The organism is Arthrobacter sp. zg-Y40 (assembly GCF_020731535.1).
Lineage (GTDB): Bacteria > Actinomycetota > Actinomycetes > Actinomycetales > Micrococcaceae > Arthrobacter_B.
This window is the reverse complement of record NZ_JAJFZS010000013.1, coordinates 56,787-172,129: the sequence shown is the minus strand read 5'-3', so window position 1 is coordinate 172,129 and position 115,343 is coordinate 56,787. Positions and strand designations below refer to the sequence as shown.

Genomic DNA, 115,343 nt, shown 5'->3' with positions numbered 1-115,343 from the left:
GGTAGCCATCCGCATCAGCGAAGAGGGCGAGGGGTTCCGGGTGGAAAACTTCCGCGCCGATCCCGTGGAGCCCGTGATCGAGGCCGGCACCCTGGACCTGCTTCCGGTCCCGCTGGCCGACGCGCTGGCCCGCACCCTCGCCCCGCTGCGGCTCTCGCCCGACTCCCTGGAACACGATTCCTCCGAAAGCTCCGAAGGCTTCCTGGAAATGCTCGGCCTGTCCCCGCGGCTGGACGAAGCCGACATCCGCCGGCTGTGGAAACCGCGCGGCGAGGTGGACTTCCTGCGGGTTCCGCTCGGTCCCGATGACCGCGGCCGCCCGGCCCTGCTGGACCTGAAGGAATCCGCACAGTTCGGCCACGGCCCGCACGGCCTGTGCGTGGGCGCCACCGGTTCCGGAAAATCAGAAATGCTGCGCAGCCTGGTGGTTGGCCTGCTGGCCACCCACTCCCCCGAAGTGCTGGCCATGGTGCTGGTGGACTACAAGGGCGGCGCCACCTTCGCCCCCTTCGCCAACGCCCCCCAGGTCACCGGTGTCATCACCAACCTCTCCGACGACGTCAGCCTGATCGAGCGGGTCTACGCCAGCCTCTCCGGTGAAATCCAGCGCCGCCAGGAAGTCCTCAAGGACGCCGGCAACCTGGCCAACATCACCGACTACCAGCTGCACCGGCAGGAACTGCTGGCCCAGGGCAAGGACCTCGCCCCGCTGCCCCACCTGGTGGTGATCATCGATGAGTTCGGTGAACTGCTCACCGCCCGCCCTGACTTCATCGAGCTGTTCCTGTCCATCGGCCGGATCGGCCGGTCCATCGGCGTCCACCTGCTGCTCTCCAGCCAGCGGATTGAAGGCGGCAAGCTGCGCGGCCTGGACACCTACCTGTCCTACCGCATCGGCCTGCGCACGCTGTCCGAGGCGGAATCCCGGACGGTCTTGGACACCCCCGACGCGTTCCACCTGCCGCCGGTGCCCGGTTTCGGCTACCTGAAGGTGGACACCACCACTTACACCCGGTTCAAGGCCGGTTACGTTTCCGGGCCCCTGGAAATGGAAGACGAAAAAGACGAGCCGCAGACCAACGACGCCGGGCAGCCAGCCGTTCTGCAGGTGCCGCGCTACGCGGCCACGCTCCAGGACGCGGCCGCCGCCCGGACCGACGCGGGCAAACCGGCGTCCACCTCCGGGTCCAAGCGGACCACCGGCCCCACCGTGCTCTCCACCCTGATGGACACGCTGGCCAAGTTCCCGCGCGCCGTCGCTCCCATCTGGCTTCCCCCGCTGCCCGGCGGCATTGCCCTGGATACAGCCGCCGGCGGCCTGGACGTCACGAGCCAGGGCATCCGGCTGGCCACCGGCGGCGGGCTGAAAATCCCCGTAGGCCTGCTGGATGACCCCGCCAAGCAGTGGCAGGGCATCTGGGAACTGGACCTCACGGCCAACGGCGGGAACGCCGCCATCGTCGGCGGGCCGCAGACCGGTAAAAGCACCGCGCTGCGCACCATCGTGGCGAGCCTGTCCCTGACCCACAGCCCCGCCGAGGTGGGCATCTACGCCGTGGACCTGCTCGGCAGCGGACTGGTTCCGCTGGAAGGCCTGCCCCACGTGGGCGGTGTGGCCGTGCGCACCAACCGGGAGGTGGTCCGCCGGACGGTGGATGAAATCCTGGCCATGCTCTCGCAGCGGGAGAGGATTTTCGAGAAATACCAGATCGATTCGCTGCCCACCCTGCGTCGGCTGTGCGCGCAGGGCAGCATCCCCGAACTGCCCAGTGCCGACATTGTGATGGTGCTGGACGGCTACGGGCAGCTCTCCGACGAGTTCGAGGAAATCGAGAAGTCCGTCCACGCCCTGATCGGCCGCGGCGGCGGTTACGGCATCCATGTGGTGGTGACCTGCTCCCGGATGAATGAAATCCGGATTGCCCAGCAGAGCTTCTTCGGCAACCGGGTGGAACTGCGCCTGTCCGACCCCGGGGAATCCGCGCACGGCCGCAAGCTGGCCGAGTCGGTAAGCCCGGGCACCCCGGGCCGGTCCATGACCGACCGCAAGCTGCAGGGTCATTTCGCCCTGCCCCGCATCGACTCCAACCCCGACCAGGACACCGCCGTAGGCGGTATGCGCGATCTGGTGGAAGCGGTCTCCGCGTCCACCGACGAGCGCGCCATGCAGGTACGCGTGCTCCCAGCCGTGGTGGACGCCGACGTCGCGCCCACCCCCGCAGCGCCCGCCACGGTGCCGCTGGGGCAACGCGAAACCGACCTCGGCACCGAGCTGCTGGACCTGCACAGCAAGGAACGTCACCTCGTGGTGATGGGCGACGACGGCGCCGGCAAGACCAACGTGATGCGCTCGGTGATCCGGCGCATGGTGGCCCAGCACGACGCCGACGACATTGTCTTTGCCGTCTTCGACCCGCGCCGCACCCTGGCCGACGAGGTCCCCGACGCCTACCTGGGCGGTTACGCGACCAGCGCCGCCCTGGCCGAGCAGTTGGCCTCTGCCGTGGCCGGCGAACTGCAGAAACGCGTCAACGCCACCCCGGAGGAAGTGGCGGCCCTCCCCCGGGTGGTCCTGGTGATCGATGACTATGACGTGCTCACTGCCGGCGGGTCCTCCCCGCTTGCCAGGCTGACGCCCTTCCTCCCGCTGGCGCCGGAGATCGGCCTGCACGGCATCCTGTCCCGGCGCGTGCGCGGCGCCAGCCGGGGCATGTACGAGTCCTTCTTCACCGCACTGCGGGATTCCGGTGCCGCGGCCCTCATCCTGTCCGGTGACCGTGGTGAAGGGACGTTGATCAACGGTGTCCGTGCCCGGGCACTGCCGCCGGGACGGGCCCAGTTGGTCCAGCCCGGACGGCCGGTGCAAACCCTGCAGCTGTTCTGGAACGAAACCGCCGACGAGGCCCTGGCCGCGGGAGCACCGTCGGCAGGAGTGCCCCGGTGAGCCGGGACTGGACGGTTCTGGGGGTGCAGGAACCCACGCGGCAGCGGGTGGTGGATTCGCTCGTGGCGACCATGCCCCACCTCACCCTCCGGCAGGGGGCGGACAGCAATATGCTTGCGGTACTCGACGACGACGGAACGGTCCTGCTTGCCCTGGAGCTGCCCCGCCTGGTCCGGGTACCTGAGGAAGCCCTGCGGCTGCTGACCGGTGCACCCGTCAGCGCCCCGGCCGGAACGGCAGTGCCTGCCCTCTTCGCACCGGGGGGCAACGGGCACCCGGATGACCCCCTGTGGTGGCAGGAGATCCATGCCATGGGCGGGGAGCCCGCCACGGATGAACTCGCCGACCGGTTCAGCCATGTCCTGGCCGGCCTGTGCTGCGGCGTCGTCATAGCCCCCTTTGCGGACGCCGACAATGTCTGAGGCCAGCTTCGACCTGGTGCTTGGTTCCAGCGCCGTCCTGTTCCAGGACAAGCCCGTGGCCGCCCTGACCCCCTGGGTGCTGCGCGCCCACACTGCCGCCGCTGCGGCAGGCCTGGACTTTGTGCTGCTTACCCCCGGCAGTACCCGGATCACCCTGCCGCTCGCCGAGCTGCTGGGCACCGGAGGCGGCCAGTGGCTGGTGACCGGCTCCGGGGGTTCCCTCTATAACGGGATGACCGGACGCGAATATGACTGGTCCGATGTTTCCCTCACTCCGGAGGATTCCCTGGCGGAGGAATTCCTGGCCGTGGAGCCGAACCAGACAGGTTACGTACACGTTCGTGCCGCCACCCTGCATCCGGCGTCCTACCGGACCCGGGCCGGCAGCTTCACCGAGCAGATTTTCGCCGCCGTAACCGGCCTGCCGCCGCGCGGCTGGGGCGTCTGCGAACCGGTCAGCGAGGCGTGGAACGTGGACGCGGCCTCGGCGTTCTGTTATGACCGCTCCCCCAACGCCACCCGGCTCGAGGTGGTGGGCTCCGCCGTGAGGCAGGAGGCCAACGGCCGTGCTTCGGCCGGCTCCATCGGCGTGATGACCGTGGAGCGGACTTCCCGGGGGGTCCTGGAAAGCATTGAGCTCCTGGCCGCCAGCCCGGATCCGCTCAGCCCGGAGCAGGTGCAACGTTTCGCGGACGGCGCCCACCGGGCCCGCGCCCGCACAGCGGTCCTGGGCCAGGGCATCGGCTATCACAACCTGAACCGGCCGGCGCGCTTCACCGGCCTGGTGGTGCCGCGCTGCGCACTTTTCGGCCCGGAGGCGCTGGCCGGCGTCGGGCCCGAGCGGGCACTGGCTGCTGCCGGAGAGGGGTCGCGGCTCACCGGCGGAGCGCCCCTGCAGTCCCTGGTGGTGGAATACCCCGCCGAACCGCTTGCCGGGCGTGTCCATCCCGTGGAGGCCTACGCCGTGCTCGCAGCTGCACTGGGCGCCGGTGAGCCCGGCGCTGTGCCGGGCCGGTAACACCCCACCGCTAAAGCCCGTGCCGGTAACTAGACCGGAGCGACCGTGAAGCTGCGGTCGCCGAAAAAGACCGTGCTGCCGGGCGGAGCCAGGACCGGACGGCCCGGTTCGAGTTCCTCGCGCAGCCCCTGGACGGTTACGACGGCGCTTCCGTTAGTGGAGTTGCGGTCAGTCACCCAGATGCCGTTCGGGTCGGCCTGCAGATGCAGATGCGTCTTGGATACCGAACGGCCCATATCGGCAAAGTCGAGCAGTTGATCAGCCGTCTCCTGCGGCTTGGGGCCCGGATTGCGGCCCAGCAGGGCGGTGCCCGTGATGACCGAGGAGTTGCCGTCATCAAAGCGGATCCTGATACCGGCGGAACGGCGGCGACGGGCCACCCGGGTCATTTCCAGTTCCTCGTCCGGATGCACTCCCGGCGGGGCGGGTACCGGCGCGGGCGCCGGGGCTGGCGCCGGCACGGGTACCGATTGGAACGGCATGCTCCGTGCGGCCGGGGGTGCCTGGACGGCCTGGGCCGCGGGCGCCTGGTACTGCGGAGCCGCGACGGGGGCAGCCTGGAACTGGGGTGCGGCAGCCTGGTGCCGGCCTTGGGCCGGCTGTGCGGCGGCGGAGAAACCGGGAACGGACGTCAACGGGCCCGGCCCCGGGACAGCGGTGGATGCAAGGGGACCAGCCGACGCAAGGGGACCGGCCGGACTGGTCCGCCCCGCCCCGGCGGCTGTATGGAGCCCGCCGGTCAGCAGCGGATCCCGGCCTGCCCGGACGTCCACCACCAGGGTCCGGGCCACTTTGTCGTGCCATCCCTGCCGCTGGCTGTTCCGGTCCCAGAGGTTGGAGAGGAGCAGCACCACGGGGCCGGCCACGGTGATACCTGACAGGGCCAGGAGCACGTTGCGCAAGAGGACGGGTATCAGGCCGGGAGCCCGCCCGTCTTCACTGGTGGTCCGGATGCCCATTGCCAGGTTTCCGGGGGTTTTCCCGGTTCCGGCTTCCCAGATCCACAGCCAGAGGGCAAAGCCGCCCGCGAGTGCTCCTCCGGCGGCGAAACCGACGGGCAGTGCGTCACGGCCGGGCATGGCCAGTGACAACAGCAGCGGAGCTGCCGCCAGCAAAGCGGCAACCGGCAGTGCGTCGAGGATTTTCGCTCCCAGCCGTTGTGCTGCTGTGGCGTTGACGAGATTCGGGCTTGGGGGCATCTAGCTGTTCCTTGTCATTCCGCGGGCCGTTGTTCGGCTCACCGGGGAAACCGTCCCGGGGACTGGAGCTGCTGCGGCGCGCACCGGGGACTGCCGCCCCGTGGCCGGTTCCGGCCGCTCGGCGAGCTGGTCCAGCAACGGCAGGTCTGCCGAGGTCACCAGCTGTGAGGTCACTGCGTGTTCCACGAGGCGGGCACGGCGGTTCGACGCCGGTTTGCCTTCCTCTCCGCGCAGTCCCGCCACGCCTACGCGGGCCAGTTTGTCGCACACATTGTCCAGTTTCCGGTTGAACCGGGTTTGCGACCAGCCAAGGCGGCGGGCCGCTTCGGCAGAGGTGGGCAGGGCACTGTAGCCGGTGCCGTCGCGCCGCAGCAACGGCTCGGCCAGGGCGACCATCACCGCTTTCTGGGTCTCGGTGAACAGCACCGGGCCAATGGTGGTTTCCCCGCCGTCGCCGACGCTGAGCGGATCCTGCCGGAACGTGGGTGTCTTGAGGTGCACATCGAACTCGTAGGTGGTGGACCCGGCACTGAAAATGACCCGTGTCTGTTCAAAGACCACCGGCATCCTGGCGCCGGGAGCCAGCCAGGCCTGCATGCCTCCGCCGGAATCGGCGATGGTGGCCGAGATCCGGCTTCCGATGTTGGTGAGCCACCAGATGCCGTTGTCCTTGGCAACGCTGAGGAACTTGCGGTGCAGGTAGGGGTTGTCGTCAATGGCGAGGTCGCCCTCCCGGCCAATGCTGAACGTTCCGCCTTCTTCCGGCTCGTACCATTCGCCGCAGTACTCTATGCCAAGCTCCCCCATGCTTTTCCCCCTCATCCGGTTGCCCGGCTGTCCGGACGGTTCCCCCATGGTCCCGTTCCGCCCCTCATTGTCCATGCCTGCACACCCCATTCTCACAGCGGCGCGCAGAAGGCCACCGGAGCGGAAGACTTCCCGTTGTTCCGTGCCACCTGCACCTCGATGCAGGTTTGCGGCCCCGCCGCCGGCACCTCGGCCTGCGCCTCGGAGGTGCGCACCAGGTCTCCCTTAGCCGTGGCGCTGACCGTCCGCCAGAGGTAAATGTCGCCGTCCTGCGGTGCCGGGTTCTCCCATCCGAACACGACCGAGTCCCCGGTGGCCGACGCCGTCAGCGATTCCGGCGGCAATACCGTGCCCTCGCTTCCGGCCAGCGCGTCCCGGGCCGACTCCGACGGTGTAGGCAGCGCACTTTTCGGTTCCGCACCCGGCAGGAGCAGGGCAGCAGCCACAATGCCGACGGCTGCAGCCGCTGCTGCCACCGCTGTGATGCGCAGGGCCTTGCTCCTGCGCCGCGGAGGAGCCTCGGGCCATTGCAAAGGAACCGGGTGTGCTGCCTCCCCGTTGGCTCCAGCCAGGTCTGAACGCAGCACGGTTCCCTCAGTGACTGAAGGATGGTGGGCTGCCGGCTGCCGGGGTGCCGGCCCGCCCGAATTTGTCCCCTGGACCGGTACCGGAGGCTGCGGGGCCTGCCGCTCGCGCACGGACGGGCGCTGCAGCGGGGCACGCCGGGGCGGGGCGGTAGTGCCGGGGTCAATCGAGACCACACGGCGGATGCGTGTGCGGTCCTCTTCTTCCCCGCTCTCTTCTGCCTGATCGGGCTCGGCCAGCACTTCGAACGGCGTGTTGGCGAGGTTCAGTTCGCTTTGGATCCGCTGCAGCGCCAACCCGAAGGCATAGGCCGAGGAAAACCGGGACTCCGGAGCCTTGGCCATGGCCGTGGCCAGGGCAAGTTCCAGCGATTCCGGGACGTCGGCCCTGCCGGTGGGGCGCAGCGGCTGGCTGTTGATCCGGTCGATCAACTCCCGTTGGGTATTGCCAAGGCCGGGCACCACAAACGGGGATCGGGCCGCCAGCAGGGTGTAGAGGGTTGCTCCCAGTGCCCACACGTCCACCCGGATGCCGTCCGCCCGCCCGCCGGCCAACGCTTCGGGCGGCGACCAGGGAATGGACAGGCCCAGGTCCTCGTCCTCTGCCCCTTCGGTGGTCCCGGAAATACCGAAGTCCGTCAGCGCGGGGCGGTTGTAGTCCGTGGTGAGGATATTGGCCGGTTTAATGTCGCGGTGGGCAATGCCGGCGCGGTGGGCGGTTTCCACGGCGGAAGCCACCTGGATCCCCAGCGTCAGTACTTCCGCCACCGGCAGTCCGCCCTGGCGGTAGCGGATATCCAGGCTCGGCCGGGAGCAGTACTCCATGGCCAGGTAGGAATGGCCGTCGTCGGTGATGTCCGCTTCGTAGATGGTGACGATGTAGGGGTGGGAAGACAGCTGTGCCATGAGGTTCGCTTCGGCTTCGAAGCTGCTTCTGGCACTGTCCGTCCGCAGGTCCGAAAGCAGTACCTTCACGGCAACCCGGCGCCGGGGATGGTCCTGCTCATAAAGGTATACATCGGCGAAGCCGCCCGAACCGAGATGCCGGAGGTAGCGGTAGCCGGAAATTTCCGGAGGTGGTGCGGGAGCCCGCTTTTTGTTCACGCGAGGCCCTCGAACCGCACCCAGACGCCGTCGCCGAGCTCCGCCACGTCACCGTCGAGCACAATCACGGCCTCGCCCTGGCCGAGCCGGTGCGGCAGCTGGCCCTCACGGACCATGACGGTCCCGTTGGTGGAGTTCAGGTCACGCAGCATAACGTGCCAGCCTTCCAGGCGGATCTCGGCATGGGAGCGTGAAATGTCGCCGCCGCTGCTGGGCACCTGCACCATGCGCGGCATCACCGATCCCGGTGTCCGGGCCACTGAAGGCTGCCGGCCAATCACCATGTTCTTGTCCAGCGGTTCCACCTGCCCGGTGGAAAACACTGCCGTGCCCAGGGGCGGACGGGACAGCGGCTGCGGTTCCTCGCCAAGCGGCTGGCCGCAAAGGACGCATACAGACCGGGTGGGAGGGTTGGCGTGCCCGGAGGGGCAGGTGCGGGCCAGCACCGTGGGAGCCGTGTTCGGGCGGCCGTCCGGCGCCGGCGGAGGCAAAACCTTGGCGAGGTCGCTGCTCATGATCGTGTCGCCGTCGTGGTCCAGGTCGGCGCCGTCCAGGTCCAGTACGTCCAGTCCGGTGGCAGCTGCGGGAACCGACGGAGCAGGGGCCGACGGAGCAGGGGCAGGCGGCGCAGGAGCGGGGACAGGGGCTGGCGGCGCAGGAGCGGGTGCCGGTTTGGCCGCTGCCGGCGCGGCTGCGGCAGTGCCGTTTCGGAGCCAGGGCACGGAATCGATGAGCTGTCCGGCCGGCGGCGCCGAGGCGGCAGTCTGTCGGGAAGCGGCCGTCTGCGCCGGCCGCGGGGTTTCCTCGGGGTTCACCGTTTCTGCCGGCGCCTCGGTCTCCTCGGGCGGGCGGACCGTCAGTCCGAGGTCAGGGTTCTCCGCCTCTGCAGCCTCCGCGGACCGGGGAGCTTCGCGGTGGCGGCCGGGCTCACGAACGTCGGATTCGGGGGCATGTCCGGCCGGAACGGGCGGGACCACCGGGTCTGCCGGTTCGGGCAGAGCAGGCGCAACTGCAACACTGACAGGCTCAGTCGCAACAGGCGGAGCCGCCACAACGACAGGCGCTGCCTCAACAGGCGCCGTTTCGCCGGGTTCCCCTGCTCCGGGCAGGCTCCGGGCGGGAGCACCGGCCCGGGGGCCGGCATCCTGCGCTGAATCGAACTCAAGCACCGAGACCAGTGCTATCCCGCTTTCCAAGGGCAGCAGCATGCCTGCCCCCGGCGCTCCAGCGACGGCGGGAGCAGTGACGCGCATGGTGAATCGACCGGGCCCGCTGAGGACACGTTCACTCCACGTGGTGACGAATTCACCGGACGCTGCCGGTTCGCTGTGACCGGCCTGCTGCAGTTCCAGCGGACCGCGCAGCAACACGTGCCGGCGCTCCCCCAGGGAAAGGACCCCGAAGGCGGGCATGTCCGCCAGGTTGGTGCCCAGTCCACCCGAGACCGCGGAAAACACACGGTCCAAAGCGGGCTTCGTACCGAGCAGGGACCAGATCTCCTGCACACGGTCCTCGCCGGTATCCGGGGGCAGCAGGCACAGGAGGGAGTCCTGCACCAGGCAGATCCAGGTGCCGGATCGGTAGCGGAGCCCCTCCATCAGGTTGCGGCCCTTCCCTGTTCGGCGTCGCCTTCGGCTGCGCGGGCCGCGCCGTCGGGGCTGACGGCCGTTGCACCGGCTGCGTGCCGCGGCGACGTGACCTGTTCTTCCATCGCCATTCCCGGCAGCGTGATGGCGGCTGATTCGTGGACGTCAGGACCGCCTTTGGCATCCACGACCAAGACGCTGATGTTGTCCCGTCCGCCTGAACGCAGGGCTGCCTGCACCAGGGCGGCGCAGGCGTCCTGCGGGCTGCTCACGGATGTCAGGATCTGCAGGATGTGCCCGTCGGCAACCTCGCCAGTCAGGCCGTCGGAGCAGACCATGAGCCGGTCTCCCGGTTCCACCGGAATCAACCAGAAATCGGCCTCGGAGTCGTTGCCCGTGCCCAGGGCGCGGGTCACCACATGCCGGCGGGGATGGACCAGTGCCTCGTCGGCGGTGATCTGGCCCAGGTCCACCAGTTCCTGGACTTCGCTGTGGTCCACGGTGATCTGTTCCAGCACGCCGTGGCTGAGCCGGTACGTACGGGAATCCCCCACGTTGAATACCAGCCAGTATGGATTGCCCGCCTCGCGGACGAGGACGGCGCCGGTCAGCGTAGTGCCGGCCCGTCCGCCGGTGGCTTCGCGGATGCGGCGGTCGGCCTCCTGCAACAGTGCCTCGAGTTGCTCGGCGGAAACCTCCGGCAGGTGCCTGCCCACTATCTCGGAGTCTCCCAGGGTGCGGACACAGATACTGCTCGCCACCTCCCCGGCCTCGTGCCCGCCCATGCCGTCGGCTATGGCGAAGATGGGATCTGCGGCAATCAGCGAGTCCTCATTGAGTTCCCGCCGGAGTCCGCGGTCGGAGGCGTAGCCGAACACGGCATGCAGATCGGTATCCGGGGATGTCGTTTCGTCGGAGTTCATTCACGCCCTATCCGGAAGTATCACTAAAGTGATCTGGCTTACTAGTTCTCCTCCATACCCTAACCGACGGCAGCGCCCATCGGCCCGGGCTCAAGCGGCGGGTCCGCATCCGGGCATCCAGCAGCAGGGACCGCGGGGAATATCTTGCCCGCTGCCGCCGCCAGAACCCTACCGAACCGGTCATGGCACCCAGCTGTTCCTCCACCTGCTTCCAGTACTCCTCGACCTCTTCCTCGGAAGGCTCTCCGGGGCCGAAAATGCCGGCGTCGGCACGGCGTGCCAACAGCACCGTGGAGTCGGCTGCCGCCGGGAACGAGTCCTGCAGCAGGGCGGCGTGTTCGCGCCGGGTGGCACGGCTGGGCGGCTTGGCACCGAGGTCCGTTGCCATGCTCACCACCTCGTTCCAGCCGCCTCCGACCCGCCGCGAAGGCGGGCCGGTACGGCGCCGCTTCCGGCGCCGTCGAAGCTTGACCATCAGGATCAGCAGCAGCGGACCGAAAAGGATGACGAGCGGCAGCGAAGCCAGCCCAACCAAACGCAGCCAGTAGCGGAAGGTGGCCCAGAAGTCCTCCTGCTGCTCCTCGGGTTCCTGCGCGTCCGCGTTGGTGTCCGGCGGCAGCTCGGCAGGCTCCTGCGGCGGAGGCGGCGGCTGCAGGACCTGGGGCTTGGGCGTGGACTTGGGCTGCTGCTGCGGGGGGACGGGCTCGTTGTCCTCGTCGGGGGTCGGGAAGAACGGCACCCAGCCCACGCGCTCAAACTCCACTTCCACCCATGCGTGCACGTCATCGCCGGTAATCTTCAGGGGTGCGGACGGATCGTCCACCTCCTCCCAGTCCGGATAAAAGCCCATCACCACACGCGCCGGAATGCCCAGCTTGCGTGCCATCAGGGCCATGGTGACGGCGTACTGCTCGTCGTCACCGACCATCTGGTCCGCGTCCATCAGGGTCTGCAGACGGGCAGCTCCGTGCCCGGGCAGGGACGGTGTTTCCCCTTCCTTGCCGTTGCTGAAGTAACCTTCGGACGCCAGGATCTGCTGGAGCCGGCGCACCCGCTGGACCGGGCGGGCTTCGTCGCCCACATAGTCGGCGGCTTTGGACCCCAGTACGGGCGGGTCGTTGAAGACCCGGGGAAGCTGCGTGCCGGAGAAGCGGTACTGCGCCAGCTGCGCGTCGTCGGGCTCGTCCGGCAGCAGCACGTTGGCTTCGTAGGAATCCCCGGGCTGCAGCTGGGCCACCGTCAACGCCGTGCCGGAGGTTTCGCTGTAGTACAGGCCGGAAGCCAACTCCGCTGCCCGGTCCCCGTTCACCTGGAAACCGGTTGCCAGGCCCGCGGCCGGCACCCAGACCCCGCGGTACTCGCCCACCGTAATCTTGAGGTGCGCTTCCGTGCCTTCGCCGCCGGTCTGGACCAGGTCGGATCGGGCGTCCCCGACCCGGGTGAAGTTTCCGTCCGTGCCCGGGTCAACGCTGTACACCACGCCGTCGTAGGCGTCCAGAGCGGCCAGGCGGATCCGCTGGCCTTCGGGAAGGCCTTCCACGGTAAAGAGGGTGGTATCCGGCTCATCCTTGACGTACCGCCGGAAGTCCGTGAGCGGGCTGGGATAGTCAAAGAGGTCAACGGGAGGCTCGACGACGTCGCGCAGCACCTTGCGCCCGTCGCCCTGGTCCAGCAGCGGGGCCACGCCTACGGAGGCGGCAAGGGCCACCGCAAGCACTGCCGCCCCGAAGCCCAGACGCCGGGCGCGGGCGGCCCGGGCCGCTCCCGACACCTGCTCCGGACCCTCGCGCAGGCTGCGCCGGGAGGCGTCCGTGGGAGCTGCGGCACCGGTCCGCGCCGGGCTCTGCAGGGTAACAGTCTCCACGCTCCCACGGCGAAGCTCGCGCCGGTAGGCCAGCCAGGGCATCAGCAGGCCGATCAGCAGCGCGCCGCGGATTCCCGGCAGCGGGGCCTGGTCCGTGCCCAGGGCAATGGCAGCAGTGAAGAGCAGCACCACCGGCAGCAGCACCCAGTACTGCCGCTTGGCACGCCAGGCCAGCACTCCGGAGACCAGGGCGCAGGCAAAGGCCAGCAGGAAGGGAACCACCAGCATCCCGGCGGCTGAACCGACCGGCGGAGCAATCGTCAGCAGGTCCTTCCAGGCGAACACCACGCCCAGCACGATCACCCGGACGGAGGCGAAGGAAGGGAGAATTCCGGCCAGTGCTTCCCGGGGAGCCGCAAAGGCACTCCCCAGCAGTACGTACGCCGCGGCTGCGGCGCCGGTGGTCGCCCAGAATCCCCAGCGGAGCCGGGCAGAAGTTTCCGCGAGTCCAAGCCCGAGCAGGATGCCGCCGAAACCGGCAACCAGGAACCGGGGATCCCATCCGAAGGTTGGGCCGAAGCCGAGTACCCCGAGGGACAGCATGGCGGTGAGCAGCGCCCAGTCCGCCAGCCGCGGCATCAGGGCGTTCGGCCTGGGGCCGGTTAGCCCGGCACTCATGCCACGGCCTTGCGCAGCACGGCCGGAAGGCCGTCAAGGTTCCCTACGTCCAGCACGGCCAGGTCGCCGATGGCAGCCAGGGCCGGTTCCAGGCCGGCGCCGCACCGCAGCGCAATGCAGCGGATGCCCGGGGGAACCTTGGTGGACGCGGACCGCAGCGCCGCACCGTTGGGTTCGGTGCCGGTCACCAGGAACACCACGGAAGCGTTGGGAACTGCGTCCGCCGTCGTCCTGGCCAGGTCAACTATCCCGGAGGCCCGGGCCTGCCCCTGCGCTTCGGTCAGCCCGTCCAGCATGGTGCCCGGTGCCGTGCACCGGATTGGCCCGTCCTGGGAAAGCACCGATAGTGCCAGCTGTTCACGGAAGGCCTGCAGCCCCAGGGAACCAGCCACGGAGACGGCCAGTTCCAGGTCATCTTCGGAGGAGTATTCGGCCGTGTTAAGGGACAGCGCCACGGCGACGTGTGAGCGCCGGGTCTCCTCGAACTGGCGAACCATCAGGGTGCCTGTCCTGGCCGTTGTTTTCCAGTGGATATGCCGGCGGTCGTCACCGGGGACGTAAGCCCGCAGGGCATGGAACGCGACGTCGGAACTGGACAGGTCCGTGGTCGGCTCCCCCTCCAGGTCGCGGATGAACCCCGTTGTTGATCCGCTGAGCGACACCGTGCGGGGATGCACGTATAGGTCCACGGGGTCTGCCCACGTGACGCGGCGGCCCATCAGCCGCAGCGGGTCCTGGCGGACGGATTCCACCGGGCCCACCACAATGACCGCGCGGCGGCGGGTGGGGATGCTGAACAGTTCTTCATGGGTCTGCCCCGGGCGCATGCGCGGCAGGTCGAAAGCAGCTGTGGCGTTGCCCACCGGCAGCTCGAAGGTCACCGGCAGCAGGGCCCGCGCCGCGGTGCTGGTGATGCTCAGGCTGCCGACCGCAGCGTCGCCCACGGCAACCCGGGTGCGGACCAGGTCCAGCTCGACGTTGTAGGACAGCCGTCCCACCACAAAGGCGGTTCCCAGTACCAGCAGGACAGCAGAGCCGACGGCGGCAACCAAGGCCTCCTGCCAGTTAAAGACCGCGCCCAGCAGCCAGAACATGGCGGTGAACCCCAAAGCCAGCCAGCCGAGCGGGCTGACGGCGGCTGCGCCTGCGCGCAGTCCTGTCGCAGCGGTTGCTGCCAGGCCTCCGGTCCGGTCCAGGACCGGGCGGAGGCGGCGGGCTGCCGGGGCGAGCCTTGGTGCTGCGGCCCGCCAATAAGCCGAGCGCTGCATGGTCCGGCGCAGGCGCAGGAAACGACGGCGCAACTGGACTGCGGCGCTCCGGCCCCGGCGGGAGCCGCGCTTGGTGATGTTGGGCATGGATCAGGCCTGCGCCTCTGCACGCTGCTGGGGTGCGGGCACATCAGCCAGCACGGACAGCAGGACTGCCTCGGGACTGGCCCCGGCAAATTCCGCTTCGGGATCCATGACCAGCCGGTGCGTCCAGACCGCCGGCGCCAGTGCCTTTACGTCGTCGGGCAGGACATAGTTCCGCCCTTCGGATGCAGCCCGGATTTTTGCCACCCGGACCATGGCGAGGGCGCCGCGGACGCTGACGCCGAGCCGGGTTTCGGTAGCCGTACGGGTGGCCGAGACCAGGTGGGAAATGTATTCCAGCACTGCAGGTTCCACATGCACGGTGGTGCCCAGCTCCGCCATGTCGCGCACGGCCGTTGTGGTGATGACCGGGGTCAGGGCAAGTGACCGGTCCCGGGTGGAGGAGCCGGAAAGCAGTTCCAGCGTGGCCTCGTGGTCCGGGTAGCCAATGGAGGTCTTGATCAGGAAACGGTCCAGCTGGGCTTCGGGCAGCCGGTAGGTGCCGGCCTGTTCAATCGGGTTCTGGGTGGCGATCACCATGAACGGCCGATCCTGGGTGTAGGTTTCACCGTCCACTGTGACCCGTGATTCCTCCATGACTTCCAGCAGCGCGGACTGGGTCTTGGGCGAGGCGCGGTTGATCTCGTCGGCCAGCACGATGTTGGCGAAGATCGGCCCGCGGTGGAACTCGAACAGCTGGGCTTTCTGGTCGTAGATGGTGATGCCGGTGACGTCCGAAGGCAGCAGGTCCGGGGTGAACTGGATGCGGGAGTTCGAGCCCTGCACGGTCGCCGCCAGGGACCGTGCCAGCATGGTTTTGCCGGTACCCGGTGCGTCCTCGAGCAGCACGTGCCCCTCGGCCAGCATGGCAGTGAGCACCAGCCGCACGACGTCGTTCTTCCCCAACACCGCCTGCCCTACGTTCGCAGTGAGGCGTTCAAAGGTCTCGGCAAACCATGCTGCCTGTTCTTGGGTCATTGCCATGTTTATGTCTCCAGTCATTCCGCTGTCCATACCTGCATGCCACTTACCCGCACTTGCCCATGTCTTCCGGCGGCGTATTGCCGAAGCCCGTGTGCATTCCGGTGATGTAGTAGTTGTTGTTTGCTGTGCGCGAGCCTGAGGCCTGGCGGTACCAGATTTGGCCGACACCGTCCGTGCCGTAGCAGCTGGACATCATAGTGTCCCCGGCCTCATACCAGTGGTCGCCCGCACACGATCCCTGGGCATATCCGGCACCGGGCTGCTGCCCCATGCATGAACGGGTTCCGGGCGGGATTGCCCCGGTGACCGGCCATTCCGATCTCTGCTCTCCCGTGGTAACCGTCTTGACTGCCTCCGGCCCGGGCGTGCCGGCCGAGTTCAGCGACCGGACCTTGACGATGTGTTCCTTGCCCCAGTCCTTGATCTTGAGCTTGTTGTCCCAGGGATCACGGCGCTGCCACTCTCCGCCGTCCACCGAGAGCTCGATGGCTACCGAGTCGAAGGCATTGGGATCCGGAGCGGCCCATTCCAGCTTCGCGGACGGTGCCACCCAGGTTCCGTTGGTCACCGAGGTGAACACCGGGGTTCCCGGGGCACCCTGCGGCCTGACCGGCGCTGACAGGGCACCGCCCGGCCCGCTGTAGGAGTTTCCGTCGATGTTCACCGACGCTTGCAGTGACGCCGTAATGGGGGTGCCGTTGCGCAGGCCTTCCACCACATCGCCGCTCCGCACCGTCCTGCTATCCAGGAACGCTCCGTCTGCAAAGAACGTCGCCGTGTAGATAACTTCGGACTCGCTGGCCCCGTTGCGTGCGTCAGCGGACAACGGCGGGAAGGTGATCCTCACGGCCTTCCCCACGCCGTCGGCGTTTGCGGGCTCAAGCTTCGGCGCCGGCGGCGCTCCCGGTTCGCCCATCGCCCGACGGGGCAGCGAGCGTGGACCGGCTTCTCCCCAGCCGCTTCGGTTCCTGGCCTGCACGGCGTATGAGTATTCCCGTTCAGAGTTCTTCACCCGAACGGTCAGGTTGGACACGGCGCTGCCGGTGTCCAGTGTCTGCTTGAGCTGGTCGCCTTGGTACTCGTAGACCCTGTATTCCAGGATTTCAGCACCGTTGCCCGGTGCGTCATCCCAATCCACGGTCATCTGGGTTTCCGTGCCGAGCGGCAGGGCACTCTGCGTGGTGGGCGTGGCGGGAGTCCCGGGCACCCCGCTGGGATGTTCGGGCGCTGAATAGTCGCTCCAGTCGGAGGGTTCCGGCGCATTGTTGCGCGCCTGGATCCGCACCCGGTAGCTGGTGCCGTTTTCCAGGCCCGTCCAGACCAGGGTTCCGCCCGCGGCGGGAGCGGACTTCTGCACTGCCCCGTTGGGCGGGGCAGGGGAAATCTGCAGGTCGTATCCGTTGATTGGCGAACCGTCGTTGGCCGGTGCCGCCCAGTTCACCTTCAGTTCCCGGTCCCCGAAAACCAGTTCCGGGGGCGCCGGGCGCCCGGGTTTGTTGTCCGGCCGGGCGACGGCGGAGGTGGGCGAAGGCGCACTGGTTCCGTGCGCGTTGGTCGCGGCTACGCGGAAAACATACTCCACGTTGTTGGTTAGTCCTTCAAGCGTGCAGGTCGTGGCAGCGCAGGCCTGGGTGAATCCGTTGTTGGCGCTCACGGTGTAACCGGTGATCGGTGATCCGTTGGCTGCCGGCGGATTCCAGGTCAGGACCACGGTGCGGCTGCGCGTGGATTCCACCACGGGGGTGGCCGGCGGCGCCGGTTTGCCCTGGACGGTCAACCGGATCTGGCCTACGGCGTTGCGGCCGGGTTCGCCGGTGCGGTCACGGACCGTATAGCGGACCGTCATATTGCCTACGAATTCCGCACCGGGCGTCACGACCACGGATGAACCCTGGCGGACGGCGGTGCCGTTGCCGTCGGCCGCCACGTCCACCAGCTCGAGCGGTTTGTCCGTGAACGGGTTGACGTCATTGTCGAGCACCGGAACGGTGACGGACCGTCCCTGCACGGCGTCGGCGACGACGTCGTCGTTGGCAACCGGCAGATGCCGGGTGGAAGCGAGGACTGTCATGTCCACCCTGCCGGTCACCGGGTCTCCCCGTCCGTCCGAGACGGAGACCGAAAGTTCGCCCGTCGTGCCGACCGCGGCGTCGTCCTTGGCCGTGACGTACAGGACGCTGCCGTCGAGTTTGGCGTCGAAGCCCAGCGGCACCGACCCGGCCAGACGGAACTTGAGCCGGCCGGCGTCCTCCGGATTCGGATCCGAAGCCAACACGGCGAGGTCCAGGGCTTCTGCCGGCTCGCCCTTTGCGGTTTCCACGGTGCCGGAACTGAGCGCCGGCGGGTAGTTCTGTTCAGGCAGCGGGATCACGTTCACCAAAACCGTCAGGGTTGCCTTCAGCCCTTCCGGATCTTCCGGACCGGCGCCGTCGGTGACTTCGAAAGTCACCGAGCCCAGTCCCGAATAATCAGGGTGGGGCGCGTACCGCAGGACCGTCGGGCTGATCACGCGCACCCCGCCGTCCTTGGTCCCCGTAGCCTTTACCTGTTCGGCTGCCGTCACGCGCGGTGTCCGCCCGTCACGAACCACCACCAGGCTCTTCAGGTTCAGGTCCAGGGTGCTGCCCGCCTGCACCTCCAGCGGCTCAGCCTTGCGCAGCATCGGATACTGGGTGCTCAGGCCGGGAACCCAGATGATGGCGCTTGCCATGCCGCCGTCTTCGTCCTGGGCCGAATAGGGGATGATCTGCGCTTCCTCGGTGAGGTCTACCCGTATCTTCTCCCCCGCCACGGAGGCGGTGGGATGCTCGCCGAGAATGCTGAGGTCCATATCTTCGGCGAGTCCGTCCGGGTCTTCGTCGTTTTCCAGGACCGGAACTTCGACAAAGCTCTTGTCGCGCGTTTCCGCCGGGTCCACCAAGTCGTCCCGTGCATGCGGCGGCAGCAGCGGTGCGTTGACGTCGGAGACCACCGTGAGGCTGCCGGTGGACATGCCGCCGCGGTTGTCCTTGATCCCGTAATTGATGTTGTAGGTTCCCGGCTCCTTCGGGGCGAGCAGCAGGACTTTGGACTTGTCGGTCCGGGGTTCAAGGGCCGGGTCGCTTCCGCTGACGGCAGCAGTGTTCAAGGACACAGGATCACCGTCGGGGTCGGAGTCGTTGCCGATCACGTTGACCGAGGTTCCGCGGCCGGGGCGCAGCGTCACGCTGTCATTGACTGCCACCGGTTTCTGGTTGGCTTCAGCGGCGGGGGCAATACCGACCTGCACCGTGCCGGTATTTTCCAGTCCCAGCCGGTCCCTGACGGTGTAGGTAAACGAGTCGGTTCCGGCGGCCTGCGCCAGTCCGGTGTAGTCGATGTAGTTGGGACCCGCTTGCGCCGCACCCAGCGACGGCGCGGTTCCGATGCCGTTCAGGACCACAGAGTCACCTTCGGTGTCCAAGCCGTCCAGCGGGATCGGGATCCGCACGGTGGCCCCGGCCACCACCCTCCCCTCCACGTTCTGCGGTACGGGCGGCGTGTTTTTCTCGTCGTCCCGGGGCCTGATGGCGATGCTGACCTGGGCGGAGTTCTTCTGCCCGCTTTCGTCCGAAACCTCGTAGATCGCATAGACCGTCTTGGCGGAGGAACCTGCCACGAAGCGGAGGGTGTTGTCCGAGACGAACATCTGCCCGTCCGCCGGGTCGACGGACTGCGGCAGTACCGGGTTGACGGTCAGTTTCCCTCCGGTGGGCGAAGAATCGTTGTCCAGCACCGGAATAGTGACAACATCGCCCACCCGCACCACCGCATCGTCGGGTCCGGCGGAGGGCGGGAGGGCAGTGGCGGGCGGCTCGACGGGAATGACATTGACTTCACCCGTGGCCGTGGACATGCCGTTGGACACGGCATAGCTGATGGTCATCTGCTGTGGCAGCCCCCGCACATCATGGATCTGCAACAGGTGCCGGTCCAGGACGGCTACGTTGACCGGTGCCTCGTTCGGAGTGGATACGGACTGCACCACAAGCAGTCCGCCGGCCGGGTCCGTGTCGTTGCCCAGGACATCCACCAGGACGTTGCCGCCGCTGGGCAGCAGTGCGACGTCGCGAACTGCCACCGGCGCACCCTGCCGGCCCTCGGCTTGGGCATCGACCCGGATCAGGCCGCTGGCACTCTGGGGGCCGTTGGTCACGAGGTATTCAATGTAGTAGGTGCCCGCCGCGGTGGGCAGGAAGCCGATGGAACCGGTCTGGTAGTCAGGCGTGAGGGCCAGTCCGTTTTCGCCTTCCGCCTTGGCAAGCGAAAGCTGCCCGCCCGCGGGGTCCAGATCGTTCTTCAGCGGGAAGAGCTGGATGTGCTGGTCCACCGTGGCAGTGAAGTGATCGAAGTTCGCCACCGGGGGCAGCACCCCGGAGGGACGGACGTCGAAGGTGACGATCCCGTTGACCTCGTCGTAACCGTCCGAGACGGTGATGGGCACTTCTTTGATGCCCTGGGTTTTCCCGACATCCCGGAAATCGAGCAGGCCATCGGAGTTCGGGCGGACTTGGTCCCCGTCTTCCGTGGGTTCGGCACTGGTCAGGACCAGGTCGTCACCGTCCGCATCCTTCCAGTCATTGAGGATGTTCTGGCTGACCTCCTTGCCCTGTTCCAGCAGGATCTTGGTGCTGCGCCGCGGCTCGGGCGGCGTGTTGCTGCCGGGGGCGGGGACCTGGATCGTCACGGTTGCGGTGTCTGTGCCTCCGCGCCCGTCATTGACCTCATAGGTAAAGGTGCCGGTTCCCTCGGGGGTGCCGGCGGGAACTACGATCTGCAGGGCGGCGCCGTTGTAGATGGGCTGCACCGACCCGACCAGCGGCTGGTCCCCTATCACGGAGGCGGTCAGCAGGTCGCCGTCGCTGTCGCTGTCGTTCTCGAGCACCTGCAGGATGGTGGTGCGCCCGGCCCGGGCACCCAACCTGTCATCCGAAGCAGACGGTGGCTGGTTTTCAGTGGTCCGGTCTGGCAGGGCATTCACCGGGTTCTCGCTGGCGGCTTCCTCTTCGTCGTCGTCGTTGCTCTGCTCCGGCGGAATGACGTCCCCCCAGTTGTCCACCAACTGCATGTTTTCCAGGACCAGCCATACGCCGCCGCCGTTGACATCATTGAGGACCACCACGTCGCGGTTCACGCGGAAGACCAGTTCGGAAGACGGGCTGAGGCCGGGGATATCCTCCCGGGTGTCCTCGGCGTCGTTGCCGCATTCCCGCACATGGGTTCCCGAGCCGGCCCAGGCCGCGTACACGCAGTCGCCAAGCAGCACCGGAGCCGCAGCACCGCCGCCTGAGTCCACCTTGGTAACGTCCGCTTCCCCGCCGTCCAGGGGTTGGAGGACCAGGGCCTGGGATGTTGCTACGGCCACGAAGTCGCTGGCGGGTCCGCTCTGCTGCAGCTTGGCGTTCTTTCCCTCCGGAAGCCCAATGGTTTCACCGTCCGGCAGCAGAAGCGTTCCGGTTTCCGGATTCAGGACCACGGGCTTGTTGCCCACAGCGGCGATGGAGGGGTCTTTGAAGTCCTTCAGCGCAGGTGCTTCGCGGCTCTCCGGCTCGCCGTACGTCCCGTCGTCGTCCTTTTCGAACGTGTAGAGCACGCCGTCCCGGGGGGCTGCGGCCACCACCTGTCCGTCGGAGGACACCGCTGCAATCACGCCCGGTTTGCCTTCGAGGACCGGCTCGGTTTCTGCATCACTGAAAAATCCCAGTTCTGACGCCGAGAGAATCCACAGTCTGCCCTGGGCCGGGTCGGTGATGGCCACAGTTTCGGCGCCGAAGGAAAACTCGGCGGCACCGGGAAGCTGCACTTCGGCCCCGCGAGCCACGTTGGCCACGTCCACCGGGCTGGCCTTGGACTGGTCCGTGTTGAGGTTGAAGACAGTGCCGGCGTTCTGCAGCACATCGAAGTTGTCACTGTTCGCGGTGTAACCGCCGTCGAGCAGCCGGGAAGGGTAGTTCAGGTGGCCCACCATGCCCTGGGTGCGGTTGGTGACCCAGACCCCGCCGTCGTTCAGGTCCACATCGGCGCTGGCGAACCCCGGATACAGCAGTGCTCCGGTCACCAGCCCTGCGGTGACCGCAGCGGCCGAGCCAACCGACACTGCCCTGCGCCGCTTGCGGCTGAGCAGACGTGCATTTCCCCCATGCGCTGCCACGATGTTTCCCCCTGGTTTTGACCTGCAGCGGAAAAGGGGTCCGGCAACCCCCGAGACAGGGAGCGGACACCACAGTTCCACCGCATAGTGTTACACAGATCTCATCTGGAGGTAACTTGCGTCACTGCCCATGGGAACGGGCCGCGGGGCGGGCCGCGGAGGGACCCGGAATCAGTCCAGGACCAGCCCCGATCCGGTGCCGCGGGCCAAAGTCACCGGGTGGATTTCACCAAACCCGCGCACGTTGCGCGGCTGATGCGGGATGAGGACAAACTTCGGGTTGTCCTTCAGCGCGGCCGCGGTGGAGGCATCGGTCAGCACAGTGCCGGGCTCGGCCAGGGACGTCAGCCGGGAGGCAAGGTTCACGGTGGGGCCGTAGATGTCTCCCAGCCGGGACAGGACGCGTCCCCAGACCAGGGAGACGCGGGCCGAGGGCAGCAGCTCATCTTCGGTGAAGGCCTTCGCCAGTGCCAGTGAAATTTCGGCACCGGCCTCAGGTGTCTCGGCGTTGAAGAGCACTTCGTCGCCGATGGTCTTGACCAGCCGCCCGCCGCCCACCGAAATGATCTCGGCACACTTGTGCTCAAAACGCTGCACCATCTGCGCCAGGGTCTTCTCGTTCATCTGCCGGGAAAGGCTGGTGTAGGAGACAAGATCAGCGAAACCCACCGCCCGTGCCAGCGGCAGCGGGGCATCATCCGAGGCGCTGCCGTCGTGGCTGGCCAGGCCCGCTTCGGCGCGCAGGGCCAGCCGCTGGATGGCCGCATTAAGCTGCCGCTTCCAGGCGTAGACCAGCGTCTTTTCCAACGGTTCAATCAAATCGGGCAGGGCCGCCACCAGGTTCTTGCGGGCCTCGGCGTCGGTGATTCCGCGCCTAGCCACCATTTCTTCGACCAGTGCTTCAACCTGCCACACCACCATGCGGTCCGTCATCTGGCCGATGGAACGCATGATGGAAATGGCCGCTTCCTCGGTGAGCTGCTCGTCGCGCACCAGTTCAATCACGGTGCTGAGCGCCTCCCGGTCCTGCTCGGTGAAAAAGACCGCGTCGTCGTCGAGGTTCGGGAAACCCATGGCGCGCCAGAGCTTGCGGGCCGAGAGGAGCGAGACGCCCGCTTCGGCGGCAGCTTCACGGCGCCTCAAGGTCCGCGGACCGCCGATCAGCTGCGCCTCGAGCCTGCGCACGTCCTCCCGGTCAATTTCCGTACCCGTGTCCGCCGCCGAATAGTCCGGGCGGGGCGCCGTTGCGGCCTGCAGCGGGTCCGCCGGCACGGAATCGGCAGGCACTGACAGGGGTTCGGGGTGGCTGGCGGCGCCGGCCTCGCCGTGGCCTGCGTCAGTCATTGTCCCTCCGTTCGTAGTCGTATCCCCCGTCTGAATCAATATCTACACCATCAAACATGGCGGTCAGCGGCAGCTGGCCTATGGCCGAGACCACTAGCGACCGGAAGCGGTGCACTTCGGGCACCGCCGGGTACTGCATCACCCGCCCGTGTCCGAGGTCCAGCACCAGCGTGCCGCTTCCCTGCATCCGGTCCGGCACGGACTGCCGTATTTCCAGCTGGTAGATGGCAGCCAGGGCAATCTCATGCTCACGCCGCAGCAGCACCCCCTGGCGCTGGATCAGCCGGCGGTCGGTGAGGATGATGCGGCCGGCCAACCAGCGCAGCACGGGCGGGACGCAGTAGCGCAGCAGGAGCAGCACGGCCACGGCAGCGACGGCGGGCTGCAGATACGGACTCCACTCGCCCAGCTGCCCGGGCAGGCTGTCCCGGCCGAGCCAGCCGTATGCGTATCCGGCGGCGGCACCGGTGACTCCGGCCAGTACCAGCGGTTTCCACAGAGAACGGGCGTGCGGGCGTCCGGCGGTTATGAGGTGTTCGCCGGGATACAGTCTCAGGCGCACCGCCCACCGCCTGCCGAAAGGCACAGTCCGGTCCTCATATGCTCAGGCCTGCCCGGCGCGCAGGTGCACCACATCGGCGGCGCTGACCGTGTGCGGGTGCCCCTGCTCATCGACAATAACGAGGGCTCCCGTGGGCGCCAGCGCCGCAGCACGGCCCAGGAGGGCTCCGCCCCCGGGCAGCTCGGCACGCACGTCCCGGCCCAGGGTGGTCAACCGTGCGGTAACCCTGCCCCGCAACGAGTCCTGCCCGCCTGCGGGCACGGCGTCGGCATCTCCGTCTACGGAGCAGAACAAGCGGTAGCCGTCCGCCAGGGCCAGCAGGTAGTCCTGGAGCAGGATGTTGCGGTCCGTGGTGGAGGCATACTCCATCAGCAGGCTGGTGGCCGTGGGAACCGGCAGGTCCTCATCGGTGAGGCTCACGTTCAGGCCGGCACCCACCACTGCGGCCGGCGGTGCGCCGTCGCTGGAGGGAACCAGCTGCGCCAGCACCCCGGCGAGCTTGCGTCCGTCCACCATCACGTCATTCGGCCATTTCAGCCGGGCTTCCACGCCGGTGCGGGCGGCTATGCTCTCTGCCATCGCCAGCGCGGCCAGCAGCGACAGCCAGCCGTAGGAGTCCGTGGGCAGCGGGCGCCCGTCCCGGTTCACCGGCCGCATCAGGACGCTGACAAACAGCGAGGACCGTTCCGGTGCCACCCAGCTGCGGTCCATCCGGCCGCGGCCGGCGTTCTGCAGTTCGGCGGTCAGCACCGTCAGGTCCGGAACCTCCCAGGGCCGCAGGCGGGCGGCGTCGGCCAGGTCCGTGTTGGTCGATCCTGTTTCCTGTACTACTTCCAGGTCCGCATACGGGCCGGCGGGGGCCACCAGGGCCGCCCGCAGGCGGTCCGGATCCAGGGCCGGTCTTTCCATGCTGGAGTAGTGCAGTTGCATGCATCCGATCTTACGCGGGCGCCCTGACATTGACGGGCACCCGGTTCCGTGCGGGCCAGGCTAGAGGAAGAAGTCCGGCATCAGCGACTCTGCGGGCACGCCCGGCGCGTACCGGCTGAAATCGGTGATGCCTTCCTCCCGGAGGACGGCTTCATCGGTGTAGAAGTTGCCGGTCGACTGGCTGCTGGGCCGGGTCAGGATGGCATGTGCAGCATCGGCCATGATGTCGGCGCTGCGCGACGCCGCCGCCAGCTTGTCGCCGCCGGGCATGTTGCGGATTGCCGCGGTGTCGATGCCGGTGACCGGCCATAGCGAGTTCACCGCCACGCCGTCGTTCTTCAGTTCCTCCGCCAGGCCGAGCGTAGTGAGCGACATTCCGTACTTGGCCAGGGTGTAGGCGAGGTAGTTGCCGGCCCACTTGGGGTCCATGTTCAGGGGCGGGGAGAGCGTCAGGATGTGGGCGTTATCGGACCGGCGCAGGGCGTCCAGGGAGAACTTGGACAGCATAAAGGTGCCGCGGGTATTGATGTCCGCCATCAGGTCATAGCTCTTCATCGTCACGGCGTCGGTGCCGGACAGATCAATGGCCGAGGCGTTGTTCAGGACAATGTCGATCCCGCCGAACTGTTCCACGGCGGCTTGGACCGCGCGGGCAACGTCTTCGTCGCGGCGCACGTCGCCGATGATCGGGAGGGCCTTGCCGCCGGCAGCCTCCAACTGTTCGGCGGCGGTGTAGACCGTGCCTTCCAGCTTGGGGTGCGGCTGCGCCGTTTTGGCGAGCATTGCAATGTTGGCGCCGTCCGCTGCGGCACGCAGGGCAATGGCAAGTCCGATGCCGCGGCTGCCGCCGGACATCAGGATGGTGCGTCCGGCCAGGGACCGCGACGCCGTTTCCGGGGTGCTGTTGGGTGTGCTCATGCCTCGACAGTAATACACACCACAGCTAAGTTACCCGTCAGTAACATCGTGTCCGCATGTCGGCCCCCATCTGCGCCGGACCAAGCACCGGGACGCGAAATTGTAGGATTTCTACACTCAGTCCCGGTGCAGGCGCTCACTAGACTGGGTAAACCACACCCCGTAAACCGCACGCATTTTGTGCGGAACCTACTTAACGCCCAGCACGGCCCTTCCCGCCGGAAGGTTCCCGCGCTACTCGACCGGCACCCGGAGGCCTTCTTGAGCATCGACCAGGACACGAACCTGCACACGACCGCAGGCAAGATCGCCGAGTTCCGGCGGCGCCAGGCCGAGGCAGAGCTGCCCTCCGGACAGGCCGCCGTCGAGAAGCAGCACGCCCGCGGCAAGCACACTGCCCGGGAGCGCATCGATTTGCTGGTCGACGCCGGGTCCTTCGTGGAGTTCGATGCACTGGCTGTCCACCGCTCCACCGCGTTCGGGATGGAAAAGAAGAAGCCCCTGGGCGACGGCCTGGTTTCCGGCTACGCCACTGTGGACGGCCGTCCCGTGGCCGTCTACAGCCAGGACTTCACTGTGTACGGCGGTTCCCTGAGCCAGGTCAACGGCGAGAAGATCGTCAAGGTGCAGGAATTCGCGCTGCGCACCGGCTGTCCCGTGGTGGGCATCCTCGACGGCGGCGGCGCCCGCATCCAGGAAGGCGTCGCGTCGCTGGCCATGTTCGCTGACATCTTCCGCAACAACGTGCATGCGTCCGGGGTGGTGCCGCAGATTTCCCTGATCATGGGCCCCTCCGCCGGCGGTGCCGCGTACTCCCCCGCCCTGACCGACTACGTCGTTATGGTGGACAAGACCTCCCACATGTTCATCACCGGACCCGACGTCATCAAGACGGTCACGGGCGAAGACGTGGACATGGAAACCCTGGGCGGTGCCCGCCAGCACAACGCCACCACGGGCACGTCCACGTACCTCGCCTCGGACGAGGAGGACGCCATCGAGTTCGTCCGCGAACTGCTGGACTTCCTGCCGTCCAACAACCTTGCCGAAGCACCGCTGACCGCTTTCGACTCCGATCCGGAACCCACCGAGGCGGACCTGGCCCTGGACACCCTCATCCCGGACTCCGCCAACCAGCCCTATGACATCCGGGCCGTCATCGAGAACGTGCTGGATGACGGCCACTTCCTGGAAATGCAGGCCCTCTACGCACCGAATGTGATCATCGGGTACGGGCGGGTCGAAGGCCACACCGTGGGCATCGTGGCGAACCAGCCCATGCAGTTTGCCGGCACCCTGGACATCGCCGCTTCTGAGAAGGCCGCACGCTTCGTCCGGAACTGCGACGCCTTCAACATTCCCATCCTCACCTTCGTGGACGTGCCGGGCTTCCTGCCGGGCAAGGACCAGGAGTTCAACGGCATCATCCGCCGCGGCGCGAAGCTGCTCTACGCCTACGCCGAGGCCACCGTCCCCAAGCTCACCGTCATCACCCGCAAGGCCTACGGCGGGGCCTACATTGTGATGGGCTCCAAGAAGCTGGGCGCCGACCTCAACCTCGCCTGGCCCACCGCGCAGATCGGCGTGATGGGCGCCCAGGGCGCCGTCAACATCCTCTACCGGGCGCCGCTGAAGGCAGCCGCCGACGCCGGGGGCGATGTCGAAGACGTCCGCCGCCAGTACATCGAGCAGTATGAAGACGAGCTGCTCAACCCGTACCAGGCTGCCCAGCTCGGATACGTGGACGCTGTGATTGCCCCCTCCGAAACCCGGCTGCAGCTGATCCGCGGGCTGCGGGCCCTGCGCGAGAAGCGCGCCGCCCTGCCGGCCAAGAAGCACGGGAACATGCCGCTGTGAGCACCGCGGACCTATCCCCCGAGTCGCCGGCCCCCGACGCACCCCTGCTCTCCGTGGTGGCCGGCAACCCCACGGACGAGGAGCTCGCGGCGCTGGCCGCCGTCGTCGCCGGGCTGGCGGCTGAAGAAGCAGTGCTGCCGGCACCGCGCCCGGCACACCGGATTTGGACCCGGCGCCGGATGCTCCGGCTCGAGCCGACCCCCGGGCCGGGCTCCTGGCGGCGCAGCTTCCGTTAGCCCCCTTGCGGAACGGCGATTAGGCCCGCCGGGCGCCTCTGCGGTTAGGCTACCTTTGTGAGCCAACAGACATCATCTTCCGAGCCCATGTCCACCGCGGCCAGCGCACCGGCGCGCCAGCCCACTGCCATCGACGCCGTGGCCAATGCATACACCGCCACCCTCCTCGACCTGGATCCGTCCCTTGCCACCTCCCTGGGCATCCCGGGGCGGGAAACCGAATACGGCGACTATTCCCCCGCAGGCCTGGAGTCCTTCGCCGAAGCCATCCGGGAAACTCTCAGCCGCCTGGACGGCCTGGAACCCGCGGACGACGTCGACCATGTCACCCTGGACGCCATGCACGAGCGCCTCGGCCTGGACCTGGAGATCCACGAATCCGGCTGGGACCTGTCGGACCTGAACAACATCGCTTCCCCCGCCCAGGGCATCCGCAGCATCTTCGACCTGATGCCCACGGATACCGAGGAGCAGTGGCACCACATTGCCGGCCGGCTGAACAACGTCGACGACGCCGTCGCGGGCTACATCACCAGCCTCCGCAGCGGACTGGAACAGTCGCTGGTGCCGGCCCGCCGGCAGGTCAAGATCGTCATCGAGCAGGCTTCCGCCTATGCCGAGGACGGCGGGTTCTTCGACGCCCTGTCCGCCAACGCATCCCTGCCCGGCGGCGAAAACCTCCCCGAGTCACTGCTGGCCGAGCTGCGCACCGGCGCCGAGTCCGCCCGCCGCGCGTACCTGTCCCTGGCCACTTTCCTGGAATCCGAGATGCTGCCCGCAGCGCCGGAGAAGGACGCCGTCGGCGCCGAACGCTACGCACTAATGTCCCGCCGGTTCCTGGGCTCCTCCGTCAATCTGGAGGAGACCTACCAGTGGGGCGTGGAAGAGCTGGACCGCATCATCGCCGAACAGGAAGCCGTAGCGGAGCAGATCCGCCCCGGCGCCACTGTGCAGGAGGCAATGGACATCCTGAACGAGGATCCGGCCCGGCAGCTGCACGGCACCGATGAGCTGCAGTCCTGGATGCAGGACCTGGCGGACCGCGCCGTGGAAGACCTGGCCGGCTCGCACTTTGACATCACCGGACCCATGCGCCGGATCGAGTGCATGATCGCCCCCACCCAGGAGGGCGGCATCTACTACACCGGCCCCAGCGATGACTTCTCCCGGCCCGGGCGCATGTGGTGGTCCGTTCCTGCGGGCGAGGACACCTTCACCACATGGCAGGAGACCACCACGGTCTACCACGAGGGCGTACCCGGGCATCACCTCCAGATTGCCACGGCGACGGCGGCGCGCGGGCTGCTCAACGACTGGCGGCGGAACATCTGCTGGGTTTCCGGCCACGGCGAAGGTTGGGCGCTGTACGCCGAGCGGCTGATGGACCAACTGGGCTACCTCAGCGATCCGGGCGACAAGATGGGCATGCTTGATGCCCAGCGGATGCGCGCGGCCCGCGTGGTCTTCGACATCGGCGTCCACTTGGAACTGGATATTCCCGAGCGCTGGGGCGAAGGCACCTGGACAGCTGAGAAGGGCTACGACTTCCTTAGGCAGAACCTGACCATCAGCGAAGGCCAGTTGAACTTCGAGTTCACCCGCTACCTCGGCTGGCCGGGCCAGGCGCCGTCCTACAAGCTGGGCCAGCGGCTCTGGGAGCAGATCCGCGACGAGGTCCGCAGCCGCGAAGGGAACGCCTTCGACGAGAAGGCCTTCCACACCCGGGCCCTGCAGCTGGGCTCGGTGGGCCTGGACACCCTGCGGGGGGCCCTGCTGGGGAACTAACCCGGTTCCGGCGCCTTCCTCCAGTGCGAGGTTCGTCACAGTGCCCCGGGGAATACCCCGGGGCACTGCCCTTTCTCCGCAGGACGCCGCGGGCCTGCAGCGCGCTACCTGCAAAGCACCCGTTTTGGCCGGCGTAATATTTCGCAACTTCAAGGCAGGTCTGGTAGTGGTCCGCCGTTAGAGTCTTCTCCGTGACCACACAGACCTCCTCCCCTGATTCCCCCGCCCGGCGTTTGCCCAAGTGGGCAACGTCCTTCGGGCCGCAGATCATCGCTGCGCTCATCGCCGGCCTGGCCCTTGGCTTGCTGGCCAAGTCGATGGGCTCCAACGGTGACGAGCCGAACTGGCTGACCACCACCCTGAGCACCATCGGCACCAGCTACGTTTCGTTGCTGAAGACCGCCGTTGTGCCGTTGATCTTCACGGCCGTCGTCAGCTCGATCGCGAATCTGCGTGCCGTCTCCAACGCGGCACGGCTGGCCTGGCAGACCCTGCTGTGGTTCGCCCTTACCGCACTGATCAGCGTGGTCATCGGCATGGTGCTGGGCACCGTGCTGCAGCCGGGTAACAATGCCGACGTCGCCCAGGAGGACTTCCACGGCAGCCAGGGCAGCTGGCTGGGCTTCCTCACCGGCCTGATCCCGGGCAACTTCCTTGGCCTGGGTGCCAGCTCCAAGGTCGCCGAGAGCGGCGACGTGAGCACCAGCGTCAGCTTCAACGTGCTGCAGATCCTCGTGATCGCCATCGCCGTCGGCATCGCCGCCCTCAAGGTCGGCAAGGCCGCAGAGCCGTTCCTGGCCTTGAACGCGTCGGCGCTGGCCGTGATCCAGAAGGTGCTGTGGTGGATCATCCGCTTGGCCCCGGTGGGCACCGTCGGCCTGATCGGCACCGCCGTGGCCACCTACGGCTGGGACACCATCGGTTCCCTGGGCATGTTCGCACTGACCATCTACATCGGTCTTTTCCTGGTCCTGTTCGGCGTCTACCCGGCACTGATCAAGAGCCACGGCCTGTCCGTACGCCAGTGGTTCTCCGGCGCCTGGCCGGCCATCCAGCTGGCCTTCGTGTCCCGCTCCTCCGTGGGAACACTGCCGCTGACCCAGCGCGTCACCGAACGCAACCTCGGTGTATCCCGGGCCTATGCGTCCTTCGCCGTACCCCTGGGCGCCACCACCAAGATGGACGGCTGCGCCTCGATCTACCCGGCCGTATCCGCGATCTTCGTGGCACAGTTCTTCGGCATTGACCTCGGCTTCACCGACTACCTGCTGATTGCCCTGGTCTCCGTGCTGGGTTCAGCCGCCACCGCCGGCACCACCGGCGCCGTCGTGATGCTGACCCTGACGCTGTCCACGCTGGGCCTGCCGCTGGCCGGCGTCGGGCTGCTGCTGGCCATCGATCCGATCCTGGACATGGGCCGCACGGCCGTCAATGTGGCCGGCCAGACCGTGGTTCCCACCCTGGTGGCCAAGCGCAACGGCCTGCTGGATGCCGAGCTTTACAACGCCAAGCGTGAGGGCGACCCGTTTGCGGACGACTCGGAGCAGATCGACCCGGTGCGGACCGCTGCGGAGCAAACCGCCATCCAGGTGCCCGGAGCGGGTGTCAGGAGCTAGGTTCACCGCTTTGGCAGGGCCGTCCCCTTGGGGGCGGCCCTGCCGCGTTAACGGCCGGCCGGGCTGATGGACGGGCGCGGGCTGGCCGGGCCGGCTGAACCGGCGCCGGCGGCGTTTTTCCGGCGGCTTCCCCGGCACTAGGCTGGATGCCGTGACCAACCCGAACCTGAGCCTCATCCTGGCCTCCGCGTCCCCCGCCCGCACCAAACTGCTGACCGACGCCGGCATTGCCCACACGGTCCTTGTATCCGACGTGGATGAAGACGCCGTCACCGCCCGCTACGGGCTGACCGACCCGCACGACACCGCCCTGCTGCTGGCCCGCGCCAAGGCCGAAGCCGTGGCCGCACTGCCGGAGGCCGACGGCGCCCTGGTGATCGGCTGCGACTCGGTGTTCGAGTTCGACGGCGAGGCGCACGGCAAGCCGTGGGAGGCCGACGTCGCCCGTTCCCGGATCCGGCGCATGAGCGGTTCCTCCGGGGTGCTGCACACCGGGCACTGGCTGGTGGATTGCCGCGACACCGATGAGGACGGGTCCGGCGCAACCCTCGGCGCGGTCAGCTCCGCCGAGGTGCACTTCGCCAAGCTGTCCGACGAGGAAATCGAGGCGTACATCGCCACGGGCGAGCCGCTGCAGGTGGCCGGATCCTTCACCATCGATTCCCTGGGCGGCGCGTTCATCGAGCGGGTCGTCGGTGACCCGCACGCCGTCGTCGGGCTGTCCGTGTCCACGCTGCGCCAGCTGCTGTCCAGTGCAGGGGTGCGGATCATCGATCTCTGGAAGTAGGTCCTCGGCTCCCAACGGCGGTTTGCAGCACCCCACCCCGCGCACCTTTCGTACAGCTGATGCTGTCTGCACTCTTCTCAGGGCGCATTAGCTGCACACCAGGTGGCAGGCGCGGGCCGCATCAGCCCAATGGCCTCCATCCGCCCAGCACCAATCCCCGCCGCACCTTGGCGGCGACCCGGAACGATCCCTGGGCCAGATCGGTCCGGCTGATTTTCACCTGGTGCCATCCGAGTTCGGCAGTCCTCAGGTCGCGGTAGTGATCCCGTGCCTGCTGGTCCGGAGTGAGGTGGTGCGCACCGTCGTACTCAAGGCAGGTGCGGAATTCCCGGCAGCCCAAGTCCGTCCAGACCTGCGGCCGCCCGTAGTCATCGAGCAGGGCAACGTTTGGCAGGAACTCAGGCAGATCGGCATGTTTGGCCAGCATCAACCGAAGCCGGGTCTCGGGCGGGGAGTCCACCCCCACCCGGACAAGCCCCAACGCCTGCCGGCTGCGGCGCACGCCGGGTGTACCCGACCGCCGCTCGACCAGGTCCCGCAGCTCTGCCAGCGGAACCATGGGCCGGCGGGGTGGCCCGAAGTTGCGGTGGTGTTCGCTCACTATCTGGTCCCCCACCATGACGAGCTCCTCGATGGACAGAACACCGGCCAAGTCCAGCCAGGTACGGCCAACCGATGTGACAGGAAGGCCCGCAATATACGTAACGTCGTTGGATGCCAGTACCAGCCGATGCCCGCGGATATGGCGCCGTCGCGGGGGCGCGGATTTCGGGCTCCGGCTGAGGTGGAGCAGGGGTTCCTCGGTAAGCCTGCGCGGCACGGCCAGCCTGTGCAGCCTGGCAGCTGTTCCGTGGCTGATGACGGCGTCCGGAAGCATCTGCAGGTACGGGCGGCACCCGGCCGCCAGGTCAAACACCGCCGTCTGGGGAACCCGTACTGCTCTGCTGGGAGTACGCAGGTCCGATGCGCGGAGCCGGGCAACACTCAGCCCGGCGGCCCTGGCCTCTGAGTATGCAAAGGGGGCGGCAAATTGCTCCGGCAAGGGCTGCGGCTTCGGCATGGCTCTATTACAGATTGCCCTCAGGCTCGTTCAGCCGTTATCCACAGCCTCGCCGGGCTCGGACGCGGCCTGTGTACAGCTGATGTTGGTTCAGGCCGGCGCAGACAGCATCATCTGCACGCAAGGTGCACCACGGCCGCGCACAGACAGCATCAGCTGCGCAGAAGGTGGGCCGAAGCGGCGCAGGCGGCACCAGCTGCACGGAAGGAGCACCGCGGCCGAAGCGGCGGGCAAGCCATGTGCTTTGTAGAAACCCCACAACGAACAGCTGCGTCCCACGCAGAAACAGCACGCATTATGGCCCGAGACCACAAAACCGCGCTAGGCTCCGAACAGATCAAAAGGAGCCAGTGCACCAATGAGCCAGAACATCCCCGAGCCTGCCGCGACCTCCGCCAAGGCACTCACCAAGATCCTCATTGCCAACCGCGGCGAAATTGCCGTCCGGGTAATCCGCGCAGCGCGTGATGAAGGCCTTGCCGCCGTTGCCGTCTATGCCGACCCCGACAGGGACGCGCTGCACGTACGCCTCGCCGATGAGGCCTACGCGTTGGGCGGCAGCACCGCCGCGGAGTCCTACCTGGACATGGACAAAATCCTCGACGCCGCGGCGCGCTCCGGCGCAGATGCCATCCATCCCGGCTACGGCTTCCTCTCCGAAAACGCCGAGTTTGCCCAGCGCGTCATCGACGCCGGCCTGACGTGGATCGGCCCCTCCCCCAGCGCCATCTCCTCACTCGGCGATAAGGTCCAGGCCCGCCACATTGCCGCCAAGGTCGGCGCCCCGCTGGTACCCGGCACCCCGGATCCGGTCGAGTCCGCCCAGGACGTGCTGGATTTCGCTGACCGGCACGGCCTGCCCCTGGCCATCAAGGCTGCCTTCGGCGGCGGCGGACGCGGCATCAAGGTGGCCCGCACCCGCGCGGAAATCCCCGAGATGTTCGACTCCGCGGTCCGCGAGGCCACTGCGGCGTTCGGCCGCGGCGAGTGCTTCATCGAGCGCTTCCTGGACGCTCCCCGGCACGTGGAAACCCAGTGCCTGGCCGATGCCTACGGCAACGTCGTTGTGGTTTCCACCCGCGACTGCTCCCTGCAGCGCCGCAACCAGAAGCTGGTCGAGGAAGCCCCCGCCCCGTTCCTCACCGAGGAACAGACGGCCAGCCTGTACACGGCGTCCAAGGCCATCCTGAAAGAGGCCGGCTACCAGGGTGCAGGCACGTGTGAGTTCCTGGTCGGCACGGACGGCACCATCTCCTTCCTGGAAGTAAACACCCGCCTGCAGGTGGAGCACCCGGTGTCCGAGGAAGTCACCGGCCTGGACCTGGTCCGCGAGCAGTTCCGCATTGCCCGCGGCGAAGCCCTGGGCTACGGGGACCCGGAAATCCGCGGGCACGCCTTTGAATTCCGCATCAACGGCGAGGACCCGGGCCGCAACTTCATGCCGGCGCCGGGCACAGTCTCCGCGTTCAAGCTGCCCACCGGCCCCGGCGTCCGGGTCGATTCCGGTATTGAGGCCGGCGAAACGGTGGGCGGAAACTTCGATTCCATGCTCGCCAAGCTCATTGTTACCGGCGCCACCCGCAGCCAGGCGCTCCAGCGTGCCCGCCGCGCCCTGGCGGAGATCGACGTCGTTGGCATGCCGACCGTCCTGCCCTTCCACCGCGCCGTGGTGGCCGACCCGGCCTTCACCTCCGAAACCGGCTTCGGTGTCCACACCCGCTGGATCGAGACCGAGTTCGTGAACTCCCTGCCGGCTTGGAGCGGCGAGGCGGGCGAAGCGAACGACGACGACGAACGCCGCCGTGTGACCGTGGAAGTGGGCGGCAAACGGCTTGAGGTTGTGCTGCCCGCCGGGCTGGGCGGTGCCGGAAACGGCGCGTCCAACGGTGCCCGCAACGGCGGCAGCGGCAAGGGCCGCAAGCGTTCCCGCGGCGGTGCTTCCGCGGCAGCAGCCGGCAATGACCTGACCTCGCCCATGCAGGGCACCATCGTCAAGGTGGCGGTGGAGGACGGGACGGCCGTCCGGGAGGGCGACCTGGTGGTCGTCCTGGAGGCCATGAAGATGGAACAGCCGCTGACCGCGCACAAGTCCGGCACCGTCACCGGACTCACGGCGGTGCCCGGTGCAACCGTGTCCGCCGGCGCCGTCATCGCCACCATCGCCGACTAGGCCCGGGCCCGCAGGCCCGCAGGCCCGCGCGCCAGGCAACACGGGCAACACAGGCACCACAGGCTACACAGCACAACGGAAAGGCCCGGCTCCCCTGGGGGAACCGGGCCTTTGCCCTGCCGCCGAACAGCTGCCGGCCGTAGCCTGCCTAGCGGACCTTCACGGCCTCACTGGTGTTGTTCTCGTAGTCGACGTCGCGGGTTTCCTTCGTGACAAACAGTGCCACCAGGGTCAGCACCGCCATGGAACTGAGGTAGATACCCACCAGCCACGGGCTGCCGTCTGCGGCCTGCCACAGGGCGACGGCGATGAACGGTGCCACGGCCGCACCCAGGATCGAGGAGACGTTGTAGGCAATGGCGGAGCCGGTGTAACGGACGTTGGTCGGGAACAGTTCCGGCAGCATGGCGCCCATCGGACCGAAGGTGAGTCCCATCAGGGTGAAGCCGATGATCAGCAGGGTCATGACCCCCACGGTGCCGCCGGAGAACAGCGGCGAGAAGGTGAAGCCGAAAAGGAAGATTCCCGCGGTCACGGTCAGCAGGGTCTTGCGGCGGCCGAACTTCTCCGCCAGCGGCCCGGCCACCAGGGTGAAGATTCCGAAGAACACGACGCCCACAATCAGCATGATCAGGAAGTCGTTGCGGGCATAGCCCAGGCCCGCCGAGAAGGTCTCGGGGTCGAAGGCTTTATTGGCTTTCTCGGCGGCGGCGCGTGCCGCCTCTTCCGTCTTCGCCGCAGTGCCGTAGGTGAGGGTGAAGGTAGTCATCAGGTAGAAGAGGACATAGGTGGCCAGCATGATGAAGGTGCCGGCAATCATCTGCCGCCAGCTGAAGCGGAACGCCCGTCCCAGCGGCAGCTTGCTCACTTCGCCGGAGTCCACGGCCTTCTGGAACGCCGGGGTTTCCACCAGCTTCAACCGCACGTACAGGCCGATGATGACCATGACGGCGCTGGCCAGGAACGGCACGCGCCAGCCCCACTGGTCGAACTGTTCGGGGGTGAGCTGGAAGCTCAGCAGCAGGAACAACCCGTTGGCGAGAATGAAGCCGATGGGAGCGCCCAGCTGCGGGAATGTTCCCCAGACGGCGCGCTTGTTGGCCGGTGCGTTCTCGGTCGCCAGCAGGGCAGCGCCGCTCCACTCCCCGCCAAGGGCCAGGCCCTGGGCGAAGCGCATCACAACCAGCAGCGCCGGCGCCAGGATGACCCACCCGTCCTTGGCCTCGGGCAGGCACCCGATCAGGAAGGTGGCAATGCCCATGGTCAGCAGCGAGGCCACCAGGGTCCCCTTGCGGCCGACTTTGTCTCCGAAATGCCCGAAGATGATCGACCCCAGCGGGCGGGCAATAAAGGCCACCCCGAAGACGGCAAACGAGCTCAGCAGGGCTGTGGCGCCTTCCGCGTTCGGGAAGAACAGCCGGGGAAAGACCAGGACGGCAGCCGTGGCGTAAACGTAGAAGTCGTAGAACTCAATGGACGTGCCGATCAGGCTGGCAACGATCACGCGGCTCTTCGAATTGGCCTTGGCCGGCACCGCTTCCGCAGAACGATTCGTAGTAGGCATTGGGAGTCTTTCGCAAGAGGAATTGAAGTATCCACATCGTAGGCAAAGGCGTCCGTTATCTGAGATTCGATTCCAAATAGTGGACAATGTTTCGGCGTTTGTCATATTCCGGGCACAAAAAACCCGCGCCCGCGGTCGGAACACTCCGCCGCGGACGCGGGATGGGGAAGCGTAAAACGCTACATATGTACGTGCAGGCGCCGAGCCGCCTCGGAAATGGAGCCGGTGAGCGAGGGGTAAACCGTGAAGGTGTTCGCCAGGTCATCCACGTGCAGCTTCTGCGTCACGGCAAGCGCGATGGGGAAGATCAGCTCGGAAGCACGCGGACCCACAACCACACCGCCGATCACGGTGCCGGAGCCCTTGCGGGAAATGATCTTTACGAAGCCTTCCTTGACGTCCATCATCTTGGCCCGCGCATTGGTGTGCAGCGAGAGCTTGATGACGTCGCCCTGGTAGCGGCCCTCGGCAACGTCCGCTTCGGAAACGCCCACGGACGCGATTTCCGGTGACGTGAAGATATTTGAGGCAACCTGCTTGAGCTTCAGCGGCTTCACGCCGTCGCCCATCAGGTGCGCCACGGCGATGCGGCCCTGCATGGCGGCCACGGACGCCAGGTTGAAGACGCCGGTGCAGTCGCCAGCGGCATACACGTTCGGCGCCGTGGTGCGGGAGACGCCGTCGACCTTGATCTGGCCGCGGTCATCCAGCTGCACCCCGGCCTCTTCCAGGCCGATGCCGGCGGTGTTGGGAATGGCGCCCACGGCCACCAGGCAGTGGCTGCCTTCCACGGTGCGGCCGTCGGAAAGGGTGACCAGCACGCCGTCGCCGGTATTCTTCACCGAATCGGCGCGGGAACGGCTGAGCACCGTCATGCCGCGGGCCTGGAACACGTCTTCCAGTACGACGGCGGCATCCGCGTCCTCACCCGGCAGCACCCGGTCGCGGCTGGAGATGAGCGTGACCTTGGTGCCCAGGCCGTTGTAGGCGCTGGCGAACTCGGCTCCGGTCACGCCGGAACCAATGACAATCAGGTGTTCGGGCACCTCGGTGAGGTTGTAGATCTGCTTCCAGGTAAAGATGCGTTCACCGTCGGGCAGGGAGGTGTCCAGCTCGCGGGGGTTGGCGCCGGTGGCGATCAGCAGGGCCTCGGCCTCGACGGTTTCGACCGTGCCGTCGTCGGCCGTGACCTCAATGGTGGTGTTGTTCAGCAGCCGGCCGGCACCGATCTTTACCTTCACGCCCACGCGTTCGAGCGTGCGGCGGATGTCATTGGACTGTTCCTTGGCCAGCGCCAGCAGGCGGTGGTTGACTACCTTGAGGTCAGCGAAGACCGGGCTGGCAATATCGCCGAATTCAACGCCCAGGTTCCGGGCGGCGGTCATGCGGGTCATCACATCGGCGGTGGCGATGAGGGTCTTGGAGGGAACGACGTCGGTGAGCACCGCAGAGCCACCCAGTCCCTGCCGCTCGACAATGGTTACGTCCGCCCCGAGGGATGCGGCCACCAGGGCGGCCTCGTAGCCGCCGGGGCCACCTCCGAGGATGGCAATTTTCCGGGCAGTGAAATCTAGTTGGCTCGTCACAAGGCTCTATTGTGTCCCATCCCGTGACGGCGCTCAAACGGCGCCGCCGGCCCCGCACCCGGCCAACGTGTGAAGACGGTAGGTTGTAGGTGTGACTAACGACCCATTTGAACTTGCCCAGCAGGCCGCCGACTACATTGCCGAGCACACCGGTGTGCCCTCCCATGACATTGCCCTGGTTCTCGGCAGCGGCTGGGGGGAAGCAGCGGAGCTCATCGGCGAGACCACTGCCACCCTCTCCGCCTCCGACATCCCCGGCTTCTCCGCCCCTGCCGTCCAGGGCCACGTCGGCACCATCCGTTCGGTGCTCACTCCCGACGGCAAGCGTGCCCTGGTCCTGGGCGCACGCACCCATTACTACGAGGGCAAGGGAGTACGCGCCGTCGTGCACGGTGTGCGTACCGCAGCCGCCGCCGGCGCCAAGGTCATGGTCCTGACCAACGGCTGCGGCGGCCTGAACCCGGCCTGGCAGCCCGGCACCCCGGTGCTCATCAGCGACCACATCAACCTCACGGCCACCTCCCCGCTGGAGGGGGCAACGTTTGTGGACCTCACCAATCTGTACTCCCCGCGCCTGCGGGAGGTGGCCCGCAGCGTGGATCCCACCTTGGACGAGGGCGTTTACGCGCAGTTCACCGGCCCGCACTACGAAACCCCGGCCGAGGTCCGATACGCCAAGACCATCGGCGCAGACCTGGTGGGCATGTCCACCGCACTGGAAGCCATTGCTGCCCGGCACGCCGGCATGGAGGTCTTCGGCATCTCCCTGGTCACCAACCTCGCCGCGGGCATCAGCCCGGTGGCCCTGAGCCACCAGGAGGTGCTGGAAGCCGGGCAGGCCGCCGGCCCCCGCATCTCCAAGCTGCTCGCCGAAATCATCAACCGGATCTAGCGGCGCTCCGCCGTTGCCCAGCAAGGTACACATCATGACTATGAATTCCGTTGAACTGGATGAACTCGTTGCCGCAGCAAAAGCATGGGCAGCGAGTGACCCCGACACCGATACCGCGGCGGAACTGCGCGCCGTGCTCCGCGCTTTGGAAACCAACGACGCCGAAGCGGCCGACGACCTGGCCGACCGGTTTGCCGGCACGCTGGAATTCGGCACCGCGGGGCTGCGGGCGGAACTGGGCGCCGGTCCCATGCGGATGAACCGGGTGGTGGTACGCCGCACGGCTGCGGGCATCGCGTCCTTCCTGCAGGACACCGCCGGGGACAACTGGACCCCCAGCGCCGTGATTGGCTACGACGCGCGGCACAAGTCCCGGGACTTCGCGCTGGAAACCGCTGCGGTGTTCGGCGCTGCCGGCATCGAGACGTTCCTGCTTCCCTGCACCCTGCCCACGCCGCTGCTGGCCTATGCCGTACGCGCCCTGGACACCGACGCCGGAGTGATGGTTACCGCCAGCCACAATCCGGCCCGGGACAATGGCTACAAGGTGTACCTGGGCGGCCGCACGGTCAAGGGGCCGGGACGCGGCGCCCAGATTGTCACGCCGTACGACGCCGAGATCGCGGCGCGGATCGATTACACCGCGCCGCTGGACTCAATCGAGCTGGCACCGGACGGCTACACCGAGGTCTCCGAATCCCTCGTGGCTGACTACATCGGCGCTGTGGACGGGCTGATGCACCCCGAAGGCTACCCCGAGCGGGACCTGGACATTGTGCTGACACCCATGCACGGCGTCGGCGGCGAAACCATGACGTCGGTGCTGCGCGGAGCCGGGTTCACCTCGGTGGCGCTGGTGGCCGCGCAGGCGCTGCCGGACCCGGATTTCCCCACCGTAGCCTTCCCCAACCCCGAGGAACCCGGCGCGCTGGACCTGGCCCTGGAACTGGCCGTCGAGCGGAATGCGGATCTGGTCCTGGCCAATGACCCCGACGCCGACCGCGCCGCCGTCGCCGCCAAGGACCCGGCCACGGGTGAATGGCGGATGCTGCGCGGCGACGAAGTGGGGGCCCTGCTCGGCCGCCATATCTCCCGCCGGATCGCTGCGGGACGGTGGAAGGTCCGCGGCGAAAAGAGCCGTAAAGGCGTGGTCTTCGCCAACTCCATCGTGTCCTCCCGCCTGCTGGCCCGGGTCGCCGAAGCGGCCGGGTTTGAGCACCAGGAGACCCTCACCGGTTTCAAGTGGATCTCGCGGGTGCCGAAGCTGACCTACGGCTACGAAGAGGCCCTGGGTTACTGCGTGGCTCCCGGACTGGTGCGGGACAAGGACGGCATCTCCGCCGGTGTGCTGATTGCCGAGCTGGCCGCGTCGCTAAAGGCCGCCGGCCGGACCCTCTTCGATGAGCTCGACGACCTTGCCCTGACCCACGGCCTGCACCAGAGCGACCAGCTCTCCGTCCGGGTGGACAACCTCGGCCTGCTGACCGAGATGATGCAGCGCCTGCGCGAACACCCGCCCGTGTCTTTTGCCGGCTCCGAGGTGGAATCCGTCGTCGACCTTTCCCTGGGCGACGCGGGCCTGCCGCCCACCGACGGACTGCGGTACATTACCCGGGACAACACTAGGGTCATCATCCGCCCCAGTGGAACCGAGCCAAAGCTCAAGTGCTACCTCGAGGTAATTGAGCCGGTGGCTTCGGCCGAGGAGCTGCCGGCCGCCCGTGCCAAGGCACGCGCTGCGCTGGACGCCGTGCTGGCGGATGTACGGACGGCCCTGGGACTCTAACTAAGCGGGAGACCGGCATGGGACGGCTGATCTACACAGGCATTACCTCGTTGGATGGCTACATTGCGGACGAGTCCGGGTCCTTTGACTGGAGCATGCCCGACGAAGAGGTGCACCGCTTCGTCAACGGACTGGACCGCAACATGCGGACGTTTCTGCTGGGGCGTCAGCTGTACGAGGTGATGGCGTACTGGGATTCCGTGCCGCCGAACGAGCCCGAAGCCATCCAGGAGTATGCCCGGATCTGGCAGGCGGCGGACAAAGTGGTGTATTCCCGCTCCCTCACGGAACTGGATGCACCGCGCACACGGCTGGAGCACAATTTCGACCCCGACGCCGTACGGACCCTCGTTGAGGCGTCCGACGGCGACGTCTCGGTGGGCGGAGCGGCCCTCGCCGCGCAGGCGCTGCAGGCCGGCTTGGTGGACGAGGTGCAGCAGCTGCTCTCCCCCGTGATCATCGGCGGCGGCAAGCGTTTCCTGCCGGCCGGGCTCCGCCTGGACCTGGAGCTGGTGGAGGAACAGCGCTTCGGCAATGGTGTGGTGTTCCTCCACTACCGGGTGCAGAAGTAAGCCCGGGCGGCGGAGGGCGCTTGGCCGGCGGCGTGCAGTCAGGCGAGCAGTTCGGTGGCCAGGGGCAGACGACTGCCGCTGGCCAGCAGAGTTCCCACCTGCTCAGCCGACAGCGGGCGGCTGAAGAAGTAGCCCTGCGCGCTGGAGCAGCCCATCTGGCGCAGGAGGCGGGCCTGGTCACGGGTTTCAATGCCCTCAAAGACGGCTTCCATCCCGGCCGCCTGAATGAGGCGGTGCACGGCGTCCACGAATTTCAACTGGCCTTCGTCCCGGCTGATGGTGGCAATCAGGGCCCGGTCCACCTTGACGGTGGCCACGGGCAGTCGCCGCAGGTAGCTGATGGAGGAATACCCGGTTCCGAAGTCGTCGATTTCCAGCCGTACTCCCAGTGCCTTGAGTGACTTCATGGAGTACGTCTCCACGTCTCCGCTGCCTACAAACGCACTCTCGGTGATTTCCAGGACCAGATCCCGCGGAGCTGCTCCCGTTTCCCGCAGCTGGGCGCGGACGTAGTCCACCAGGTCCATGCTCTGCAACTCAGACGGGGAGACGTTGACCCGGATGTGGAACCCGTCCTGGTCGTTTCCGGCGGCCCGCCAAGCCGCCAACTGCTCGAGGGAAGACCGCAGCACCCAGCGGCCTATGCCCCCAATGGCGCCGCACTCCTCAGCCAGGGGGATAAAAGCGTCCGGCATGATCAGTCCCTGTGTGGGATGCTGCCAGCGCAGCAGGACCTCAACGCCTTGCATCCGCCCGCTGGCCAGGTCCACCACCGGCTGGTAGTCCAGCCGGAATTCGTTGCGTTCCACGGCGTTGCGCAGTTCGGACACCATGTCCCGGCGCAGCTGCCGGGCATACAGCATGACCGGTTCGAAGGCCCGGACCATCCCGGGGCCCTCATCCTTCGCGATATACATTGCGGTGTCGGCACGCAGGAGGAGATCGGTGGCGGACTGTCCTGCTTCGGCCAGGTGAACCCCGATGCTGGCCCGCGGCCACACATCCAGTTCTTCCACCTCGGTACGGATGCTCAGTGCCTCCTGAAGCCGCTCTGCCGCTGCACGGGCGGACAAACGATTCACGCGCGGCAGCAGGATTGCAAATTCGTCCCCGCCGAGCCGGGCCACGGTGCTCCTCGGCGGCACCGCGCGGAGCAGCCGCACGGCAACCTCCTGAAGGACGCGGTCCCCCGCGTTGTGGCCGAAGCTGTCGTTGATGTCTTTGAACCCATCGAGATCGATCATCAACATTGCAGGCGCAGGCTCCGCACCGTTCCACTCGCTCAACGCATCTTCGGTTACCTGCATCAGCGCCAGCCGGTTTGCGACGCCGGTGAGCGGATCCGAGAGTGCCATGTGCTGCATCTGGGCATGGGCCTCCCGCAATTCCTCGGTGCGGTTTTCCACGCGCTGCTCAAAGTCGCGGTAGATGTCATCCAGCTCTGCGGCCAGCAGGTTAATACCGGTGCTGACCGCGTCCACCTGGTCACGGGCAGCCGATATGGGAATCCGGGCAGACAGATCGCCGGCGGCAATGCTGACAATGCCCTCCACGATCTTGTTCAACCGGGCGTCGTTATATGCCGAGGGTGCTGCCTGATCTTGATCCGCCATCACGAGGCGAACCGTTCCAGCCAGATCAGGGCGTCCGCCTCGGAGGAGAAATAACGGGTGGGGCAGGGCTGGACTTCCCCGCCCAGAAGGAAGTTGGCGATAACGCGGTCAACCGGTGAAACACCGATGACGGCGACGGCGGAGAGGGAGCGCGCAGCACTGAATACCTCCCGGGCACCCCGGGTGATGGATTCGACACCGGACAGGGTCAGGAGCAACGGCAACTTACCGCTGCTGGCCATCCTGATGATGTTCTCGGCCGCAATCTCGGCCATGGTGCCCGTCACAACCTCGCCCGGCGGCAGCTCAAGCACCAGGTGACCCTCCTCGGACAGATGAACGTCCATGGATCCGGGCGCGGGCGGGTACTGCACCGTTGTCGGGTGCCCCTCGTATCTAGCCATGTTTCCCCCAAGTCGCCGCGCGGGACCTCTATGCAGCGGTATGCCTCGCCGTATTGGAATAACTGATAGCGCCGCCGCCGGTAGTTCGGAGACCGTGCTTGTATTGTGCGCCTTCAATGCTTAAATATCGAGTTCCTGTGGTTGTGTTGCACCCTATTTCGAAGACGCCTACTGTTCGCGGGCTGCTTCCATGGTGTCAATGAATGTGCGGACTTGGAACGCACGCTCGGCGGCGCCGGTTTCCAGGAAGATCTGCTCGCTTTCCAGCGCGAGTTTGAGCGCCTCGCCCCTTCGGCCCGCCTGCAGCAGGCACCCACTGAGCAGCTGAAGGGACTGGGCCCGAATATACGGGAACATCTCCTTGGTTTGGGCCACAACCTCACGGAGCTTGTTCTCTGCGACCTCCAAGTTCCCTGACGCGTATTCCCAATGGGCGCGTGCCAAGAGGATTTCCACCTTGTCCGCAACGTTGCCGCCCACAACCGAAATAGCAACCTCTGCCCGTTCAACACATTCAAGTGTCGCGCTGTTTATGAGACCTGCTTCAAGGCGCATATTGGCAGCAGCCTTGTTAAAGAGTGCCCACAGATTCACGTCGCCGATACGAACGAGGTCGATTGCCGCTCGGTCGTGGTACTCCTGTCCCTCGGTGATTCGCCCGGACATAAAGCCGGCATTTCCGATGGCCCAATAAGCCATGCCGCGATCCCTTACGCCCGATTCCGGGCCAACCAGGGTATCCATTACGAGTGCTTCCCGCCACGCTTCTTCTGATTCACCCTTCTCAGCGAGGGTGGAAACGATGGAATGCTGGAGTACCAAACGGAGCTGTCCCGACTCATCCGGAACCAGACTTGCGGCTTCTTCGGCAGCGATGAACGCTCGATCACTCGCACCGCTGTTCTGCAGTGCGTGGGCAAGCAGCGTCCGGGCCTGGGCTACCAACTCAGGGTATTCAGTTATGGCAGGATGCTTCACGAGTTCCTCAATGGTGCGAATGCAGTCGTCCATTCGTCCCAGTGCGTACTGAAAATGAGCGATATTGAAAGATGACCGGTGAAACGCCCACTTGTCGCCGTCACTTAGGGCTGCATCGCGGGCAATTACGGAGTATTCAATTGCCTTTGCGTAGTCATGCTCGGCCTTGGCCTGCTGTGCTCGATGCTCGTTGACTATAACGACTGGATTCTGTTCCAACGCTGCAGGCCTCTTTCAGTGGTCAAGGTCCAACGGTTACATAAAATATTTGCTCAGCATTCACCAAAGAAGGCGCGCCGCACATCAATTGGATCCTAAGCATAGCTACACTCCAATTGTCCCACCCTGAATGAACTTTCCCCCAAGGAGCACTCCATGAAAAAACTTGGTGCAGCAGCACTATTGGCCGCTGTCCTCCTCGGAGCGGGCGCGGCCGCGCCGGCTTCGGCTGCCACTGTATCGGCCGCTCCGGGCAGCACTCATGTACAGCTGATGGGCAACTGGCCCGGCTACTACTAAAAACGAACCGCTCTAAACGGCCGGGCGCCTGATTTCGGGGGCCCGGCCGTTTATTTTTCCCGGGCTCCGAGAGACTCCCGTTGCATTCCCGCGGCTTTCCACCACTGCCCCTGTGGCAAGATAGATCCATGCCTACCCCCATTGCCTCGTACATTGATCACACGCTCCTGAAGCCCGAGGCCGGCCGCGAGGACATCCTGCGGGTCTGCGCCGAAGCCGTCGAATACCAGTTCAAGTCGGTATGCGTGAACCCGCTCTGGGTAGGTACCGTCCGCAACGCCCTGAAGGGCAGCGGCGTGCTGACCTGCTCGGTGATCGGGTTCCCCCTGGGTGCCACCACCACCGAGGTCAAGGTCTTCGAAGCCCAGGGTGCACTGCAGGACGGCGCCGACGAAATCGACATGGTCATCGACATTGCCGCAGCACGCCGCAACGACCGCGCCGCGCTGGTCCGCGACATCGCCGCCGTCGCCGACGCCGTCCACGCCGCCGGCGGCATCCTGAAGGTCATCATCGAAACTTCCCTGCTCACCGACGAGCAGAAGGTCCTGGCCTGCGAAGCATCGGTTGACGCCGGCGCTGATTTCGTCAAGACCTCCACCGGCTTCAACGGCGGCGGAGCAACGGTGGAAGACATTGCGTTGATGCGCCGCACGGTCGGTCCCGACCTGGGCGTAAAGGCCTCCGGCGGCGTCCGTTCCGCCGAAGATGCGCAGGCTTTGATCGACGCCGGGGCCACGCGTATCGGAGCGAGCTCCGGAATCGCTATTGTTAATGGAAGCAAAGCCACGTCGGACTACTGACCCGCAACGCTACTGAACACTTTTTGAAACGGAGAACTCCATGGTTGGAACACGGTCAAAGCAGCCGACACACTCAGGCGAGGGTCACCTGGTCAGCAACATCCTTACCTTCGTAGTGATGTTTGCGGTCTTCCTCGGCGCCATCTTCTCACTGAACTGGCTGAGCCTGGACAACGTCTGGCCCATGGCCATCCTGCTGGTTGCCGCCTGCGGCATGTACTTCGTGGCCTTCACCATCGGGCGTTCGGACACCACCACCGAACTGGCAAAGGGCTACTCCCACAACGAGTAGGTCCGGCACCACACAGCACCACACCAGCGATGCACCCGAGGCCACCGGCCCGGGTGCATCGCTCGCTTAACACCGCAGGCTGCCCGCAGCAGCGGGACCGCGGCCGGGGAAACTGAGTAGCGGCCCGGGGCAAGCAGGTAGCCCTTACTCTTAGCGCACGCATGAAGCGCTCCCTAGATTCGCTGCATGACTACCATGATGACCCGCAGGGAATGGCGCCGGGACCGGGCCCGGCAGCAGCGCATCACCTTCATTGGCTACGCGGTCCTGGTCTCCTGCCTGGTGGCCGCCGCCGCACTCTTCCTGGTCGCCGTGACCGGCTGACCGCCCCGGGAGCCCCGGGGAGCCCCTACTCCTTGAAAACGGCGTCCAGCACCTGCTTGGCCCACGCCAGTATTTCGGCATCCATCAGGTCCCGTCCGCCAATCCGCGCTGTCTTCGGCTTCGGCACGAGCACCGCGTTCAGGGCCGGCTTGACCTGCGCCCCCGGGTACATCCGCTGCAGCCGCATCACGCGTGATTCCGGCAGGTCGGCAGGGGCGAACTTGATGAAGTTGCCCTGCAGCGCAACGTCGGTCAGCCCGGCTTCCCGCGCGTCCACCCGGAACCGGGCCACATCGATGAGGTTCTTCACTTCCTGCGGCGGCTCGCCGTAGCGGTCCACCAGTTCGGCCAGGACCTCATCGATCCCCTCGTTGGTCAGTGCGGAAGCCAGCTTGCGGTAGGCCTCCAGCCGCAGCCGCTCCCCCGGCACATACTCGTGGGGCAGATGGGCGTTGACCGGCAGCTCGATCTTCATCTCGGCGGCCTTCTGCTCAGCCTCGCCGCGGTAATCGGCCACAGCTTCGCCCACCAGCCGGATGTACAGATCAAAACCAACACCGGCTATGTGCCCGGACTGTTCCCCGCCCAGCAGGTTGCCGGCGCCGCGGATTTCCAGGTCCTTCATTGCCAGCTGCATGCCGGCGCCCAGTTCGTTGTGAGTGGCCACTGCCTTGAGGCGTTCAAGCGCCACCTCGCCCAGCGGCTTCTCGGACGGGTAGAGGAAGTAGGCGTAGGCCCGCTCCCGGCCGCGGCCCACCCGCCCGCGCAGCTGATGCAGCTGGGACAAGCCGAAGTGGTCTGCCCGGTCCACGATCAGCGTGTTGGCGTTGGAGATGTCCAGGCCGGTCTCGATGATGGTGGTGCACACCAGCACGTCAAAGCGCTTCTCCCAGAAGTCCACAATGATCTGTTCAAGCTTCGACTCGCTCATCTGGCCGTGCGCGACGGCGATCCTCGCCTCCGGCACCAGCTCCTGGAGGTGCGCGGCGGTCCGGTCGATGGAGGACACCCGGTTGTGCACAAAGAAGACCTGCCCTTCACGCATCAGCTCCCGGCGGATGGCGGCGGAAGCCTGCTTGTCCGTGTACGGACCCACGTAGGTCAGCACCGGGTGCCGTTCCTCCGGCGGGGTCGCGAGGGTGGAGGTCTCCCGGATCCCGGTCAGGGACATTTCCAGGGTGCGGGGAATCGGGGTGGCGCTCATGGCCAGCACATCCACGTTGGTGCGCATCTTCTTCAGCGCTTCCTTGTGCTCCACGCCGAAACGCTGCTCCTCATCCACGATCACCAGGCCCAGGTCCTTGAACTGGACCTCCTGGGAAAGCAGGCGGTGGGTGCCGATCACTACGTCCACCGAACCGTTTTTGACGCCCTCAATGGTGGCCTTGGCCTGCTTGGCGGTCTGGAACCGGGAGAGCGAATCCACCCGGACCGGGAAGCCGGAGAAGCGTTCGGCGAACGTTTCCATGTGCTGCTGGGCCAGCAGCGTGGTGGGCACCAGCACCGCCACCTGCTTGCCGTCCTGCACCGCCTTGAACGCCGCCCGAACCGCGATTTCCGTTTTGCCGTAGCCCACGTCGCCGGACACCAGGCGGTCCATGGGCACTTCGCGCTCCATGTCCGCCTTGACCTCGTTGATGGTGGTCAGCTGGTCCGGCGTTTCCACGTAGGGGAAGGCTTCCTCCAGCTCCCGCTGCCAGGGGGTGTCCGGGCCGAAGGCGTGGCCCCTGGAGGCCATTCGGGCCGAGTACAGCCGGATCAGTTCCCCGGCGATCTCCTTGACGGCCTTCCGGGCCCGGCTCTTGGTCTTGGCCCAGTCAGAGCCGCCCATCTTGGACAGCACCGGGGTTTCGCCGCCAACATAGCGGGTGATCTGGTCCAGCTGGTCTGTGGGGACAAACAGCCGGTCCCCCGGAGCGCCGCGCTTGGAGGAGGCGTATTCCAGCACCATGTACTCGCGTACGGTCTTGTTGGCGCCGGCTCCGGTGGCGCGCTGGATCAGTTCAATGAACTTGCCGACGCCGTGCTGTTCGTGGACCACAAAGTCGCCCTCGTGCAACTGCAGCGGGTCCACGGCGTTGCGCCGCTTGGAGGGCATCTTGCGCATGTCGCGCGTGGAATATGCGCTGGCCCGGCCCAGCAGATCGGCTTCCGTGAGGAGCCCGGTCTTGAGCGTGTCGAAGACGTATCCGCGGCCGGCGCTGGCCGTGGTGATGGCGATGACGCCGGGGCGCGGTTCGGTGTCCACGGACTCCACCAGGGCGGCGGGGATGTCATTCTCGCGGAACAGTTCGGCCAGCCGTGCTGCCGGCCCGGGGCCTTCGGTGACGACGACGACGCGCCACATGTCGCGCACGCGGCCGCCAATGAAGTCCATCATCTCGGCCACATCGCCCTGGTAGCCGCGCGGTTCGCGGGCGTTGATTGTCAGCGTGTCGATATCCAGCACTGTTTCGTCGTCCGGGTTAAAGGACGTGATGGACCACCAAGCCACACTGTTGGCGTGCGCAGCGGTGCGCGTTTCGGCCAGGGAACGGAAGCTGGCGGCGTTCAGGTCCGCCGTGAGTCCTGCGGACAGGTCCAGCGGCGCCGAGCCGCCGTCGGAGGCCGTGGCCCACGCCGCGGCAAGGAATTCCTCGTTGGTGGCGGCCAGGTCATGGGCGCGGGCACGGACCTTTTCGGGTTCAATCACCACGGCAATCGAGCCGGCGGGCAGCTCTCCCATCAGGGGAACCATCCGGTCCACCAGGACCGGTGCGAGGGATTCCATACCCTCCACGGCAATACCGCCGGCGATCTTCTCCAGCATGTCCGCCGCTGCGGGCATCTGGTCCTTGAGTTTCGCGGCCCGGCTCATCACTGAGGGAGTGATCAGGATTTCGCGGCAGGGAGGAGCGTAAAGCTCGCTGGGGTGGGTGATGTGCTCACCTGACAGGCTGCGCTGGTCGGCGACGGCGAACCAGCGCATCGAATCCACTTCGTCGCCGAAGAAATCAATGCGGATGGGGTGGTCCTCGGTAGGCGGGAAAACATCCAGGATGCCGCCGCGCACCGCGAACTCACCGCGGTGGGAGACCATGTCAACCCGGGCGTAGGCCGCCTCGGACAGTGCGGTGACCACGGAGTCGAAGGGCTGCTCCTGCCCCACCTTCAGGGCGACCGGCTTCAGCTCCCCCAAGCCTGCCACCAGCGGCTGGACAACGGCACGCACCGGCGCCACCACAACCTGCACGGGAGCGGTTTCCGGATGGGCCAGCCTGCGGAGGACGGACAGCCTGCGTCCCACCGTGTCCGAGCGGGGCGAAAGCCGTTCGTGCGGGAGCGTCTCCCAGCTCGGGAACTCCTCGATGCCCGCCAGCGGAAGGTAGCTGCGCAGCGCAGCGGCCAGGTCCTCAGCCTCACGCCCCGTGGCGGTCACGGCCAGCACCACCGGGGGCACGCCGTCGCCGGCCCCCGAGGCGGCCAGGCCGTCCACAACTTCGGCCAGCAGCGCCGCGCGCATGCCCTGCGGCGCACCGATCTGCAGGTCCTCACTGCGGTTTGCGGGCGACCGGGAGGAAAGGGTGCGCACCCGGGCGTAGGACGGGTCCTCGGCGAGGGCGGCACGCAGTCCGTTCAGGCTCATGGGGGTGTTTTCTCCTTCACGACGCAACGCAAATACCCGAAGTTCACAGACGGAACCCCGGGGTTTTCTTCCACCCTACCCGCTGCCTGGGGGCTCCGGCGCACCTGTCGCTGAGAGCGGAAAGACGGTTTTCCGGCCCTGCGCTCCCCATCGAATCCGTTGCTGGATTTTCCTTGTGCGCCCTGCGACGCTTGAAAGGCACTGGCGTCACTGCAGTTCCCCACAGCTTCCTTTCCGGCAGCTGGCCTTGCGGCTGCCTTCACCAACGGAGGATTGCCCCATGACACGCAAAGCACCGGCACGCAAAGCGCCCTTCCGGGCTATCGGGTTGGCGGTACTCACCCTCGCACTTGGCGCCTGCGCCGGCACCAACGGCGACGGCGGGGGCACCGCCACCGGCAGCTCGACCTCCTCGGCATCGGATGCGTCGTCCTGCTCCACCATCTCCCCCAACAGCCCCGGCGAAGAGAACTGCCAGGCGGCAGGGATCCCGGGAAGCACAGCTGCCAATGAACGCTGCACCGGAACCCCGGCCGCATCCCCGACCGACGGACTGAACGAAGGAACCTTCGGCCCGTACTGCGAAAACGCGGTCGCCATCAGCTACAACGCGGGCCTGATTCCGGACGACGCCGAGGGCATCGTGACCGTCACCGAGACCAATGCGGACACCACCGTGGAACTGACCGCCCAGGGCTTCTCCCCGGACATGACCTTCACCGCGCAACTGCACGAGCGCGCCTGCGGAGCGGACCCTGCCGATGCCGGCGGGTTGGTCCAGAATCCGCAGGACAGTACCGGCGGCAACGGACTGGCCGTGGACTTCACCACGGACTCCTCCGGCAATGCCACGGCCACCGGTACGGTGCCGTGGGTCCTGCCGGGCAGCGGCGGCGGCCACTCCCTGCTGATCTTCGAGGCGGGCGGCAGCGAAAACGGCGAAGCAGCCGGCTGCCTGACCCTCGCTCAGTAGGGGGGCCGTTTACAGGCCGGCTGCGGGTCCGGTTTAGGATGAGGGTTGGCCGGTAGGCGGGCGTGCCCGCAGTTATTCAGCCGGCGTTCGCACCCACCTCTGGAGGACCCATGGCCCTGAACGCAACAACCATCCTGCCCTACGACGTCGCCACCGTGACGGACGCCTTCGCCAACGAGGACTTCCTGCGCAGCATCAGCGAACACGTGGGCGGCTCCCTGGTCTCGGCCACCGTGGAGGGCGACACGGCAGGTGCCTTTGTCCTGACAGCAGTGCGCACCATGCCGACCGACCGCCTCCCGGATATCGCCAAGAAGTTCGTTGGCGCTACCCTGACCGTCACCCAGAAGGAACAGTGGGCCGCACCGGGCGCGGACGGCACCCGCGAAGCCGCTGTTGAACTGTCCGTGGGCGGCGTTCCGCTTAAGGTGACGGCCGTACAGCGCCTGGTCACAGTGGCCGAAGGCACCCGGGTGGACGTCGACGGCAACGTCGGTTCCTCCATTCCGTTCCTCGGCGACAAAATCGCCAAGGCCGCCGAACCCATGATCGGCAAGGCGCTCACCATCCAGGCAGGCCAGGCCGGCAAGTGGATCGAAAGCCGGAAGGGCTAAGCATCTCCATGAGCCTTCCCACGCCCCTGGCCCTCGTCCTGATCGTCGCCGGCCTGTGGTCCATCCTGGTCTGGCCCTCCTTCCTCAAGGACGTACTGAAATCTCCGCAGGCCCGAGATGAAAACGGCGCCGCCACCCGGTACATGACGGTGAACCTCATGAAGATCAGCTCCGCCATGGTCTTCGGCCTGGCCACCATAGTGATCGGCATCCGGGCACTGGCCGGTTGATCTTCCGGCTGCTTCTCCGCAACGCCCCGGCAGGGATTCCTTCCGGGGCGTTGCGCTGTTCCCGGATCGTTGAAGACCCCCGGAGTCCGCTGCAGGGGCTTCCGGGACACCCGCCAACGTAGAACCGGGTAGACTGGTTCACGGTGCGCCGGGAAGTCTGGTCGGCAATTGTTTGCCGTACCCGAATCCGTTAGGAACCTTTTGATGGCCTCTGAGTCACCCAAGCCCCGCAGCCCCCGTACCGTCCTGAGCCGGGGCAGCTACGGCGAAGCACAGCGCATCGGCGAAATCCTTAGAAAAGAAACCGTAGGCGGCATCCTGCTGCTCGTCGCCACGGTTGCCGCCCTGATCTGGGCAAACTCCCCCGTTGCCGACAGCTATTTTGCCGTCCGAGACTTTGAAATCGGATATGAGCCCTGGCACCTCAAGCTCAGCATCGGCGCCTGGGCCGCGGACGGACTGCTGGCTATCTTCTTCTTCCTCGTGGGACTTGAACTCAAGAAAGAATTCGTCGCCGGCGACCTGCGGGACATCCGGCAGGCCATTGTGCCTATTGCCGCGGCGCTGGGCGGCGTGGTGGTCCCCGCCTTGATCTACGTTGCGGTAAACGTGCTCGCCGGCTCGGACGGGCTGCGCGGCTGGGCCATTCCGACGGCCACGGACATTGCCTTTGCGCTAGCCGTGCTTGCCGTGATCAGCTCCCACCTGCCCAGTGCCCTGCGGATTTTCCTCCTCACACTGGCCGTGGTGGATGACCTGATTGCCATCACCATCATTGCCTTCTTCTACTCCGATGACGTGCATCTGGGCTACCTGCTCTGGATGTTCCTGCCGCTGGCGGCCTTCACGCTGCTGGTCCAGCGCCTCCCCAGGTTCTTCGGCACGCGGACCTGGCCCGCTTGGGTGATCCTGCTGCCGCTGGCCGTGGTTACGTGGGCTCTGATGCATGCCTCCGGCGTACACGCCACCGTTGCCGGTGTCCTGCTCGGTTTCGCCGTCCCTGTGCTGCGCCGCGGACCGGACCGCAGGAAGCTGCCGGCCAACCCCGAGCTGCCGGGGCTTTCAGAGATCTTCGAACACCGCTTCCGCCCCATTTCCACCGGTTTCGCCGTGCCGTTGTTCGCTTTCTTCTCCGCCGGCGTCGCGCTGGGCGGATTCGACGGCCTGGGCCGCGCCCTGACAGACCCGGTGGCCATCGGCATTATCGTGGCGCTCGTCCTGGGTAAACCGCTGGGCATCCTGGCCACCACCTGGGGCATCACCGCCGGCACCAAGGCGAAACTGGACCCGGACCTGCGCTGGGTCGACCTGCTGGGCATCGGAGTTCTCGGCGGGATCGGCTTCACTGTGTCACTGCTGGTCAACGACCTCAGTTTCGCGGTGGGCAGTTCACACAACGACGACGCGAAGGTGGGTATCCTTGCCGCATCCCTGCTCGCCGCGCTGCTGGCATCAATCCTTCTGACCGCACGCAACCGGCGCTACCGCGCGATCGAGGAACAAGAGCGGCTGGACGCGGACAATGACGGTGTCCCGGATGTGTACGAAGGACGCGAGGATTAGCGGCAGCCGAACTCCGCGTACGGACCCAGCCAGCTGTTCTTGGTGGTGTAAGACATCGTTGTGGGCCACATCTGTACCCGCTCGGACGCAAAGGAAATGTCCGGCTCCTGAACCTGGATGACGCCCGAGACCGGACTCTTAGGAAGGGCCGTTCGAAGGCTCACCGCCATCGGCTGAGTCCTGCCGTTGGTCGTGCCGAGCGCCGAACGCAGCCCTTGCAGCTCTGAGGGGTTCACGGTCAGCTGCTGCCGCGGCACAGCGTAGGACTTACTGGCTGCACCCACCGTGAAGGTCAGGACGTATGCGGCATCCGTTTCCAGACCGGCCGCCGGTGACCATGAGATTTTGCCCGATTCGGTGCACCATGGCGCCGGCGGTTTTACGACATTGGGCATCGGTGTCACGGTAATGGTGGCCGCAGTGGATGCACTCCAGTAGGCATATGCTGCGGTTCCGCCGAGTCCAAGCACCACCGTCAGGAGAAACGCGACGGCGGCGGTACGGAACCCCGGCAGCCGCCGCAGCCGGCCGAACCGGCCGGTGTCGACACGGGGGGCCATCACCTGGTCCCGCTCCCGGTTCTCCGCAGCCCCCTGCTGCGCCTTGGTACTCATTGGCTCCTGCTTCGTAGACGGACACCTGCCGCGGCGAAGAATGCCACCGACAGTACTATCAGGAGCGTACCCGAGAGTGACCGGATGATGGGTTCAACGGTGCTCTGGAAACCCGCCGGCGCCGCGTCCGTAAGCCTGCCCGCTTCTGCCGGCGCCACGTTGGCGTTGAAATTCGGTGTGCTGCCCGGTACCTGTCCCGGCTCACCTGCGGCCGCGGGAAAGCCGGCCATTGCAGCAGCGCCCGGGGTGTTCTGTCCGGCCTGGAACAGGGCAGCGATCCGCCCGGTGCGGTTTGGTGTCGGTGCGACCCCATCGGTGCCGGTGACGCCGTTGCCGCCGGTTCCCGTTCCGGGTGTTCCGTTGTCCGTCCCGCCGCCGCTGGCGGGGATTTCCGGGTTCCCCGCCGAACCATCCAAGGCCTCGCAGGCATCCGGGCCGGTCCCCGGGATGTCCGTGGACTGCAGATAGAACACCAGGTCGAACGCTGCGCTGCGGTTACGGGCGGCATTGGGCGCCTCGATGGAAAGGTCCGCCGTGAGCTGCACGCGTACGTCCTCTCCGGGGGCAAGTTCCCACCCCTGATAAAGGGAGGTGCACGCTCCGGCATCGCCAAGCAGCACCGGATTACCGCCAATACCGTCTGCTGATGCGCTGACCGAAAGCAGGCCCGCCAATTCGGGGTCCAGGATCGGCCTGACGGCGCCCGCCGAGAGATGGGCCGGTCCGTCCCCGTTGTTGCGGATCCAAATGGACCCCGCGGTTGAGCTGCCCGGAACCAGCCGGATGCCCTGGTCAAAAACAGGGGTCGCCAGTGTCGGTGCAAAGGAGGTGCCGTCTGTACTGAAGGCCAGGTAATCACCGGCCGCAGTCGCAGCCGGCATGCCCGTAAGGGCGACGGCTGCGGCGGCGCTGGCGACCACACCCATAGTGAGCCAGCGCTTCGCCGGCCAGGAAACAGGCATTAGACGGCTACGGGCTTCCGGTGGCTGCGCAGGTGCTGGCGTGAGCTGCCGTGGGTGCAGTGCTCGCACTCTTCCAGTACCGGATCGTCCTCCATGTCGTCCCTGTCCAGGGACAGCGTGCCAAAAATCGGATTCGATTCCGAAGCCGGCCCGGCTCCGTCGGAGTCATTGCCCGGCTCGCCGCTGCCGGCGTCACCCGTCTCCCCGTCCTCACGCCTCTTGGCCAGCGCACCGCGGACCATGGTAACCACGCCGTAGCCGAGTAGTGCGACGGCGCCCCACTGCAGGGCGGCCCCGCGGTCCGAGTTGCCGAGGGCGTTGGCAGCGAAGCCAACGAACGGGACCGCGTAAAAGAGCTTGCCGCGCACCTGGATTTCGCGCACCGGGTTCTCGTCCGCAACGTCATTGTTGTCGCCCTGGGTGATCAGGGTCCGCGCGCCGTCCTGGGCCGTGCCCACGGAAACGATGCGGTGTGTGATGACGGCCGGATCGTTGGATTCGATCTGGTAGGTGATCACGTCGCCCACGCGCAGTTCCTCGAACGGAACGGGCTTGACCACCAGAAAGGTGCCGGGTGCGTAATGCGGGGCCATGGAACTGGTCAGGACGCTGTAAGTCTGCGATCCGGTCACCAGTGGGACAACTACCAGGACCAACGCGATCAGCGCGGTGGCGCACAGGGCAAGGTAGCTCAGGCCGGTTCCGATGAAACTCAACGGACTGGCAGGCTTTTCTGCTGTTCTGCGGCCACTTGACATGGTTTTCCTATCCATCACTTAGCTGTCGGCGCAAGCTGCGCCACGCTGAGGTTTACGGGGATGCTGACCGGAGTGCCCAGAAGACGTGCCGGTGTGCTGGTGCTAAGGGCGATCTTGAAACAAAGAGTCTGGGTCGCTCCGGTACCTAGCGTCTGGAGCTGCGGGGTGCCGGGCGGAACATCCAGAGGTGCGGAACATGTCTGACCTGCCTTCAGGACGCGGGCGGTCACCGTGAGGTTGCCCTCGAGCAGGGTGCCCGGGGCGGGCAGCCCAACGGCCGGCTGAAGCACCAGCGGCGACCCCGGCTGCACGTTGACCGCGTTGGTTACCCGCACGGACTGGTAAGCGGATGTTCCGCGCTTCAACTCCCCGGGATTCAGCGCCAGCGCGGGTGTGTCGGCCATGTTGGCGTCGTTCAGCAGGACGTTGAAATCTGCGGCCTGAATAGTTCCGGCGTTCACTTCCACCGATGCATTCCACAGGGCGTAGCTGCCCTGGACCGTCATAAGACCGAGCACCACAGCGGCCAGGACCAGGCCGGCAGCTTTCAATGCTCGAAGACTCTTCACGGTTTATTTCCTCCAGGGATTGGGCTGTGTGCGGCACTCCGCGCACAGCCCGGACTTGAACAAGGGGTGGAGAAGGGGTGCTAGCTGACGACCTGGGTCAGGGTGAAGCCGACCTTGTTCAGGGCGAGCGTCATGTTTGCGTCGGCGCGTCCCTCGGTCTTCGGGTTGAAGATGAAGGTGCCCTTGGCGGTAATAACGCCTGAGTTGTCCTTGGTGAGCAGCGCCGGGTCTACGGCCTTGCCGTTCTGCGTGTAGGTCACGGTGGGCATCGCGCTGCCGGTGAACCTGTTGACTGCTGCGACGTTGCTCATTTCAAGCTTGGCCTTGAGCTGGTCACCGGTGAGCGTGACGTTGATGTCCTGCGTGAAGACCAGAACATCGCCGGGCACTGCGCGGTAGGTGGCGATGTCGATGGGCGCACCGGCCGCGGTGCTCCAGGTGCCCGTCTTCGTGGTACCGAGGTTCAGGTCGCCGGCAGTGATGGTTCCGGGAGCAACGTCCGCTGCCGCGTTCCAGGTAGCCAGCGTTCCGCCGCCGCCGAGCAGCATGGCCGCTCCGATGCCGATTGCCAGTGCACCCTTGGTCATGCTCTTCATCGTTATCCCTTTGTTCGAAAGTCTTTGGCCCCGGAATGTTTTCCTGCCGCTGGGATAAGTCTGCTGCCCGGCCCTCAAGAATCGACGGGCGCTTGGCGCAGGGTTGCGGCAACATTGGGGCAATGCTCAAGCGCCGCACAAGGTAGTCTCAACATCGACTCAAACCGGTGCCGCGACCACCGGAAACCGTAGCGTTCTTCCGGCCGGAGGACCCATGCCCCGTCACGACAAACCCATGAGCCGCCCGCCGGGCGCTTCCATACGCGCACGCGGGGCCGCCGCCGTCGTGCTGGTGGTCTACTTGGTGTTGCTGGGTGCGGCAGTGTTCTGGCCTTCGCCTATCGACCGGCCAGCCGCCGCCTTCCTGCAGGACACCGCACTGCGCCTGTATGAGCTCGGACTTCCGCCATGGTTCGACTACGCCCGTCTTGAATGGTCCGCCAACGTGGCCCTGTTCATCCCGTTCGGCCTGCTTGCCGGGCTTATCCTTCCGCGCAGATATGTGTGGCTGGCAGGAGTGTGCGGTATTGCGGCGTCCATTGGCATCGAGACAGCTCAGTCGGTGTTTCTTCCCCTGCGCTATGCGACGGTCAATGACGTGGCGGCGAATTCGATAGGCGCCGTATTCGGCGCGGGCCTGGCCTATTTGCTGCATGCCCGGCCCCGGGCGCGGCGGCGGGCACCGTTTTCCTAAGGGCAATTAAAGATGCCCTTACCGGCGAAATTCAGCGGGAACAATTGCAACTGAAATATTGCCACGATCTTGAGCGTTGCGGGCACCCGTTCCTGAGCTTGGAATGCCACTGTTGGTGTTGGCCCGGGAAGTGTCCGAGCCGGCACCGATCCAGGATCCATAACCTCGACGAGCCCCCACTCGAAGGATATTTTTTGTACTTCACTGCCCCGCAGCGGAGCCAGCCCGCAGAAGCGGGTATGCCTCCGACCGCACCAGCATTCCCGGCCATGAGCCGGCATCCCGGCCTGCCGGCCGCAGCGCGGTCGGTGATGCCTGAACTCCCCCACCGGATGATCGCGCTGGCCACCCTGCTGGATTTGAGCGAGCAAATGGGAGCACGCACCTGCCGGCAGTACATCGGCAACTACATTTCCATGTGGGACGGACGTTTCGCCCGTCTGGTGGGGGCCGCAGAAACGAAGGATCTCGAGGCCGCCATGGATGTGGTCCTGAGCATCAAGATCTCCAGCCACATGGCCGGCGCGGAACGGCTCTCAGCCTTGGCCGCGGAGGCCCAAGCGGCCGTGGCGGCCTACGATTTTCCGGCACTGGACAGCATGGTCGAAGCCATCGGCCGGTGCGGCGCAGACACCATGGCGTTCCTCACCGATTCCCTGGGCCCGGCACGGCAGGACCGGTTCCAGGGCTGAAGAAGTGAAAACCCCCGGCACGCCATGCGTGCCGGGGGTTTCGTAATTCCTGGGGGACGGGTTAGGAAGCCGGGGTAAGCCGGTAGCCTACACCGCGCACCGTCTCGAGCCACCGCGGAGACTTGGAGTCGTCGCCGAGCTTGCGGCGCAGGTTCCCCACGTGGACCTCGATGGTGCGCTCGTCGGCGTCGCTGATGAACGACCCGGTGTCATATTCCTCGCCGCGCAGGCGCCGGACCAGATCAGTCTTCGTCCGCACGAGGCGGCCGCCTTCCAGCAGTGCATGCAGCAGGTCGAATTCGGTCCGGGTCAGTTCCACGGCCTGCCCGTTGATCTCCGTGGTGCGCGTGCCCGGGTCGAGTGTGAGGCCGTTGTGCCCGAATGCGCCCGGGGCAGCAGCCGCCTGCGGGGCCTGGACCGCTGCAGAAGCCGCGGCCGGCATTGGATGCGCGGCGCCGTCGTCGCCGGCCGGCACGCCGGACCCGGCGCCCTCGCCTTCCGAAGCGGATTCGCCGCGGGGACGGCGGAGCATTGCCGAGATGCGCGCGCGCAGCTCACGGGGGCGGAACGGCTTGGTGATGTAGTCATCGGCACCGGCTTCAAGGCCCATCAGGGTGTCGAGCTCTTCGGCGCGGGCCGTGAGCATCACAATGTAGGCGTCGCTGAACAGGCGCAGTTGGCGGATCACTTCGAATCCGTCGATATCCGGCAGGCCCAGGTCCAGGGTCACCACAGTGGGATTGTGAAGGCGGACCATCTCCACGCCCTCGGAGCCGTTAGGGGCCGTGTAGACCTTAAACCCCGACTGCTGCAGAACTGCGTTGAGAAGATCGCGGATATCTGCGTCATCTTCGACGATGACCGCTACGCGCTGTATTTCCATGCCTGTTTATTTTCCTGTCCAGCGAGACTTCGGATTGTCCGCTCCCCTTGCTCGGTATCTTACAGGAGCACCCCTATAATCTGAGCTACCACTATCGGAATCCGGGGGTTCCACTTTTATATGTCCAGTCTCGAAGGCCGCATAGCAGCCCTTTTGGGTTTCAAAACGCAGTTGTACGAACTCAATCTCCGGAGGCGGCTGCTAATCAGCCAACTGCCCCTGGTTATTTCGGTTGCCGTGGCGCTTCCCATCGCGGCACTGGTGGACCCGGGTCTTTTTGGCAATACGGCCTTTCAATTCGGTCTGGTTCTGCTGGTTTTCCTTACGGCCGCGTGTGTGGCGATACCGTGGGAACGCCACCGGCCCCTGGCTTATTGGATCATTCCCGTGCTCGATTTCGCAGTAGTGGGCGGCCTGTACTACGACGGCCGCACCTCGGTCATCGGACTGAGTTTCCTGTCGATTTTCCCGGTTTTCTGGATGGCATGGTCCGGTTTGGCTCCACGCACGGCGGGGTTGCTGAGCTACGCCTGCACCACTTTGGTGCTGTGGGCGCCGCTGGTGACCACAGGAGCCTCGTCGCCCCGGGAACTGGCGGCACCCATGCTCATTCCGATCATCATGATGGGCACTTCAATGGTGGTTTCCACCGTTGAGCGCGATGGAAAAGTCCATCGCGCACGCCTGATGGAGGCGGAAGCACAGCTGCAGGGAAGCCTGCAGGAGACCCGTGTCCGTTCACAACTCCTGGACGGAGTGCTGGAGACCGTGGACGTGGGCGTGATGGCACTCGACGCCAAGGGCCGCACCATCCTGATGAACAGCCGGCAGCGAAGCAACCATGCCCTGGCCAACTTGGATGCCGGCTCGCCCGACGGCGAGAACGACCTCATCTTCGGCCTGGACCAGGTAACCCGACTGCCCCATGCGCAGCGCCCCACGCAGCGGGCACTGCGCGAAGAATCCTTCTCCGACGTTATTGTGTGGGTGGGCGCCGGTGAACGCCAACGTGCCTTGGCGGTATGTTCACGGTCCCTGCGCGACAACGGTGAATTCTCCGGATCGGTCCTGGCCTACAGCGATGTCACCGACATGGTCAACGCCCTCAATGCCAAGGAAGACTTCGTGTCCAGCGTGTCGCACGAACTGCGCACGCCCCTGACATCGATCATCGGCTACCTCGACCTGGTCCTCGAGGACCTGGAGCCCGCGGCGGTCCCGGACCATATCCAAAGTGCACTGCAGGTGGCCCAGCGCAACGCCGAACGCCTGCTGCTTTTGGTGGCCGACCTGCTGACCACCGCTTCCGGAACCATGCACCTGCACCGCAGGGACACCGACGTCGCCGAACTGGTCCGGGCGAGCCTGGACAGCGCCAGACGCCGGGCCGAGGCAGTAGATGTGGCCCTGAAGTGTGATTGCGAGCCGGGCCTGGAAGCCACGGTGGACCCGGACCGGATTTCCCAGGTGCTGGACAACCTCCTCTCCAACGCCATCAAGTACTCCCCCGACGGCGGCACAGTCACGGTCCGCTCCCGCCGGGCGGAGGGGAACCTTCTCCTGGAGGTCCAGGACAACGGCATTGGCATGAGCGAGTCGGACCAGCGGGACGTGTTCACGAAGTTCTTCCGGACCGGGCAGGTCAAAAAGGCCGCGATCCCCGGGGTGGGCCTCGGACTGGTCATTACCAAATCCATTGTGGAAGCCCACGGGGGACGGATTTCCTTCGTTTCAGAACTGGGCAGGGGCACTACGTTTCGGGTCGAGATTCCCGTGCACACGGCCGCGGATATCCCATTGCCTGTTTACTAACCGGGCCACACCCTCACCGGCGCCAGACAGGGCCGGTACTCAGCTTCCGCACGCCCGCTACTTGGATTCTGCCGTGTGGATAGGGCCTGAACCCAGACGATAGGCTGGTGGGGACTTCATCCGCCGGATCCATAGGGGAAATGTGCGTCTTTCAGTCATCGGCTGCGGCTACCTCGGCGCCGTTCATGCCGCATCAATGGCCAAACTGGGGCACGAGGTCATCGGGATCGACGTCGACCAGTCCAGGGTGGACGAGTTGTCCGCCGCGAGGGCACCCTTCTTCGAGCCGGGGCTTCCCGAACTGCTGGCCGAAGCCGAGGCCACCGGCCGGCTGAAGTTCAGCACGGACATGGCGGACGCCGCCGGGGCGGATGTCCACTTCATTTGTGTGGGTACCCCGCAGCGGAAAGGCGAATACGCCGCGGACCTGCGCTACGTTGATGCCGCCGTTGCCGGCCTCGCGCCATACCTCAAGCCCGGCAACGCGGTGGTCGGCAAGTCCACCGTTCCCGTTGGCACGGCGGCGAGGCTGGCCGAGCAGCTGGAGGAAGACGCGCCCGGGGCCGTACTGGTGTGGAACCCCGAGTTCCTGCGGGAAGGCCATGCCGTCCAGGACACCCTCTCCCCCGACCGGTTTGTGTACGGCGTGCCCGCCGGCCCCGCCGGTGAAGCCGCAGCCGCTGCCCTGGACGAGGTCTATGCCGTTCCCCTGGCCACCGGCACGGCCCGGTTGGTGGTGGACTATGCCACCGCTGAACTGGTGAAGACGGCCGCCAACTCTTTCCTGGCCACCAAGATCAGCTTCATCAACGCGATGGCCGAGGTATGCGAGGCTTCCGGAGCGGACGTAACTGCGCTGGCTGACGCGATCGGCATGGACGAGCGGATCGGGCGGAAGTTCCTCAATGCCGGAGTCGGGTTCGGGGGCGGCTGCCTGCCCAAGGACATCCGTGCGTTTATGGCACGTGCCGGTGAGCTGGGTGCCGATCAGGCCCTGACTTTCCTCCGCGAGGTGGATGCCATCAACATGCGCCGCAGGTCCAAGGTCGTGGAAATGACGCGGGATATCTGCGGCGGTTCGCTGCTCGGCAAACGCGTCACCATTCTCGGTGCCGCCTTCAAACCGGACAGCGACGATGTCCGGGACTCGCCTGCCCTCAGCGCAGCCGCGCAGCTGCAGCTGCAGGGGGCAACCGTCACGGTCACCGATCCCCAGGCCCTGCAGAACGCCAAGGGACGCTTCCCGGAACTCAACTATGAACCGGTTACGGAAAACGCCATGCAGAACGCCCACGCCCTGGTCCTCCTGACCGAGTGGAAGGAGTACCGGAGCCTGGATCCGGTAGCCACCGCAGCCATGGTGGCGGAGAAGAACATCATTGACGGGCGCAACGTCCTGGACTCCGGCCGTTGGCGGGCGGCCGGCTGGAATTACCGGGGCATGGGCCGTCCCTAGTCCTCCTCCAGCACCTGTTTCCACCAGGCACGGAGGTTCTCCCGGAAGATAGCGGCGGTGTACTGCTCCTCGTAGGCGCGCCGCGCCAGCCGGCCCATCGCCAGGGCCCGGGGACGGTCCACCTGCCGCAGGACGGTAGCCAGGCCGGCCGTGTCGCCGGGCTCGTACAGCCAGCCGGTAACGCCGTGGGTCACCACATCGGCCAGCCCGCCGGCGTTGCTTCCCAGGACGGGTTTGCCCCGGGCGAACGCTTCAATGGCCACCAAACCAAACGGCTCCGGGCTGGTGGACGGGACCACCATCACATCTGCCGCGTCCACGTAGGGAGTAATGTCCGGAACTTCTCCCACCACCCGCACTGATTCGGGTTGCCGTAGTCCGGCAGCCATGGCCGCGACGTCCACGGCGTTCCCGGTGGCCGGCGGGCCGCCCAGGATGCTGAGCGTTCCCGGCGGATCCCCCGCGTCCCACGCGGACAGCAGGCACTCATGGCCTTTCCACGTATTCCACCGCCCTGCCATCACAAAACGAAGCGGTGTCCCGGCAGGGCCGTCCGGCTGTGCCTCCGGCCCAGTTTCCTCCGGCCCGCCGTGTCTTTGCGGGGCGGGCAGGTCCTCCACCCCGTTGGCAATAACGTGCACTTTATGCCGCAGGGCCGGCGGCACGGAATCCGCACAGGCGCGGGAAATAGCTATCCAGTCCGTGGCAAACCGGGACAGGATCCGCAGTACCACTGCTTCGGGTCCGGACCATATTTCCTGGATATGCAGTACCACCCGGGGAATGCGCAGCATCCGGGCAATGGGAGCCAGCAACAGGAGCGCACTGGTGGAGCAGTAGAGTACCTGCGGGCGCAGCCGAATCAATGCCGGCAGCACTGAAGCCAGCTGACCGGCAAGCAGGAGCAGGCCGCGTACCGAAATCAACCGCCGTCGAAGCACCGGCATATTCCGCCGGACGTGGCGGAATCCGAGGCGTCCCAATTCGTCACTGAGCTGTGCACCCTGTGCCGGGCCGGCGTCGGCCCCCGGGGTGCGCGGCAGCCACACCACGAGGTCCTCCCTGCGATTGGGCGGCACCGACTGCACCACTTGGAGCAGCACCCGGTCTGCGCCGTACATCTCGTTGGAAGAGTGCACACACAGAATGCCCGAGCGGGCTCGTAACGGTCTGCCCAGGCGCATGCGTGTCTCCCCGTGTCGTGTGCGTACAAACAGGCTAGGAAGCTGCCCGCCGCCCGCGGAACACTCGTTTGCTACCTACGGGAGTACTTTCAGCCGTTTACCCGTACCTACCTAGTCAGGCCCTGGTCCGAGGACCGGTTGCTGCGGTGCCCCAGCCGCCGGCGGCCTGTTAGCATCCTGCGTTCGGCGGTCCGCTTCGCCTGCCCGCGCTTCGGCCCGACCTCTGCCCCCCGACCTCTGCCCCGACCGCTTGCCTAGCCCGAGGTGCACGTATGTCCGACACCACCGCACAGGCCTCCTCCAACCCGCGTCCGGCCCGGTTGACGCCGTCGGGCACCCTGCGTCCCACCCACCGAACCGCGGTAGGTGCCGCGCCGGTCTTAGTGGGTCTCATCGCGGTGGCGGTGTCCCTGTTCCTGGCCTGGCAGCCCGCATTGTGGACGGATGAAGCGGTGACCATTTCCGCTGCGTCCCGAAGCTGGTCCTCGCTGTGGTCCATGCTCGGCGAGGTGGACGCGGTGCACGGCGCCTATTACGCGCTGATGCACCTGTGGGGCTCGGTCTTCGGCTTTTCCGAAGCGGCGCTGCGCCTGCCCAGCGCCATCGCCGTCGGCTTCGCAACCGCAGGACTGTACCTGGCGGCCCGGGCGCTGGACGGGCCCCGCACCGCGTTTGCCGCAGCAGCCGTTTTTGCGGTCCTGCCCAGGACCACCTGGATGGGGATGGAGGGACGGTCCTTCGCTCTCAGCACCGCCGTCACGGTTGCCCTGAGCTGTGCTCTGCTGGCCGGTGTCAGCAGGCGGCGCCGGCGCTGGTTTGTGCTCTATGGCCTGCTCGCGGCAATAGGTGTCATCCTCAACATCTACGTCCTTTTGGCCGTGGTTTCCCACGGCCTGTACATATTGCTGCTTCCACGGGCCCGCCGGGCATTGCTGGCATGGTCTGGCGCTGCGGCGGGCGGCGTGCTGGCAGGGGCCCCGGTGGTGATTGCAGCGGTCCGCCAAGCGGGGCAGCTGGGCACCCCTGACCTCACCCTGCAGGAGTTGGCACGAAAGGTACTGGTGGACCAGTGGTTCCTGGGTGAAACACCAACAAACGCTGCAGTCTCCGGGTCCGGGAACGGGCTGTGGCAGCCCGCCGCGGTGATCCTGGCCGGTGCCGCATGGCTGCTGGCCGCACGTGCCCTGCGGGCGCCGTCCCGGCCGCTGCTGGCCTTCGCGCTGCCGCTGCTCTTGGTGCCTACCGCAGCTCTTGTGTTTTACTCGCTGGCCGCCTCACCCATCTACAATCCCCGCTACCTGTCCCTGACGGTCCCGGCCATGGCCCTGCTCATCGGAGCGGGCCTTGCGCGCCTGCGGAGCCCCCGGGCAGTGGCCGCCCTTGGCCTGCTGTGCGCGCTGATCCTGCCGGTCTACCTCTCCCAACGGAGCGAGGGAGCGAAGGACTCGTCCGACTGGGCCCGGGCGGCCGGCTATGTGCAGGCCCACGCCAACCCGGGGAACGGCATCTACTTTGGGCCGCGGCGGGCCCCGGAAGGGCCGCTGGTGGATCAGACCCAGCGCCGCATCAGCACCGCGTATCCGGAGGCCTTCGAGGGCCTGCGGGACGTGACGGTCCTGGCAACGGGCGAAGCGGACGGCAGCTTGGACGGGACGTCGCTGCGGCTTCAGGACAGTACCTCCCGGATCAAAGACATTAACCGGGTCCTTGCCGTCCGCCGCGCCGACTACCCGCCGGAGCTGACAGCTGCGGAAGACCGCTGGTTCGTCGAGCAGGGGTTCACGGCCGTGGACGCCTGGTCCGGAACCACCAACCGCATCACCGTGTTTGAGCGGAAGAGCGGCGGCAGCAGTTAGGCGGCACAACGGTGGCACAACGACGGCGCGGCTCAGGCCGCGCTGAGCACCGCATCTTCCAGGGCCACCCAGGCCAGCATGGCGCACTTGACCCGGGCCGGGTAGCGGGAAACACCGGCGAAAGCTGCCGCGTCCCCCAGCACCTCTTCGTCCGGTTCGATGGTTCCACGGGACCGCATCAGCTCACGGAAGTCCTGCACCAACGCGAGGACTTCCTGCCGGTCCAACCCTGCGGCCATGTCCGTCAGCACTGATGCCGAAGCCATCGAGATAGAACAGCCCTGTCCTTCCCAGCTCACCGCATCCAGCCGGGATCCGTCCATCACCGCGCGGAGGGTGATTTCATCGCCGCAGGTCGGGTTCAGCTGGTGGGACTCTCCGGACCCGGCACCGGCAGGAACGTCCAGCAGCCCGTCGCCGTGCCGGTCCTTGGCATGCTGCAGGATGATCTGCTGGTAGAGCTGCTGCAGGTCGGAACTCATTTACTTCACCCCAAAAAATGGCCGGACGCCGGCTACCGCGGCAAGGAAGGCATCGACATCGTCCGTTGTGTTGTACAGGTAGGTGCTGGCCCGGGTGGTGGATACCAGTCCCAGCCGGCGGTGCAGGGGCTGGGCGCAGTGGTGGCCCACCCTGACGGCAATGCCCTGGTCATCCAGGAACTGCCCGACGTCATGGGAATGGACGCCAGCGACGTCGAAGGTCGCCAGCCCGATCCGTTCGACGCCCGCCTTCGGACCCAGTACGCGGATGCCCTCGATCTGCTCCAGTCCGCTGACCAGGCGTCGTCCGAGTTCAGTTTCCCAGGCATGGATGCGCTCCATACCGGTTTCCTGCAGGTAGTTCACCGCTGCGGCCAGGGCCATGGCCTGGGAAATGCGCTGGGTGCCCGCTTCGAACCGCTGGGGTGCAGGAAGGTACTCCGCCTTGTCCATGGTCACGGTAGTGATCATGGAACCGCCCGTGAGGAACGTGGGCATGGCGTTCAACAGGTCCGCCTTGCCGTACAGCACGCCGATCCCGGTGGGGCCGAGCATCTTGTGGCCGGAGAACGCGGCGAAGTCCACGTCGAGCGCTTTGACGTCCACCGGCAGGTGCGGCACGGACTGGCAGGCATCCAGCACCACCAGGGCTCCGTGCCCGTGCGCCATCTTTACCAGGGTTTGCACCGGGTTGATGGTGCCCAGGACGTTGGAGGCGTGAGAGAACGCCAGGATGGCGGTGCGGGGACCAATAATGTTCTCCGCTTCCTCCAACAGGAGTGCCCCAGTGTCATCCACCGGAATGTACCGGAGGGTGGCACCCGTGCGGAAAGCCAGTTCCTGCCAGGGAATCAGGTTGGCGTGGTGCTCCATTTCCGTCACCACAATCTCGTCCCCCGGGCCCAGGGCGAAGCGCCTGGCGGCGGCACCTCCGCGGCCCAGCGAGGCGTTGGAGAACGCGTAGGTCAGCAAGTTCAGCGCCTCTGTGGCGTTGGAGGTCCACACAATTTCGTCCGGCCGCGCGTTAATGAAACCGGCTACGGTTTGCCGGGCGTCTTCGTAAACGTCGGTGGCGGCAACTGCCAGCGTGTGGGCGCCGCGGTGGACGGCGGAGTTGCGCTGCTCGTAGAACTCCTGCTCCGCTTCAATCACGCTCAGCGGGTTCTGGGACGTGGCCCCGGAGTCCAGGTACACCAGCGGATGGCCGTTGACCTCTTGGTGCAGGATGGGGAAGTCGTTGCGGATGCGTTCAACTTCGGCGTTGTCCATCGGGCCTTCGGCATGGCGGAGGCTGACTGGAGTGGAAACCACGGGCACGGAAGACTCCTAGAAGGGAAAGGTGTGCACCATTACGCAACACGACTATGCCCTAATCATTCCACGCTGCACCCCGGTGTGCACCTGAGCACTGCCTTAGTTCGCCGCCGGCTTGCTCCGAATGGACCGGAACTCCACGGCCGGCGGCCCGTCGTAATTCCGGCACAGGAAAAAGTAACCGCCCCGATACGTGTTGTTGCGGGCGGACACCGTCCGTTCTCCGTCCCCGTCCAGCCGTGCCACGGATACTTCGTCCGGGGTTACTCGCACCTCGTAACGCATCCAGTCCCCCGGCACCGGCCGCGTTGCCGCGCTACTGCCCAGCACGTAGCCGGAAGTCTCGCCGGCCTGGCGTCCGAAGAGTTCCAGGGTGCCGTCCGTCCGCTGCACGAAGTGGTACCCGCCGGAGGACGCAGCCTCCCGGATGCGGTAGGGCGCGTCATTTGCCTGGCCGAAGGCGAGCCCGGCGTGCCCGGCCTCGTCGGGAAGCTTGTCCGGCCAGCGCATTTCAAAGGAGATCCTGTACCCCGCTTCGCCGTTGAGCGGACACATGGATCCCATGCAGTAACTCGCCTTGACCGGATGGTCCAGCCGGATCGAGGCTGTGGCCGGTTGGATTACCGGCTGATGGGTCCAAGCCAGTGCATAGGGCAGGTCGCCGGCTGCACGCACTCCGCCGGCAAAAGAGTCGGCGTCCGCCCGGGGCGCATCGGTGGTGACATAAGGGAGGTTCGCGCAAATGATGCCGCGGGCACCGAGGCGCACCATGCGGTCCCGTTCGAATCTGGTGTGGATGTCCCAGGTCAGCACGGGCTTGCCATATTCCACGGCCCGTTCCACCTCGCCGTCCGGGGCGCTCCAATGCAGTCCCACCAGGTCGAACCGCTCGGCCAGCTGCGCCGTGAGCTTGACGGATTCGTCTTCTGCGAAGTAGCCCCATGTCAGGTAGCCGCGTTCTTTCACTGCTGGGGTTTGCCGGGCGGTACCGGACTGCTTCCACACAAAGTGCCGTGTGGGTTCCGGATACTTGTCCATGATGTCGAGCAGGTCTGCGGGGTCGCCGGATGCCTTGTCCTCCAGAAAGATCACGCACGACGCCGCGTACTGGTCCAGCACATCCGTCAGCTTGGGCAGCGGCACCCCGGGACTGTTCGGGCCCAGCCAGGCTTTGGCGTTGTTGGACAGCTCCAGCAGTTCCTCGTAGGTGCTCCGGGCGATTTCCTTGTCGACGCCGGTCATGCGGAGTGTATTGGGGTCATGGTGGCAGACGAACACATTGTCCGATGTCCGGTGCACGGAAATTTCCAGCGCCTCGGCCCCTGCCTCGACCGACCGCCGATAGGCTTCCGCCGTGTGTTCAGGCCAGTTGTCCTGCGACCCCCGGTGGGCGGCGTAAAAGGGCTCGCGGGTCAGCAGGTCCTCCACCGTTGCGATGCTGTTCGCAGCGGGCGGGGCCACCCGGGCCCCTGCATGGCACCCGGTGGCCGCCATACCGAGGCCTGCCCCGGCCAACAGGAACACGCTGCGGCGGGAAATTCCAGCACCGGTGGCGCCGCCGGAGGCGGCAGCTGCCAGCTGCATGCGCCCATGCCCGTGCCCGTTCATTCCGTTCCGGCTGCCCGGACCGGCACGGCTGCCAGCGGCGCCGATCCCGCGTGAGTATGGACCCCGCCGGCGGGCTTCCCTGTCCCGAGGTGCCCCGCTGTGCCGCGCGGCCTGTCGGTTTCCACCCGGCGGTCACCTTCGGCTACCACCAGGGCAATGACGGTCCACAGCAGGATGGCTGCAGCTGAACGCGTGGCCAGTCCGCTGTAGGTCTGCGGAATGGCAATCGCCAGCAGGCCGGCGACGGCCAGCCCGCTGCGCAGCGTGCGGCGGAAATTCATCAGCACGAGCACAGCAAGCAGGCCGAAGTACAGCACGCTGAAGAACAGGCCGAGGTCCACGCCGTACATCAGGAAGGAGTTTTCCAGGCTGGTGCCCAGCCCTCCTTGCTCTGCCACCCGGTAGCTGCCGCTGATGCCCTGCCCTTCAAAGAGAAACTCGGGCCACCTGTTCAGCACGGTAAGGACCGCAGACGTTCGGGCGGCAGCCGAACCGTTGTCATCCTCCAACCGGTGAAGCAGGCCTTCGGCGAGGGGCCCGGAGAGAGCCCAGACCACCAGCGCACCCAGGACACCCACCAGGCCGATGCGGGCCGCAACGGGTTTCCGCGTGGCTGCCGCCACGAAAAGGACCGCTGCTGCAATAACAACCAGTCCAACCCTGGACTGGCTGACCAGGACGCCCGCTCCGAACAGGGCAAGCAAGGCAACCTGCTGCCATACACGCCGCAGGGTAACGACCAGCGGTGCCGCCACGCAGGCCGCCAGGGATAAGGTGAGCGGCTGGTCCAGCAGACCCATCCATCTAGGGCCCTCGGGGTTGAACCAGTATCTGGTCTGGAAGCCCTCCTCATAAAACAGGACGTTCCCGGTTACGCGCTGGGCCAGTGCGACCAGGCAAACGAACGCGGCAAGCGCCAGCAGCCCGTTGCGCAGCCACGGCACCACCCGCGCGTCGCGGGCGGCGTTGCCCACCACGAACAGGAAGAACAGCACCGGGGCCACGATCTGGTCTACAAGCAGGATGCCGCCCTCGCCCTCCCCGTTGACAGCAGTACTGAGAATGGCAGCCCCCAGCACGGTGGCCAGCACCACTACTGCGTAGATGTGGCGCGCTGCAGCGTCGGCCAGCACATGCGGTTCAAAGGCCAGCTGGACAACCAGGATTGCGAAGATCAGCCAGGTGGCGGCATGGATTGAAAGCCAGCCGTCCGCCTGGCCCGTCAATAGATAGCTGCCGGCAGCCGGAACCGTGAACCAGAGGCCCACGACGGCGAGCGCCGCTGCCGCAGGATGCCTGCGCAGCACCACGGCTGCCACAACGCAGATGAGGATCCAGGGAAGAAGCTGCATCTAGGCCGCCTTCCGCCACAGCATGCCCAGCGTGAAACAGCTAGTGTGCAACATCTGCCGGTTGTTCCCGCGTCGCCTGCCGAGCCGCGGGCATGTGCTCCCTGCCGCGTGAGCGGGCCACCACCAGGAGTACGCCTGCCGAAAGTCCCAAAAGCCCGCCGATGGCCAGATTCACCAGCGGCCGCGGCCGGACCGGTTCCTCGGAGGTGGAAGGGCCGGACACCACGTTCAGGACCGTTTCGGCGGATGTTCCGCTTTCCAGGTCACTGACCATGTTGCCGAACGTGCCGGCAATCTGGGTGGCGATCTCGTCTGTTGTCTCCCGCTCCGGGTCCCGGACGTTCACAGTCAACGTCAGTGTGTCCGGGTCTCCGATCCCCGTGATGCTTTTCTTGACGACCTCAGCGTCCAGGTCAACGCTGCTCGCACTGACTATCCGGTCAATGAACTGCTCACTGGTCAGCAACGCGGCGTAGGCGGTGATCCTGCCGCGGACCAGTTCATCCGATTGGAGTGCACTCTGCCTTTCGGTGCTGGGTGCCACCACATAAAAAGTGACGGTGCTCTGATATAACGGCTGCACCAGAGCCGTGACGATCATTCCCCCGCCCAATCCAAGGGCCAGGCACAGCAGTACCACCCACCAGCCCCGAACCAACGCACGTGCATAATCCACAAGTTTCATAGCGAGACCCAATCCCTCGACGAGTGAAATCCCGCAATTTGTACCACGCCGTCCGTACGTGTTTGGGGGTCCTGAATACTGCTCTTTTCCGAACAATTACTTACCGTTTCCGGCAGCGCAAAACACTCTGGACGGCACCCGCTCCAGCACATACTGTTCCGTTCCGATGCAGGTCTCCCCCCGCCCGGATCCTCTTCCCGGCAGGGGATTCACCGCCGGTGTGCCTCCGGGCTCCGGCCAAGGGGGTAACGCAGTGGCGGACTCAAACGCCGTACGTGACGGCAGCGCAGGTCCCGGCGGGGAAAGCCGCATGGGGGCGCGCTCAGCCAGCGGTGTTCGCTGGAGCCTGCTGGCGGTCATGTCCAAGCAGGGGTTCCAAATGCTCTCCGCAGTGGTCCTCGCACGCCTGCTGGGACCTGAAAGCTACGGGGTTATCAGCGTCGCCAGCCTCTACATCGTATTCACCACGCTCCTGATGGACCAGGGGTTGTCCTCCGCCCTGATCCAACGCCCCCGCCTCAGCCGCCGCGCGGCCGGCGCCACCTTCACGCTGAACATCGCTCTCGCCGTCGCCGTCGCCGCGCTGACCTGGTTCTGTGCCCCTGCCATTGCCGGATTCTTCCACGTGGACGGACTGGCCGGGCTGTTGCGGCTTATCGCCCTTGCCCTCCCGCTCAAGGCCCTGAGCATCACTCCCCGGGCACTGCTCTCCCGCGACCTGCGCTTCCGGGGCATCGCTGCCGCCGACGTCGGTGCCGCGGTCATGGGCTGCGCCGCCGGTATTGCCGCAGCTGTTGCCGGTGCCGGCTACTTCGCCGTGCTTTACCAAACGGTGCTCACCGACCTGGTCACGGCCGGAGTGCTCCTTGCCTGCACCCGCGGCCCGGCACCCAACCTGCACCTCGGCGAGGTCCGGCCCCTGCTGGGTTTCAGCATCGGCGTGTTCGCCACCAACGGGCTGGCCTACTTCTCCCGCAACGCAGACAACATCCTCGTGGGACGGGTGCTGGGCGTCGCTTCCCTGTCGCTGTATGCCATGGCTTACCGTGTGCTGGTGGTACCGGTCCAGTTGATCGGACAAACCGTCAACAGGGTGATGTTTCCGGCCTTTTCCCGGCTTGCCGCGGACCGTGCGCAGGTTGCCGCGCAGCTGCAGGCTGCCATGTCGCTGCTGGCGGCCTGCGTTATACCGCTGATGGCCTTCGTGGCCTGTGCCGCTCCCGCCCTGGTGCACCTGCTGCTTGGGGATGAATGGCTCGCCGCCGCACCGCTGATGAGCGTCCTGGCCATTGGGGGCGCCCGGGAAACGGTGTTCTACATTGCCCCGTCGCTGATGAAAGGGCTGGGCAAGGCCGGGCTGAACCTCCGCTACGAGCTGCTGGCCACGGCTGCGCAGCTTGGCGGTATTGCTGCCGGGCTCCAGTTCGGCCTCATGGGAGTGGCCGCGGGTTACACAGCAGCCGGTTTTGCCCTGACGCCGGTACTGATGTTCCTGCAGTCCCGGCTCTCAGGTGTGGGTATCGGGGCGCAGGTGCGGATCCTCTGGCCCCCGGTGCACGCCAGCCTCTGGGGCAGCGCCGCGTACCTGACGCTGGGGCGGGTGCTGCCCGGACCCGGCATCGAGTTGTCGATGGGATTGGCGGTCTTTGTGTGCACCGCCGCCGGAGTGCTGTTCCTGGCCCACCGCCGCACCGTGCGTTTCCTTTTGCCGCTGTTCCGCCGGCTGTTGCGGCCACGCAATCCAGTACCTGTCCGAGGAGGCCAAGCATGACCACATCTGCTCCCGGTGCCGAACCCCGGGTTCCTGCTCCCCCGGCGGCGGCAGGCCCGGTTCCCGCTCCGCTGGGTACGCTGCAGGCGCAGCTCATCATCGCGGTCCTTACCTACAAGCGGCCGGAGGACCTCGCCGTCGCCCTGCCGCGGCTTCTTGCCCAGGCCCGCAGCGCGCCGGTTCCAGCCCAGGTACTGGTGGTGGACAACGATCCCGACGGCGGTGCCCGCGCCACCGTAGCTGCCGCCGGCGACTCACACCTGGTCTATGTCCACGAACCCCGGCCGGGCATCGCCGCTGCCCGCAACCGTGCGCTCCGGGAGGCCTACGCCGTCGCGGATCTGCTGGCCTTTATCGATGATGACGAAGTGCCCTCGGAACAATGGCTGGACCGGCTGGCCGCCCTGCAAAAAGAGTCCGGGGCAACCGCCGTGGTCGGTCCGGTCCTCTCCGAGTACGAGGTGCAACCCGATGAATGGATCACGGCCGGAGACTTCTTCCGGCGGCGCCGGCTGGCTACCGGTTCCGTCCTCAGCGTGGCCGCAACCAACAACCTGCTCCTGGACCTGAACCGGATCCGGTCCCTTGGCCTGGAATTCGACGAACGCTTCGGACTCAGCGGCGGATCGGACACCCTGTTCTCCCGGCAGCTGGTCCGCGCGGGCGGAAAAATGCTGTGGTGCGACGAGGCTGCGGTTGTGGACCGTGTGCCCGCATCCCGGCTGACGCGCCGGTGGGTGTTGCTTCGGGCGTTCCGAAGCGGCAATTGCCATTCGCGGGTAGCGCTGGCCACCAGCCCTACCGCAGGTGCCCGGGCCGCTGCCCGGATCCGGCTCCTGGGTCCGGGGACGGTGCGTTGCGCGGGAGGAGGAGCCCGGTGGCTGCTCGGAGCGCTTCTGCGGTCCCCGGCGCACAATGCCAAGGGTTTGCGGACTGCGGCGCGGGGAGCGGGTATGGTCACGGGTGCCTTCGGCTATGTCTTCAGCGAGTACAAACGCAAGTGAGTCCCGTGCCAATTGAGTCCCGTGCAGGGGACCAGAGGCGCAGCCATAAGCGGACAGCGAAAAGCGGGGCCGGCGCCCGGGGCGGTGCCGCCGACGGGTTGACTTATCCAACCGCGGTTGGTTGCGCGGGGGGCGGCCACCCGCCGCCCACCCCACCCCCCACCCCCCACGCGCGCCCCCCCCCCCCCCCCCCCCCCCGCTTCCGGTTTCACTTATCCATCCGCGTTTTGATCCGCGGCTGGACCCCTACTGGGCCGTGACCCGCAGGTTGTCAAAGGCTGCCGTCACAGGGACGTTGGTGGTGCCCCCTGAGATGTAGCCCGTCAGGGCAACTGTTCCGGGCTGCTGCAGCCCGGCAGTGGTGTCCGTTGCCGTGACTGTCCATGCTGACGGCTCGGAGCCGCCGGCCGGCCAGACCTTAATACCGAGCGCGGTGGACCCCGACCCTACTGCCGAGAAACGAACAGCCAACTGGCTTCCCGCCGCGTACGTCAGCCCGGGTACGGTCTTGGTGGCCACCTTCGTGGAGGTTCCGCCGGCCACCCGGACCAGGTCCACGGTTACGGCCCCTGCCGCCGAAACCTTGACCACACCCTGGTATTCACCGGCGGCAGCCTTGCGGGCCGCAATGGTCAGAAACGCTCCGCCGCCGTTGGGTACCTTGTCCAGCGCAGTGTCCACCCTGACCACGGAATCCTGCTGCGCCAGGTTGAGCCGAGCGGTCAGGCCGAGTCCGGCCTTGTTCAGGGACATCTTTCCTGCCCCGTCGACCGACCACAGGCCGGCGGAGCCGGTATGCGTCCAGGCCCCGCCGGTGGCGGCTGTGCCCCACCCGCCGCTGCCGGTCCGTCCGAAGTCATCCGAGGCCCCTGCACCAGGCTGCGGCTGGGGCTCCGGTTCGGGCGCTGGCCCGCCGGGCGCCCCTACGGGCACGTTGACCCGAAGGATGTCGCTCTTGACGGTGTTGCCCAACGGATCCGTGGCCACAATGCGGTAGCTGTGCTCCCCCGCTGCAAGCCCGGTGTTGGTGAAACTCAGGTTGGGCCGGTTGTAGAACCGCGAGGTTTGGGTAGTGGTGTACACGGGTGTGGGGTTGCTGTCCCGGATCACCTGATAGGTCAGGGACTCATTGTCCCGGTCCCAGTTGGACTTCCAGTCCACCTGGACTGATCCTGCGGATTTATACGTCAGCGTGGGGTTGAACTTGGCTCCGCTGACCCGCGGGCCGTCGGCATTGGGGGCAACCTGCCGGACGGCGAACCGCACCAGCCCCTGCTGCGGTTTGTTGTTGACGTTGCGGAACTCGCCCGCCATGGTCACATACTGCTCGTTTCCGGCCACTGCCCACGGTCCCTGGCTCTGGCCGCTGGCTGTGCCGGTATCCAGGTCGGGGAACCAGTTGAGCATGCTCGGAGAGGCAATCCCGGTGAAGGACGGCCAGCCCTGCGTGTCCTTCGCCATAACCCCCGTGGCGGCTTTGCTGAACGCCACGGCCCGGTGCTCAACCCGCGGGTTTACTTCCGGGAATCCGCCGAAGTTCCGGCAGTCATGATTATGTCCGGCAACGTAGACAGCGGTGGAGGAGGCCCATACGCCGTAAGTGTCGCCGTGGCAGTCCTCCACCCACTGCAGGTTGCCGTCCCCCCACTTGCCGGAGAAGGATCCCTCGAGGTTACCGGTCCCGTTGGATGCCCGGTAGATGTAACCGGTGCCGTAGAAGTTCGTTCCGTCGGAGGAAAGCGAGAGGATGGCCGCATTGGTTCCGGAGTTGCGGACGGTGTTGTTCACGCCCAGGGACATGCTGGCGCCCGAAACCGCGTCCACCCGTCCCAAGCCGAAACCGGGGCGGGAGCTGCCGTTGAGCGTACTGAAGGCACCGCCGATGACCACTTGGCGGCCGTCGGGAGACACCACCAGCGCGTTAACCCGGTTGTCCGTCTTGGGATTCCAAGGCAGGAGTGCGCCGTCACCGGCGCGGAAGGCTGCCAGCCTGGAGCGGGAAACGGAGCCGACGTTACTGAAGATTCCACCCGCGTAAACCGTATCCCCGGCAGTGGCAATGGCACGGACCGTGCCTCCGACCTTCGGATTGAAGCTGGAGATCACGGAACCGTCGGCCGCGTTCAGCGCGACGATCCGTGAGCGGGCCGTGCCGTTCACCTGGGTGAATTCGCCGCCCACGTAGATCCGTGATCCGTCCGGGGACGCAGCAATGCTCAGCGCCTGCCCGTTCAGGTTCGCGGTAAACGGCAGGAGTTCTCCCGTCGAGAGCCGGTACGCCAGGACATTGTTCCGGCTGACGGTCTGGCTTCCGGCGGCGGCACCTGCCGGGCGTGCCTTGCTGAACTTGCCGGCCACATACACGGTGTCGCCCACCACTACCTGTTGCCAGGCGACGCCGTCGAGCTGCGCGGTGGGCAGCGGATCCGAGGATACCGTTACCGGTGTTTTCGGGTCGGCGGGGTTGACCGGTGCAGTGTCCGCGCTGGCACCGCCGGCCAGTGCAGTGAGCGCCGTAACCGTCAGGGCGCAGGTTGCTGCGAGCGCCGCAAGCTGGCGCAGGCCGCGGCCGGCCTGCCTGGTTCGGGAGCCCGGAACGGTGCGTTCCGGGCTTGTGGTTTCCGTGCTTCTATGCACGGCTGCTTTCTTTCTGTTCATTACGGTGTCCATCCGTTGATGGGTGCCATGCACCCGGGAGCAGTTGAAGCTGGACCGGTCTCCGGCCCAAGACAGCGGCCGGCCCCGGCCGCGCAACGTCTTCTTCTCGCGTTCGTGGAACCACGGTCATGGTTGATAGGCGCCCTCGATCATCCGTATGTCTTCCTCCGTGTACAGACCCCGGATCCATTCGTCATTGCGCCCCTGGGACACGTTGACGGACAGTAAACGGGTGTCCTGGCTGCCCGGGATAACCGGGAAGTGTCGCGGCACCGGGGAAACCTGCCGCACGGGAACGCCGCCGCGCAGGGCCACCCAGTGCAGCCATATGTCGTCCGCGGTAGGGCTCAGATCGCGGAAGGACGCTCCGGCCGAAGCCAACCGGTCCAGCATGTGCGGCGGGTAGAGGACACCGGACACCCCAAGTGCCAGGCTGTCGCGCCGTTTGTCAGCCGTGCGGCTGGGCACCCAGGAACGGTACTGCCCGATTGCCCCGCCGGTGACCGTCATTCGGTTGGCCCAATGGCAGCTGACGACGTCGGGCGACGCCGCGTAGGAGCGGAGCAGGGCATGCAGCCAGTGCCTCGGATAAATGATGTCGTCATCGGCGGTGACCAGAGGCAGCGTGTGCTTGGGGGTGGAGGCAACGTATGGGTAGTACTTGGTGTGTGGTCCGTAGCCTTCGCTCAGCCGAAGTTCCAGTCCCCGTGCCTGCAGCCGGGCAAGTTCCGCCGGCGGTGATGCAGCAACCCGCGGGTCCTCGACCCAGAGCAGCAACCGGCGGGGGCGGACCGATCCCCGCCCGATGGACTCGATGGCCAGGTGCACGGTCTCCAGGCGGCGGCCGTAAGAGGTCAGCGATACGACTACGGGGGCGGTTCCGGTCACCGGGGCGCCGGAGCGTGCATTCCGCATAGCCAGCAGCGGAGTTTCAGTCCGGGCCCGCAGATGGCGTCCGGCGCGGCGGGTGCTGCGGACGATCCGGCGCAGGGCCGCGGCACGGGGTTCCCGTCCCGGGAACGGCTTCGAGGTCAGGTTCATGGCGCAGGGACCGCCCCGTGGAAGGCCGCCACCGAGGCATCCACCGAGTAGTTCAGGTAGACCGTGACGTCGTTCCGGCTCTCCTTCGGAATCAGGAAGACAAAAATCCCGGTAACCGTTTCGCCCGGTTTGGCTTGGACCGGGAAGGCGGCCGTCGCGGGGCCGCTGAGCTCGGTGCAGGGCAGCCGGTCCGGTCCGGCTTCGACAGTGAGCACGGCGTTGCTGAGGTCCACCGGTTCGTTGCTGCCGTTGGCAACGCTGACAGTGAACCGGACCGACGGACCGCCAATCTCGCCGATACCGATGGCTTCGCCCTCCACGGCTTCCATTGACGCCACCCGTATGTCCAGGCCCCCGGCCTCGCTGGATCCGCCGTCAATGGCCACGGGTTCGGACACGGGCAGGTCTTGGGTAGCCAGCGATGGGTCTTCCGGTGCAACCGGTTCGACACCGGGTGCCGGCTGGGCCGCTGCCGTGCCCGGGTCTGCCGTTCCTGCCGGGGCGGGCTCCGCGGCTGGCGCCGATTCGGTAGCCGTCGCCCGCGGTGCCTGGGTGGTTGCCTCGCGGGATGCGGCCACGGCCGGAACGCCGCCGTCATTGCGCACGGCGTTAACCGCGATGAAGCCGCCCAGGACCACTGCGGCGGCAACTGCCGCCGCGAGCACCACACGCCGTCGTCGGTGCCCGGACCTCTCCGGCCGGGAGGAACCGTGCGGGCCGCTGCCCGAATCCGAGCCGTTCATGAGCGTGCCTCCAGCCGGGTCATGTCCAGGAACCATTTAGGTGCGGCGAGCGCCAGGTGCAGGAAGTTGAGGATAAAGACAGCGGTGTAGACGGGCACAAAAACCTCCGGCAGGGCGGTGAGCAGGAACAACAGGCAAAGGAAGCCGTAATCGGTGGGGATCAGGACAAGCGAGCGGCGCAGGTTTCCTGTCCGGACGGCGGCGGCTTGCCCGGCCCTAAGCGCGTGCCCGGTTTTCAACTGGTCGTTCAGGATCATGGCGAAGAAGGACACATTGGCCACCACCGTGAATCCCAGGGGAACCAGCAGCCAGGCCTGCTCCGGGCCGCCGTCGAGCCGGAACGCCCAGAGTGCCACGGCCAGGTGAAGGCAGGAGAGCTTGATGCTGTCCAGGAAGTGGTCCAGCCACTCCCCTGCCAGTGAGCTTCCGCCGCGCAGCCGTGCAACCTGCCCGTCAGCTGAATCGAAGGCGTAGCCCAGGACCAGGCAGAAGCAGATGCCGGCCGCGCTGAGCCAGGACGGTGCAGCCAGGGCCAGGATCAAGATGCCGCTGAAGGTGAACGCCGCGCTGACCGCACTCACGGCATTGGGCGTCATCCCCAGCAGGTGGCACGCCGCGGCCAGGTACCGTCCGGCCCGGCGGTTGACAAAGAGCGAATATGCCGGGGCTCCCGGCGCGGCCCGTTTCTGGGCAGCCGCCAGGGCGTGCACTGTGGCTGCATATCCCGGGGTCCGGCGTGACGCCCGGTGCGCGGGAGCGGCGGGCGCATGCGTTCTCTGCGTCACGATGCCGCCACCTCCCTCCGGCGGTGCCGGGCGGGCCGCGGGGGCCCTCCTTCCCCGGCAGCAAGTTCCTGCACCAGGCGTTCATATCCGCGGGATACTTCCGTCCAGTCGTAGCGTGCTGCTTCACGGGTGGACGCCCGGCCGCGTTCGGCTACGGCTGCGGGCGATTCCTCGGCGTCAAGAGCAAGTTTGGCTACGTCTTCGGCCGTCCGGAAGAACCGTCCGGCATCGCCCAGGACCTCGCGGTTGAAGCCGACGTCGAATGCATTGACCGCTGTGCCGGCACCCATGGCCCGCAGCAGGGACGGGTTGGTTCCGCCTACCGAATGCCCGTGCCAATAGACCCGGGCATTGGCGTACAGCTGGTCCAGCAGTTCCTGGTCCCATACACCGCCCAGGAAACGCACCCGGGAGTCGGCAGCGCGCCGGATGGCGGCGGTGTAGCGCTCGGAATAGGGTGCGCTGCCCACTACAACGAGCGGCAGCTCGGACCCGCTGTGCACATACCCCTCCACAATCAGGTGGACATGGTTTTCCGGTTCCATCCGGGCCACCACCAGCTGGTATTGGCCCGGCACAAGGTCCACCTCCGCCAGGCGCCGGCTGCCGGCGCCGCTGATCGCCGGAGCCCCGTACGTCAGCAGGGTGCTGTCAGCGCCGAACTTGTCCCGGTAGTAGTCCTGGATGCCTTGGGCGTCGGCGATCAGGGCATCGGAAAAGCGCACCGCCAGTGCCTCTGCGGCCCGGTAGTACCGCTGGCCCGCCGGCCCCCATTTGGCGCGCTTCCACTCCAACCCGTCCACATGCGTGGCCACCGGGATGCGTGCCGTGCGCAGCAGCGGCAGCCACGGTGAGTTGGCCGCGTTGAAGACTATGGCAGCATCGGGCCGGTGCCGCAGCAGGTGCAGCACGCTGAGGCCGGTGTGGGTCAGGGTCTCCAAGGTGCGCCGGTGGAGTGCCGGGAGATATACCAGCTCCATCCCGAGGTACTCGGTCTCGGACGTGTCGGTCTGGCTGTCGGTACGGCAGTAGACCGTAACCTCGTGCCCGCGTGCCGCAAGGCGTTGTCCCACCTGCTCCACGCAGGTCTCGAATCCGCCGTAGCGGGCCGGCACCCCGCGGGTCCCCACCATTGCGATGCGCAGGCCGGGCTGCACCTGCCGGGCCGGCCCCCTCACAGCCGCCCCCCGGCTGCGGCATCCAGGATTTCCAGGCTCCGGCGCAGCCGGGTACTGGACGTTTGGACTGTGTAGGGGAAGTACACGACTTCCACGCCGACGGCGGCAAAGGACTCCTCCAGTGCCGTTCCGGCCGGAGTGCCCCGCCAGTCATCACCCTTGAAAAAGACATTGAAGCGCAGTTGCTGCCACGTATCCATTTTGTCCGGCAGGACCTCCGCGACAGCCCGGTCCACACACTGCAGTCCCCGGACAATCTCGAGGCGCTCCGTCAGCGGAATGACCGGAGGCCGGCCCTTGCGGGCCTCGCATAGTTCATCGGAAACCACTCCGGCTATGAGGTAGTCGCACTGGCTCCTGGCATGGCGGAGGATGTTGAGGTGGCCTATGTGGAACAGGTCGAAAGCGCCTGCGGCGTAGCCTATGCGGATGGCCATGGTTGCCGCCTTCCCAGAGTGGATGAAGTGGATGGTGGGGACTGAGCTCCCGGGGGCCATCAGTAGGACCCCAGAGGTTTGAACATCTGGACAACCGTGCGCCAGAGGATGATCAGGTCGCCGGTGAGTGACCAGTTCTCCACGTAGTACAGGTCCAGTCGGACGCTGTCCCGCCAGCTGAGGTTGGACCGGCCGTTGGTTTGCCACATGCCCGTGATCCCCGGCTTGATGTAGAGGCGGCGGTGGACACGGTTGCGGTAGCCGTCCACTTCCCGCTGCAGCGGCGGACGCGGTCCCACCAGGGACATATCCCCGATCAGGACGTTCCAGAACTGCGGCAGTTCATCGAGGGAGTAGCGGCGCATCCACGCCCCCACCCGGGTGATCCGCGGATCGTTGCGGATCTTGAACATCAGCCCAGCGCCCTCGTTGCGGTCCAGCAGGCCGACCAAGTCGTCTTCAGCCGTTTCAACCATGGAACGGAACTTCAGCATGAGGAATTTTTTGCCGCCCCGTCCTACCCGTTCCTGGCGGAACAGCGCCGGTCCGGGGCTGTCCCGCTTGACGAGCAGCCCGAGCACGACCATCAACGGAAGCAGGATGATCAGTGCCGCCGCGGAGAGGACAATGTCGAAAACCCGTTTGAGTGCGTGCCTGGCACCGGAGTACTGGGGCAGTTCCACATGCATCAGCGGCAGGCCCTCCACCGGCCGGGAATGGATCCGGGGCCCGGCAACGCTGGTCAGCCCGGTTGTCAGGATCAGCTCCGTTGCCGATTCCTCCAGTTCCCAGCCCAATTCCTGGACATACTGTCCGCCGCCCTTGGTGGGTCCGGCAACTATGACGGCGTCTGCCCCCACCCTTGCCACCGCCCCAACTACGGAGTCCTCGTCCGAAACCACGGGCAGCACCGCACCGTCCACCTGGAAAAAGCTGCGGGGTTTCCCGCTCAGGGCCACGCCCACCACCTTGTAGGCGGACTTCCCGCTGATCTGGTGCACTACGTACCGCACGTCCCGCGGCCGTCCCAGCACCACGACCTTCGACAGATAGTATCCCTGGCGCCTCCTGCGGCTGAGCCACCTTCGCAGGAGCCACCGGGTGCAGATCAGTCCCACGGCACCGACCGGGAAGACCAGGCCGAAGTATCCCCGGGCCACGTCCACCTGGAACACCACAGCGGCGAAGGCAAGGCTGCCGACCAGCATGACGGTGGCGTTCACTACCCGTTTGTACTCGTCCGTGCCGATACCCGTGATTCGGGCATCGCGGCTGCGGTACACGTGCAGGGCCAGCATCCAGGCCAAGCCGATAAGGAGCGAGACCATGAGGTCCCCGGCATAAAAGGGTCCAATCCGGACCGCCGGGGTTTGCCCGCCGAATTGCCAGAGGTGTCCCGCCAGGACCGAGGCCGCCACCACGAGGGCGTCGGAGGCTGCAAGGATACGGCAGTACCGCCGGCTCCAGGCCACTGCTGCGCTTCGCCTGTGGCCGTCCCGGCCGAACACACCCTGGGTGGTAAAGCTGGGGAAAGTGAAGGTGGGTGCGTGGAGAACTTCAGTCCCGGATTCCTGTACTGCCGTCATCTTCCGTCCCCCAAGAACAACCCGCAATTAAGACCTTTGAAATACTGGATTGGCCTCAGCCTAGGAGCGCCAAATGCGGCAGACACGAGTACCTCATACCCGGCCCGGCACGTCTGACGCCGTTGTTTTGGGTCTCACTACTCAGCTTGGGGAGACGAAACTCTTAGACGATGGAAGTATGTATTAACAGGCGAAACAGCAGCCCCACCGGGCACGGTTCCGTCAGGACGGAAAAGGCTGGTGGCGGAGGCACTTCCTACAGCAGCGAACTGCTGCGGTGCCCGGGCTCAAGCGCCCGGTAGGCGGACTCCAGATCCGCCCGGCGGCTAATCCCGAGCTTCACGTAGATGCGGTAGACGTGCCCCTCCACGGTGCGCTGGGAGAGGGTGAAGTGGGCGGCAATGTCCTTGCTGGTTGCCCCGGAGAGCAGCAGTTCCACAATCTCGTGTTCCCGCCGTGTCAGTCGGACCAGGTGCAGGGACGGGCTCAGATATGAGACGGTGACGCCTGCCAGTTCTTCCCTGCGCCGGCGCAGCTGCTGGATCAGGGCACGCTGGCGCCGGAGATTGCCGTGGTTTCCGTAGAAACGGATGGCATGGCCAATGCTCTCCACTGCCACGAGGTATTTCTGCGCGCGGATGGCATCTTCGGCCGCAGCCACCATGCGGTCCGGGTTGCCCGAGGCGACGGCTACGGCGTACGCATGCAGGGCTTCCGCTTCGCCGCCTTCAAAGTCGGCGGTCAGCTCGGCAAGGCGTCCCGCCTGGGCAAGATCGCCCACCGCCAGGCACAGCTCCAGGATGTCCTTTTCGGTGCTGCGCAAGCCTGCTTCCCGTGCCTGCGCAGCGAGCACCGCAAGGTGCCCGGAAGTAGGACCCTCCGTGGATTGGGACGCTTCGGCTGCCGCCGCGTAAGCCTGCGCGGTCAGCCAAAGGTGCACCGGCCCCCGGTAGCGGGACCCTTCGACCTGGGCGGCGAAGCCCGCTGCCGGAGTGCCGTCGGCAACTACGGTGGATGCGTAGCCGGCCAGGCCCAGGGCATAGGGAAGCAGCAGCTCCGGGTCCCTGTCCCGCAGCGCTTCCACGGCAGGCCGCAACCGGCGCAGCCCTTCGTGCAGCCGACCCCGGTGGATTTCAAGGGCCGCTTCAAAAACTCCCAGGGTCCCGCCCAAGCTGATCAGCAGGTGCTGCGGACCAGCGTGCATCCTGGCCAGGAGCTGGTCCAACTGGGCATAACGCCCGGAGTGAAGCAGGGACTGTGCCTGCCGCACGAAAACGAAACCGGAATAGCTCTGCAGTTTACCGTCGGCGGAGTTGAGCAGATTCGCTGCGGACAGGGCGTGTTTCAGGGCGGCACCCACTTCGCCGCACGCGGCCAGAACTTCAGCGTAAAGACCGTGGGCTACCAGCAGCCGTTCTCCGTCCGCGTGGCTGCGGGCTGGAGACTCCTCCTTGACCAGTTCCGCAAGCTGCGTCCGGGCCCGGCTGAAGTCTCCTTCCATCACCAGCGCCGCGACACGCAGGACTTCCGTAGCCGCACGCACCTGTGCGGGCACTGAGCCACCTGCGCTTTGCCGCGAAGCTACTTCCGCGGCAGCTGCCAACCACCGGTCGGCCATCAGGGGAAGTTCCGTGCTCCGGCCGCTGGTCTGGCGCAGCAGCAGCGCACCGGTGAAGGAAGCCCGGTGCAGGCTGTCCTGGTCCCATCCCGTGCCGATGCCTTCCCGGATTCCTTCTGCCAGGTCCTCCAGCCTGGCACGTGCCCAGGAGTAGCTGCCTTGCTGGGCACAGGCGACAGCAAGTTCCACCTCGGCTGCGGTTCGGAAGGGCAAAGCGTGAACCGCTGCGGCGAAGCGCTGCCCGCGGACGGGGTCGCCGGCACCGTTGGCCATCCGCGCGGCTGACAGCAGTTCTTCCGCCCCCAGGCGTTCACCGCAGTCCAACGCCCACTCGGTGCGGCGGAGGACGGCGCCGGTCTCGTGGTCCGGTTCGGGTCCTGACACCGGGGTGTAGCGGGCGAGCACCCGTGCACGGATCTCCGCGCTGCGTGCCACCGGCACCAAGCTGCGGATGATCTCCGCGTGCAGGGGCTGCACCAGATGCGCCGACTCGTCACGGTCGGGAAGAATCTCCAGGAGTCCGTCGATCACCAGCGAGCGCACCGCCTCGTCGTCGGCCACCGCCGAGACCACCGCACGCGGCAACCGGCCTGCCAGAGCCACCGTCTCAAGCACATTCCGTTCTGCCGGGGTCCGTGCCGCAAGCATTCCTTTGACCAGGTCCACCAGCGAGGTGTCGACGCAGTCCGGTTCCTGGGTGAGGAACCAGGCCCCGTTGGCCTCCACCAGCCGGCGCTGCCGCTGTGCGCGGCCAAGCAGTTCCTTGACATAGAGCGGGTTGCCCCCGGACATGCGGCTGAGCAGCGTGGAGGAGGCTTGCAGGAGGGGGCCGCCGAGGACGCTGACGCAGAACTCATGGACCGCCTGCCGGGACAACGGTCCCAGGTCGATCCGGGCCAGCAGGCCGTCACGGGCGAGCGACAGCAGCTCATGGATGCGGGGAGCCCGCGCCCGGGAAATCACCATCAAACGCAGTTCACCGGACATGGCCAGCTGGGTCAGCAGGTGGGCACTGGCCTCGTCAATATGCTGGGCGTTGTCCACGACCAGCAGGCTCTGCATGCCGCTGGTCTCAGTCAGCCGCTGGAAATGCGCCCGTACGGTCCTCAGCACTGACAGCGGGGATTCCATCTCCGCCGCCGTGGCCGATCCCAGATAGGTGGACAGGATGCCGTACTGCATGGTGGACAGCACGGGGCTGCCGCAGACGTAGTAGGGCGCCATGATTGAGGCGAGCCGGTCCGCTGCCTGTTCGGCCAGGGAAGACTTTCCGATGCCCTCGGCACCGAGAATGAGAACCCCGCGCAGGCCCGGGTCCAGCAGCCGGCTGGTTACTTCGGCTAGTTCGCGTTCGCGGCCAAACAGCTGCCGGTCGTGCCCCCATAGTGTCATTTCTTTGCCCCTGACTGTTCCGCGATGGTCCGTGCCAGTTCCCGCCTGCTGCCCACATGGAGTTTCGAGTACACCTGATACAGGTGCCCTTCCACCGTCCGGACGGATATGCCCAGTTCCTCGGCGATTTTCTTGTTGCTGGTGCCGGCCGCGGCCTTCCGCGCAATCGAGCGTTCCCGGGCGGTGAGCGCGCCGAGGAATTCGTCGGCCGCCTCGGCGGCCGGATCCGGGGCTGCCACCCGGCGGCTGCGGTGGATGAAACGGACGGTCGCCCGGTCCCCGGCGCCGGAGGCGATACCCAGCGCATGTTCGGATATTTCCCGGGCCAGCATCACGTGCCCCGAACCAGAGGCTATTTCCGAGGCCCGCAGGAGCAGTTGCGCGTCGGCGTTGCCCAAACCCTTGGCGTAGCTTTCGCAAAGGGAGGCAAAGTCCCCTTGCTGGTTGGCGGCAACGGCGAGAACGTCGTCCAGGCTTTCAGCATCCCCCAGCCGCATGGCGGTGATTCGGGCCAGCAGCTCGTAGGCGTAGGCACCACGGCGGTGGTCCTGGGCCGCGAGGGAGGAAAACCGGGTGCTGCCCGTTTCCGCTCCCAGCGCAGCCTCGGCCAGGGCGGCGAAGTGGCGGGCTCCCCGGCGTACGGCCCAGGGGCCGCCGTCGGCTGCAGCACGCTGCATCTGCAGGTACTGGCGCGCGGTTTCCGTATGGCCTTCCACCGCGTGGCAATACGCTGCGGCTGCCGCGGCGAGCGGCAGGAATGCTGCCGGTCCGGTGACGGCAAGCTGGTTGACCGTGGCCGTTAGCGCCGGGAGCGCGGCGTCCGGCCGTCCGGCGAAGGCATGCAGCAAACCTTCTGCCAATTCCGTGTAGCTGCCTTCCATACCGGCTGCGGCCGATCTGGCCAGCAGCCGCCCGCATGCCGGGAGGGCGCCCGTCAGCAGATACGTGTGCAGCAGCCGGCCCACCACCCTGGCCCGCGTCCCCGGGCTGATCTGCGCATTTTCCAGCAGCTTTTCCACCTTCCCGGCCAGTTCGACGGCGTCGTCCTGCCGGTTGGTCATCCCCCACGCTTCGCAGCGGAATGCTGCCCGTTGGATACCGAATTCCGGATCCGCGCCCGTGTCCTGCCGGTCGAGCTCGGCCAGGTAGGCGATGTTTTCCTGGAACCGTCCGTGGGCGGAGTGGCATTCCGCCCGGGCTGCGGCGAGTTCACGCCTCAACTCGGCAGTACCGGCAAGGTGCTGGTCGAGTCCCGCCGCTTCCTGCTCTGCCTGGGCGAACAGGTCGGTGTGGCGCATCCTGGCGGGTTCGGCGGGGGCATCCGTTGAGCGCGGGTCCCGCAGGCCGGTGGCCTCAATGCACAGCACCCTGCTTTCGGCCAGCAGGAGGCGGACGCGTTCTTCCCGGGAGGGCACCTGCTCACCGCCCCTGAACCGGGCGAGGACCCCCAAAGCTGCACCGTATTCGCCCTGCGCCGTCCTCGCACGGGCCAATTCGACGACAGCGCCGGCGCTGTCACCGGATCCGGCCGCCGCGGTGAGCAGCCGGATTGCCGTTGCGGGGTCCTGTGCCGCAGTGGCCCTGCGTGCTGCGCGTACCGCCAGCTCCGTTGCGGGGATTTCGCCGATGTCCTCAAGCCAGCGTGCAAGCACTACGGGATCAAGGACAAAACCTTCCAGGGAGTTCAGCGAGGGGCCGAGCTCCTCAAAAAGCAACCGCTTCCGCGAAGTGCTCAGCCCGGCCCGGATGGAGCGCTCCAGCACAGGGTTGCTCACCAGCACATCGGGAACAGGGCGGGCATCAAGGCTGACCAGCCGGCGTTCCTGGAGCTCGTCAAGTTCAGTACTGTCCAGCTGTCCCAGCGCCACCGGCAGCGGCAGCGACCCCGCCATGGCCAGCAGCTGCAGCAGCTGTGTCTGTGCAGCGCTCAGTCCGGTGAGGACACCCAGGACCGCGGCGGCAACCCGGCCGCCCCGGATTTCCTCCCCATCGGCGAGTATCCAGGTGCCGTTGTGATGCCTAAGTGCTCCGGCGTCCTCGAAATCGTGCCGGGCCAGTGCCAGCAGGTGGGGATTGCCGCCGGCGTAACCGCACAGCGCTGCCGCGGCCGCCCGGGAAACGGCCCCGCCCAGTAATGAGGCGAGGTAGGCGGCGGCTTCCTGCACGTCCAGAGGTTCCAGGTCAACGCGGGCCAGAATGCCGTCGCGCCACAGCCCCGTGAACTCGCCCGGAGCGGAACTGAAGTCGCGGAAGGCCACAAGCATTCCGGCGCTGCGGTTCAGCACCATCTGGGTCAGGACCATGGCGGAGAATTCATCCAAATCCTCGGCGTTGTCCACGGCGAGCAGCACGGGCCGGCCACCTGAACGTTCCCGGACCAGCTGGGTCAGGCCGCGCAGGATCATGACAGGGTGGGTGGACAGTTCCGGTTCCAGGTCCGAGAGCAGGAACGTCAGGGCACCGAACGGGGTCCGGCCGGCGAATTCGGAACCGCGGACCTGGACAACGTACATTTCATCCTGCAGGTGCCGGAGCACGTGCTGCATCACGGCTGTCTTCCCGATGCCGGTGTCTCCCACCAGAACGCAGCCCGTGCCCTGGGCGGTCCCGGAGAGTGCTTTCAGGATTTCCTCCAGCACCGCGGTCCTGCCGACGACGGCGGGCGGGGGCTGGAGGCCGGAACCCGGGTCGGGAGGCGGGCCCTGGACAGGTCCGGTGTGAAGGGGGGTGGAGGTCGGCTGATCATCATGAGGCTGCACTTTGAGACCCGTTCCTGTCGATTCAGGTTCTGCTGTCCAGTAGTTGAAGCCCGGCGTCCGCCGTAGGGGCCGAACACCTGCGCCACTGTTGCGCACCAGAGTAGGAACACGACTGCAGCGGTACACGAGTAGCGTCCCCTAGTTGCCTTACGTGGTTACTTGGAAATGCGGCCGCATAAAGGTGTCGGCCTACGTGTTCGCGCTCTTCGCACCACCTGTATGGGCAGAAACGGGAGGATAGCGGCCCGGCGTTAGGCTTCCGCGCGTTCCGTCTCCAGGCATTCACGCAGTTCAGCCCGTCCCGAAACGCGGAGTTTCGAGAAGATGCGGCCCAAGTGCCAGTCCACGGTGCGGGGTGAGAGATGCAGCCGTGCGGCCAGGTCCGAGCTGCTCTCCCCCGCTGCGGCTCCCACCGCGAGGGCGCGCTCAAAATCCGACAGCTCCGGCAGCCGATCTGAAACGGAGTTGGCTGCCAGCAGCATCCTGAAGCTCGCGTTTTCGATCCGCCGCGCAGTGCGAAGCACCGTGCGGTCGGAGTGCGCCCGGGCCAGGCGCACCGCCCGGCCCGCCGCTTCATGGGCCAGGAGGTAGTGGCCAAGGCTGTAGGCAGTCCGGGCCGCACGGAGCATACCGAGGCGGTCTGAATCGGCGAGCCCGGCGGCCAGGTCCGAATACATGGCAGCAGCAGCGCCGTTGCACGCGGATGCCGCTGCCCTCAACTCCTCAACCGCGCCGGCGGTTCCTTGAAACGCTGAAACGGCCAGTACCAGCAACTGCAACGCGGATTGGCCGGCAGCCGCCGTGCTGCCGGTATTCACCGTTTCACCGCTGCCGTCTTGAACGCTGCCTTCTTCAACACTGCCTTCTTCAACACTGCCTTCTTCAACACTGCCGGTATCAACGCTCTCCGGCCCGAAGAACCCGTCCGGAACGCCTCGTACGGTGCACAGCCGGCCCAAGGCACCGGCGAGGCCCTCGGCTGAGTCCCTTTGCCAGGTGTCCCGGAGGTCGGGTTCCCGTGCACCTGCTGCCTGTTGTTCCGCCGGTGGCTGGGACGCCGCCAGGTAGGCCCGTGCAGCTTCGGCGTCGTCAAGCAGGACACAGGCGTAGGCCGCGGCCGCGCTCGCCAGCGGGATTATGTCCTGCGTCCTGTTTTCCTCGAGCTGGGCAAGGGAACGCTGCAGATAATCGAGGGCCTTGTCCGCCCTTCCCCCGAGCACCTGCACGATCCCCGCACACAAATCATTGCCGCCGGGCAGCTCAACGCCCTCCGTACCCGCCTCGGTCCGGGCCAGCACGTCCGCTGCCAGCCGCAGCTCGCCGCACCGCAGGAACACGCAAAACAATTCCGAAAGCAGGTCCCTGCGCCGGACGCTGTCCTCAAGGAGCAGGTCCAGGCCTGCCCGGGCCGCTTCGGTAGCCTCAGCCCAGCGGCCGCTGCGGGACAGTTCCACGGCTTCCCGGACCGCGTTCCGGGCCGCTGCCTCTTCGGGAAAAGCGTTTGGACCGCCGCGAATCCGGCAGGTTGCCTCGGCTGCGGCCACCCGGGACCGGATCTCTTTGGCCCGCCCGTGCGGCACCAGCGCTGCTGCAGCTCCAGCGAGCAGCGGGTCCTTCAGACGCAGCGTCCGGACCGGGCCCGAGTCCGCAGCAGCCAGAAGCATGTCTTCCAACCGCTCCACGGCAGCCGGATCGGCAACCTCCAGGATCACGGGCGCGGGCAGCCCGCCGGAAACCGCCAGTACATCCACGGCATACCTTTCGGCCGGGGAAAGGCCGCGGATTTCCGTTTCCACCCGTTCGGCCAGGGCACCCGCGTAGGACACGGCTCCGGTCCAGACCCAGGTACCCCTGCGGCGGCGCACCGTCGCGGCCTGCACTTGTTCCTGGAAGAACAACGTGGCCAGCAGCGGATTCCCCCGGGTCCGTTGCTGGACTTCCGCCACCAAGCGGCTGGATACCGGGCCGGCGGACAAGTCTTCCAGCAAGGTCCGCGTCCCGGCCGTTGGCAGCGGGCACAGGTCTTCCTTGTGGACGGAGCCGTCTGCCGACCAGCGTACAAACTCCTCCGGGCACGCGGAGAAGTCCCTGACTGTTGCCAGCATGAGGGTGTATCCGGCACGGCAGAGCTGGAGGAGGACGGCAGTGGTGGACACGTCCAGGTCCTCTGCGTTCTCGATTGCCAGTACCAGGCGCCGTCCCCCGGCTTTTTCCGCCAACACTCCGCGGACGAACTGCAGGACAAACACCGGATTGGACAACGCTTCGGGCGGAAGCTCGCTGAGCAGCCAGAACAGACCGCCGAACGGTTTCCCTGACCAGGCAGCGGCCCCCCGCAGGCGCAGCACGGAAAATTCCCCGCCCAGTGCGCCAAGGATGTGGGCCATCACAGTGGATTTACCGGTTCCGTCAGCGCCGGAAATGACCACGCTCATGCCTTGATTGAGCGCATCCAGTGCGGAGGCTGCACTGCTTTGCACCTGTGCAAGGGGCGGCGGCTGGAGGTGATGTGCCGGTGCGGACAGGGGGTTTTGGTCGCTCGGGCGGGCCAGGCCTGGGCCGGCAACATCCATCGAATGGCTCCATCTGTCCACCGGGTTGCATGCACCAGTGCGCTCAGAATATCGGGTGCTGTCTACCAGCTAGGGGGAAGGAGCCGGCGGCGGCTGGGGGGACGCCCCGGTCTCAGAGGGCATCGACGCCGCCGGCTCCGTTTGTGGGACCCGAAGTCCGGGTACAGCTGCACGGGGCCCTGCGGTTATCCTCCACAACCCCCGTCGGAGAAAACCTTCAGAGCCTCGAATTGCACCGCTGCACCCTCGAACCTCAAGTAACGCTCATAACGCTACGAACCCCGGAAACGCTTTGCCCGAGTAAAACCTACTGGTGTTTGGTGGGCAAACTACTCGCCGCGCGGCGGCGGCTTCCAGCCCGCGGCGGGGTTGCGCAAGGACGGGAACCTGGCTTTGAGCTCATCGCGCCGGCTGATCCCCAGTTTTTCGTACGTACGGTATATGTGCCCTTCCACGGTCCGCACGGAGAGGTCCAGCTGGCCGGCTATCTCTGCGTTGCGGTAGCCAGCGGCAACCAGTTCGGCAACATCGTGTTCCCTGCGGGTCAACCCGGGCAGGGAGGAATGTCCGTTCCCACCCTGTTTTCCGACCAGCCGCTGGATGCGGTTCAGAACCGCACGGTCAGAACCTTTCCGTGCCAGCCGCAGCGCTTCGAGCGTGCACTGCCGGGCCAGCAGCAGGTCCATTTCAGGTTCCCGGCTGGTCGCCAGCGCCGCCAGTGCGTTAACGTCCTGGTCCAGAACGGCACGGGCGACTCGGTTAACCACCGGCGCCTGCGGTCCCTCGAAACCTTCGGTAATCTTCAGCAGCCGGCCGGCGTCGGAAAAGTCGCCCAGCCGCATGGCGAGGTGGCGCAGGGTGAATTCAATGGCGGTGAAGGAGGACTCCTGAGCGGCGGCGGCCTGCGCCCGCAGGTTCCGGGCGGCAGCGTCGTCCGAGTCCTTGGCCAGTTTTGCTGCGCTGAGGATGCCGGCGGCGAGTACCTGGTACTGCCGGGGACCGTGCGACTGCACCTGTTCAGCCGCTTGCTGCAACCTGCCCGCCTGTTCGCGCTGGCCCAGGCTGGCTGCGGCAAAGGAGCCAAGTCCAAGCGCGAGGGCAAGCACGCCTTCGGGATCGTTAGCTGCCTCTGCTTCCTCGACCGCCGCCGCAAAATGCCGTGCGGCGTCTTCCATGGCGCTGGAGCGCAGGCTGCACAGTCCCAGCGCGAAATCAGCCATCCCGCCGGAATGCAGCAGCGATCGCTGCGCCGAGGAGCCGGCGGTCCCCACGCACCGATGCACCTCTTCCCACTGCCCAAGCCAGACCAGGATGGTGAGGTGCCGGTGCAGTACAAACGGGTAATAAGGAAGCAAGCCGGAGCCTTCCCGCTGCAGCAGCGCCATGGCCGCACTGCTGTGGGTCAAGGCTGTTACAGCGCGGCCAGTAGCCACCAGCACCTCCGCCAGGAGGGCTTCGACGAAGAGTACGGCCTCGGCATCCTCCGCGGCCCGAGCCCGCAAGTCCACGAGTTCGGACTCGGCCCGGACATATTCCCCCTCCCGGACCGCTTCCAACACCAGAAGCATTTCCGGACCGCCGCGGGCCCGCGCCACAGCCCCTGGCGGCTCCACCGCCGATAAACGTTCGATCGCCTGGCGCCACGCAACGGAAAGCGGCCGCACCCATGCGTTATCCCCGCCTGCCCGCATGGCCAGCTGGGCATGCACCACTACCGCTTGCTTGGCTGTGCGCAGGTCCGGCGCTTCCTCGAGGGTGCCCTTAGCTGCGGCTGCGGCAGCTTCATATTCACCCAGCTGCAGAAGTGCCCGCGCTTCCTGCAACCGGGCCGGGACCAGGGTGCCGCCGTCGGGCACGGCAGATGCTGCCCGAAGGGCGAGCCGCGGGTCGGACCGGTTATTCGCTGCTTCGGCCGCACGCAGCAACCCGGCCGCAGGGACTTCGGTTCCCAGGGACAGGGACCAAGCCACCCAGCGCAGCAGGCTTTCCTCCCCGGTTCCCGGCACCTGGCCGTCGAGCTTCCCCAGCAGGCGCGCACTGCGTGCTGCCGGGACCAGTTTCCGTATTGCTTCCCCGTAGATCGGGTGCAGGGGACGCAGCGACTGCGCGTTCCCCGCATCCCCGCATACCTGGATCAACAGAGCTGCGGCCAACCGGTCTATGGAGCGGTGCATGCCCAACCGGAAGGCTGCCGCCAGGTCGAACGGTTCCGCAAGGCAGATCGTTTCCAGCGCCGAGCGGTCCTCCGGGTCCAGTGCCCTCAGCCGGCCCTTGACCAAATCCGCCACACGGCCACCCACCGGCACTTCGGCCTCGGACACCACCCAGATACCGTGCCGCGGGACCAGGAAACCACTCCGGATCGCCTCCTCGATCAAGGCGAGGAGGTACACGGGGTTACCGCCGGTGAGCCGGGACAGCTCAACGGATGCAGTGGTGGCAACCTGCCCCGGAAGTTCTTGCTCGCACAGCGTGTGGACCTCATCCTCGGTGAGGGGAAGCAACCGGTGGCGGGTGAGCTGGCCGTCCCACATGTGCGGCAGGGTCCCGGCAACGTCTGCGAAAGTGCGGGTAAGGACCAGCAGCCTGATCTGTGCGGCGTCGAGCAGTTGGGACAGCAGGTCAAGGGTCGGCTGGTCCATCTCGTGGGCGTCGTCCACTATGAGCAGGGGGGCGGCCGGGCTGCCGGCCGGTTCTGCGGCGTGCTCGCCAATGCCCAGTTTGCCCATGATTGCGCGCATCACGGCCAGCGCCGATCCTGTTTGCTCCGGAGTAATGTCGGGTAAAAGCGCCGCCAGGGCTCCGTAGGGCACCGCGGTCAACGCGGGGCTGGCGTACACCCAGTGCACGGGCATAGCGGTTTCCAGTTCTTGGGCGGCGGCCGCCGCCACAGCGGTCTTGCCCAGGCCCGCTTCGGCTGCAATGACCGCCCCGTGGCCGCCGGGGCGGCGAAGGCTTTCAAGCACGCCGGAAAGGACATCGTCCCTGCCCGCCAGTGCCCGCGGGTTCGACCCGATCATGCGATATCCCCCGTTCCTAGGCCAGTACCTCGGCCAGCTCCGCGCGTCCGGAGACGTGGAGCTTCGCAAAAATCTTTCCCAGGTGCCACTCGATGGTGCGAGGCGACAGGTTCAGTTCCCGGGCTATTTGCGAGGTGGTGGCCATCGTAACGGCACGATGCGCAAGATCTGCTTCAAATTCACTTAATTCGGCCAGCGTTTCTGCCCGCCCGCCGATGTGCTTCATCCGCCGCAGGCTCAGGTTCACCAAGCCCCGGGCCATCCTGGCCAGTCCGCGTTCATCTCCTCCCGGGGCGGCAGCCAGCAGCTCCGAGGCGGCGCTGGCCGCGTCCCGGCACAGCAGGTGCTGGCCCAGGGCGGTAAAGCCCCTTGCCGCGCCAACCAGCAATGCCGGGTCATCCTTGAGCAGGCCGGCTGCGTACAGCGACAACGATTCCGCGAACCTGCCCTGCGAGCTGTCGGCCGTTTCCAGCATTTGCCCGGCTGCGGCCTTGTCTTTTGCCCGGACTGCTGCTGACAGGAACAGCAGCGCGGGCGCGGCGCACCCTGTGTCCAGGGCCGAAACCGCCGCTTCGCGCAGCAACCGGCAGCGGCTATCCGGGTCCGGTTCTTCCGCCAGGATCGCGAAGTACTTCCTCTGGAACCCCCGGAAATACGGTTCCCGGAACCGGGTTGTCCCGGCATTGAGCGGTGTGCCTGCCGCCGCCCGGCCCTGCTGGACACGGACGTAGCCCGCGAGGATGCGGGCCAGTGGGAGCATCTCCTGCGGATCGTGGACTTCCAATTGTCCGATACCGCCGGTGAGCGCCTCCCGCGCAGCGCCGTCCTGCCCCTGCCATACCGCGAGCACCGATACAGCCAGCTCGCCTGCGCTGCCCTGATAGGACGGCCGGACGCCGGTGTCGTCGAAGAGCTTTACGAACTCCGCGCCGCGCTCGAGTTCTCCGGCGAGGATGTACGTGTCGAATACCCTGGTACATATTTCCTCCGCATTTCCGGCGCCCCCGCTGCCTGCACCCGGCGCGTAGTCAGCAGGCCTGCCCATAGCGGCCAGGGCGGCCATCGCGTCGCTGCCCCGGCCTGCCAGGGCAAGCGCGTTGGCGTGCAGGGCACGGGCATGGGTGCGGATGCCGTGGCTCAACCGCAGGTCACGGGTCAGCGATGCCAAGCCGTCCGGCACGGCCGATACGTTTCCGCTGTCAAGTACCAGTGCGCTGCGGGCAATAACCAGCGCCGCAGCAGCTTCAGGCCCGTCGCCCTGAGGCGGTCCGGAGATTTGGACGCCGGCCAGTACGGCATCCGGGTCTGGCGCGTTAAACCGCGCCAGTGCATAGGCGTACTCCGTCATCAGCGGCACGTAGCTGTCCCTGTCCCCGGGGTCCGGCCGGTGCTCCCCGACTGCACGGACCACCCCCTCAAAGTCCCCCGTGGCCCGGAGCGCTCGGACTTCTTCGAGGACCAACCCCTGTGTCCGTTCACCGGCCGCCGTTCGGGACAGCAGCAGTGCCGTGGCCGGGTCGCTCCGCCCGTTTGCTGCTGCAGCCGCCGCCTGCAGGACGGCGGCCGGGCCGGGAGTTCCCCCACAGGAGATGGCCCAACCCACAAAGGCAACCAGTTCCGGCGGAGCCAAGCTGCCCTGGTCCACCAAAACGGACACGTCATCCCACAGCTCCCGCCGCCGCCCGGGAAGCATGGTCGCTGCGATGACTGTGCCCACACTTCCGCCAGCAAACCGCACAGCGGCCCCGGCGTCTTCGACCCGGATCAGCTGGCGCTCCTCGAGGGAATCGACAACGCCGGCGGGCACCAGTTCGAGGACGGTGGGCAGGGGAAGGCTGCGTGCAAGGGCCAGGACCTCCACGAGCCGGCGTTCCTGCGGGGCCAGCCGGTCCAGCATCGCGTCCACCACTTCTCCCACGTCCCCGGTGCGGACAAAGGAACCCGTCCTGACCCATACGGGACCCCGGCGCACCAAGGTGCCGGAGCGGACCTGTGCTTCGGTCATGAGCCGGATGAAACGGGGGCTGCCCTCTGTTTCGTGCCACATGGTACCGGCGGCAAGGGAGGAGACGGCGCCACCGAGGATCTGCTGCATCAGCTGACGGGTCTGCCGCTCGGACAATGGCTCCAGGGCTATCCTTGCCAACAGTCCTTCGCTCCACAGGTCCATCAATTCGAACCCTGACTCCCAATGTGCGGATGCCGCTGCGACCACCGCTACGCTGCCGCGGCGGAGCAGTTGCGCAAGCACCATGCTTGAGAAGCGGTCCAGCCGGTCTGCATTGTCCACGGCAAGGAGTATCCGCCGGCCGCCCGAGCCCGCTGCCAGGGATGAGTCCAGCTCGCGGAGCAGCTGCAACGGGCTGCTGACCGCTGCTTCGGGAAGCCCGCCGATCAGAAACGCCAATGCGCCGTAGGGGGTCTGCGAGGAAATCGGAGTTCCCCTGACGTACAGGGTGTGGAAGTCTTCCCTCAGCCGCTCAGAAACCGCTTTGAGGACAGCAGTCTTACCGAAACCCGCCCCGCCCAGGACCAGTGCTCCGCGGCCTTCGACCACCGCCGTGCATATTGCGTCGAGGGCGTCGGCACGGCCAACCAGATCGTCAACAGCCGACGCATTCTTCATCGCTCAAGCCACGCCCCCCAAAAACGCACGCAGTACCCGGACCATGGTCCCCAATACTGCAGCTGTCGGTAGCTACTGGTCAGTAGAGGCGAGCATACGCGCGGCCCTCCACCCCGTCCAGTACATACAAAGACATGAACCAGGGAAGGTCCGCGAGGCGCTTATTCCATGGCGACAGGGCGGCGCGAGGTGTACCCTGCCCAGGCCCATACCGGCAGGGCCGTGGCCGTGAGGAAAAGCCACATGTAAAAGGGACCGACGCCGGGATGGGGGTGGCCCAGTCTCGGAGGCCTCCCGACGTCGGCCCCGTATTGGGAGCCCTTAAGGCTGCTTCCATTTTAGGCCCGGCACCGGAAGCGAAACAATGGTTCGGGCCGGTCCGGGGCGCTGGAAAACTACCCCAATCCCTGGACGCTGCTACCTAGGGCCGCCATGGGAAGGAACCCTTAGGAAACAGCGCCGTGGAACTTCTGCTGGGCTGCGAGAAGCCCGTCAGCCAGGAGCATTTCCACCGCATCAGCGGCGTCTCCCACCAGGAACGGCAGTTCCTTGGCTTCGGCGCCGGAGAAGTCCTTCAGCACGTAGTCCGCGGTATCCATCCGGCCCGGCGGTCGCCCGACGCCTACGCGTACCCGCAGGTAGTCCTTGGTGCCCAGGGCCCGGCTAATGTCCCGCAGGCCGTTGTGTCCGCCCTCGCCTCCGCCGAGCTTGAGCTTGACGGTATTGAAGGGGATGTCGATTTCGTCATGGACGGCGACTACATGTCCGGGATCAATGTCGTAGAACCGGGCCAGGGCGGACACCGGTCCGCCGGACAGATTCATATAGGTCAGTGGCTTGGCCAAGACCACCCGGGGGCCGCCCAGGCTGATCCTGCCCTCCAGGACGGCGGCTCGGGTTTTATGGGACTTGAACTTCCCGCCCATGCGCGACGCGAGTTCATCCACGACCATGTTGCCGATATTGTGCCGGTTACGGCTGTAGCCGGGCCCGGGGTTCCCGAGCCCGGCTACAAGCCAGGTGTTGCTGTTCACTGCGGGTACTGCTCCTTCACTGAGAACCGGACGGCTCCGTTACGGGGAGCAGGCCCCGGAAGTGGGTTACGCTTCGGCGCCGACTTCAGCGGCTGCAATGGCAACCTCTTCGTCAGACGGGGTGCCCAGGTCCTGGACGGTGGACTCGGAAACGTTGATGACCATGGTTTCGGGATCCAGCAGCAGCTCGACGCCGGCCGGCAGCTCCAGGTCCTTGGCGTAGATGTGCTCGCCGGCGGTGCGGCCTTCAATGTTGACCACGATGGTCTCCGGCAGCGAGGTGGCATCTGCGGCAACCAGGACCGTGTTGGCTTCCTGGTTGTATACAGCGGTGCCGGGAGCCAGTTCGCCTTCAACGTGGACGTTGACCTCGACCTCGACCTTTTCGCCCTTGCGGACGGTCAGCAGGTCGATGTGCTCGATGATCTGCTTGATCGGGTCGCGCTGGATATCCTTGGCCAGGGCCAGGTGGGACTCGCCGTCGACGTCGATCTCCAGCAGGGCGTTGGAGGTGCGGACAGCCAGCGTGGTGGCCTTGGCCGGCAGCAGGATGTGCATGACATCGGCACCGTGTCCGTAAATGACTGCGGGGATCTGGCCGGCGGCGCGGGCCTTGCGGGCTGCACCCTTGCCGAAATCGGTGCGGGTGGTTCCTGCGAGCTTCTGCTCAGACATTGCTAACTCCTGTAAGTGGTGTTCCGTGGGTGCCGTGTCGGCTTTCCATGGGCGTAGGCGCCGGTTTCGGAACAGTGCACCGTACGGACCGGATCGGTCCCGTGTACGGCCAGAAGTTGCCAGCCACCGTCGATAACGGAGTCCGCCCGGATCATTCCGGGCCGCTCCCTCGCCTAGGCATCGGGGTTAATGCTACCAGCACAAGGACGCCCGCCCGAACCGAAGTCCGGGCGGGCGCCCTTGTGCGCGGAAAGGGATCCGCTTAGACCTTGCCGTCGAACAGGCTGGTGACCGAGCCGTCTTCGAAGACTTCCCGGATGGCCCGGGCGATCATCGGGGCAATCGAGAGTACCGTCAGCTGCTCGAACCGCTTGGCTGCCGGAATGGGCAGCGTGTTGGTGACCACCACTTCGCGGGCACCGGATTCGGCCAGGGTCCGGGAAGCGGGATCGGACAGCACCGCGTGCGTGGCTGCGATGATGACGTCCTTGGCGCCGGCTTCCTTCAGGACGCGCACGGCGCCGGCGATGGTTCCACCGGTGTCGATCATGTCATCGATCAGCACGCAGGTGCGGCCTTCAATCTGGCCCACAACCTGCTTGGACACAGCCTGGTTGGGCACCGTGAGGTCGCGGCTCTTATGCACGAAGGCCAGCGGCGCGCCGCCAAGGCGTTCGGCCCACTGCTCTGCCACGCGGACGCGGCCGGTATCCGGGGATACGACCGTGACGTTGGAGGCATCCACCCGGGTGCGGATGTAATCGGCCAGCAGCGGGATGGCCATCAGGTGGTCCACCGGGCCGTCGAAGAAGCCCTGGATCTGCGCGGTGTGCAGGTCAACGCTCATGATCCGGTCCGCGCCGGCGGTCTTGTACAGATCGGCAATCAGGCGTGCGGAGATGGGCTCGCGGCCGCGGCCCTTCTTGTCCTGCCGGGCGTACGGGTAGAACGGGGAAACCACGGTGATGCGCTGGGCGGAAGCCCGCTTGAGCGCATCGATCATGATCAGCTGTTCCATCAGCCAGTTGTTCAGCGGGGCCGGATGCGCCTGGATGACGAAGGCATCGGTGCCGCGGACGCTTTCATTGGGACGGACGTAGATCTCACCGTTCGCGAAGTCGTATGCGGCCAGCGGCAGCAGCTCCGTATCCAGGCAGCGTGCTATTTCCTCTGCCAGCTCTGGATGGGCACGTCCTGTGGCAAGGACGAGCTTCTTTTCACCCTTGGAGGTGATTTCGCTGCTCATTCGTGGTCGCTTTCTCGCGTGGGGTTACCTGTGGGGGAAGAAGCTGAAAGGGCCGCTGCGGCGGCGTCGGCGGCGGCGGTGCCGGCCCGGTGTTCGGCGACCCAGCCGTCCAAGTTGCGCTGCGGGGCGACGTTGATGGCCAGGGCACCTGCCGGGACGTCCTTGCGGACCACCGTTCCGGCTCCACTGTACGCCCCGTCGCCCACCGTGACGGGAGCCACATACATGTTGTCGCTGCCCATCCGGACGTGCGAACCGATGGTCGTGTGGTGCTTGTTTACGCCGTCGTAGTTGACGAAAACGGAAGCTGCGCCGATGTTGGACTGCTCGCCGATAGTGGCATCACCCACATAGGAAAGGTGCGGAACCTTCGAACCTGCACCGATATTGGCGTTCTTGGTTTCCACGAACGTCCCGATTTTGCCCTTGGCGCCCAGCACCGTTCCCGGACGCAGATAAGCGAAGGGCCCGACGGCGGCTCCGGCACCGAGGACGGCATCACTGCCGTGCGTGCGGACCACCGAGGCACCCTCCCCCACCTGGACGTTCGTCAGGGTGGAGTCCGGACCGACGACGGCGTCCCGGGCAACGCTGGTGGTTCCGTGCAGCTGCGTGCCGGGCAGGATGGTGACGTCTTCGGCCAGAGTGACGGTGGAATCTATCCAAGTGGTGGCCGGGTCGACAATGCTGACGCCGGCCCGCATCCACCGCTCCAGGACGCGCCGGTTATGTTCGGCATTGAGGGCAGCGAGCTGGACCCGGTCGTTGGCGCCTTCGACCTGCCACTGGTCCTCCGTCACCATGGCCGCGATCCGGCCGCCGGCGTCCCGGGCAATGGCCAGCACATCGGTCAGGTACATCTCACCCTGGGAGTTCTGCGTGGTGACCGATTCCAGCGCGCGGCGCAGCGCGGCGGCGTCGAAAGCGTAGATGCCGGAGTTGATCTCATTCACTGCACGCTGTGCGTCGGTGGCATCCTTGTGTTCCACGATGCCGGTGACCGTGCCGTCTTCGGCGCGCAGCACCCGTCCGTAGCCGGAGGGGTCGGCCAGCTTGGCGGTCAGCACGGTCACGGCGTTGCCGTCCGTCTCGTGCACGGCTACGAGGCGGCGGAGGGTGTCCGCTTCCAGCAGGGGTGCGTCACCGTAGGTGACCACCACCGTGCCGTCCAGCTCACTGACCGCATCCAGCGCGGAGACGGCCACCTGGACCGCACGGCCGGTGCCGGGAACATCGTCCTGGTCCACAATCACGGCGTCCGGTACATGCTCGGCGGCATGGGCCGAAACCAGGTCGCGTTCGTGGCGCACAACCACGGCCAGGAACCGCGGGTGCAGCGCTTCGGCGGCTGACAGTGCGTGGCCGAGCATCGAGATTCCGCCGACGGTGTGGAGGATCTTCGGGGTCCGGGACTTCATCCGCGTCCCGGAACCGGCAGCAAGGACAATAACCGCAGCCAAACCCTCCGCAGAATTCCCGTTGGTCCGGACATCGTTGGTGGTCACGAGATGGCGCTCCTTGGTGGTACGGCCGGTATGTATCAACAGCGCGGCAACCCCGGGAACATCCCGGAGGTCCGCCGCACAGTGTTCCGCCCATAGGATTCGAACCTATACTCCACGGCTCCAAAGGCCGGGGTGCTGCCATTACACCAGGGCGGATCTTGTGCCTGGCTAGCCACGCACACAAGAGTTTAGTCTGCCACGGGAGCCGATGCGTTCGCGAGTTGGCCGCAGGACGCCGCCGGCGGATGGGTAGACTGGAGCGGTGGTAAAGACTTCCGCCGGCGTTACACGCCTGCGTATGACCGGTGTCCAGCGCCGTGCCCAGCTGATCGAAGTGGCACGCAGCCTCTTTGCGCTGCGCGGACTCGACGGCGCAACCATCGAGGAGATCGCGGCCGCGGCCGGTGTGTCCAAACCGGTGGTTTATGAACATTTTGGGTCAAAGGAGGGTCTCTACACCGAAGTGGTGGAGGCCGAGTTCAACCGCCTGCTCGTTGCCGTTACCGAGTCCTTGAATGCGTCCGCGGGCCCCCGTGTCCTGCTGGAGCGGGCCGCCTACGCACTGCTGGACTACATCGAGAACCACACCGACGGCTTCCGGATCCTCACCCGGGACGCCCCGCCGTCGCAGCCGGACGGCACCTTCTCCACCCTGCTCTCCCGTATTGCCCGGGACGTGGAGCACATTTTGTCCAAGGAGTTCGGCAGCCGCGGCCTCAGCGCCGAAGTGGGCGGCATGTATGCGCAGATGCTGGTGGGAATGGTCGCCATGACCGGCCAGTGGTGGCTGGATTCCCGCACCCCCGACAAAGCCACGGTGGCGGCACACCTGGTCAATCTGGCCTGGAACGGGCTGACAGGCCTGCAGAAGGAACCGCAGCTCACGGGCATGGCGGGCGGGGCACCGTCCGTCGCTCCCACCGGCAGCGCAGACAGCTCCCCCGCCGTCCTCCGCCTTTCCGCCGTACTGGTCTCCGACGACGACGGCCGCATCCTCCTGGTCCGCAAGCGCGGCACCTCGCGCTTTATGCAGCCCGGCGGCAAGCTGGAGCCCGGGGAGTCTTTCGTGCAGGCCGCTGCCCGCGAAATGGGCGAGGAACTCGGGGTGCAGGCCGCCCCGGCAGACCTGACGGACCTTGGCCGCTGGTACGGCCCGGCCGCCAACGAGGAAAACACCTTCATTGACGCCGGGCTGTTCGCGTGGACCGTCCCGGCCGGCGTCGAACCGGCCGCCGCGGCGGAGATCGAGGAAATCCTCTGGCTGGCCCCGGCCGCCGCGGCGCAGCGCACTGACCTGTCTCCGCTGCTGGCCGAACACATCCTGCCCCGCATGCTGGGCTGAGCGCCCTCGTGAGCGTGCTCCAGAGCCGCTGGGGCTGAGCCGCTTGCGCCTGAGTTGCCCGGGTTCCCTACTCGAGGAGCTCCGAGGCCTCCAGCCACTGCATTTCCAGTTCTTCCTGCTCGGCGGCAACGGCCTGCAGCTTGGCATTGAGCCCGCCGATCAGCTCAAAGTCCGCGCCGCCGGACTGCTGCGTGGCCTCATTCATTTGCGCGTTGATCTTTTCCGCCTGCGCGGTCAGCTTGCTGAGCTGGCGCTCGATCCGGGCCAGGTCCTTCTTCGCCGCCCGCTTCTCGGCTTCGCTGGCGCCCGAGCCGGCCAGCGCCGTCGTCGTTCCGCTTCCGCCCGTTGATCCTCCGGGGCGGGATGCTCCGGCGGCAGCGGCACGGGCCGCCTGCGAGGACCCGCGGGCAGCCGTGGACGCCGAGGAGTTCGCGGCCAGTGTTTCGTTGCGCAGTTCCAGGTACTGGTCGACGCCGCCGGGCAGGCCGCGCAGCTTCCCGTCGCCCAGCAGTGCCATCTGGTGGTCGGTGACCCGTTCCAGGAGGTACCGGTCGTGGGAGACCACCACGAGGGTGCCGGGCCAGCCGTCCAGTACGTCCTCGACAGCGGCCAAGGTGTCGGTGTCCAGGTCATTGGTGGGCTCATCCAGCATCAGGACGTTCGGTTCACCCACCAGCAGGCGCAGCAGCTGCAGCCGCCGCCGTTCACCGCCGGAAAGTTCCCGGACCGGTGTCCACTGCCGTTGGGCACTGAAGCCCAGCTGCTCTACAAGCTGGCCGGCGGACAGTTCGCGGCCGCCCACGTTGAAGACCCGCTTCTCGTTTTCGATGACCTCGATGACCCGCTGGTCCGCCACCTCGTCCAGTTCCTTCACTTCCTGGGTCAGGACGGCGGTCTGCACGGTCTTTCCGCGCTTGAGCCGCCCGGCTGTGGGTTCGATCTCCCCGTTGAGCAGGCGCAGCAGGGTGGTCTTCCCGGCGCCGTTCACACCCACCAGGCCCAGCCGCTCACCCGGCGCCAGGCGCAGTGTGATGTTCCGGAACAGGTCAGTGTTTCCCAGCGTCAGGGACACGTTTTCCAGGTCCAGGACATCCTTGCCCAGCCGGGCGGTGGCCATCTTGTTCAGGGACAGCGTGTCGCGGGGTTCGGGCACGTCCTCGATCAGGTTGTTTGCGGCCTCGATGCGGAACTTCGGTTTGGCCGTGCGGGCGGGCGCGCCGCGCCGCAGCCAGGCCAGTTCCTTCTTGACCAGCTGCTGGCGCTTGTTCTCCACGACGGACGCCATCCGGTCGCGCTCGGCGCGGGCCAGCACGTACGCTGCGTAGCCGCCGTCGAACGGATCCACCACGGCGTCGTGGACCTCCCAGGTGCGCGTACAGATTTCGTCCAGGAACCAGCGGTCGTGGGTGACGACCAGCAGGCCGCCGTCGGTGGGACGCCAGCGCTGCTTCAGGTGCCTGGCCAGCCAGGCCACGCCCTCGACGTCGAGGTGGTTGGTGGGCTCGTCGAGCATAATCACGTCGTCGTCGCCGGTCAGCAGCTTCGCCAGCGCTACCCGGCGCTTCTGCCCGCCGGAAAGCGAGGAGACCTGCGCGTTCCAGTCCACTTCCTGCACGAGGCCGCTCATCACGTCGCGGATCCGCGCGTTGGATGCCCATTCGTAGTCTGCGGCATCGCCGACAATGGCCTGCCCTACCGTGAGGTCCCCGTCCAGCACGTCGGTCTGGTCCAGGTAGCCCACGGTGACGTCGCGGCGGCGGGTGACGCGGCCGTCGTCGGGGGTCTGCCGTTCGGCCAGCAGGCTCATCAGGGTGGACTTGCCGTCGCCGTTGCGGCCGACCATCCCGATCCGGTCGCCTTCCTCGAGGCCGAGCGATACCCCGTCGAGGATGGTGCGCGTGCCAAAGGAGATGCTGAGGTTTTCAGCGCCAAGCAGGTGTGCCAATCGGTACTACTTTCTGTGCGTGGGTGTTGCGGCGGAATCCGGGTCCGGTTCCGGCAGGACAACGGCGCCCGGTGCCGGTCCGTAGACGGCTATGGCTGCGTGGCCCCCGCCGCGCAGCGCCTCGGCCAGTGCGGCCGCATGGGCCTCTGAGGATGCGAGGAAGGCAAGGGTGGGGCCGGAACCGGAGACCATGCCGGCCAGGGCGCCGTTGCCGGCACCGGCCGCAAGGACGGATTCCAGCCCGGGTGCCAGTTCCAGTGCGGCGGGTTGCAGGTCATTGACTAGAGCGCCGGCCAGGCCGGCAGTGTTCCCGGCAGCCAGGGCGCCCAGGATCCGCGGGTCCACCTCCGCTGGTTCGGCAACCTTGGCATCGGCCCGGAGCGCGTCCAGGGCCGCAAAGACCTGCGGGGTGGAAAGACCGTAGGCAGCCGGCACCAGGACCCAGTGCAGCGGCTGCGGTGCGGGCACCGGGGTCAGCCGGTCCCCCACGCCCAGGCCGGCAGCGGCACCGCCCATCAAGGCGAACGGCACATCCGCGCCGAGGCCCGCGGCCAGCTCCGTGAGCTCACAGGTTCCCAGCCCGGCCTGCCACAGTTCGTTGCAGGCCACCAGGGCCGCAGCGGCATCGGCCGACCCTCCGCCCATGCCGCCCGCCACGGGGACCCGCTTGGCAATGTGCAGGTGTACCCCGGCCGAAGCCCGGCCGGCCCGGGCTGCTACTGCGCGGGCGGCCCGGGCGGCGAGGTTGCTGCCGTCCAGCGGAATGCCGGCCACGGGCACGCGGTTGTCGGGATCACTGACGGTCAGCCGGATTTCATCGCCTGCCAGCTCCGTAGCGGTGACTTCCTCGAAGAGGGACACGGCCAGGTACAAGCTGGCTACGCCGTGGTAGCCGTCCGCCCGCTGCGGGCCGACCTTCAGGGAGACGTTGATCTTGCCGGGGGTCCGGACACGGACGGAAGCCGGTGCGCTCATGTTTTCTGCGTCTCTTCCCTCAGGCAACCAGCGGTTTCGCGGCCTCGGCAATACGCGCGAACGCCGCGATGTCCAGGACTTCGCCCCGGGCACTCGGATCCACGCCCGCGGCGCGCAACGCCTTCTCTGCTTCGGCCGGGCTGCCTGCCCAGCCGGCAAGGGCGGCACGCAGCGTCTTGCGGCGCTGCGCGAAGGCTGCGTCGATCACGGCAAAGACCTCTTCGCGGCTCGCGCGGGTCTGCGGCGGTTCGTGCCGGGTGAACCCCACCAGGCCCGAGGCGATCTTCGGCGCCGGCCAGAAGACATTCATGCCGATGACGCCGGCCTTGCGCATGGTGGCGTACCACGCGGCCTTGACCGAGGGCACACCGTAGGTCTTGGAGCCGGGGGCAGCCGCCATCCGGTCTGCCACTTCGTCCTGGACCATCACCAGCCCGTGCTGGAGGGAGGGGAAGTGTTCGAGCAGGTGCAGCACAACGGGCACGGCAACGTTGTAGGGCAGGTTCGCCACGAGTGCCGTGGGTTCAGCCGGCAGCTCGGTGATCCGCATGCCGTCTCCCAGCACCACGTGCAGGTTCGAGGCGGATTCAGGCCTCCGCCGTGCCACGGTATCGGGCAGCTTGCCGGCAAGGACCGGATCAATCTCCACGGCCACCACCGTCCCGGCGGCGTCGAGCAGTCCCAAGGTCAGCGACCCCAGTCCCGGTCCGACCTCCAGCACCGTTTCACCGGGCCGGATATCCGCGGCAGCCACGATCCGGCGGATGGTGTTCCCGTCAATGACAAAGTTCTGGCCCAGCGTTTTGGTGGGGCGGACACCCAGTTCCTCCGCCAGCGCCCGGATATCCGTGGCGCCAAGCAGCGCAGGGACCGATGAACGGGGGGCGGGTTCGGATTCACTCACCCAGTAATACTAGCCGAGCGGGGCGTACGCGCCGGAGCCGGCATCCGGGTGCCGCAGGGGGCTCTTTCCGGTGAACGACGGCCCGGTTTCCGCACCCGGGGCACCCCGGAAGGCACTTGGCCGCTTTGCCTGCGAGAAGCGACGGATGCTCTGCCGCGGCCCGGCTCCGGGGGCTAGCATCGATCGCACTGGCGGGGCCCTACAGGCTGTCGCACCCGGTGATTGGCGGAACAACGATGGGCAAATCATTCGGCGAAAAGCTGCGCACGGCGCGGTTGGAACGGCATCTGACGCAGGCACAGCTCGGCAACGGCACTTTCAGGGCACGGGACATTTCCCTGCTTGAAACCGGGCGCCGCGAACCGGCACCCGGCGCGCCGGCCCTGTTGAGCCGGCGGTTGGAAAGCGGCCGCGGCGGAGCCGCTTCCGGTACGTGCGAAGACGGAGCTTTGTTCCTGGAACTCTCGGCGTGGCAGGCCCTGGATGAACGCGACTACGGCGGGGCATGTGTGCTGGCCGGCCGGGCCGCCGACGCCGCAGCAGCCGCCGGGGACCAGCAGTCCTGGTGGGCGATGACCCATTTGGCTGCCCGGTGCCTGCAGGCCATGTGCCGGGTCCGGGAGGCAGCCGGGAAAGCGTCCGGACTGCTCCGCCATCCGTTGGCTGCCGAGCATCCCGGCCTGCGTGCCCAGGCGGAAATCCTCCTCGCCCGCGCGTATCAGGGCATGGGTGAACTCGGCGAAGCGGTGGCCCATGCCCGTGCCGCCCTCCGGTCGGTACAGGGCTCCGCGCCCGGAGCCTTGCTGTTCCTTGAGGCCTGCGAAGCACTTTCGTCCGCACTGGCCGAATTCGGGCAGATCGACGAGGCATGGGAATACTGCCGCACGCTGGTGCTGCCTCTTTTGGAAACGGGACTTCCACGGGAGGCCAGGGGCCGGGCGTTGTGGGCCGTGGGCAATGTCGCCTTCCGCCGGGGGGATTACGGCACCGCACTCCGTTACCACCGGAACGCCGCCGTCCTGCTGCTGCCGGGATCCGACGTCGAGCTGTGGGCACGCTTCAGCAGTTCCACTGCCGCCATGCGGCTGGCGGCAGGCATTCACGATGCCGAGACACTGGCCTGCATAGAGCACGCCGAGGTGGGGATGGCAGTGGTGGGGCTGCCGGCGGCGGAGCAGTTGGAGCTGATCCACAGCCGCGGGCTATGGCTGGATCTCAACGGGGAACACATACAGGCGGTGGACATCCTCTCCGAGGTGTACGCGCACCGGGAGGAGCTTCCGCCCCAGGCTGCAGGGGAAGTTGCCCTCCATCTGGGCCTGGCACTGGCCCGGACCGGGGCGACCGACGCCGGGTCCCTTTACCTGGCCGACAGCGAGCAGTCTTTCCGTGCGGTGGGGGCCGGCGACCGTGCCGCACACGCGGCCGCCCTGGCCCACGAAATCACCACACGCTAAGCCCCCGGAACCTAGAGCAGGCCCAGCTTTGAGGCGCAGGACGGCCAGTGACCCCATCCGCCGCTGGCGCGGAGCTTCTCCGCCACCGCAATCTGCTGTTCAGGCGTGGCCTCGCCGGCCGTCGGAGCGTAGGCGCCTCCGCCGGCGCCCAACCAACTGGCGGAGCTGAACTGAAGGCCGCCGGAATAGCCGTTGCCGGTGTTGATGTGCCAGTTGCCGCCGGATTCGCACTGTGCCAAGGCAGCCCAGGTGCCCGAAGACGGTGCCTCCCCGGATCCGGCGGCCGCCCCTGCGGCAGGCGCGCCGGTTTCCGCCGCAGCGCGCTTCTTGGTACCCACTGCCACCGCTTCCGCCACCGGCTCACGCGTGACGTTTTCGCTGACCAGCGTCCGGCTGACTTCCCGGCCGTCTACGACCGTTACGGAAAAGACCTTGGTGCGTTCGCCGTCGACGCCGGGCGTGGTGACCTTTTTCTCGCCCTCGACTATGTCCGCGTTCGGCACCTCGCTGCTGGTAAAGGGCACCGGCTCCGTTACGGTTTCCTGTTTCCCGGCAGCGACACGGGTCACTTTCAGGCCCATGCCGTCCACAAGCGCTGCACTGCGGGGCGCCGACACCCGGTCGGCCGTCCCCAGGCTGACGCCGGTTTCCTTCAGCACATCGCGCACCGTCCCGGCAGTTGTGCTGACCGGGTGGGTGGCGCCGTCCACGATCAAGAAGACGGTCTTGGGCGTCGAGATGGAAATACGCCCGTCCAGGCCCTCCAGGGAAGTGTCCAAGGAAGCGGAAACCGCCGAATTCGTGGAGACCCGCAGCTCTGACACAAGGTCGGCGACGGTTTCCCCCGTGGTGTGCACAGTGGTTCCGTTGCCGTCCACCGTGACCTCCACTGCGCGTGCGCGGGTGATCTCAATGGCAGTGTCCTCTGTAAGGGCACTGGCAGGTGCCGGAGTGATCCGGTCTGCGGGATTCACCTCCACGTGGGCGGCGGCCAGCGCGTCAGCCACAGTGCCGCCGAAGGTCTGTACCTCCTGGCGGTCGCCGTCGACGGTGAGCACTACCGTCTTGGTGGCACCCACAAAGGCAACCAGCCCCAGGACCAGGCACACCATCACGGCCGCTTGGCCAACGATCTTTACCCCACGCTTTGCGAGTGAATTTGCCACGAATTCCCAAACTGTCACAGCATCCGGGCACGGGGACTTGAAGCACCGGGCGTGCGTTCCCGCCCACCGGCTGACGGCGGAGCAGGAGCGCGCCCGGCGCAGGCATGGCGGCCAGGGCCCACTTGAGCTGCGGAAGCAGCACTAGCACGGCCTTGCGAATTTATACAGATCTAGTCCGGATACCTTCCCCGACCCCGGCTAATAGCTCCCTACCGTAACCGAACCGTGATCTGAGGGCAACCGAAGGTTCCGGCGCATTGCCGCGCCTGGAGTCCCCGCGGACCTCCCCCGGCAGCTAACGGACGTCCCACGAACCGTAGGCACGCTCGGTGTTGGCGGCCAGCCGCGCCCCCAGTTCGGCCAGATCAGCATCCAGCCGTTCGGCCATAAACCGCACGGTGTACGGCACCATATAGCTGGCGTTGGGCCGGCCCCGGTGCGGGTGCGGGGTGAGGTAGGGGGCATCCGTCTCCACGAGCAGCAGGTCCCGGTCCGCGACGGCGAGCGCTTCATGCAGGTTGGCGGAATTGCGGAAGGTCAGTGTGCCGGAAAAGGACATATACCAGCCGTTCTCGCTGCAGGTCCGTGCCAGCTCCGCGTCTCCGGAGAAGCAATGGAACACCACCGTTTCCGGAGCTCCTTCTTCGGCCAGCACCCGCAGCACGTCGGCGTGGGCATCGCGGTCGTGGATCTGCAGGGCCAGTCCGAGGCGCTTGGCGATGTCGATGTGCCGGCGGAAGGAGTACTGCTGGCGTTCCAGGCCCTCCTCCCCCGTGCGAAAGTAGTCCAGCCCGGTTTCGCCTATGGCCCGGATGCGGGGGTGCGCGGCGAGCAATTCAATCTCCTCGAGCGCCGGTTCCAGCGCACCTTCGGCGGCCAGCAGCGGGGCATCGTTCGGGTGGATTGCCACCGCACCCAGCAGCCGCGGATCGACGTCGACGGCGGCTGCGGTAAAACGGGAGGAGGCCAGGTCCGTGCCCACCTGGATGGCGCCTTTGACCCCTGCCCCCTCCGCCGCGTCCAGGGCCGCGGCAAGCGCAGCGGCAAGGCCGGCGTCCGGCCCGCCTGCAAAGTCGAAATGCGTATGGTTGTCCATCACCGGCACGGGCAGGGGCTCGGGTGCCGGCGGATAGCCCTTGCCGCTGCGTCCCGGCGCCCCTGCCCCGGCACCGCCGGGCAGGTAGGCCTCCGGTGTGGTGCCGGGAAGATATCCGCTTCGATTACTCATGTTCTTAAGCCTAAGTGAGCTAGTACGCTGTACAGACAAGTGCCGCTGGTCGGGTCACTGGTCTGTCATGGGTCTGTCATTGGCGCAGGTTCCAGCTGAGGGAGCTTTCGCAGTTCCGCCGCTGCAGCGCCAGGGCGCCACCCGACGGGGTTGCTGATCGGACGCCCGGCGGTTCGCCGCCGGGCGGACCAATCGGGCTGCAGCTGCAACCGCCGACTATGGAAGGTGTCCATGGACGCTCCAATCCCGTCTGCCGCTGCGTCCCTTAACGCCTTCCCCTCCGGCCCGCCGGCATCCGGGCAGGGAACGGCTACTGCCCTTCATTCCGAGCCCTACACCCCCGATTCCTTCCGTTCAGCGGCGGACGGGATCCTGGCTGCCATCGGAACGGTGATCGACGGCAAGGAGGAAGCGGCCCGGCTTGTCCTGACCGTCATGCTGGCCCAAGGGCATGTGTTGCTGGAAGACGTTCCCGGCGTCGGGAAGACGATGCTCGCCAAGACGCTCGCCCGCACCATCGACTGCACCGTCAGCCGCATCCAGTTCACACCGGACCTGCTGCCCTCGGACGTTACCGGGGTGTCTATCTACAACCAGGACAGCCACCGGTTCGAGTTCCGGCAGGGACCGGTGTTCGCCAATGTCGTGATTGCGGATGAGATCAACCGGGCTTCCGCCAAAACCCAGTCCGCCCTCCTCGAATGCATGGAGGAGCGCCAGGTCAGCGTGGACGGCGGCACGCACCGGCTCTCGGCTCCCTTTATGGTGGTGGCCACCCAGAACCCCATTGAGATGGAGGGGACCTATCCCCTGCCCGAAGCGCAGCGGGACCGGTTCATGGCACGGATTTCACTGGGTTATCCGGATGCCCGGTCCGAAGCGGACATGCTGGAGAACCACCAGTCCGGCTCACCGCTGGAGAGCATTACCCCAGTGGTCGGCATGCGGGAAGCCTCTGCCATGATCGCCCGGGTGCAGGACATCTATGTTTCAACGGCGGTCAAGGACTACACGGTGGCGCTGGGCCGGGCCACCCGCGGACATCCGGACCTCCGGCTGGGTGCCAGCCCGCGGTCGCTGCTCCAGCTCCTGCGCGCAGCCAAGGCCTTCGCCGCATTGGAGGGCAGGGATTTTGTGCTCCCGGACGACGTCGCCTCGCTGGCCGATCCCGTCCTGGCCCACCGGCTCCTGCTCAACCGCAAGGCCTCCGGCGCCGGGGAGAGTGCTTCCAGCGTCATAGCTTCGGTAGTTGCCTCGGTCCCGGTGCCCCGCACGGCCGCCGGCGCGGAGCGTTCCCGCCGCTGATCTTCCGTACCGGCACCCGCCGGACCCCGAGCGAAAGGCCGCCATGGCACCCTCCTCCCTGACGGGGTTTTTCACGCCCCGCGGCTGGGGCCTGCTCGCGGCCGGAGCCGTGGCGCTGTTGGGGGCTGCTGCCCTGGGGCGCGAGGACTTGCTGGCCCTCGCTGTTCTCCTGATCTGCCTGCCTCTCCTCGCTGCTGCCACGCTCCGCCTGGTCAAACCGGGCTTCCAGGTTGACCGGTCCTTTGCCCCGCCGCTGGTGGAAACCGGTACGGCAGCCACCGTGACCCTGTCCATTCGGGGCCGGCCGGCATCGGTGTCACTGATACGGGAGGGACTCCCGCTGCGTTTCGGTGCCAGTCCGGTGTTCCGCTTTCCCCCCGAGGGCGGGGCCGAAACCGGAACCGGAAGTTACCGGTACCGTCTGCGCTCGGGCCGGCGGGGCTTGTACTCGATCGGCCCGGTGACCGCTGAATTCCTCGACCCCTTCGGCCTGGCCAAGACGGTCCACACCCTGGGCGGAACGAATCAGCTCGCGGTTGCCCCCGCACCCCGGGACCTTCCCCCTGCGCCGATCGTAGGGCCCGCGGGAACGGACGGGTCTTCCCCCAGCAGGCGCCGCGGCACCCCCAGCGAGGATGACGTGACCACCCGGGAATACCGGTACGGAGACCCTATGCGCCGCGTGCATTGGGCGGCAACGGCACGGCACGGCGAACTGATGGTCCGTCAGGAAGAACCCGTCACTGCACCCACTGCTTCCATCCTCCTTGACCAGCGCCGTCCCGCCTACGGGTCCCCTGGTGCCTTTGGCGCGGACGACGGCGGGCTGCTGACCTCCGAAGCCTTTGAGTGGGCCGTCTCTGCCGTGATCTCCAGCGCCGTATTTTTCGCCGAGTCCGGATACGCCGTGCGCTTCACCGACGAGCTGTTCCGGCCCGGGCTGTCCCGCTCGCCGTCGGCCGTTGACGCCGACGAGCGCCTGTTCCACGGCGCCGATGGTCTGCAGGACCTCGCCGAAGGCCTGGCCGCGCTGGGCCTGGCCGATCCGGCCCAGGTTACCGGCGGCCCCGCACCGGCCGCCCCGTTCGGGGACCTGCTGCTCGACGGCCTGTCTGCTGGCCGTTCTCCGGGCCCGCTGCTGGTGGTGGCCGGGAGGATCAGCGCCGCCGAGGCAGCAGCCCTCGCGCCTGCAGCCCGGTATTCGGCGCAGCCCATGGTGCTGATGGTCAGTGACCGGCCGGCAGAACAGCGTCAGGCGCAACGGATCCTGCACGAGGCCGGCTGGAGCACGGTTGCCGTGGGCCCGGGTACCCCGGTCCCGGCCGCCTGGTCGCTCCTGCACGCCGGCAACACTCCGGAGCCTTCTCCGGCTGCGGCTCGGAGCGCTGCCCGTCCCGTTCGTTCCGCCCCGTCCACCGGTGCCGGAAGGGGTTCCGAATGACCACGCTCCTCTCCCGCCCGCAGCAGGCCCGCCCGGCCCCGTCCGCCCATGGAGGCCGCCCGGAACGCCGCGGGTCCGCCAACCTGCCCGTGGGCGCGGCAACGGCGGCGGCAGTGCTGCTGTCCTCGCTCAGCATCCACGGGGTCATCGAAGGCTGGTCCTGGCTCCCTCCCCTGATCCTGGCTGTAGTCCTTCCGCTCGCCGCTACTGCCGGCATCAGGCGGCTGGGATGGCCGTTGCCCCTGGTACCGCTGGCCGGTATTGCCGCACTGGTTTTGACGCTGACCTGGCTGTTCGCCGCCTCCTCCGCAGTGCTGGGATTCCTTCCGGGCCCGGCCGCTTTCGCCCGGGCGGACGCCCTGCTGGTGGAAGCGCGCACGGTAATCATCACCGAGGTCACCCCCGTACAGCCCCTGGCGGGCATCATATTTCTATGCTGCGCCGGCGTCGGGCTGGTGGCAGTCCTGGCGGATACACTGGCGGCCACCCTGCGGATGCCGGCCACCGCCGGCCTGGGCTTGTTTGCCGTGGTGATGATCCCGGCAGTGCTGAAACCGGAGAGCATCGGGCCCTGGTACTTCCTGTTGGCGGCCGCCGGATACCTTCTGCTGCTCGCCGCCGGATCGCGCCGGGAACAGCAGGCACCGGGAGTTCCGATGCCGCGCGCCTGGGCGGGCCGGAGCGCCGCCGTCTCGGCATCGGCGCTTCTCCTGTCACTGCTGCTTCCGGCAGTGCTGCCCGGCTTCACGGGCGGCGCGTTTCCGGAAGGCTCAAAATTCAACTTCTGGTCCAACACCACCGGCCTGAACCCGATAGTTACACTCGGCAACGACCTGCGCCAGCCGCAGTCCGCAGGACGGATCACGTACGCCACGTCCTCGCAGGAACCGGTATACCTGCGCTCAACCACCTTGGAGGACTTGTCCGGCCGCCGCTGGTCACCGGATCTGCGGACCGATGAGCGGCGCCAGGGAATAGCCGCGATGGCCGCTGGAACCACCGGGAACAGCACCCCGGAGGGAACACCGGGTACACCCGTGGTGACGCGGATCAGCAGCAAGACCTATGCCAGCCCCTGGCTCCTGGCCCCCTATTACCCGCTGGGCATCTCCGGCGCGGACGGGTCCTGGAGCTGGGACCCGAAGACCATGACGGTGCTCGACGACGGCTCGGACAGTTCCGGCGCGCAGGACTACCAGGTCCTCAGCGTTTCCGCGCAGCTCACTCCGGAGCAGCTGGCCGCGGTTCCGGCGGCGGACACCTCAGAGGTAGACCCGGTGTTCACCGACCTCCCGGAAGACCTGCCCGCCCGGATCGGCGAGGCAGCCCGGGACGCGGTGGGAGATGCGTCCTCGCCGTACACCAAGGCAATGGCCATCCAGAGCTATCTGCGCGGCCCCCAGTTCTCCTACTCCCTGGATGCTCCCGTGGAGGGCGGCTACGACGGGAACGGGATGGATGTCCTGTCCGAGTTCCTGGACCGCAAGGCCGGGTACTGCATCCACTTCGCGGCGGCCATGACCGTTATGGCCAGGTATGAGGGAATTCCGAGCCGGATGGCCCTGGGCTACGCTCCCGGCCAGTCCACCGGGGAGACTCCGGACGGGACCGGACCCAACGGCGAAGCGCTGACCGAATTTGAAGTGGATTCCACGGATGCCCATGCCTGGCCGGAACTGTACTTCGAAGGTGCGGGCTGGGTCCGGTTCGAGCCCACCCCGTCCCGCGGGTCGGTTCCTGACTACGCCCAGCAGGCACGGCCCGCCACCGGAGCGTCCGTGCGCGAGGATGAAGATCCCCGCGTTCCCGGAGCCCAGCCCGCGGTTCCGTCCGTACCGCGTGAGGATCCGCTGGAACCGGAAACGGTGCTGGAACCGGAAGCTTCCCAGGGCACGGCGTGGACCGGCGGTGTACTGGCAGCTTTGGCGGCCGCCGCGGCCGCGCTGGCGCCCTGGGCACTGCGCCGGCGCCGAACAGCAAAACGCAAAACTTCCGGATCCCGTTCCGGGCCGGCGTGGGATGAAATAGCCGATTTGGGCCTGGACTACGGGTATCCGGGCCGCCCCTCGGATACGCCGCGGGCCTACGCACGGCGGCTGTCCGATGAGGCCGGCTTTGCCCCGCCTGCCGACGCCGCCTTGACCCGGATCTGCCGGGCCTATGAAGAGGAAGCCTACGCACGTGCGGACTCCGGGGTCCGGCCGGGTGGCGGAACCGTATCGGCCCGGCCGGCGGCGGATTGGGCTGATGTGGACTCGGTGCGGGCCGCGTTGCACGCCAACGCCCGCCTGTTTACCCGGCTCCGCGCCCGGTTCCTGCCGCCGTCGCTAACCACCCGCTTCCGGCACGGTTAGCTTCCAACACGGCCAGGGGCCTCCCCGCCGACGGCGGAGAAGCCCCTGGACCGTGCTGAGCCGGCGTTACCGCTGCGCGGGATCGGCTATGCCGATGTACTGCGTGTAGAGGTATTCCTCGATGCCCTCGGCACCGCCTTCGCGGCCCAGACCCGACTGCTTGACCCCGCCAAACGGTGCTGCCGCGTTGGATACCACGCCGGCGTTAAGGCCAAGCATCCCCGATTCGAGTTCTTCCCCGATCCGGAGTCCGCGGTTCAGGTCACTGGTAAAGACATAGGACACCAATCCGTACTCGGTGTTGTTGGCCAGGGCTACTGCCTCATCTTCGGTGGAGAAAGTCACAATAGGCGCAACCGGCCCGAAGATTTCCTCCTGAAGGATCCGTGCGTCCGGCGCAACGTCCTTCAGGACCGTCGGCTGGTAGAAGTAGCCCGGACCGTCCACGGGCTCGCCTCCCACCAGCACCACGGCGCCGCCGTCCACCGCGTCCGTCACCAGGCCGTGCACCTTGTCACGGGACTTGGCATCGATCAGCGGCCCGATCTTGGTGGCGTCTTCGGTGCCGCGGCCGGTGGCCATGGCACCCACCCGGGCGGCGAACTTCCCTGCGAACTCCTCGGCCACGGTGTCCTGGACAATAAAGCGGTTGGCTGCAGTGCAGGCCTCGCCCATGTTCCGCAGCTTGGCGGCCAGGGCACCGTCCACCGCCTTGTCCAGGTCTGCGTCTTCGAACACGATGAACGGAGCGTTGCCGCCCAGCTCCATGGACGTGCGCAGGACGTTCTGCGCTGCATCACGGATCAGGCCCTGCCCCACAGGAGTGGAGCCGGTGAAGGACACCTTGCGCAGCCGCGAATCCTTGAGGATCGGTCCCGTCA

86 protein-coding genes, 1 tRNA gene and 1 pseudogene (2 of these 88 cut by a window edge) are annotated in these 115,343 nt (G+C 66.8%); 33 read left to right on the top strand and 55 right to left on the bottom strand.

Features of this window, described 5'->3' with window-relative positions:
- The 3 genes in view from eccCa to LJ754_RS13835 are tightly spaced (each overlapping or abutting the next) and all read left to right on the top strand, a layout consistent with a single transcriptional unit that may run on beyond the window.
- On the top strand, positions 1-2,944 hold the 3' portion of the coding sequence (gene eccCa / locus LJ754_RS13845; RefSeq protein ID WP_227927025.1) for a type VII secretion protein EccCa. It extends 1,088 nt beyond the left edge of the window; 2,944 of the gene's 4,032 nt are visible here — the last part of the coding sequence; its start codon lies beyond the left edge, outside the window; the stop codon is at positions 2,942-2,944.
- Positions 2,941-3,366: a hypothetical protein gene (locus tag LJ754_RS13840; RefSeq protein WP_227927024.1), complete on the top strand. Its 426-nt coding sequence runs from the start codon at positions 2,941-2,943 to the stop codon at positions 3,364-3,366. Before eccCa ends, LJ754_RS13840 begins: the two co-directional genes overlap by 4 nt.
- Positions 3,359-4,384 carry a DUF6177 family protein gene (locus LJ754_RS13835; protein ID WP_227927023.1) on the top strand — a complete coding sequence of 342 codons (1,026 nt, stop codon included), beginning with the start codon at positions 3,359-3,361 and terminating at the stop codon, positions 4,382-4,384. Before LJ754_RS13840 ends, LJ754_RS13835 begins: the two co-directional genes overlap by 8 nt.
- A gap of 29 nt (positions 4,385-4,413) precedes the next feature.
- On the opposite strand, the gene LJ754_RS13830 is transcribed toward LJ754_RS13835, so the two are convergent.
- The 13 genes from LJ754_RS13830 to LJ754_RS13770 form a co-directional block, all read right to left on the bottom strand.
- Positions 4,414-5,583, bottom strand: a complete 1,170-nt coding sequence (locus LJ754_RS13830) for an RDD family protein (protein WP_227927022.1) — start codon at positions 5,581-5,583, stop codon at positions 4,414-4,416.
- Positions 5,584-6,390: a hypothetical protein gene (locus LJ754_RS13825; RefSeq protein WP_227927021.1), complete on the bottom strand. Its 807-nt coding sequence runs from the start codon at positions 6,388-6,390 to the stop codon at positions 5,584-5,586.
- A 92-nt stretch (positions 6,391-6,482) separates the two neighbouring features.
- Positions 6,483-8,078, bottom strand: a complete 1,596-nt coding sequence (locus LJ754_RS13820; protein ID WP_227927020.1) for a serine/threonine-protein kinase — start codon at positions 8,076-8,078, stop codon at positions 6,483-6,485.
- Positions 8,075-9,676 carry an FHA domain-containing protein gene (locus LJ754_RS16985; RefSeq protein ID WP_227927019.1) on the bottom strand — a complete coding sequence of 534 codons (1,602 nt, stop codon included), beginning with the start codon at positions 9,674-9,676 and terminating at the stop codon, positions 8,075-8,077. The genes LJ754_RS13820 and LJ754_RS16985 overlap by 4 nt, the downstream gene beginning before the upstream one ends.
- Complete coding sequence (locus LJ754_RS13810; protein WP_227927018.1) at positions 9,676-10,587, bottom strand: PP2C family protein-serine/threonine phosphatase; 912 nt, start codon at positions 10,585-10,587, stop codon at positions 9,676-9,678. The genes LJ754_RS16985 and LJ754_RS13810 overlap by 1 nt, the downstream gene beginning before the upstream one ends.
- A 7-nt stretch (positions 10,588-10,594) precedes the next feature.
- A complete protein-coding gene (locus LJ754_RS13805) occupies positions 10,595-13,069 on the bottom strand; it encodes a transglutaminase-like domain-containing protein (protein ID WP_227927017.1) in 2,475 nt (824 codons plus the stop codon).
- Positions 13,066-14,424, bottom strand: coding sequence for a DUF58 domain-containing protein (locus tag LJ754_RS13800; RefSeq protein WP_227927016.1), 1,359 nt, complete (start codon positions 14,422-14,424; stop codon positions 13,066-13,068). The genes LJ754_RS13805 and LJ754_RS13800 overlap by 4 nt, the downstream gene beginning before the upstream one ends.
- Positions 14,425-14,427: 3 nt before the next feature.
- A complete protein-coding gene (locus tag LJ754_RS13795; RefSeq protein WP_227927015.1) occupies positions 14,428-15,405 on the bottom strand; it encodes an AAA family ATPase in 978 nt (325 codons plus the stop codon).
- A gap of 43 nt (positions 15,406-15,448) precedes the next feature.
- Positions 15,449-21,574, bottom strand: a complete 6,126-nt coding sequence (locus LJ754_RS13790) for an Ig-like domain-containing protein (protein ID WP_227927014.1) — start codon at positions 21,572-21,574, stop codon at positions 15,449-15,451.
- 171 nt (positions 21,575-21,745) lie between these two features.
- Positions 21,746-22,918 carry an adenylate/guanylate cyclase domain-containing protein gene (locus tag LJ754_RS13785; RefSeq protein ID WP_227914191.1) on the bottom strand — a complete coding sequence of 391 codons (1,173 nt, stop codon included), beginning with the start codon at positions 22,916-22,918 and terminating at the stop codon, positions 21,746-21,748.
- Positions 22,911-23,480: a PH domain-containing protein gene (locus tag LJ754_RS13780; protein ID WP_227914190.1), complete on the bottom strand. Its 570-nt coding sequence runs from the start codon at positions 23,478-23,480 to the stop codon at positions 22,911-22,913. Before LJ754_RS13780 ends, LJ754_RS13785 begins: the two co-directional genes overlap by 8 nt.
- 42 nt (positions 23,481-23,522) lie before the next feature.
- Entirely contained in the window at positions 23,523-24,389 is an 867-nt protein-coding gene (locus LJ754_RS13775) for a biotin--[acetyl-CoA-carboxylase] ligase (protein WP_227927013.1), read from the bottom strand.
- A gap of 81 nt (positions 24,390-24,470) precedes the next feature.
- A complete protein-coding gene (locus tag LJ754_RS13770; RefSeq protein ID WP_227927012.1) occupies positions 24,471-25,328 on the bottom strand; it encodes an SDR family oxidoreductase in 858 nt (285 codons plus the stop codon).
- Between the two features lie 261 nt (positions 25,329-25,589).
- Here LJ754_RS13770 and LJ754_RS13765 point away from each other — a divergent pair, with 261 nt between their 5' ends.
- From LJ754_RS13765 to LJ754_RS13745, 5 genes are all read left to right on the top strand, one after another.
- Positions 25,590-27,185 carry an acyl-CoA carboxylase subunit beta gene (locus LJ754_RS13765; protein WP_227927011.1) on the top strand — a complete coding sequence of 532 codons (1,596 nt, stop codon included), beginning with the start codon at positions 25,590-25,592 and terminating at the stop codon, positions 27,183-27,185.
- Positions 27,182-27,421, top strand: coding sequence for an acyl-CoA carboxylase epsilon subunit (locus LJ754_RS13760; RefSeq protein ID WP_227927010.1), 240 nt, complete (start codon positions 27,182-27,184; stop codon positions 27,419-27,421). Before LJ754_RS13765 ends, LJ754_RS13760 begins: the two co-directional genes overlap by 4 nt.
- 87 nt (positions 27,422-27,508) lie before the next feature.
- On the top strand, positions 27,509-29,206 hold the full coding sequence (locus LJ754_RS13755) for a DUF885 domain-containing protein (protein ID WP_227927037.1): 1,698 nt from the start codon (positions 27,509-27,511) through the stop codon (positions 29,204-29,206).
- A 191-nt stretch (positions 29,207-29,397) separates the two neighbouring features.
- Complete coding sequence (locus tag LJ754_RS13750) at positions 29,398-30,822, top strand: dicarboxylate/amino acid:cation symporter (RefSeq protein ID WP_227914185.1); 1,425 nt, start codon at positions 29,398-29,400, stop codon at positions 30,820-30,822.
- Between the two features lie 151 nt (positions 30,823-30,973).
- Positions 30,974-31,609, top strand: coding sequence for a Maf family protein (locus LJ754_RS13745; RefSeq protein ID WP_227927009.1), 636 nt, complete (start codon positions 30,974-30,976; stop codon positions 31,607-31,609).
- A gap of 121 nt (positions 31,610-31,730) precedes the next feature.
- Here the strand turns inward: LJ754_RS13745 and LJ754_RS13740 are convergent, their stop codons facing one another.
- A complete protein-coding gene (locus LJ754_RS13740) occupies positions 31,731-32,669 on the bottom strand; it encodes an endonuclease domain-containing protein (protein ID WP_227927008.1) in 939 nt (312 codons plus the stop codon).
- A 358-nt stretch (positions 32,670-33,027) separates the two neighbouring features.
- On the opposite strand from LJ754_RS13740, the gene LJ754_RS13735 reads away from it, so the two are divergent.
- On the top strand, positions 33,028-34,839 hold the full coding sequence (locus tag LJ754_RS13735) for an acetyl/propionyl/methylcrotonyl-CoA carboxylase subunit alpha (protein ID WP_227927007.1): 1,812 nt from the start codon (positions 33,028-33,030) through the stop codon (positions 34,837-34,839).
- A gap of 148 nt (positions 34,840-34,987) precedes the next feature.
- Here LJ754_RS13735 and LJ754_RS13730 read toward each other — a convergent pair whose 3' ends face one another.
- Together LJ754_RS13730 and LJ754_RS13725 are read right to left on the bottom strand one after the other, a co-directional pair.
- Complete coding sequence (locus tag LJ754_RS13730; protein WP_227927006.1) at positions 34,988-36,403, bottom strand: MFS transporter; 1,416 nt, start codon at positions 36,401-36,403, stop codon at positions 34,988-34,990.
- Between the two features lie 179 nt (positions 36,404-36,582).
- Positions 36,583-37,989 carry an NAD(P)H-quinone dehydrogenase gene (locus tag LJ754_RS13725; protein ID WP_227914180.1) on the bottom strand — a complete coding sequence of 469 codons (1,407 nt, stop codon included), beginning with the start codon at positions 37,987-37,989 and terminating at the stop codon, positions 36,583-36,585.
- Positions 37,990-38,080: 91 nt separating this feature from the next.
- On the opposite strand from LJ754_RS13725, the gene LJ754_RS13720 reads away from it, so the two are divergent.
- Genes LJ754_RS13720 through LJ754_RS13710 form a run of 3 tightly spaced genes read left to right on the top strand, consistent with a single transcriptional unit; the run spans position 38,081 to position 41,239 of the window.
- Positions 38,081-38,881 (top strand): purine-nucleoside phosphorylase, encoded by an 801-nt coding sequence (locus LJ754_RS13720; RefSeq protein WP_227914179.1) that lies wholly within the window; start codon positions 38,081-38,083, stop codon positions 38,879-38,881.
- 34 nt (positions 38,882-38,915) lie between these two features.
- A complete protein-coding gene (locus tag LJ754_RS13715) occupies positions 38,916-40,667 on the top strand; it encodes a phospho-sugar mutase (RefSeq protein ID WP_227927005.1) in 1,752 nt (583 codons plus the stop codon).
- Between the two features lie 17 nt (positions 40,668-40,684).
- Positions 40,685-41,239: a dihydrofolate reductase family protein gene (locus tag LJ754_RS13710; protein ID WP_227927004.1), complete on the top strand. Its 555-nt coding sequence runs from the start codon at positions 40,685-40,687 to the stop codon at positions 41,237-41,239.
- Between the two features lie 38 nt (positions 41,240-41,277).
- Here LJ754_RS13710 and LJ754_RS13705 read toward each other — a convergent pair whose 3' ends face one another.
- The 3 genes from LJ754_RS13705 to LJ754_RS13695 form a co-directional block, all read right to left on the bottom strand.
- Entirely contained in the window at positions 41,278-42,852 is a 1,575-nt protein-coding gene (locus tag LJ754_RS13705; protein WP_227927003.1) for a putative bifunctional diguanylate cyclase/phosphodiesterase, read from the bottom strand.
- Positions 42,852-43,256, bottom strand: coding sequence for a DUF7793 family protein (locus LJ754_RS13700; protein ID WP_227927002.1), 405 nt, complete (start codon positions 43,254-43,256; stop codon positions 42,852-42,854). Before LJ754_RS13700 ends, LJ754_RS13705 begins: the two co-directional genes overlap by 1 nt.
- A 168-nt stretch (positions 43,257-43,424) precedes the next feature.
- Entirely contained in the window at positions 43,425-44,453 is a 1,029-nt protein-coding gene (locus LJ754_RS13695; RefSeq protein WP_227927001.1) for a hypothetical protein, read from the bottom strand.
- A gap of 156 nt (positions 44,454-44,609) precedes the next feature.
- On the opposite strand from LJ754_RS13695, the gene LJ754_RS13690 reads away from it, so the two are divergent.
- The 4 genes from LJ754_RS13690 to LJ754_RS13675 all read left to right on the top strand — a co-directional run bounded on the left by LJ754_RS13690 (position 44,610) and on the right by LJ754_RS13675 (position 46,172).
- Complete coding sequence (locus LJ754_RS13690; protein WP_227914173.1) at positions 44,610-44,753, top strand: hypothetical protein; 144 nt, start codon at positions 44,610-44,612, stop codon at positions 44,751-44,753.
- 128 nt (positions 44,754-44,881) lie between these two features.
- Entirely contained in the window at positions 44,882-45,556 is a 675-nt protein-coding gene (gene deoC / locus LJ754_RS13685; RefSeq protein WP_227927000.1) for a deoxyribose-phosphate aldolase, read from the top strand.
- A gap of 40 nt (positions 45,557-45,596) precedes the next feature.
- Positions 45,597-45,848, top strand: a complete 252-nt coding sequence (locus LJ754_RS13680; protein ID WP_227914171.1) for a hypothetical protein — start codon at positions 45,597-45,599, stop codon at positions 45,846-45,848.
- A gap of 186 nt (positions 45,849-46,034) precedes the next feature.
- A complete protein-coding gene (locus LJ754_RS13675) occupies positions 46,035-46,172 on the top strand; it encodes a hypothetical protein (protein WP_227914170.1) in 138 nt (45 codons plus the stop codon).
- 25 nt (positions 46,173-46,197) lie between these two features.
- Here LJ754_RS13675 and mfd read toward each other — a convergent pair whose 3' ends face one another.
- Positions 46,198-49,797, bottom strand: coding sequence for a transcription-repair coupling factor (gene mfd, locus LJ754_RS13670; RefSeq protein ID WP_227926999.1), 3,600 nt, complete (start codon positions 49,795-49,797; stop codon positions 46,198-46,200).
- 280 nt (positions 49,798-50,077) lie between these two features.
- Here mfd and LJ754_RS13665 point away from each other — a divergent pair, with 280 nt between their 5' ends.
- The 4 genes from LJ754_RS13665 to nhaA all read left to right on the top strand — a co-directional run bounded on the left by LJ754_RS13665 (position 50,078) and on the right by nhaA (position 53,177).
- Positions 50,078-50,770: a hypothetical protein gene (locus LJ754_RS13665; RefSeq protein WP_227926998.1), complete on the top strand. Its 693-nt coding sequence runs from the start codon at positions 50,078-50,080 to the stop codon at positions 50,768-50,770.
- A gap of 110 nt (positions 50,771-50,880) precedes the next feature.
- Positions 50,881-51,384 (top strand): DUF2505 domain-containing protein, encoded by a 504-nt coding sequence (locus LJ754_RS13660; protein WP_227914167.1) that lies wholly within the window; start codon positions 50,881-50,883, stop codon positions 51,382-51,384.
- An 8-nt stretch (positions 51,385-51,392) separates the two neighbouring features.
- Complete coding sequence (locus LJ754_RS13655; RefSeq protein WP_227914166.1) at positions 51,393-51,614, top strand: SCO4848 family membrane protein; 222 nt, start codon at positions 51,393-51,395, stop codon at positions 51,612-51,614.
- A gap of 204 nt (positions 51,615-51,818) precedes the next feature.
- Positions 51,819-53,177, top strand: a complete 1,359-nt coding sequence (gene nhaA, locus LJ754_RS13650; protein ID WP_227926997.1) for a Na+/H+ antiporter NhaA — start codon at positions 51,819-51,821, stop codon at positions 53,175-53,177.
- Here nhaA and LJ754_RS13645 read toward each other — a convergent pair.
- The 5 genes from LJ754_RS13645 to LJ754_RS13625 all read right to left on the bottom strand — a co-directional run bounded on the left by LJ754_RS13645 (position 53,174) and on the right by LJ754_RS13625 (position 56,676).
- Positions 53,174-53,791: a hypothetical protein gene (locus LJ754_RS13645; protein WP_227926996.1), complete on the bottom strand. Its 618-nt coding sequence runs from the start codon at positions 53,789-53,791 to the stop codon at positions 53,174-53,176. The genes nhaA and LJ754_RS13645 overlap by 4 nt on opposite strands.
- Positions 53,788-54,753: a hypothetical protein gene (locus LJ754_RS13640; protein ID WP_227926995.1), complete on the bottom strand. Its 966-nt coding sequence runs from the start codon at positions 54,751-54,753 to the stop codon at positions 53,788-53,790. The genes LJ754_RS13645 and LJ754_RS13640 overlap by 4 nt, the downstream gene beginning before the upstream one ends.
- Entirely contained in the window at positions 54,753-55,469 is a 717-nt protein-coding gene (locus LJ754_RS13635; RefSeq protein ID WP_227914162.1) for a signal peptidase I, read from the bottom strand. The genes LJ754_RS13640 and LJ754_RS13635 overlap by 1 nt, the downstream gene beginning before the upstream one ends.
- Before the next feature lie 56 nt (positions 55,470-55,525).
- The gene (locus LJ754_RS13630; RefSeq protein WP_227926994.1) at positions 55,526-56,080 is read right to left on the bottom strand and encodes a SipW-dependent-type signal peptide-containing protein; all 555 of its coding nucleotides are present in this window, start codon (positions 56,078-56,080) and stop codon (positions 55,526-55,528) included.
- 80 nt (positions 56,081-56,160) lie between these two features.
- The gene (locus LJ754_RS13625) at positions 56,161-56,676 is read right to left on the bottom strand and encodes an alternate-type signal peptide domain-containing protein (protein ID WP_227914160.1); all 516 of its coding nucleotides are present in this window, start codon (positions 56,674-56,676) and stop codon (positions 56,161-56,163) included.
- 214 nt (positions 56,677-56,890) lie between these two features.
- Between LJ754_RS13625 and LJ754_RS13620 the strand changes: the two genes are divergently transcribed.
- Together LJ754_RS13620 and LJ754_RS13615 are read left to right on the top strand one after the other, a co-directional pair.
- Positions 56,891-57,370 (top strand): VanZ family protein, encoded by a 480-nt coding sequence (locus tag LJ754_RS13620; protein ID WP_227914159.1) that lies wholly within the window; start codon positions 56,891-56,893, stop codon positions 57,368-57,370.
- Between the two features lie 269 nt (positions 57,371-57,639).
- Positions 57,640-58,062, top strand: coding sequence for a hypothetical protein (locus tag LJ754_RS13615; RefSeq protein ID WP_227926993.1), 423 nt, complete (start codon positions 57,640-57,642; stop codon positions 58,060-58,062).
- Positions 58,063-58,123: 61 nt separating this feature from the next.
- Here the strand turns inward: LJ754_RS13615 and LJ754_RS13610 are convergent, their stop codons facing one another.
- A complete protein-coding gene (locus LJ754_RS13610; protein ID WP_227914157.1) occupies positions 58,124-58,945 on the bottom strand; it encodes a response regulator transcription factor in 822 nt (273 codons plus the stop codon).
- Between the two features lie 237 nt (positions 58,946-59,182).
- Here LJ754_RS13610 and LJ754_RS16980 point away from each other — a divergent pair, with 237 nt between their 5' ends.
- Both LJ754_RS16980 and LJ754_RS13600 read left to right on the top strand, forming a co-directional pair.
- Entirely contained in the window at positions 59,183-60,757 is a 1,575-nt protein-coding gene (locus LJ754_RS16980) for a sensor histidine kinase (protein ID WP_227926992.1), read from the top strand.
- Positions 60,758-60,899: 142 nt separating this feature from the next.
- Positions 60,900-62,213, top strand: coding sequence for a UDP-glucose dehydrogenase family protein (locus tag LJ754_RS13600; protein WP_227914155.1), 1,314 nt, complete (start codon positions 60,900-60,902; stop codon positions 62,211-62,213).
- Here LJ754_RS13600 and LJ754_RS16775 read toward each other — a convergent pair.
- Entirely contained in the window at positions 62,210-63,352 is a 1,143-nt protein-coding gene (locus tag LJ754_RS16775) for a glycosyltransferase family 4 protein (protein WP_227926991.1), read from the bottom strand. The two genes, LJ754_RS13600 and LJ754_RS16775, sit on opposite strands and share 4 nt — an antisense overlap.
- Positions 63,353-63,669: 317 nt before the next feature.
- On the opposite strand from LJ754_RS16775, the gene LJ754_RS13590 reads away from it, so the two are divergent.
- Entirely contained in the window at positions 63,670-65,253 is a 1,584-nt protein-coding gene (locus LJ754_RS13590) for a glycosyltransferase family 39 protein (RefSeq protein ID WP_227926990.1), read from the top strand.
- Between the two features lie 32 nt (positions 65,254-65,285).
- Here LJ754_RS13590 and sufU read toward each other — a convergent pair whose 3' ends face one another.
- The 5 genes from sufU to LJ754_RS13565 form a co-directional block, all read right to left on the bottom strand.
- Positions 65,286-65,735, bottom strand: coding sequence for a Fe-S cluster assembly sulfur transfer protein SufU (sufU, locus tag LJ754_RS13585; RefSeq protein WP_227914152.1), 450 nt, complete (start codon positions 65,733-65,735; stop codon positions 65,286-65,288).
- Complete coding sequence (locus LJ754_RS13580; RefSeq protein ID WP_331461529.1) at positions 65,736-67,052, bottom strand: aminotransferase class V-fold PLP-dependent enzyme; 1,317 nt, start codon at positions 67,050-67,052, stop codon at positions 65,736-65,738.
- Positions 67,053-67,148: 96 nt separating this feature from the next.
- A complete protein-coding gene (locus LJ754_RS13575) occupies positions 67,149-68,633 on the bottom strand; it encodes a glycerophosphodiester phosphodiesterase (RefSeq protein WP_227926989.1) in 1,485 nt (494 codons plus the stop codon).
- Positions 68,634-68,653: 20 nt separating this feature from the next.
- Positions 68,654-70,009, bottom strand: coding sequence for a hypothetical protein (locus tag LJ754_RS13570; protein WP_227926988.1), 1,356 nt, complete (start codon positions 70,007-70,009; stop codon positions 68,654-68,656).
- A gap of 40 nt (positions 70,010-70,049) precedes the next feature.
- Positions 70,050-70,694: a YveK family protein gene (locus tag LJ754_RS13565; RefSeq protein ID WP_227926987.1), complete on the bottom strand. Its 645-nt coding sequence runs from the start codon at positions 70,692-70,694 to the stop codon at positions 70,050-70,052.
- Positions 70,695-71,004: 310 nt separating this feature from the next.
- On the opposite strand from LJ754_RS13565, the gene LJ754_RS13560 reads away from it, so the two are divergent.
- On the top strand, positions 71,005-72,465 hold the full coding sequence (locus LJ754_RS13560) for a lipopolysaccharide biosynthesis protein (protein ID WP_227926986.1): 1,461 nt from the start codon (positions 71,005-71,007) through the stop codon (positions 72,463-72,465).
- Positions 72,462-73,469 (top strand): glycosyltransferase family 2 protein, encoded by a 1,008-nt coding sequence (locus tag LJ754_RS13555; protein ID WP_227926985.1) that lies wholly within the window; start codon positions 72,462-72,464, stop codon positions 73,467-73,469. Before LJ754_RS13560 ends, LJ754_RS13555 begins: the two co-directional genes overlap by 4 nt.
- A gap of 246 nt (positions 73,470-73,715) precedes the next feature.
- On the opposite strand, the gene LJ754_RS13550 is transcribed toward LJ754_RS13555, so the two are convergent.
- From LJ754_RS13550 to LJ754_RS13470, 17 genes are all read right to left on the bottom strand, one after another.
- The gene (locus LJ754_RS13550; protein WP_227926984.1) at positions 73,716-76,127 is read right to left on the bottom strand and encodes a delta-60 repeat domain-containing protein; all 2,412 of its coding nucleotides are present in this window, start codon (positions 76,125-76,127) and stop codon (positions 73,716-73,718) included.
- 126 nt (positions 76,128-76,253) lie between these two features.
- Complete coding sequence (locus LJ754_RS13545; RefSeq protein ID WP_227926983.1) at positions 76,254-77,168, bottom strand: hypothetical protein; 915 nt, start codon at positions 77,166-77,168, stop codon at positions 76,254-76,256.
- Entirely contained in the window at positions 77,165-77,911 is a 747-nt protein-coding gene (locus LJ754_RS13540; RefSeq protein WP_227926982.1) for a hypothetical protein, read from the bottom strand. The genes LJ754_RS13545 and LJ754_RS13540 overlap by 4 nt, the downstream gene beginning before the upstream one ends.
- Complete coding sequence (locus LJ754_RS13535; RefSeq protein ID WP_227926981.1) at positions 77,908-78,696, bottom strand: CDP-alcohol phosphatidyltransferase family protein; 789 nt, start codon at positions 78,694-78,696, stop codon at positions 77,908-77,910. The genes LJ754_RS13540 and LJ754_RS13535 overlap by 4 nt, the downstream gene beginning before the upstream one ends.
- A complete protein-coding gene (locus tag LJ754_RS13530) occupies positions 78,693-79,874 on the bottom strand; it encodes a DUF1972 domain-containing protein (RefSeq protein ID WP_442860334.1) in 1,182 nt (393 codons plus the stop codon). Before LJ754_RS13530 ends, LJ754_RS13535 begins: the two co-directional genes overlap by 4 nt.
- A complete protein-coding gene (locus LJ754_RS13525) occupies positions 79,871-80,311 on the bottom strand; it encodes an adenylyltransferase/cytidyltransferase family protein (protein ID WP_227914134.1) in 441 nt (146 codons plus the stop codon). Before LJ754_RS13525 ends, LJ754_RS13530 begins: the two co-directional genes overlap by 4 nt.
- Positions 80,312-80,370: 59 nt before the next feature.
- Complete coding sequence (locus LJ754_RS13520; RefSeq protein WP_227914133.1) at positions 80,371-81,897, bottom strand: sugar transferase; 1,527 nt, start codon at positions 81,895-81,897, stop codon at positions 80,371-80,373.
- A 256-nt stretch (positions 81,898-82,153) separates the two neighbouring features.
- A complete protein-coding gene (locus LJ754_RS13515; protein WP_227926980.1) occupies positions 82,154-84,907 on the bottom strand; it encodes a helix-turn-helix transcriptional regulator in 2,754 nt (917 codons plus the stop codon).
- Positions 84,904-87,666, bottom strand: coding sequence for a LuxR C-terminal-related transcriptional regulator (locus LJ754_RS13510; protein ID WP_227926979.1), 2,763 nt, complete (start codon positions 87,664-87,666; stop codon positions 84,904-84,906). The genes LJ754_RS13515 and LJ754_RS13510 overlap by 4 nt, the downstream gene beginning before the upstream one ends.
- A gap of 251 nt (positions 87,667-87,917) precedes the next feature.
- Positions 87,918-90,101, bottom strand: coding sequence for a helix-turn-helix transcriptional regulator (locus LJ754_RS13505; protein WP_227926978.1), 2,184 nt, complete (start codon positions 90,099-90,101; stop codon positions 87,918-87,920).
- Between the two features lie 467 nt (positions 90,102-90,568).
- The gene (locus LJ754_RS13500) at positions 90,569-93,259 is read right to left on the bottom strand and encodes a helix-turn-helix domain-containing protein (RefSeq protein ID WP_227926977.1); all 2,691 of its coding nucleotides are present in this window, start codon (positions 93,257-93,259) and stop codon (positions 90,569-90,571) included.
- Between the two features lie 16 nt (positions 93,260-93,275).
- On the bottom strand, positions 93,276-95,885 hold the full coding sequence (locus tag LJ754_RS13495; RefSeq protein WP_227926976.1) for a helix-turn-helix transcriptional regulator: 2,610 nt from the start codon (positions 95,883-95,885) through the stop codon (positions 93,276-93,278).
- A gap of 446 nt (positions 95,886-96,331) precedes the next feature.
- Positions 96,332-96,919 carry an aminoacyl-tRNA hydrolase gene (pth, locus tag LJ754_RS13490; protein ID WP_227914127.1) on the bottom strand — a complete coding sequence of 196 codons (588 nt, stop codon included), beginning with the start codon at positions 96,917-96,919 and terminating at the stop codon, positions 96,332-96,334.
- A 66-nt stretch (positions 96,920-96,985) separates the two neighbouring features.
- Positions 96,986-97,594, bottom strand: a complete 609-nt coding sequence (locus LJ754_RS13485; protein WP_227914126.1) for a 50S ribosomal protein L25/general stress protein Ctc — start codon at positions 97,592-97,594, stop codon at positions 96,986-96,988.
- Positions 97,595-97,856: 262 nt separating this feature from the next.
- On the bottom strand, positions 97,857-98,840 hold the full coding sequence (locus LJ754_RS13480) for a ribose-phosphate diphosphokinase (RefSeq protein WP_227914125.1): 984 nt from the start codon (positions 98,838-98,840) through the stop codon (positions 97,857-97,859).
- Positions 98,837-100,345, bottom strand: coding sequence for a bifunctional UDP-N-acetylglucosamine diphosphorylase/glucosamine-1-phosphate N-acetyltransferase GlmU (glmU, locus tag LJ754_RS13475; RefSeq protein WP_227926975.1), 1,509 nt, complete (start codon positions 100,343-100,345; stop codon positions 98,837-98,839). Before glmU ends, LJ754_RS13480 begins: the two co-directional genes overlap by 4 nt.
- An 84-nt stretch (positions 100,346-100,429) precedes the next feature.
- Positions 100,430-100,501, bottom strand: a tRNA-Gln gene (locus LJ754_RS13470).
- Positions 100,502-100,643: 142 nt separating this feature from the next.
- Here LJ754_RS13470 and LJ754_RS13465 point away from each other — a divergent pair.
- A pseudogene (locus LJ754_RS13465) lies at positions 100,644-101,228 on the top strand (TetR/AcrR family transcriptional regulator); the annotation flags it as partial.
- Positions 101,229-101,234: 6 nt separating this feature from the next.
- Complete coding sequence (locus LJ754_RS13460) at positions 101,235-101,687, top strand: NUDIX hydrolase (protein ID WP_227927034.1); 453 nt, start codon at positions 101,235-101,237, stop codon at positions 101,685-101,687.
- Between the two features lie 67 nt (positions 101,688-101,754).
- Here the strand turns inward: LJ754_RS13460 and LJ754_RS13455 are convergent, their stop codons facing one another.
- From LJ754_RS13455 to rsmA, 3 genes are read right to left on the bottom strand one after another with little or no spacing between them, the layout of a single operon-like run.
- Positions 101,755-103,632, bottom strand: a complete 1,878-nt coding sequence (locus LJ754_RS13455; protein ID WP_227914123.1) for an ABC-F family ATP-binding cassette domain-containing protein — start codon at positions 103,630-103,632, stop codon at positions 101,755-101,757.
- Positions 103,633-103,638: 6 nt separating this feature from the next.
- Positions 103,639-104,607, bottom strand: a complete 969-nt coding sequence (locus LJ754_RS13450) for a 4-(cytidine 5'-diphospho)-2-C-methyl-D-erythritol kinase (RefSeq protein ID WP_227926974.1) — start codon at positions 104,605-104,607, stop codon at positions 103,639-103,641.
- Between the two features lie 19 nt (positions 104,608-104,626).
- Entirely contained in the window at positions 104,627-105,511 is an 885-nt protein-coding gene (rsmA, locus tag LJ754_RS13445) for a 16S rRNA (adenine(1518)-N(6)/adenine(1519)-N(6))-dimethyltransferase RsmA (protein WP_227914121.1), read from the bottom strand.
- A gap of 236 nt (positions 105,512-105,747) precedes the next feature.
- Here rsmA and LJ754_RS13440 point away from each other — a divergent pair, with 236 nt between their 5' ends.
- Positions 105,748-106,968 (top strand): XRE family transcriptional regulator, encoded by a 1,221-nt coding sequence (locus tag LJ754_RS13440; protein ID WP_227926973.1) that lies wholly within the window; start codon positions 105,748-105,750, stop codon positions 106,966-106,968.
- A gap of 11 nt (positions 106,969-106,979) precedes the next feature.
- On the opposite strand, the gene LJ754_RS13430 is transcribed toward LJ754_RS13440, so the two are convergent.
- Together LJ754_RS13430 and LJ754_RS13425 are read right to left on the bottom strand one after the other, a co-directional pair.
- Positions 106,980-108,134, bottom strand: a complete 1,155-nt coding sequence (locus LJ754_RS13430; protein ID WP_283997602.1) for a resuscitation-promoting factor — start codon at positions 108,132-108,134, stop codon at positions 106,980-106,982.
- Between the two features lie 295 nt (positions 108,135-108,429).
- A complete protein-coding gene (locus LJ754_RS13425; protein ID WP_227926972.1) occupies positions 108,430-109,362 on the bottom strand; it encodes a TatD family hydrolase in 933 nt (310 codons plus the stop codon).
- A gap of 231 nt (positions 109,363-109,593) precedes the next feature.
- Between LJ754_RS13425 and LJ754_RS13420 the strand changes: the two genes are divergently transcribed.
- Genes LJ754_RS13420 through LJ754_RS13410 form a run of 3 tightly spaced genes read left to right on the top strand, consistent with a single transcriptional unit; the run spans position 109,594 to position 114,462 of the window.
- The gene (locus tag LJ754_RS13420) at positions 109,594-110,667 is read left to right on the top strand and encodes an AAA family ATPase (RefSeq protein ID WP_227914118.1); all 1,074 of its coding nucleotides are present in this window, start codon (positions 109,594-109,596) and stop codon (positions 110,665-110,667) included.
- Between the two features lie 43 nt (positions 110,668-110,710).
- A complete protein-coding gene (locus LJ754_RS13415) occupies positions 110,711-112,108 on the top strand; it encodes a DUF58 domain-containing protein (RefSeq protein ID WP_227926971.1) in 1,398 nt (465 codons plus the stop codon).
- Positions 112,105-114,462 carry a transglutaminase TgpA family protein gene (locus tag LJ754_RS13410; protein WP_227926970.1) on the top strand — a complete coding sequence of 786 codons (2,358 nt, stop codon included), beginning with the start codon at positions 112,105-112,107 and terminating at the stop codon, positions 114,460-114,462. Before LJ754_RS13415 ends, LJ754_RS13410 begins: the two co-directional genes overlap by 4 nt.
- Before the next feature lie 66 nt (positions 114,463-114,528).
- On the opposite strand, the gene LJ754_RS13405 is transcribed toward LJ754_RS13410, so the two are convergent.
- Positions 114,529-115,343 carry the 3' portion of an NAD-dependent succinate-semialdehyde dehydrogenase gene (locus tag LJ754_RS13405; RefSeq protein ID WP_227926969.1) on the bottom strand. 667 nt of this gene lie beyond the right edge of the window, so the window shows 815 of its 1,482 coding nt (coding positions 668-1,482); the start codon falls outside the window, past its right edge; the stop codon is at positions 114,529-114,531.

Excerpts from the sequence above, each read along its gene's own strand:
- LJ754_RS13835 (WP_227927023.1), top strand. The coding sequence starts at position 3,359 with ATGTCTGAGGCCAGCTTCGACCTGGTGCTTGGTTCCAGCGCCGTCCTG.
- LJ754_RS13830 (WP_227927022.1), bottom strand. The coding sequence starts at position 5,583 with ATGCCCCCAAGCCCGAATCTCGTCAACGCCACAGCAGCACAACGGCTG.
- LJ754_RS13825 (WP_227927021.1), bottom strand. The coding sequence starts at position 6,390 with ATGGGGGAGCTTGGCATAGAGTACTGCGGCGAATGGTACGAGCCGGAA.
- LJ754_RS16985 (WP_227927019.1), bottom strand. The coding sequence starts at position 9,676 with ATGGAGGGGCTCCGCTACCGATCCGGCACCTGGATCTGCCTGGTGCAG.
- LJ754_RS13810 (WP_227927018.1), bottom strand. The coding sequence starts at position 10,587 with ATGAACTCCGACGAAACGACATCCCCGGATACCGATCTGCATGCCGTG.
- LJ754_RS13805 (WP_227927017.1), bottom strand. The coding sequence starts at position 13,069 with ATGAGTGCCGGGCTAACCGGCCCCAGGCCGAACGCCCTGATGCCGCGG.
- LJ754_RS13800 (WP_227927016.1), bottom strand. The coding sequence starts at position 14,424 with ATGCCCAACATCACCAAGCGCGGCTCCCGCCGGGGCCGGAGCGCCGCA.
- LJ754_RS13795 (WP_227927015.1), bottom strand. The coding sequence starts at position 15,405 with ATGGCAATGACCCAAGAACAGGCAGCATGGTTTGCCGAGACCTTTGAA.
- LJ754_RS13785 (WP_227914191.1), bottom strand. The coding sequence starts at position 22,918 with ATGACTGACGCAGGCCACGGCGAGGCCGGCGCCGCCAGCCACCCCGAA.
- LJ754_RS13775 (WP_227927013.1), bottom strand. The coding sequence starts at position 24,389 with ATGGAAAGACCGGCCCTGGATCCGGACCGCCTGCGGGCGGCCCTGGTG.
- LJ754_RS13770 (WP_227927012.1), bottom strand. The coding sequence starts at position 25,328 with ATGAGCACACCCAACAGCACCCCGGAAACGGCGTCGCGGTCCCTGGCC.
- LJ754_RS13755 (WP_227927037.1), top strand. The coding sequence starts at position 27,509 with ATGTCCACCGCGGCCAGCGCACCGGCGCGCCAGCCCACTGCCATCGAC.
- LJ754_RS13740 (WP_227927008.1), bottom strand. The coding sequence starts at position 32,669 with ATGCCGAAGCCGCAGCCCTTGCCGGAGCAATTTGCCGCCCCCTTTGCA.
- LJ754_RS13735 (WP_227927007.1), top strand. The coding sequence starts at position 33,028 with ATGAGCCAGAACATCCCCGAGCCTGCCGCGACCTCCGCCAAGGCACTC.
- LJ754_RS13730 (WP_227927006.1), bottom strand. The coding sequence starts at position 36,403 with ATGCCTACTACGAATCGTTCTGCGGAAGCGGTGCCGGCCAAGGCCAAT.
- LJ754_RS13715 (WP_227927005.1), top strand. The coding sequence starts at position 38,916 with ATGACTATGAATTCCGTTGAACTGGATGAACTCGTTGCCGCAGCAAAA.
- LJ754_RS13710 (WP_227927004.1), top strand. The coding sequence starts at position 40,685 with ATGGGACGGCTGATCTACACAGGCATTACCTCGTTGGATGGCTACATT.
- LJ754_RS13705 (WP_227927003.1), bottom strand. The coding sequence starts at position 42,852 with ATGGCGGATCAAGATCAGGCAGCACCCTCGGCATATAACGACGCCCGG.
- LJ754_RS13700 (WP_227927002.1), bottom strand. The coding sequence starts at position 43,256 with ATGGCTAGATACGAGGGGCACCCGACAACGGTGCAGTACCCGCCCGCG.
- LJ754_RS13690 (WP_227914173.1), top strand. The coding sequence starts at position 44,610 with ATGAAAAAACTTGGTGCAGCAGCACTATTGGCCGCTGTCCTCCTCGGA.
- deoC (WP_227927000.1), top strand. The coding sequence starts at position 44,882 with ATGCCTACCCCCATTGCCTCGTACATTGATCACACGCTCCTGAAGCCC.
- LJ754_RS13680 (WP_227914171.1), top strand. The coding sequence starts at position 45,597 with ATGGTTGGAACACGGTCAAAGCAGCCGACACACTCAGGCGAGGGTCAC.
- LJ754_RS13675 (WP_227914170.1), top strand. The coding sequence starts at position 46,035 with ATGACTACCATGATGACCCGCAGGGAATGGCGCCGGGACCGGGCCCGG.
- mfd (WP_227926999.1), bottom strand. The coding sequence starts at position 49,797 with ATGAGCCTGAACGGACTGCGTGCCGCCCTCGCCGAGGACCCGTCCTAC.
- LJ754_RS13665 (WP_227926998.1), top strand. The coding sequence starts at position 50,078 with ATGACACGCAAAGCACCGGCACGCAAAGCGCCCTTCCGGGCTATCGGG.
- LJ754_RS13660 (WP_227914167.1), top strand. The coding sequence starts at position 50,881 with ATGGCCCTGAACGCAACAACCATCCTGCCCTACGACGTCGCCACCGTG.
- LJ754_RS13655 (WP_227914166.1), top strand. The coding sequence starts at position 51,393 with ATGAGCCTTCCCACGCCCCTGGCCCTCGTCCTGATCGTCGCCGGCCTG.
- nhaA (WP_227926997.1), top strand. The coding sequence starts at position 51,819 with ATGGCCTCTGAGTCACCCAAGCCCCGCAGCCCCCGTACCGTCCTGAGC.
- LJ754_RS13645 (WP_227926996.1), bottom strand. The coding sequence starts at position 53,791 with ATGAGTACCAAGGCGCAGCAGGGGGCTGCGGAGAACCGGGAGCGGGAC.
- LJ754_RS13640 (WP_227926995.1), bottom strand. The coding sequence starts at position 54,753 with ATGCCTGTTTCCTGGCCGGCGAAGCGCTGGCTCACTATGGGTGTGGTC.
- LJ754_RS13625 (WP_227914160.1), bottom strand. The coding sequence starts at position 56,676 with ATGAAGAGCATGACCAAGGGTGCACTGGCAATCGGCATCGGAGCGGCC.
- LJ754_RS13620 (WP_227914159.1), top strand. The coding sequence starts at position 56,891 with ATGCCCCGTCACGACAAACCCATGAGCCGCCCGCCGGGCGCTTCCATA.
- LJ754_RS13615 (WP_227926993.1), top strand. The coding sequence starts at position 57,640 with ATGAGCCGGCATCCCGGCCTGCCGGCCGCAGCGCGGTCGGTGATGCCT.
- LJ754_RS13610 (WP_227914157.1), bottom strand. The coding sequence starts at position 58,945 with ATGGAAATACAGCGCGTAGCGGTCATCGTCGAAGATGACGCAGATATC.
- LJ754_RS13590 (WP_227926990.1), top strand. The coding sequence starts at position 63,670 with ATGTCCGACACCACCGCACAGGCCTCCTCCAACCCGCGTCCGGCCCGG.
- sufU (WP_227914152.1), bottom strand. The coding sequence starts at position 65,735 with ATGAGTTCCGACCTGCAGCAGCTCTACCAGCAGATCATCCTGCAGCAT.
- LJ754_RS13575 (WP_227926989.1), bottom strand. The coding sequence starts at position 68,633 with ATGCAGCTGGCAGCTGCCGCCTCCGGCGGCGCCACCGGTGCTGGAATT.
- LJ754_RS13570 (WP_227926988.1), bottom strand. The coding sequence starts at position 70,009 with ATGCAGCTTCTTCCCTGGATCCTCATCTGCGTTGTGGCAGCCGTGGTG.
- LJ754_RS13565 (WP_227926987.1), bottom strand. The coding sequence starts at position 70,694 with ATGAAACTTGTGGATTATGCACGTGCGTTGGTTCGGGGCTGGTGGGTG.
- LJ754_RS13560 (WP_227926986.1), top strand. The coding sequence starts at position 71,005 with ATGGGGGCGCGCTCAGCCAGCGGTGTTCGCTGGAGCCTGCTGGCGGTC.
- LJ754_RS13555 (WP_227926985.1), top strand. The coding sequence starts at position 72,462 with ATGACCACATCTGCTCCCGGTGCCGAACCCCGGGTTCCTGCTCCCCCG.
- LJ754_RS13550 (WP_227926984.1), bottom strand. The coding sequence starts at position 76,127 with ATGAACAGAAAGAAAGCAGCCGTGCATAGAAGCACGGAAACCACAAGC.
- LJ754_RS13545 (WP_227926983.1), bottom strand. The coding sequence starts at position 77,168 with ATGAACCTGACCTCGAAGCCGTTCCCGGGACGGGAACCCCGTGCCGCG.
- LJ754_RS13540 (WP_227926982.1), bottom strand. The coding sequence starts at position 77,911 with ATGAACGGCTCGGATTCGGGCAGCGGCCCGCACGGTTCCTCCCGGCCG.
- LJ754_RS13525 (WP_227914134.1), bottom strand. The coding sequence starts at position 80,311 with ATGGCCATCCGCATAGGCTACGCCGCAGGCGCTTTCGACCTGTTCCAC.
- LJ754_RS13520 (WP_227914133.1), bottom strand. The coding sequence starts at position 81,897 with ATGACGGCAGTACAGGAATCCGGGACTGAAGTTCTCCACGCACCCACC.
- LJ754_RS13515 (WP_227926980.1), bottom strand. The coding sequence starts at position 84,907 with ATGACACTATGGGGGCACGACCGGCAGCTGTTTGGCCGCGAACGCGAA.
- LJ754_RS13505 (WP_227926978.1), bottom strand. The coding sequence starts at position 90,101 with ATGAGCGTGGTCATTTCCGGCGCTGACGGAACCGGTAAATCCACTGTG.
- LJ754_RS13500 (WP_227926977.1), bottom strand. The coding sequence starts at position 93,259 with ATGATCGGGTCGAACCCGCGGGCACTGGCGGGCAGGGACGATGTCCTT.
- LJ754_RS13495 (WP_227926976.1), bottom strand. The coding sequence starts at position 95,885 with ATGAAGAATGCGTCGGCTGTTGACGATCTGGTTGGCCGTGCCGACGCC.
- LJ754_RS13485 (WP_227914126.1), bottom strand. The coding sequence starts at position 97,594 with ATGTCTGAGCAGAAGCTCGCAGGAACCACCCGCACCGATTTCGGCAAG.
- LJ754_RS13480 (WP_227914125.1), bottom strand. The coding sequence starts at position 98,840 with ATGAGCAGCGAAATCACCTCCAAGGGTGAAAAGAAGCTCGTCCTTGCC.
- LJ754_RS13460 (WP_227927034.1), top strand. The coding sequence starts at position 101,235 with ATGGCGGGCGGGGCACCGTCCGTCGCTCCCACCGGCAGCGCAGACAGC.
- LJ754_RS13450 (WP_227926974.1), bottom strand. The coding sequence starts at position 104,607 with ATGAGCGCACCGGCTTCCGTCCGTGTCCGGACCCCCGGCAAGATCAAC.
- LJ754_RS13440 (WP_227926973.1), top strand. The coding sequence starts at position 105,748 with ATGGGCAAATCATTCGGCGAAAAGCTGCGCACGGCGCGGTTGGAACGG.
- LJ754_RS13425 (WP_227926972.1), bottom strand. The coding sequence starts at position 109,362 with ATGAGTAATCGAAGCGGATATCTTCCCGGCACCACACCGGAGGCCTAC.
- LJ754_RS13420 (WP_227914118.1), top strand. The coding sequence starts at position 109,594 with ATGGACGCTCCAATCCCGTCTGCCGCTGCGTCCCTTAACGCCTTCCCC.
- LJ754_RS13415 (WP_227926971.1), top strand. The coding sequence starts at position 110,711 with ATGGCACCCTCCTCCCTGACGGGGTTTTTCACGCCCCGCGGCTGGGGC.
- LJ754_RS13410 (WP_227926970.1), top strand. The coding sequence starts at position 112,105 with ATGACCACGCTCCTCTCCCGCCCGCAGCAGGCCCGCCCGGCCCCGTCC.